General features: G+C 45.3%; 97 protein-coding genes and 7 pseudogenes (1 of these 104 only partly in view). 52 read left to right on the forward strand and 52 right to left on the reverse strand.

Annotated elements, in window-relative coordinates; genetic code table 11:
- Nucleotides 1–102: 102 nt before the first annotated feature.
- The 3 genes from EYB58_RS18170 to EYB58_RS18180 all read right to left on the reverse strand — a co-directional run bounded on the left by EYB58_RS18170 (nucleotide 103) and on the right by EYB58_RS18180 (nucleotide 2126).
- A complete protein-coding gene (locus tag EYB58_RS18170) occupies nucleotides 103–699 on the reverse strand; it encodes a hypothetical protein (RefSeq protein WP_111960779.1) in 597 nt (198 codons plus the stop codon).
- Between the two features lie 118 nt (nucleotides 700–817).
- Entirely contained in the window at nucleotides 818–1219 is a 402-nt protein-coding gene (locus tag EYB58_RS18175; RefSeq protein WP_163354687.1) for a toprim domain-containing protein, read from the reverse strand.
- Entirely contained in the window at nucleotides 1197–2126 is a 930-nt protein-coding gene (locus EYB58_RS18180) for a DUF3991 domain-containing protein (RefSeq protein WP_111960783.1), read from the reverse strand. The genes EYB58_RS18175 and EYB58_RS18180 overlap by 23 nt, the downstream gene beginning before the upstream one ends.
- On the opposite strand from EYB58_RS18180, the gene EYB58_RS18185 reads away from it, so the two are divergent.
- On the forward strand, nucleotides 2088–3464 hold the full coding sequence (locus EYB58_RS18185; protein WP_165477780.1) for an IS1380 family transposase: 1377 nt from the start codon (nucleotides 2088–2090) through the stop codon (nucleotides 3462–3464). The two genes, EYB58_RS18180 and EYB58_RS18185, sit on opposite strands and share 39 nt — an antisense overlap.
- Nucleotides 3465–3797: 333 nt before the next feature.
- Nucleotides 3798–5135 (forward strand): IS701 family transposase, encoded by a 1338-nt coding sequence (locus tag EYB58_RS18190; protein WP_111960851.1) that lies wholly within the window; start codon nucleotides 3798–3800, stop codon nucleotides 5133–5135.
- Here the strand turns inward: EYB58_RS18190 and EYB58_RS23340 are convergent.
- From EYB58_RS23340 to EYB58_RS24215, 13 genes and pseudogenes are all read right to left on the reverse strand, one after another.
- The gene (locus EYB58_RS23340) at nucleotides 5107–5415 is read right to left on the reverse strand and encodes a hypothetical protein (RefSeq protein ID WP_163354723.1); all 309 of its coding nucleotides are present in this window, start codon (nucleotides 5413–5415) and stop codon (nucleotides 5107–5109) included. The genes EYB58_RS18190 and EYB58_RS23340 overlap by 29 nt on opposite strands.
- A 530-nt stretch (nucleotides 5416–5945) precedes the next feature.
- On the reverse strand, nucleotides 5946–7184 hold the full coding sequence (locus EYB58_RS18200; protein ID WP_131072012.1) for an IS91 family transposase: 1239 nt from the start codon (nucleotides 7182–7184) through the stop codon (nucleotides 5946–5948).
- Entirely contained in the window at nucleotides 7184–8014 is an 831-nt protein-coding gene (locus EYB58_RS18205) for a tyrosine-type recombinase/integrase (protein ID WP_111960837.1), read from the reverse strand. Before EYB58_RS18205 ends, EYB58_RS18200 begins: the two co-directional genes overlap by 1 nt.
- A 602-nt stretch (nucleotides 8015–8616) precedes the next feature.
- Nucleotides 8617–9222: an IS630 family transposase gene (locus EYB58_RS24175; RefSeq protein ID WP_242637634.1), complete on the reverse strand. Its 606-nt coding sequence runs from the start codon at nucleotides 9220–9222 to the stop codon at nucleotides 8617–8619.
- Complete coding sequence (locus EYB58_RS24180) at nucleotides 9135–9629, reverse strand: helix-turn-helix domain-containing protein (protein ID WP_242637426.1); 495 nt, start codon at nucleotides 9627–9629, stop codon at nucleotides 9135–9137. The genes EYB58_RS24175 and EYB58_RS24180 overlap by 88 nt, the downstream gene beginning before the upstream one ends.
- Before the next feature lie 244 nt (nucleotides 9630–9873).
- A complete protein-coding gene (locus EYB58_RS18215; RefSeq protein WP_163354482.1) occupies nucleotides 9874–10869 on the reverse strand; it encodes a DNA-primase RepB domain-containing protein in 996 nt (331 codons plus the stop codon).
- Nucleotides 10870–11049: 180 nt separating this feature from the next.
- The gene (locus EYB58_RS18220) at nucleotides 11050–12384 is read right to left on the reverse strand and encodes a sigma-54 interaction domain-containing protein (protein WP_111958763.1); all 1335 of its coding nucleotides are present in this window, start codon (nucleotides 12382–12384) and stop codon (nucleotides 11050–11052) included.
- Nucleotides 12385–12567: 183 nt separating this feature from the next.
- A complete protein-coding gene (locus tag EYB58_RS24185; RefSeq protein WP_242637427.1) occupies nucleotides 12568–12795 on the reverse strand; it encodes a helix-turn-helix transcriptional regulator in 228 nt (75 codons plus the stop codon).
- A gap of 31 nt (nucleotides 12796–12826) precedes the next feature.
- Nucleotides 12827–13183: a hypothetical protein gene (locus tag EYB58_RS24190; RefSeq protein ID WP_242637428.1), complete on the reverse strand. Its 357-nt coding sequence runs from the start codon at nucleotides 13181–13183 to the stop codon at nucleotides 12827–12829.
- Between the two features lie 137 nt (nucleotides 13184–13320).
- On the reverse strand, nucleotides 13321–14319 hold the full coding sequence (locus EYB58_RS24195) for a PAS domain-containing protein (protein ID WP_242637429.1): 999 nt from the start codon (nucleotides 14317–14319) through the stop codon (nucleotides 13321–13323).
- A 159-nt stretch (nucleotides 14320–14478) separates the two neighbouring features.
- Entirely contained in the window at nucleotides 14479–14670 is a 192-nt protein-coding gene (locus tag EYB58_RS24200) for a protein-glutamate O-methyltransferase CheR (RefSeq protein ID WP_242637430.1), read from the reverse strand.
- Nucleotides 14671–14829: pseudogene (locus EYB58_RS24600) on the reverse strand (hypothetical protein); the annotation flags it as partial. It lies immediately after the preceding gene.
- 65 nt (nucleotides 14830–14894) lie between these two features.
- Nucleotides 14895–15358: pseudogene (locus tag EYB58_RS24215) on the reverse strand (chemotaxis protein CheB); the annotation flags it as partial.
- Between EYB58_RS24215 and EYB58_RS23600 the strand changes: the two are divergent.
- Nucleotides 15282–15485 (forward strand): hypothetical protein, encoded by a 204-nt coding sequence (locus tag EYB58_RS23600; RefSeq protein WP_207309187.1) that lies wholly within the window; start codon nucleotides 15282–15284, stop codon nucleotides 15483–15485. The pseudogene EYB58_RS24215 and the gene EYB58_RS23600 overlap by 77 nt on opposite strands.
- Nucleotides 15486–15695: 210 nt before the next feature.
- Here EYB58_RS23600 and fusA read toward each other — a convergent pair whose 3' ends face one another.
- The 6 genes from fusA to xseA all read right to left on the reverse strand — a co-directional run bounded on the left by fusA (nucleotide 15696) and on the right by xseA (nucleotide 23004).
- On the reverse strand, nucleotides 15696–17765 hold the full coding sequence (gene fusA, locus EYB58_RS18235) for an elongation factor G (RefSeq protein WP_111958761.1): 2070 nt from the start codon (nucleotides 17763–17765) through the stop codon (nucleotides 15696–15698).
- Between the two features lie 75 nt (nucleotides 17766–17840).
- The gene (locus EYB58_RS18240) at nucleotides 17841–18593 is read right to left on the reverse strand and encodes a TlyA family RNA methyltransferase (protein WP_111958759.1); all 753 of its coding nucleotides are present in this window, start codon (nucleotides 18591–18593) and stop codon (nucleotides 17841–17843) included.
- Nucleotides 18583–20460, reverse strand: coding sequence for a 1-deoxy-D-xylulose-5-phosphate synthase (gene dxs / locus EYB58_RS18245; RefSeq protein WP_111958757.1), 1878 nt, complete (start codon nucleotides 20458–20460; stop codon nucleotides 18583–18585). Before dxs ends, EYB58_RS18240 begins: the two co-directional genes overlap by 11 nt.
- Nucleotides 20461–20511: 51 nt before the next feature.
- A complete protein-coding gene (locus EYB58_RS18250) occupies nucleotides 20512–21453 on the reverse strand; it encodes a polyprenyl synthetase family protein (RefSeq protein ID WP_111958755.1) in 942 nt (313 codons plus the stop codon).
- On the reverse strand, nucleotides 21450–21677 hold the full coding sequence (gene xseB, locus EYB58_RS18255) for an exodeoxyribonuclease VII small subunit (RefSeq protein ID WP_111958753.1): 228 nt from the start codon (nucleotides 21675–21677) through the stop codon (nucleotides 21450–21452). Before xseB ends, EYB58_RS18250 begins: the two co-directional genes overlap by 4 nt.
- A complete protein-coding gene (gene xseA / locus EYB58_RS18260) occupies nucleotides 21658–23004 on the reverse strand; it encodes an exodeoxyribonuclease VII large subunit (RefSeq protein WP_111958751.1) in 1347 nt (448 codons plus the stop codon). The genes xseB and xseA overlap by 20 nt, the downstream gene beginning before the upstream one ends.
- Nucleotides 23005–24107: 1103 nt before the next feature.
- Here xseA and EYB58_RS18265 point away from each other — a divergent pair.
- The 3 genes from EYB58_RS18265 (at nucleotide 24108) to EYB58_RS23345 (ending at nucleotide 25727) form a co-directional block, all read left to right on the forward strand.
- The gene (locus EYB58_RS18265) at nucleotides 24108–24491 is read left to right on the forward strand and encodes a DNA translocase FtsK (RefSeq protein ID WP_111958749.1); all 384 of its coding nucleotides are present in this window, start codon (nucleotides 24108–24110) and stop codon (nucleotides 24489–24491) included.
- Between the two features lie 122 nt (nucleotides 24492–24613).
- Nucleotides 24614–25510 (forward strand): tyrosine recombinase XerC, encoded by an 897-nt coding sequence (locus EYB58_RS18270; RefSeq protein ID WP_111958747.1) that lies wholly within the window; start codon nucleotides 24614–24616, stop codon nucleotides 25508–25510.
- 1 nt (nucleotide 25511) lies between these two features.
- On the forward strand, nucleotides 25512–25727 hold the full coding sequence (locus EYB58_RS23345) for a hypothetical protein (RefSeq protein WP_163354480.1): 216 nt from the start codon (nucleotides 25512–25514) through the stop codon (nucleotides 25725–25727).
- A gap of 494 nt (nucleotides 25728–26221) precedes the next feature.
- Here EYB58_RS23345 and EYB58_RS18280 read toward each other — a convergent pair whose 3' ends face one another.
- Nucleotides 26222–27856, reverse strand: a complete 1635-nt coding sequence (locus EYB58_RS18280; RefSeq protein ID WP_111958741.1) for an RNA-binding domain-containing protein — start codon at nucleotides 27854–27856, stop codon at nucleotides 26222–26224.
- Nucleotides 27857–28091: 235 nt separating this feature from the next.
- On the opposite strand from EYB58_RS18280, the gene EYB58_RS18285 reads away from it, so the two are divergent.
- From EYB58_RS18285 to EYB58_RS18335, 10 genes are all read left to right on the forward strand, one after another.
- Nucleotides 28092–28541 (forward strand): hypothetical protein, encoded by a 450-nt coding sequence (locus tag EYB58_RS18285; protein ID WP_111958739.1) that lies wholly within the window; start codon nucleotides 28092–28094, stop codon nucleotides 28539–28541.
- A 21-nt stretch (nucleotides 28542–28562) separates the two neighbouring features.
- Nucleotides 28563–28760 carry a YwbE family protein gene (locus EYB58_RS18290; protein ID WP_111958737.1) on the forward strand — a complete coding sequence of 66 codons (198 nt, stop codon included), beginning with the start codon at nucleotides 28563–28565 and terminating at the stop codon, nucleotides 28758–28760.
- A 15-nt stretch (nucleotides 28761–28775) separates the two neighbouring features.
- On the forward strand, nucleotides 28776–29222 hold the full coding sequence (locus tag EYB58_RS18295; RefSeq protein ID WP_111958735.1) for a hypothetical protein: 447 nt from the start codon (nucleotides 28776–28778) through the stop codon (nucleotides 29220–29222).
- Between the two features lie 176 nt (nucleotides 29223–29398).
- Nucleotides 29399–30058, forward strand: coding sequence for an MBL fold metallo-hydrolase (locus EYB58_RS18300; protein WP_111958733.1), 660 nt, complete (start codon nucleotides 29399–29401; stop codon nucleotides 30056–30058).
- Nucleotides 30059–30066: 8 nt separating this feature from the next.
- The gene (locus tag EYB58_RS18305) at nucleotides 30067–30363 is read left to right on the forward strand and encodes a transcriptional regulator (RefSeq protein ID WP_111958732.1); all 297 of its coding nucleotides are present in this window, start codon (nucleotides 30067–30069) and stop codon (nucleotides 30361–30363) included.
- Nucleotides 30364–30582 carry a YjbQ family protein gene (locus EYB58_RS24845; protein ID WP_111958730.1) on the forward strand — a complete coding sequence of 73 codons (219 nt, stop codon included), beginning with the start codon at nucleotides 30364–30366 and terminating at the stop codon, nucleotides 30580–30582.
- A 592-nt stretch (nucleotides 30583–31174) separates the two neighbouring features.
- A complete protein-coding gene (locus EYB58_RS18315) occupies nucleotides 31175–32920 on the forward strand; it encodes an ATP-binding protein (protein ID WP_111958728.1) in 1746 nt (581 codons plus the stop codon).
- A 2-nt stretch (nucleotides 32921–32922) separates the two neighbouring features.
- The gene (locus EYB58_RS18320; RefSeq protein WP_111958726.1) at nucleotides 32923–34299 is read left to right on the forward strand and encodes a sigma-54-dependent transcriptional regulator; all 1377 of its coding nucleotides are present in this window, start codon (nucleotides 32923–32925) and stop codon (nucleotides 34297–34299) included.
- A gap of 258 nt (nucleotides 34300–34557) precedes the next feature.
- Nucleotides 34558–34818: a YHS domain-containing protein gene (locus EYB58_RS18325; protein ID WP_111958724.1), complete on the forward strand. Its 261-nt coding sequence runs from the start codon at nucleotides 34558–34560 to the stop codon at nucleotides 34816–34818.
- A 234-nt stretch (nucleotides 34819–35052) separates the two neighbouring features.
- Nucleotides 35053–35535, forward strand: a complete 483-nt coding sequence (locus EYB58_RS18335) for a SoxR reducing system RseC family protein (protein WP_111958722.1) — start codon at nucleotides 35053–35055, stop codon at nucleotides 35533–35535.
- Nucleotides 35536–35587: 52 nt separating this feature from the next.
- On the opposite strand, the gene EYB58_RS18340 is transcribed toward EYB58_RS18335, so the two are convergent.
- Together EYB58_RS18340 and EYB58_RS18345 are read right to left on the reverse strand one after the other, a co-directional pair.
- A complete protein-coding gene (locus tag EYB58_RS18340) occupies nucleotides 35588–35905 on the reverse strand; it encodes an SHOCT domain-containing protein (RefSeq protein ID WP_170299812.1) in 318 nt (105 codons plus the stop codon).
- Nucleotides 35906–36010: 105 nt separating this feature from the next.
- Nucleotides 36011–36484: a periplasmic heavy metal sensor gene (locus tag EYB58_RS18345; protein ID WP_111958718.1), complete on the reverse strand. Its 474-nt coding sequence runs from the start codon at nucleotides 36482–36484 to the stop codon at nucleotides 36011–36013.
- 354 nt (nucleotides 36485–36838) lie between these two features.
- Between EYB58_RS18345 and EYB58_RS18350 the strand changes: the two genes are divergently transcribed.
- The 4 genes from EYB58_RS18350 to EYB58_RS18365 all read left to right on the forward strand — a co-directional run bounded on the left by EYB58_RS18350 (nucleotide 36839) and on the right by EYB58_RS18365 (nucleotide 42360).
- On the forward strand, nucleotides 36839–37108 hold the full coding sequence (locus EYB58_RS18350; RefSeq protein ID WP_111958716.1) for a metal-sensitive transcriptional regulator: 270 nt from the start codon (nucleotides 36839–36841) through the stop codon (nucleotides 37106–37108).
- Between the two features lie 14 nt (nucleotides 37109–37122).
- Nucleotides 37123–39837, forward strand: coding sequence for a heavy metal translocating P-type ATPase (locus tag EYB58_RS18355; protein ID WP_111958714.1), 2715 nt, complete (start codon nucleotides 37123–37125; stop codon nucleotides 39835–39837).
- Nucleotides 39838–40360: 523 nt separating this feature from the next.
- On the forward strand, nucleotides 40361–41281 hold the full coding sequence (locus EYB58_RS18360; RefSeq protein WP_111958712.1) for an Lcl C-terminal domain-containing protein: 921 nt from the start codon (nucleotides 40361–40363) through the stop codon (nucleotides 41279–41281).
- A 485-nt stretch (nucleotides 41282–41766) separates the two neighbouring features.
- Nucleotides 41767–42360, forward strand: a complete 594-nt coding sequence (locus tag EYB58_RS18365; RefSeq protein WP_111958710.1) for a tyrosine-type recombinase/integrase — start codon at nucleotides 41767–41769, stop codon at nucleotides 42358–42360.
- Nucleotides 42361–42530: 170 nt separating this feature from the next.
- Here the strand turns inward: EYB58_RS18365 and EYB58_RS24850 are convergent.
- Nucleotides 42531–42632, reverse strand: a pseudogene (locus tag EYB58_RS24850) (peptidoglycan-binding domain-containing protein); the annotation flags it as partial.
- A 111-nt stretch (nucleotides 42633–42743) separates the two neighbouring features.
- Here EYB58_RS24850 and relB point away from each other — a divergent pair.
- The 3 genes and pseudogenes from relB to EYB58_RS18385 form a co-directional block, all read left to right on the forward strand.
- On the forward strand, nucleotides 42744–42899 hold the full coding sequence (relB, locus tag EYB58_RS18375; RefSeq protein ID WP_165477781.1) for a type II toxin-antitoxin system RelB family antitoxin: 156 nt from the start codon (nucleotides 42744–42746) through the stop codon (nucleotides 42897–42899).
- Between the two features lie 190 nt (nucleotides 42900–43089).
- Nucleotides 43090–43356, forward strand: coding sequence for a type II toxin-antitoxin system RelE family toxin (locus tag EYB58_RS24855; protein ID WP_111958708.1), 267 nt, complete (start codon nucleotides 43090–43092; stop codon nucleotides 43354–43356).
- Between the two features lie 295 nt (nucleotides 43357–43651).
- A pseudogene (locus EYB58_RS18385) lies at nucleotides 43652–43945 on the forward strand (ISKra4 family transposase); the annotation flags it as partial.
- Nucleotides 43946–44037: 92 nt separating this feature from the next.
- Here the strand turns inward: EYB58_RS18385 and EYB58_RS18390 are convergent.
- From EYB58_RS18390 to EYB58_RS18435, 10 genes are all read right to left on the reverse strand, one after another.
- On the reverse strand, nucleotides 44038–44985 hold the full coding sequence (locus EYB58_RS18390; protein ID WP_111958706.1) for a hypothetical protein: 948 nt from the start codon (nucleotides 44983–44985) through the stop codon (nucleotides 44038–44040).
- Nucleotides 44986–45000: 15 nt separating this feature from the next.
- Entirely contained in the window at nucleotides 45001–46023 is a 1023-nt protein-coding gene (locus EYB58_RS18395) for a hypothetical protein (protein WP_111958704.1), read from the reverse strand.
- 80 nt (nucleotides 46024–46103) lie between these two features.
- Nucleotides 46104–46460, reverse strand: coding sequence for a hypothetical protein (locus EYB58_RS18400; RefSeq protein WP_111958702.1), 357 nt, complete (start codon nucleotides 46458–46460; stop codon nucleotides 46104–46106).
- Between the two features lie 158 nt (nucleotides 46461–46618).
- Complete coding sequence (locus EYB58_RS18405) at nucleotides 46619–48982, reverse strand: Kelch repeat-containing protein (protein ID WP_111958700.1); 2364 nt, start codon at nucleotides 48980–48982, stop codon at nucleotides 46619–46621.
- A gap of 2 nt (nucleotides 48983–48984) precedes the next feature.
- Complete coding sequence (locus EYB58_RS18410) at nucleotides 48985–52755, reverse strand: hypothetical protein (protein ID WP_111958698.1); 3771 nt, start codon at nucleotides 52753–52755, stop codon at nucleotides 48985–48987.
- Nucleotides 52756–52778: 23 nt separating this feature from the next.
- Complete coding sequence (locus tag EYB58_RS18415) at nucleotides 52779–53642, reverse strand: hypothetical protein (protein ID WP_111958696.1); 864 nt, start codon at nucleotides 53640–53642, stop codon at nucleotides 52779–52781.
- 3 nt (nucleotides 53643–53645) lie between these two features.
- Nucleotides 53646–55211, reverse strand: coding sequence for a hypothetical protein (locus tag EYB58_RS18420; RefSeq protein ID WP_111958694.1), 1566 nt, complete (start codon nucleotides 55209–55211; stop codon nucleotides 53646–53648).
- A 47-nt stretch (nucleotides 55212–55258) separates the two neighbouring features.
- Nucleotides 55259–59605, reverse strand: coding sequence for a DUF6603 domain-containing protein (locus EYB58_RS18425; protein WP_111958692.1), 4347 nt, complete (start codon nucleotides 59603–59605; stop codon nucleotides 55259–55261).
- 23 nt (nucleotides 59606–59628) lie between these two features.
- Nucleotides 59629–61104 (reverse strand): hypothetical protein, encoded by a 1476-nt coding sequence (locus EYB58_RS18430; RefSeq protein WP_131072107.1) that lies wholly within the window; start codon nucleotides 61102–61104, stop codon nucleotides 59629–59631.
- Between the two features lie 733 nt (nucleotides 61105–61837).
- Entirely contained in the window at nucleotides 61838–63874 is a 2037-nt protein-coding gene (locus tag EYB58_RS18435) for a Tn3 family transposase (protein ID WP_131072108.1), read from the reverse strand.
- Nucleotides 63875–64049: 175 nt separating this feature from the next.
- Here EYB58_RS18435 and tnpA (EYB58_RS18440) point away from each other — a divergent pair, with 175 nt between their 5' ends.
- Nucleotides 64050–64490, forward strand: coding sequence for an IS200/IS605 family transposase (gene tnpA / locus EYB58_RS18440; RefSeq protein WP_111958684.1), 441 nt, complete (start codon nucleotides 64050–64052; stop codon nucleotides 64488–64490).
- On the opposite strand, the gene EYB58_RS18445 is transcribed toward tnpA (EYB58_RS18440), so the two are convergent.
- From EYB58_RS18445 to EYB58_RS24860, 5 genes and pseudogenes are all read right to left on the reverse strand, one after another.
- Entirely contained in the window at nucleotides 64433–65092 is a 660-nt protein-coding gene (locus EYB58_RS18445) for a hypothetical protein (RefSeq protein ID WP_131072109.1), read from the reverse strand. The two genes, tnpA (EYB58_RS18440) and EYB58_RS18445, sit on opposite strands and share 58 nt — an antisense overlap.
- 289 nt (nucleotides 65093–65381) lie before the next feature.
- Nucleotides 65382–66332: a tyrosine-type recombinase/integrase gene (locus EYB58_RS18450; RefSeq protein ID WP_242637431.1), complete on the reverse strand. Its 951-nt coding sequence runs from the start codon at nucleotides 66330–66332 to the stop codon at nucleotides 65382–65384.
- Nucleotides 66333–66773: 441 nt separating this feature from the next.
- Nucleotides 66774–67918: pseudogene (locus tag EYB58_RS18455) on the reverse strand (IS3 family transposase).
- 169 nt (nucleotides 67919–68087) lie between these two features.
- Nucleotides 68088–70205 (reverse strand): GmrSD restriction endonuclease domain-containing protein, encoded by a 2118-nt coding sequence (locus EYB58_RS18460; protein ID WP_111958680.1) that lies wholly within the window; start codon nucleotides 70203–70205, stop codon nucleotides 68088–68090.
- Nucleotides 70202–70297, reverse strand: a complete 96-nt coding sequence (locus EYB58_RS24860) for a helix-turn-helix domain-containing protein (RefSeq protein WP_111958678.1) — start codon at nucleotides 70295–70297, stop codon at nucleotides 70202–70204. Before EYB58_RS24860 ends, EYB58_RS18460 begins: the two co-directional genes overlap by 4 nt.
- A 244-nt stretch (nucleotides 70298–70541) precedes the next feature.
- Between EYB58_RS24860 and EYB58_RS18470 the strand changes: the two genes are divergently transcribed.
- Genes EYB58_RS18470 through EYB58_RS18475 form a run of 3 tightly spaced genes read left to right on the forward strand, consistent with a single transcriptional unit; the run spans nucleotide 70542 to nucleotide 72492 of the window.
- Entirely contained in the window at nucleotides 70542–71297 is a 756-nt protein-coding gene (locus EYB58_RS18470) for a tyrosine-type recombinase/integrase (protein ID WP_207309081.1), read from the forward strand.
- Nucleotides 71246–71446 (forward strand): tyrosine-type recombinase/integrase, encoded by a 201-nt coding sequence (locus tag EYB58_RS24865; RefSeq protein ID WP_207309180.1) that lies wholly within the window; start codon nucleotides 71246–71248, stop codon nucleotides 71444–71446. Before EYB58_RS18470 ends, EYB58_RS24865 begins: the two co-directional genes overlap by 52 nt.
- A gap of 2 nt (nucleotides 71447–71448) precedes the next feature.
- Nucleotides 71449–72492 carry an IS91 family transposase gene (locus EYB58_RS18475; RefSeq protein WP_131072110.1) on the forward strand — a complete coding sequence of 348 codons (1044 nt, stop codon included), beginning with the start codon at nucleotides 71449–71451 and terminating at the stop codon, nucleotides 72490–72492.
- Between the two features lie 1549 nt (nucleotides 72493–74041).
- On the opposite strand, the gene brxL is transcribed toward EYB58_RS18475, so the two are convergent.
- From brxL to EYB58_RS18525, 9 genes are read right to left on the reverse strand one after another with little or no spacing between them, the layout of a single operon-like run.
- Nucleotides 74042–76099: a BREX system Lon protease-like protein BrxL gene (gene brxL / locus EYB58_RS18485; RefSeq protein ID WP_111959619.1), complete on the reverse strand. Its 2058-nt coding sequence runs from the start codon at nucleotides 76097–76099 to the stop codon at nucleotides 74042–74044.
- Between the two features lie 13 nt (nucleotides 76100–76112).
- Entirely contained in the window at nucleotides 76113–78611 is a 2499-nt protein-coding gene (pglZ, locus tag EYB58_RS18490; RefSeq protein ID WP_111959621.1) for a BREX-1 system phosphatase PglZ type A, read from the reverse strand.
- Nucleotides 78608–82159, reverse strand: a complete 3552-nt coding sequence (gene pglX, locus EYB58_RS18495; RefSeq protein ID WP_111959622.1) for a BREX-1 system adenine-specific DNA-methyltransferase PglX — start codon at nucleotides 82157–82159, stop codon at nucleotides 78608–78610. Before pglX ends, pglZ begins: the two co-directional genes overlap by 4 nt.
- 4 nt (nucleotides 82160–82163) lie before the next feature.
- A complete protein-coding gene (locus EYB58_RS18500; protein ID WP_111959624.1) occupies nucleotides 82164–82703 on the reverse strand; it encodes a hypothetical protein in 540 nt (179 codons plus the stop codon).
- On the reverse strand, nucleotides 82700–83875 hold the full coding sequence (locus tag EYB58_RS18505) for an AAA family ATPase (RefSeq protein ID WP_111959626.1): 1176 nt from the start codon (nucleotides 83873–83875) through the stop codon (nucleotides 82700–82702). The genes EYB58_RS18500 and EYB58_RS18505 overlap by 4 nt, the downstream gene beginning before the upstream one ends.
- Complete coding sequence (brxC, locus tag EYB58_RS18510) at nucleotides 83872–87438, reverse strand: BREX system P-loop protein BrxC (RefSeq protein ID WP_111959628.1); 3567 nt, start codon at nucleotides 87436–87438, stop codon at nucleotides 83872–83874. The genes EYB58_RS18505 and brxC overlap by 4 nt, the downstream gene beginning before the upstream one ends.
- 11 nt (nucleotides 87439–87449) lie before the next feature.
- On the reverse strand, nucleotides 87450–88040 hold the full coding sequence (locus EYB58_RS18515) for a DUF1788 domain-containing protein (RefSeq protein WP_111959654.1): 591 nt from the start codon (nucleotides 88038–88040) through the stop codon (nucleotides 87450–87452).
- A 20-nt stretch (nucleotides 88041–88060) separates the two neighbouring features.
- Nucleotides 88061–88672: a DUF1819 family protein gene (locus tag EYB58_RS18520; RefSeq protein ID WP_111959630.1), complete on the reverse strand. Its 612-nt coding sequence runs from the start codon at nucleotides 88670–88672 to the stop codon at nucleotides 88061–88063.
- Nucleotides 88669–88872, reverse strand: a complete 204-nt coding sequence (locus EYB58_RS18525) for a helix-turn-helix domain-containing protein (protein ID WP_428840409.1) — start codon at nucleotides 88870–88872, stop codon at nucleotides 88669–88671. The genes EYB58_RS18520 and EYB58_RS18525 overlap by 4 nt, the downstream gene beginning before the upstream one ends.
- A 543-nt stretch (nucleotides 88873–89415) precedes the next feature.
- On the opposite strand from EYB58_RS18525, the gene recD2 reads away from it, so the two are divergent.
- On the forward strand, nucleotides 89416–91893 hold the full coding sequence (gene recD2 / locus EYB58_RS18530; RefSeq protein ID WP_111959634.1) for an SF1B family DNA helicase RecD2: 2478 nt from the start codon (nucleotides 89416–89418) through the stop codon (nucleotides 91891–91893).
- A gap of 145 nt (nucleotides 91894–92038) precedes the next feature.
- A complete protein-coding gene (locus EYB58_RS18535; protein ID WP_111959656.1) occupies nucleotides 92039–92323 on the forward strand; it encodes an HU family DNA-binding protein in 285 nt (94 codons plus the stop codon).
- 64 nt (nucleotides 92324–92387) lie between these two features.
- Here EYB58_RS18535 and EYB58_RS18540 read toward each other — a convergent pair whose 3' ends face one another.
- On the reverse strand, nucleotides 92388–92819 hold the full coding sequence (locus EYB58_RS18540) for a recombinase family protein (protein WP_111959636.1): 432 nt from the start codon (nucleotides 92817–92819) through the stop codon (nucleotides 92388–92390).
- Between the two features lie 418 nt (nucleotides 92820–93237).
- On the opposite strand from EYB58_RS18540, the gene EYB58_RS18545 reads away from it, so the two are divergent.
- The 20 genes and pseudogenes from EYB58_RS18545 to EYB58_RS18630 all read left to right on the forward strand — a co-directional run bounded on the left by EYB58_RS18545 (nucleotide 93238) and on the right by EYB58_RS18630 (nucleotide 112008).
- A complete protein-coding gene (locus EYB58_RS18545; RefSeq protein ID WP_131072111.1) occupies nucleotides 93238–93921 on the forward strand; it encodes a putative quorum-sensing-regulated virulence factor in 684 nt (227 codons plus the stop codon).
- 51 nt (nucleotides 93922–93972) lie between these two features.
- Nucleotides 93973–94566, forward strand: coding sequence for a hypothetical protein (locus EYB58_RS18550; protein WP_111959640.1), 594 nt, complete (start codon nucleotides 93973–93975; stop codon nucleotides 94564–94566).
- 5 nt (nucleotides 94567–94571) lie between these two features.
- Complete coding sequence (locus tag EYB58_RS18555) at nucleotides 94572–94775, forward strand: HU family DNA-binding protein (RefSeq protein WP_111959642.1); 204 nt, start codon at nucleotides 94572–94574, stop codon at nucleotides 94773–94775.
- Nucleotides 94776–94802: 27 nt separating this feature from the next.
- The gene (locus EYB58_RS18560; protein ID WP_111959644.1) at nucleotides 94803–95042 is read left to right on the forward strand and encodes a YheU family protein; all 240 of its coding nucleotides are present in this window, start codon (nucleotides 94803–94805) and stop codon (nucleotides 95040–95042) included.
- A gap of 1143 nt (nucleotides 95043–96185) precedes the next feature.
- Nucleotides 96186–97865 carry a ShlB/FhaC/HecB family hemolysin secretion/activation protein gene (locus EYB58_RS18565; protein ID WP_111959646.1) on the forward strand — a complete coding sequence of 560 codons (1680 nt, stop codon included), beginning with the start codon at nucleotides 96186–96188 and terminating at the stop codon, nucleotides 97863–97865.
- A 20-nt stretch (nucleotides 97866–97885) separates the two neighbouring features.
- Entirely contained in the window at nucleotides 97886–103657 is a 5772-nt protein-coding gene (locus EYB58_RS18570; protein WP_131072112.1) for a DUF7948 domain-containing protein, read from the forward strand.
- Nucleotides 103658–103973: 316 nt separating this feature from the next.
- Nucleotides 103974–104249: pseudogene (gene tnpA, locus EYB58_RS18575) on the forward strand (IS200/IS605 family transposase); the annotation flags it as partial.
- Between the two features lie 181 nt (nucleotides 104250–104430).
- Nucleotides 104431–104703, forward strand: coding sequence for a transposase (locus tag EYB58_RS24870; RefSeq protein WP_368733860.1), 273 nt, complete (start codon nucleotides 104431–104433; stop codon nucleotides 104701–104703).
- A gap of 498 nt (nucleotides 104704–105201) precedes the next feature.
- Nucleotides 105202–105741, forward strand: a complete 540-nt coding sequence (locus tag EYB58_RS18585; RefSeq protein WP_131072113.1) for a hypothetical protein — start codon at nucleotides 105202–105204, stop codon at nucleotides 105739–105741.
- Nucleotides 105707–106015, forward strand: coding sequence for a CHC2 zinc finger domain-containing protein (locus EYB58_RS18590; protein WP_111953129.1), 309 nt, complete (start codon nucleotides 105707–105709; stop codon nucleotides 106013–106015). Before EYB58_RS18585 ends, EYB58_RS18590 begins: the two co-directional genes overlap by 35 nt.
- A gap of 79 nt (nucleotides 106016–106094) precedes the next feature.
- Nucleotides 106095–106839, forward strand: a pseudogene (locus tag EYB58_RS18595) (tyrosine-type recombinase/integrase).
- Nucleotides 106840–107248: 409 nt separating this feature from the next.
- The gene (locus EYB58_RS24875) at nucleotides 107249–107518 is read left to right on the forward strand and encodes a tyrosine-type recombinase/integrase (protein WP_131072116.1); all 270 of its coding nucleotides are present in this window, start codon (nucleotides 107249–107251) and stop codon (nucleotides 107516–107518) included.
- Nucleotides 107509–107847: a site-specific integrase gene (locus EYB58_RS18610; protein WP_131072117.1), complete on the forward strand. Its 339-nt coding sequence runs from the start codon at nucleotides 107509–107511 to the stop codon at nucleotides 107845–107847. Before EYB58_RS24875 ends, EYB58_RS18610 begins: the two co-directional genes overlap by 10 nt.
- The gene (locus EYB58_RS24880; protein WP_207309082.1) at nucleotides 107844–108119 is read left to right on the forward strand and encodes a site-specific integrase; all 276 of its coding nucleotides are present in this window, start codon (nucleotides 107844–107846) and stop codon (nucleotides 108117–108119) included. The genes EYB58_RS18610 and EYB58_RS24880 overlap by 4 nt, the downstream gene beginning before the upstream one ends.
- Entirely contained in the window at nucleotides 108068–108220 is a 153-nt protein-coding gene (locus tag EYB58_RS23615; RefSeq protein WP_207309188.1) for a hypothetical protein, read from the forward strand. The genes EYB58_RS24880 and EYB58_RS23615 overlap by 52 nt, the downstream gene beginning before the upstream one ends.
- A 7-nt stretch (nucleotides 108221–108227) precedes the next feature.
- Nucleotides 108228–108590 (forward strand): tyrosine-type recombinase/integrase, encoded by a 363-nt coding sequence (locus EYB58_RS24520; protein WP_207309083.1) that lies wholly within the window; start codon nucleotides 108228–108230, stop codon nucleotides 108588–108590.
- A 47-nt stretch (nucleotides 108591–108637) separates the two neighbouring features.
- A complete protein-coding gene (locus EYB58_RS24885) occupies nucleotides 108638–108787 on the forward strand; it encodes a hypothetical protein (RefSeq protein WP_423201860.1) in 150 nt (49 codons plus the stop codon).
- A gap of 829 nt (nucleotides 108788–109616) precedes the next feature.
- On the forward strand, nucleotides 109617–110345 hold the full coding sequence (locus tag EYB58_RS18620) for an endonuclease (RefSeq protein WP_111953086.1): 729 nt from the start codon (nucleotides 109617–109619) through the stop codon (nucleotides 110343–110345).
- A gap of 420 nt (nucleotides 110346–110765) precedes the next feature.
- Nucleotides 110766–111104 (forward strand): MarR family winged helix-turn-helix transcriptional regulator, encoded by a 339-nt coding sequence (locus EYB58_RS18625; protein ID WP_207309085.1) that lies wholly within the window; start codon nucleotides 110766–110768, stop codon nucleotides 111102–111104.
- A 58-nt stretch (nucleotides 111105–111162) separates the two neighbouring features.
- Nucleotides 111163–112008, forward strand: a complete 846-nt coding sequence (locus EYB58_RS18630; protein ID WP_111953090.1) for a DUF169 domain-containing protein — start codon at nucleotides 111163–111165, stop codon at nucleotides 112006–112008.
- A 6-nt stretch (nucleotides 112009–112014) separates the two neighbouring features.
- On the opposite strand, the gene EYB58_RS18635 is transcribed toward EYB58_RS18630, so the two are convergent.
- On the reverse strand, nucleotides 112015–112950 hold the full coding sequence (locus EYB58_RS18635; RefSeq protein WP_111953092.1) for an AraC family transcriptional regulator: 936 nt from the start codon (nucleotides 112948–112950) through the stop codon (nucleotides 112015–112017).
- 441 nt (nucleotides 112951–113391) lie between these two features.
- Between EYB58_RS18635 and EYB58_RS18640 the strand changes: the two genes are divergently transcribed.
- The 3 genes from EYB58_RS18640 to EYB58_RS18650 all read left to right on the forward strand — a co-directional run.
- On the forward strand, nucleotides 113392–114036 hold the full coding sequence (locus tag EYB58_RS18640) for a carboxymuconolactone decarboxylase family protein (protein ID WP_111953203.1): 645 nt from the start codon (nucleotides 113392–113394) through the stop codon (nucleotides 114034–114036).
- Nucleotides 114037–114088: 52 nt separating this feature from the next.
- Nucleotides 114089–114520 (forward strand): cupin domain-containing protein, encoded by a 432-nt coding sequence (locus EYB58_RS18645; protein WP_111953094.1) that lies wholly within the window; start codon nucleotides 114089–114091, stop codon nucleotides 114518–114520.
- 105 nt (nucleotides 114521–114625) lie between these two features.
- Nucleotides 114626–115343 carry the 5' portion of an alpha/beta hydrolase gene (locus EYB58_RS18650; RefSeq protein WP_242637432.1) on the forward strand. The gene runs 326 nt beyond the window's last position, so only the first 718 of its 1044 coding nucleotides appear in the window; it begins with the start codon at nucleotides 114626–114628; its stop codon lies off the right edge, out of view.

Genomic DNA, 115343 nt, shown 5'->3' on the forward strand with positions numbered 1-115343 from the left:
ACAACAAGTTTAAATCAAAAACAAATTTGACATTTTTGTTAGAATCTTAAATCCATAATACCGTTACATTATTTGAATCTCATCAGTGGTGAAAGCATTGACTCATGCTGTAATACTGATATTGACCAATGAATAGTCCACTTCGACTTTTGCATTGGTGTCATTCTCAAAATTTGTCAAAATATTCAGCAGGCTGGCGGCTATCTCACTTTGAGCGTCTTTATCCCTGTTCCAAGTGCATGTAGACATGCTATCGCAATTTCCAGACGCTATCTCTTTGAGATCAAGCAACAAATCAAACGGGCTATTGTCAGGGTTAACAGCGTGCCCATTTGCATATTTATGATAGAAGGCGATAGACCCAAGCGTAAGAAATTGTTCTTTTGAAATTATTCCATTGTTATAGAGTTCCGCACTCATATAATCAAGATCATCGGGTGTAATATTGGAAAGGTCATAGCCTCCTAACTCTGATGATTCCGTCACTGAAACTGACTGTGCGCTCAGCTCAACCGTTGTTGAATCCGAATCGGTTTTAATGTCCGCAGATAATGATTGTGTTGACAGCGATACCGTATCTCCTGTAGGTGAAGATGAAATGTTTGCTATCCCTGTTGATGAGTGTTTGCTTGAACTTTGCGTAGAATAAGAGCTGTAGGAAGTTAACACACTCTGTAACATCCCTCCTGTTATCGACATGATTACTCCCTTATCATACTGTTTTGTTAAGTGAAAATAAACCGGATACGATGTATATTATATCGAAGAGATATGTACCAAACTTTAGTGATATCTCATGACGGATTCCCCTAAATGTTTAATGGAACCTACTCATTCCACGCCGTTGTCGCTGAGATTCAAGCGGTTTCTGCGCTTTTTCTGGTTCATCCCAACGCTGATTAATATCCCGTTCAGGCGTTTTTTTCAAAACATCATTCCAGTCCTGCCCCTTGCGCTGCGGCAAGTTCTCCTTAAATTTTGCGCTGGCCTTTTGACAAATGCGCTCTAAATCCCGGCTGTACCGCTTGCCGGCGTCATCGTTATCAAACGCTCCGACAATGGTTTTACCCCAGTTACGCTCCACCAGGGCGGCAAGCTGCTCCTCCTGGGCGTGTGACATCTGCCCGGCAAGGCTCACATAAACCGCCTTGTTGTGTGGGTGTAATTGTACATGGGAGAGCGCATCAATACCGCTTTCACAAATGACTATTTTTTTCAAAATCGCCTGGGGCTTTGGAAAACCACAAGCCTTTATCACCTGCCCTGGAGAAGTCCGTAAAATCGGTGTTCTTTTTTTCCAGACCGGAAAACCCTTGCTCGTTGTGGTGAGGGAAACAAACATTTTGCCTGTCATCACCGACTACCGCACCCAAAAAACGGAAATCCATCAAAACTCTTTGGTCAATACCCCGATTGACAAGGCATTTGACGTTTTTAAGGTTCCGAATCTTGGCTTTCTCCTGGGCCAATTCTTGGGCCTGGGCTTCTTTGGTGGGCTTCGGCCTGGGCGGTGCGATCTGCACCTGGGGATGTGGCGAACCTAAATAGCTCCGCAATTCCTTGCGGACATGACCAAGAGTTTTCCCGGTCTGGTGTTGGCAAAAATCGATCACAGAACCGTTTTTACCGCTTCTTAGGTCATGATACATAGGATCACCCCCCAAACCTCTAAAAACGGTAATTTTTGCGTCTCCTGCCCTCAGAACAGTATTACACTTGCAGGACTTGAACTTGTCAATCTCAAAACCGTATGTGCTGGCGTATTCAGCCAGATTGATTTCCCGCTTAAAACGGGATAACTCGTCCGTCATAAGTTCTCGGGTCCTGTCCCTAATAGCTCCTGGGCTATACCGTCGTAAGCTTTGGTTAATTTTTCCACTTGCTCGGTCAAGCTGCTGACTTGTTTCTGCAAGCTTTCGATAATTTCGGCTTGCTGTTTCTGCGATTCGATCACGGTATTGATTAGACCCTCTCATTGCACAAATAAAGTAGGAAATTAGCAAAGAAAATGCTTGAGGAGGCCTATGAATAAAGGTTATAATGAGTTTTCGAGACAAAAAACAACCTTCTTCAGGAGGCCACCCCAAGTGAAGTCCAGTAAAGCACAAATTATTACTAAATTCCATAAAATTCCTGACATTAAATTCGAAGATCAGCAACTCACTTCCTTTTCAGGTTTGTTGATTTTTCAACTATTCTTTAAACGGATAGAATTGAAGGACAAACTCCAAAAATGCTTTTCTAATTTGAAACTATCCCCCATTTTCGGTCATCATTTGGTTGTGATGCTGCTTATTATTCACCTGATCTTGGGTTTTAGGAGATTGCGGGAAATTGATTATTACCGGGATGATCCTCTTGTTCTCCGCTTAATGGGATTGAAAAAGCTTCCTGATGTTTCAACAATTTCAAGAAGTCTATCCCAGATGGACACTCAAAGCATTGGAAACCTTCGTCGGCTGTCCAGGTCATTTGTAATAAATGGTCTCCAACGGGAAGATTTCGGAAGGCTTACTCTGGATTTTGATGGTTCGGTTTTATCAAGCAAAAGGCATGCTGAAGGGTCTGCCGTTGGATACAATAAAATCAAAAAAGGTGCCAGAAGCTACTATCCTTTATTTTGTACGATAGCTCAAACAGGCCAGTTTTTTGATATGCATCACCGTCCCGGTAATGTTCATGATTCAAATGGCGCAGCAGATTTTATGCTCAGGTGTTTTAAAAAAGCTAAATCTCAATTACCTATAACTATCATTGAGTCCCGAATGGACAGTGCCTTTTTCAATGAGGAGATAATCTCCTTGATGTCTGAAAACCATGTGAAATTTACAGCTTCTGTTCCATTTATAAGGTTTGCCGAGCTTAAAAAAATGATTGAAGACTGCTGTTCGTGGGATGAAATTGATAAAGAATGGTCATATTTTGAAACCCAGTGGAAACCCAAATCCTGGAACACTGAGTTTCGGTTCGTGCTTACTAGGAAGAAAGTCAAAAAACAACAAAAAGGCCCTCTCCAGTTGGATCTTTTTGTACCACTTGATTTGGATTATGAATACAAGGTGATTGTGACCAATAAAACTGAATCTGCAAAAGCAGTCGTCTTGTTCCACAATGGCCGTGGCTCTCAGGAATCCATATTCGGTGATGCTAAAACAGATACTGCCCTCGGTGTTATTCCATGCAACCGGTTATCATCAAATCAAGTTTTTACTATTGCTTCCATGATGGCCCATAATTTTTCACGGGAAATGCAAATGGTTGCGCATCCTGCAGCAAACCGTGCTAAACCAAAACGTCCAGCGGCATGGAAATTTAAAAAATTGGATACCATTCGGCATCAGATCATCCAAAGAGCGGGTCGCTTAACTCGACCTCAGGGAAAACTCACTCTTACGATGAGCCCAAACCAGACAGTTAAAAAAGATTTACTCCATTTTATGGATGTGTTGCAAAAAGCAGCGTAGACATGAAGTGATTTTTGAAAAACTTTATGCAACATTGGGGTAGACTCTGTTCCAACTCTGTCAGTGCCATTGGTTATTTCCTTATGATTTTCAGGGCTTCTCTTTTCCCTACTGAAGTTTCCTGAAAATTAGAATCGGTTTGAGAAAGCCTCAAGATGCAGTTGGCATGGAAATTGAGTTTCATTTTTCATGCCAAACTTAAACGGTTTGTTGAAATAACATACTGAATTTATTTAAAATAAGCGATAAATAGATCTTGGAAGGTAGGCGCTCCTATGGTATATTTTAATTGGCTAATTAATTGAAATTATACCAAAAAAGGAGCGACCTACCATGTTTATATTACGTGATTTGCTATTACCTCTGCAAGCTGTATTTTCTAATACTGTTCAGGGACAGAAACGGAAGGTCTGGTTTGTATACACGCTATTGGCTGTGTTGGTTCCATTTACATCATCAATCACCTCTAACCTGTTACGTGCCCTGCAAACTCTATTTGGTTTAAAGCTGAAAAGTCAGCGCTTTTATGCCTTCATGGCAAGCCCAACATTACCATGGAAAGGACTATGGCATACGATGTGGGGAATGATTCCGTCACCAGCTGTAAAAGAACGAATTCTGCTAGTACTGGATGATTCCATAAACCCAAAGAGTGGAAAAAAAATTTTTGGTTGCGCATATTTTCACAACCATGCCTCAAAGTCTAACCAAAGTTCGTATCCATGGTCACAGTGTATTCTGGCAGTAGGATTATTGAAAAAAATAAAATCCAGATGGGCCTGCCTGCCTCTTGATTTTCGATTTTATATGATGAAAAAGGACATTGAGGCAGAATCTGCGACTGCCACACGGAAAGGAGAGGTTCTTCATTTTGAAGACAAAATGGCACAGGCGGCCACAATGATAACGGATATTCGAAATTACTATAAGCAACCGGTGTTGATTGTGACAGATAGCTGGTTTGGCAACAATGGCCTCTGGTCCAGGTTGGATCGTAGAAATGAAGGCTCTTTCCACCTGCTTTCTCGTATGCGAACAAATATTATTCTGTATGATTTTGCACCTGTCGCTACAGGAACACCTAAGGCTGGCCGTCCACGAAAGTATGGCCTACGTTTGGGTTCTGTGGATGATTGTGCAGGGAGGTTGAAGGAGAACTCCCAGAGTTATAGGGTTTTTCTCTACGGCAAAAAAAGGGAAGTGCTGGCGTATTCACAAACCGTTATGCTGAAGACGATGAAGTGTAGGGTGCGGGTTGTCTGGGTTTATCGAAAAACACGGTACGTTGCCCTCATGACCACAGATATGAGGCTTTCGGTTGAGCAAATTATAGAATATTATGGCGCGCGCTGGAAAATTGAATCAGGATTTAAAGAAATTAAGCAGGAGATTGGCAGTTCAAAATCACAAGTTCGGAATTCGGAAGCCGTACTGAATCACCTTAACTTCTGCATGATGTCCACAACGCTGACATGGATCTATGCTGACCGGTTGGAAAATGCACCCGATCGAAGATATAAAATTCGGGGACGAGCCGGATTTGCATTTTCTGATGTGCGGCGGATAATTGCGGAGGCGGCATTGAGTTCTGATTTTTATAGTGTTTGCCCTGTGCCAGCGCAAACCCCACAAAAATCTTTCGTCAAAATCCTGCTACGCATGGTTGCATAGCAAAAAACTCGATAAATTTACAGGAAACTTTAGTTTTCCCTACCGTGGCCCCGGTCTCTATCGTGTCCCCCTCTGGCATCACGATGTAAAATTTGTCCTCGTACTCCTTGATCTCTACTCCCAACGTTTCCATAGTGTTTAATGTTTCCTGGGCGGTATTGATCTGCGACTCGATCAGGGCTTTTTCCTCCATGGAGCTGGTCACGCTCGACGACAGATATTGCATCAGTCCCCAGCTCCCGGCGAAGATGCCCAGAAAGATTCCCAGACCGATCACCAAGGGCTTGATCCATGCCCTGGTCAAGACGATTTTTAACTTGAGATATTCCGTAGATACAATTACTAATAGCAGTGGAGTTGTGATTGGTTTTTATAGATTGTGGGATGCAAGCGGTTATGAAGAAGGCAAATTCACCTATCAGAATAGATCTAAAAGCGTTTTATCATATAGTCCCGCCCACAGAAAAGGCACGACAATTAGATCCACCAAAATCTTTTGGTAATGCTGAACCGGTTGTTTCAACGAGCGGGATTATTGATAAAACGTTGTTGAACAGAGCCGGTGGTCAGGGCCGGTAACGAGTGTTTTCACTATGGGGTTTATATCGATTGCTGGCAGACTGTGCAAGGATAATTTGGTGTGATTTTGATGGTAAATGCTCAACGATTCGGTTTTGAACTGCTGCATATATTCTGCTCTACGGATATAGGCGGTACTTGTTTGTATTGTGCCGGGTTTTCGACGCACCTCATGGGTATGGCCTGAAGCCATTGCCTTTGCCACAAGTTGTTTTAGATCAAAGATTAGGGTCAAGAAGTATCCCAGGCAGCCACCTTTTTATTTGGGACAATATAGCCAATATATACCGGCAGCAACTCGTAAAGTCTTGTCAGGCGGCCTTTGCCACATTTGGGGCATGCTTTAATGTCAATGCCGGTCAGTCTGTGCATCATTTCTTCTACTGACTCATTTTCAGGATGTGCTGGCTCTTTGAACTTATCACCCGTCAATTTTCGGATCAGTTTTATGTTCACTGCTTTGTACCGGGGGGATAGAAAACCAAAGTGCCTGATTTTTTTAAACCCTCTGGGTAGCACATGAAGCAGGAACCGTCTGATGAACTCCACAGCATCAAGAGTCATCTCTTTTATGGCATCATTTTGAGCCCGGTCCTTCCAGGTGAACACAACTTTGCCGTCTTCAAAGGATTTGATACGGTAATTTGAAATGGCGACTCTATGGGTATACCTTCCTAAATATTCCAGGACTTTTTCAGGGCCGGAACAAGGGGCCTTGGCGTAACCGGACCATTTCTTTTTCCGGATAATTTTGATCAGGCGGTTGAAACCAGAACGGGTGCCGTACTTGGCCGTATTACCCGGGAACTTGAGATCCCCGTCCTGGTATAGTTGCTTGAGTCCTTTGATGTAGATGCCCTTGAACGCCTTTACTATGGAGGCTGTCTTGAATAGAAAATTCGTTTTGGATGGGGTCCATTGGGTTTTGTCTTCTGACAGCACACCGCCGGGAACAAGGCAGTGCAGATGAAAATGGTCCAGGATGGTCTGGTTCCATGTATGCAATACGGCAATAAAGCCAGCCTGCCCCTGGAGTCTCCATTGGGGATCGGTAGCAAATTGTTTAATGGTCTGATTTACCGAGGAGAACAGCAGGTCCAGCAACGGCTTCATATTACAGAGGATGATAGGATTCAGGTTGTGGGGCAGTGTGAACACCAAATGATAATAGGTGGCAGGCAATAGTTCTGACACCCGTTTATCTAACCATTTTTCCTTGGTCATGGTCTGGCATTTGGGGCAGTGCCGGTTCCTGCAGGAGTTGTAGGAGTTCTTTTGGAAATCGCAGTCAGGGCAAGCGTCTATATGGCCTCCTAAAGCAGCTGTTCGGCAGGTAATGATTTTATTCATGACCTTTATCTGTTCGTGTGAAGCTCCGAAAGTTTCCAAAAAGCGTTGCCCAGCGTGTCTGAAGATATCGGCAATGTCATGTTCGGGTCTGCTGCTTTTATTGCAGCATTCTCCGATCATTAAAGCACCACGTCAGCCGGGCTGACAACTTGGGATATGGCCTCATTGCTGATGTGAAGATACTTTGCCGTGGTTCTGATGGATTTATGACCGAGCATCTGCTGAAGTACATGTGTCCGGGTTCCCTGTTCGAGAAGGTGAGTCGCAAAGCAGTGACGAAGGGTATGTATGCCTTTGCCACGTTTTACACCGGCTTCTAACTTGGCCGTGTAATAAATTTTCTGAGCTGTCTCAACTGGCATCGGTTTTGATCTGGTTTTGCCGAAAAAGATCCATTCGTTCGGTTTAAAAAGCCGCCAGTAGTCTTCCAGAGTCTTTAGTAAGGTATCTGACAAGACTGTATACCGGTCTTTTCTGCCTTTACCTTGCTCTATCCGTATCATTTTGCGGGATCTTTCAATGTGTATCGGTTGGAGCTTTACAACTTCACTGACCCGCAATCCTGCGCTGTATGTGGCCAGAAGAAGGGCATAATGCTTGGGGTTGGTGCAGGCATTCAGTATTTGCGCCACTTCTTCCCGGCTCAGTGCCATGAAGATTTTCCTTTCCTGAGGCCGGGGCGGTATGGAAATCTTGGGCTCCCGTTTTAATACATGCCTGTAAAATCTCTTTATCCCTGAGAACTGTACATTGCAGCTACTCCAGGCCAGTTGTCGGTCTGCAATAATATAGTCGAGATAATCTTGGATCTGGGAATCGGTCAGTTGATCCGGTGCTTGCTTGTAGTGCGCGGCAAGCAATTTTACCGCATTCATATACGCCGCATTTGTTTTTGGCGAAAGCCGGTGAAGAGTCATGTGTCGATCAAATTGTTGGCGAAGTTGTGTCATCTTTTCCTCCTGAATTATGGGTGGATACTCAGGAGAATGATGGAATAAGACAGGGTAAATATAAAGGGATATTGTATAGTCGCGGCTGACTGGCCCATCAATGGGTAAGATGCCAGGTTGGCGTTTCTTTCCGCGGAGCGGTTTTGTTCAACTACAAATTATCCAGGCAACTTAATGAGCGATTGGATCAACATCCAATAATTTGTTATTATATTTTATTGCCACCCATTTTATAAAAGGAGGATTCAACGATGACTACAATACAACAAACAGCTATAATTTCATCTTATTCCACGAATCTAACAAAACAAACCAGCTATGTCGCTTCCTCAGATACAACCTCCCAACAGAGTGAAGCTCTTTCACTATCTGATATTGCAAAAGAATATGATGTTGAAAATATTTCTCCCAAAGAAATGGCTCAAATGAGTCAAGAATTATATGATAATAATCATATTTCACTCAAGACACATGCACTTTTATCTTTTCAACCCGAGTTAGGTGATTTCGACGCTATACTTGCTCAAAAAACCGGCACGTCATCTTCATCCTCATTTTTATCTAACCAGCGTAGTAAGTACATGGACAAAAATAAATCTATGTTAAGAAAACGAAATTGTAAATTCCTTACCGACACTTGCCAATATATTATCCAACTCAGCTTTCAAAAATTTAAATCCTTTATAAGCAGATGTTGATAACCAAAAGTATTTGATATGTTTCCATAAAATTTCAATCAGATTCAACTCCGGTGAATATTTGGGGATAAAGTATAGAAAAAGTCCTCTTTCTTCCCATGTCCCAACTTGAGCTTTAAAAATGGCGCTGTGATGTATTGGAGCATTGTCCAGAACAACGATGGTTCTTTTTGTTATGGAACGTGAAAAAACATCAAAGCAGGCCACGACAATATCTGAAGTAACCGAGCAATTAAAAACGCAAGGGAAAAAGTCATTTTGCTTATTCAAAAAACCCAACACATTGATTCTTGAGGTTTTTCCGCTCGGAAGTAAAAGCTGCTCATCCGCCTCTTGCCAGGCATATGGAATCTCAGGCACGCCGGTAAAGCCAGATTCATCAAAATAATACAAGTCAATGATATTTGCCTTATCTTCATCTTTCAAGATTTCAATTTCCTTTTGCGCGTCCCTGAACTCGTTCTCATTGCGTTTGCTTTTGAGAGATTTCCGTCCTCGACACCAACGCAGTTTTTTTTTATAATTCGTTTCAGGGTTTTTACGCTGATTTTTTTACCAAACGTTCCCTCTATTTCAGTAATGGCACTTTTAAGTTGTCTTGGATTTTTCTTTACAATATCAATGACTTCATCATGTTTATCACCAGGGATCAGTGGTGTCCTTCCAGGACGTGGTTTATCAATTAAAGAGTCAAATTGATATTTTCCCCATCCATCGATCCACTTCGAAACTGTTTCCTGAGTAGTCAAACATATTTGTGAAATCTGATTGATACTATACCCAGAGTTGCTCAATCGAATTGCTTGAGCCCTAAGTTTAGTACGGTTTGACTCTTCATCCGAAAATTCAATAAGTGACAGCCATTTTAATGCCAATGGCTCAATTGGAGAAACAAATTTTCTACCCGTACGTTTCATCTGATATCCTTGCTATGCAAATTAAAATAACAACAATGATTTATTGCAAAGCAATAATAAAACAAGAATTATTTTTGTCCACCTACTTAATTTCTTACAGGAATGGGAAGATCGTTTGCAATCTAAGCAGGATGAAGGGCTTGCAATTGAAAATACAAAAGAGATTGTCAATCTTTTGCAAAATCTCAGTACACTCTCGTAATTTGGATAATTATTTATCACCCCGCAAGACTTCGACCGCCGATCAGCGCCCCCCCATGCTCATACCCCGGCGCTGTTTTTTTGATTTGGCTTGCTCCTGGATACGCTCCTGATCCGCACGTTCAACGGTTCGGTGGGCGTAGTCTTTCAAGTCGCTATGCCGTGTTTCAATGCTTGGAGAGACTTTGACCAGGGCAGCTTTTACAATTTCCTTTCTGTAACGGCCCAAAAGTTCTTTGCAGGCCCTGAAGTCAATCTTTGAGTTGTCCAGGGGCCAACCCTTTGCCACAGCCAACCCCTTGACCTTGTGCCAAGCTCGACAAAAGGCGTGTTCAGCGCTGGTCAGCCCGTTAACCTGCTTTTTTTCTTCAGCCACGGCCTTGATTATAGCCTTTCTGGTGACAGTGGCTTTTTCAATCCTCGGATTTTCCATGGCCTGGGCCATGCGTTCGCAGAGCCCCCCCTGGGCGGTCTTGATTTGCACAAAGGGAAAATTGCCGTTCCGATCCTTGTGTTTAGGCTTCGGATTCGTAAATCCGGCCATGCGAAATGGATGGATAACCCCGGAGAAATTCGGGTCCCCAAATTCCTTGTTAAGCCGTTGAACCACGTTATTAGCGGCCTTCTGTTCGGTGACGGAATTCTTCACCCGGGGGATTTTAAAAATGGCCTGGACGTTTCCAGGGCTGCTCTCCTGGGTGAGTGCCGGCTTAAATCCATGTTGCTTCAACTCGTCCACCTGGGCGGCGCTGGAATCGTCCAGCACAAGATAGTGATGGTCCTCGTCGATCGGCGTTATAAAAATATTTCGACCTTGGGCATTTTTAGCCGAAAGAGTTGGTATAAGGTCCTTTACTTCTTCTTTGGTGTAAAATCCCTCCTGTCCCTGGCTCCCCTGGCCTTTGCCCATATTCCAGGGTTTAGCCATGCCAAGGGGATCAGTGAGAGTGATCCGATAAGCCGGGGAGTCTAAAGCCGCCGCCTGACGGTCCCAACTTTTTTCTTTTGCGGTTATGTGCTTTTGGGTGTAATTGCACATTTGGGTGGAAATCCCCATAGCAGAACAGATAATCAGTTGATATATAAAACAATCTTGACGAAATTAGCTTCCAAAAAATAAGGCTAAGAAATGGATAAAAAACGGGAAGTTTGAATTCAAACAAAACATAATAAATTCAAAAGCTTTCTCAAGATCCTATGGCGGATTTCCCCTAAATGTTTAATTACACCCATCTTTGCTCAAATGCTTGTAGGATTTATCAAGATCATCAGCCAGATGGAGTTTGGGGCTTGATGAATTGATCACTGCCCGTTCAAGAACATTTTCCAACTCTCTAACGTTTCCCGGCCAGTGATAGTTTAAAAGGGCATTCATTACATTTTTGGGAATCACTTTGATTTGCTTACCCAATCTCCGGGAGATTTTATTAATATAAAAATCAGTAAGGAGGGGGATATCCTCTTTTCTTTCGCGCAGCGGCGGCATGGTAATCGGAAAGACATTGAGCCGGTACCACAGATCTCTTCGGAAACGCCCCTTTTCAACTTCTTCCTCAAGATTTCGGTTTGTCGCGGCAATAATCCGTACATCCACCTTAGTGGTGCGCGAATTACCTAACCGTTCAAATTCACCATCTTGAATTACCCTGAGCAGTTTTGACTGCAATTCCAGGGGCAGTTCTCCGATTTCATATAGAAACAGGGTGGCGTTGTCAGCAATCTCAAATCGTCCCTTATGGCTGCGATCTGCACCGGTGAATGCCCCTTTTTCATGGCCGAAAAGCTCGCTCTCTATAAGATTTGAGGGCAATGCAGCACAATTGACTTTGATCAGTGCCTGGTTTTTTCGGTTGCTGAAACTATGAATTGCACGAGCCACAAGCTCCTTACCAGTACCTGTCTCACCCAGAACCATAACGGTTGTATCACTTTCTGCAATTTGCTCAACCTTGAAGAGCACATATTTAAGCCCATCACTCTGACCAATAATGTTCTCGTGATTATGTTCCAGCTTAATCTCATCTTTAAGATACGCGCGTTCATCTTCAAGTTGCTTTTTCAGCACTTTTATTTCCTCAAGGGCTTCTTCGGCAAGTCGTTTTTCATGTTCGGTCTTTTGTTTTTCCAGAACAAGTTGGATGGTTCTTTTTTCCACTATATCCTCAAGATCCCGCTTATAATGTTCTGATTTAGTCACATCCTCAATAGCCAGTAGAATCAGTTCCACTTTTTTAAAATCGTTATAAATCCTTCTGGCATTCAGATGCATAATTTTAGGCCCAATGACATCAAAGGAATGTTCCACTTCAAAATCATTGAGCATGGTATTTTCAGGGAGGATATTTTCAAGTAATTCTTTGAGTCTGGGGATATTCCACTGCCCGTTGCCAAGGTCATAAATTAAAACCCCTTCCGTGTCTTCTTGCTTCGCACAAAATGTCATATAAAAAGCTTGATTTGCTTTGATAATTTTCAAATCAGGATCAAGAACCATGAGCGGTTCACGGAAGGAACTGAGAGCATTAGTGAAAATGTTTAAAAAATTTTTTTGCATTTATGAATCCTAAAATGATTCAGTATTGTCCGATTAGGTTGTTGAGGGAATAAATAAGTGCAGCGGGAACGTCCGCTAACTTCACTGGCCCTCACCTTCATGGAGGTGGACATGCCACTCATAATCCAAACATTTTGAAAATCAATTGTATTGATTTTCAAATAGAATAATTATAGGGGAGGCTTACTCGTTATGCAATACGATAAAATAATAAAAAAAACTAATATATCGACTATTTAAAATAGGGGATTCCTTGAGGAACAACAGGAATGACCGAAGATTTATTTTCTTGTTTTTCAGGTTTGTTTTTGCCCGGATATTATCCCGGTGGCGGGCGACGGTGTGAAAAGAGCAGTTCAGGATTTGTGATATTTCTTTGTTGGATTTTCCCGATTTAATAAGCTGGGCCACATGAATTTCCGTAGGGGTTAAATTTATCAGTTTATCTGATAAATTTTTTGAAAACGGGGGAAAGGATATTTTTTGAACGCAATTCCAGAATCTTGATTATTTCTCGCTGATCTTCTTGTGTCAGTGTGCTTTTCAGATTTTGAATAATGGGGCTAAGCAGTATTTTATAGTTGGCGAATATATTTTGTTCAATTTCGTCTTTATCCAGTTCTCTTCTTTTCAGCAGCACGGTCAATGCTGCATTCATCTCTTCGAGTTCAGCAGCCTTGTTTTTTAATTTCAGCTCAATTTGCTTGCGAGTGGTAATATCGATCTGGGTTTTTATAATTTTGGCGACTTGTCCGTTTGTGTCCAATACCGGGAAGGCAAATATTTCGAGGCTGAGCATATTTCCCTGATCATCGTAATGTAACTGTTCTCCAAAAAAGGGTTTTCCCGTTCGATTGACTTCCTGTATTGGGCATGGATAGTTATCACCGGTACAAGGCGTGCTCCGCTGGCGGGAAACTGCATGACATTTGATTTCTATCCTTTTCCCCCGCCGTAAGCATCATTGGCCCGTTCAACGGTATAGTCGGTTGCGTTTATAACGGCAAACGGGATTGTTATCGAATTAATGGCTGTTCTCAGGAACATCTCGCTGTCCTTCAATGCCTCTGTCAACCGGACTCGCTCTATGACATGCCCCAACCTTTCCACGATGACATTGAGCAAATAATACTCTTCTGTCGAAAATGGCCCTTCATTAAAAGCCGGCCGCTTCTCTGTATAGCACACCGTCATCTGCCCCGCCTTATTTCCCTGAATGACAATATTACCCGTCTGCATCCATTGCGTTTTGCAAAAGCCCTCAGTCTGAAAGATCTGCCCTTCCAGCTCAATGCAAGCTTCCATGATTTCTGGAAATTGCCACGCCTGGGGAATCATCAGAACTGTTGATTTCAATACCTGGTTTAAACTGATATCCGGTTTTTCCAACAGCGCGGAAAGACGGAATAAAAGATTCACTTTATAGATCCGTTCTCTTAATGCATACTCTAAACGCTTGGACTCGCTGATGTCAGTCAGGGTAAGCCAGCAGACGGGAGATTGTCCGCCGTTCTTTGCAATCATAAAATCCAACCGCGCCCAGAACAGCGATTTGTCATTTCTTAGCATTTGCAGCTCAACTGTCTGGGGCTCACCGGTTTCAAAAAGGATTTTCCAGTGGCGGTTGTATGTATAATAATCCTCCTTTAATATAAACTGAAAGACCGGCTTATTGATCAGGTCACTTCGGATCTGGCCGAGCAGGGTGGCGGCAGTGAGATTGACATCCAGGATGAATCCATTTTCATTAACAAAACAATAACCCACCGGTGCGAGATTATAAAGGTCGAAATAACGCTTGCTGGAGATCTCCAGTTCCTCTTGAGCCGCACATAGTTCATCATTTTGCATTTCCAGCTCAATCTTTTGCACCTCCAGCTCGTGAATCACTTCACCGATTTCTTCGCGTGACAAGGTTGTCAAATCGTCTGGCAACAGTCTTGTTTCTTGTTTGATTTTTTTTCAGCCCTGCATCTAAGGACAGGGGCTTTATCGGGTTGGTTGTCCTTGATATTCAAATGTACCTACTTTATTATTTTGGATTGCCTGGATAAGAACTAAAGCAGAATACGGTATGGGAAGCTTTTTTCTTTTTTAAGCATCAGTCCCCAGGTTCCCTAAAAGGTCCGGCAGGACATCTGTTTTCAGCACTTCAAAGGATTCCGGATCACGGAAAAAACTGGTCACACCAATCAACAACTCTCGAAACAGGGCGTCTATTTCGTCGGGATTTTCACTTAAATAGCGCACATAAGCTTCGTGACTATTGATTTGGTTCAGACTCATCCGACGGCTGATGCGCCTGAGAATCGTATTGGACTTATAGGATGAAAAGTCATGACCGACTTGTGATCGGAGAATGGCATAAATTTTATGTATCCAGCTTTTCTTAACTGGAAGCGTAGCTGGATATCCTGGGACCGGTGGACAGCGTGTAAAAAATATTGAATGAGTTTATCAGGCATGTCAGCCGGTATCATGGTTATATCAACAATTCCGGTATTGAATGTACTGCGGGGCATATCGTCATATTCGGCCGATTCCTCGGATTGAACAAATACAAACCCGTCATTAACTTTGATCTCTTTAATGCCCAGCGTACCGTCTTGCCCATACCTGACAGCACAATTGCAGCTGCATTGCTACCCTGATCCTGGGCAAGCGACCGGAAAAAGAAATCAATAGGCAGCAGGCCCCCATTTGTTGTTCTATCCAGAAGTTGAATTTTTCCGTTGTAAACTGAAAGATCCTTATTAAGGGAAATGATATATGCGCTGTCCGGCTCAAGGGGATCTCCGTCTTTTGCGGCTGACACCGGAATCAATGATATGTTTTGAAGCAGCTCCGGCAGAAGGCCTGGCTGGTTAGGCGTCATATGTACCAGAACAACAAAAGCCATGTCGCTTGTTGGCGGAACCTTTGTAAAAGAAGCCTTTAATGCTTCCGATCCTCCGGCTGACGCACCCAACCCCACAAACGGAAATGATTCGGGTGCTGATTTTTTTTCGATACTGCCGGTTGCTTTTTTCCTCCGGGTTGTATTACCTTTTGACTTCGATTGCGGCAATCCAGTTTTTGTTTCTTTCTTTTCGGGCAGTTAAACCTGCTTATTAAGACAAAAAGTAATCGTCATAATCAATAAATTAACGAGTAGCACATTAATCCGGATTGTTCGCCCAATTTGTTGTGGTTTGAATGTCGGTGCGCATAAATCATTTAAATTCACAAAAAAAATAAGCCGCTCGGATTATATGTCCGAACGGCTTATTAAGCATATCATCAGGCAGAACCCAATGGATTAAATATAAGTGTTAGCCTTCTTTTTCAGCATTGACCTTTTCAATAATTTTTTTGGCCAGATCCGGCGGTACTTCATCATACTGCTCAAATTCCATGGTAAAGGATCCTCGGCCACCGGTCATGGAGCCTAGGTCCGGTGCATACCGAAGCATTTCGGACATGGGTACAAGTGCGTTGATAATCTGTTTGTCACCTTCGGTATCCATGCCAAGTACCCTGCCGCGTCTGGAATTCAGATCGCCCATGATATCACCTGTGGCATCATCGGGTGCCTTGACGGATACCTTCATAATGGGTTCAAGCAAAACCGCCTTGGCCTCGGCTGCAGCTTTTTTAAACGCCAGGGATCCGGCCATTTTAAATGCCATTTCCGAAGAGTCAACAGCATGGTAAGAACCAAAATCCAGGGTGGTGCGGAAATCCACACAGGGAAATCCTGCCAGAACACCTTTCTGCAAAGCTTCCCGGATACCTGCCTCAACCGCAGGAATATAATTTCTGGGAATCACGCCGCCTACAATTTTATCTACAAACTCATAACCGGATCCCTTGGGAAGGGGCTCAAGCTCAATCCAGCAGTCACCGTACTGACCATGGCCACCGGACTGTTTTTTATGCTTGCCCTGGACCCGGACTTTTTTCTTAAAGGTTTCACGATAGGCAACCGTGGGTGTAGCAATGTCCATACCCACATTGAATTTGCGCTGGATCTTTTCTGCAGTAATTTCAATATGAACCAGGCCGCGGCCGGAAAGAATAGTCTGGCGGGTTTCTTCCTCACGACGCAGGGTAAGACCGGTATCCTCTTCGAGGATTTTGCGCACGGCTTCATGGATTTTATCTTCGTCACTTTTGGACTTGGGGGAAATGGCAAAGGATATGCACGGGGGCAAGGGCGCAGGTGCCGGAATCTGGATGGTTTTGCCGCCGGTCAAGGTATCCCCTGTCAGGGTGCTTTTCAGTTTTGCCACAGCCACAATGTCACCGGGCAGTGCACCGCTAATCTGTTTTTGCTCTTTACCGGCAATTTCAAGAAGCTGCGAAAACCGCTCCTTGGTGTCCTTGGTGACATTGAAGACATTGCCTTCCTTGCCAAGTGTTCCGGAAATCACCCGGAAAAGGGAAAGCCTTCCCGCATAGGGGTCAACAATGGTGGCAAATACAAAACCTGTAAATTCAGCATCGGGATCCGGCGCCACTTCCACATCGTTTCCATCGGCATCCTTGGCAATCCATGCGCCGCGGTCAAGAGGGGAGGGCATATAGTCATTGATAAAATCAAATACCACATCAACGCCGATCATCTTTGTGGCGGATGTGCAGATGGCCGGATAAAACTGGGCATCAAGAACGCCTTTCCTGAAAGCCCCTTTAATTTCTGCTTCGGTCAGTTCTTCGCCTTCCAGATATTTTTCAAGCAGATCGTCATCAAGCTCTGCGATATTTTCAACGAATTCTTCCTTATCAGCGGCAATTTCATCTGCCATATCTGCCGGGATATCAATTTTTGTGGCCTTGCCGTCGGCATCATACTCAAAGGCTGCGCCAGAAATAATATTTACAAGACCTTTAAACCCGTCCTCTGTTCCAATGGGATAGCATACGGGAATGACTTTCTTTTTCAGGGCCGTATCGCACGCGGCAACCGCAGTGCTAAAATCTGACCGTTCACGGTCAAGTTTGTTGATAATAACAAAACCAGGCAGGTTATATTCCAGGGCGGAAACGGCTGCTTCCTCGGTCATGGCGGAAGGTCCGCCAACACCGTCAATGACAAAAGCCATACTGTCGGCTACAGGAAAACATGTTTTGGCAGCAGAAAAGAAATTTTGGTCTCCGGGGGTATCCATTAACGTAACGACATGCTTGTCATGCGTATACTTAATAAATGACGTGTTAATACTTTGCTGCTTTTTGGTCTCTTCGGGCTGGAAATCCATTACTGTATTTCCTTCTTCAACCTTGCCAAGGCGATTTGTCACCCCGGCTTTGAACAGCATAGCCTCAGCAAGAGTTGTCTTGCCCGCACCTCCATGGCCCGCAAAAGCCACATTCCTCATGGATTTGATTTCTTCGCTCATTACGGCTCCTTTAGAATATTAATGAAATAACAATACTCTAAATAATCAAAATGAAATAAAAATAACAGACTTATTTTATTTTTTTTGATAAACTAATGAAATTACGTATTCCTCATTACCCTTGGCACCTAAAACCGGTGAGGTGACGGTTCCATTCACCTTGTACCCCCTGTCCTGGAAGAAAAAAATAATATCCTGCTTTACCTGGTTTCTGATTTGAGGATCCTTTACGATGCCGCCTTTGCCTACATTTTCTTTTCCCGCCTCAAACTGCGGTTTGATAAGGGCTAAAATATCCGTGCCGGTTTTCATGAATTTTTCCGCTGCCGGGATAACGGTTTTTAAAGAGATAAAAGAGGTGTCCGCCACCACCGCATCCATGGGTTGGCCGATGACGTCATAGGGAAGGTGTCGGATATTGGTTCGCTCTATGACCATCACCCGGTCATCCTGTCGAAGGGACCAGTCAATCTGCCCATAGCCCACATCCACCGCATACACTTTTTTTGCACCAAATTTGAGCAGGCAGTCGGTGAAACCACCTGTGGAAGCACCAATATCAAGACAAACCGCATCCTGAACAGATACGGGAAAATTTTGAAGTGCTTTTTCAAGTTTGAGTCCACCCCGGCTGACATAGGGATGATCCGGGGCTTTGACGTCAAGTTGTGCATCCCGGTTCACCTGGGTGCCGGGTTTATCGACCTTGATACCGTTGACCAGAACCTTTCCGGCCATGATCATGGCTTTGGCTCGTTCCCTTGAGCGTATCAGACCCTGGTCAACCAGGACCTGGTCCAGGCGTTTTTTGACAATCTTATTTTTCACTGCACAACTTCAAGCCTGCTGCCACAACTGCCTGGGCATCAATGCCGTAATACCTTCGAAGCTCATCCTGGGTGCCGTGTTCAACAAATTCATCGTTAATGCCCACCCGGTTTACGCGGCACCCTGAAAGGCCGTTATCACAGATCAGTTCAAGGATGGCCGATCCAAATCCACCTGCCAGCACATGTTCTTCAATGGTCACCACCTTTTTGATTTTCCCGGCAAGATCAAGGATCAGGTCCGCATCCAAAGGCTTTACAAACCGGGCATTGACCACGGTGCTTTCAATGCCTTGGGCGGATAATTGTTCTGCGGCATCCATGGCATCATTCACGCAGCGGCCAATACCGATGATCAACAGATCGTCGCCCGTGCGAAGCACCTTTGCTTTTCCAATGTCAACGGCTTTGGCATTGTAATCAAGATTGACGCCCTGACCCGCTCCCCTGGGATAGCGCAGGGCAATGGGGCCCTGGTGGGCCACAGCAGTTCGCATCATCCGCACCAGTTCATTTTCATCCATGGGTGCCATAACGGTCATATTGGGCATGGACCGAAGATAGGAAAAATCAAACAACCCGTGGTGGGTGGGACCGTCTTCCCCCACAATGCCGCCACGGTCCAGGGCGAAAATCACGGGATGGCCGTCAATACAGACATCATGAAGAATCTGGTCATAGCCGCGCTGCAAAAAGGTAGAGTAGATGGCCACCACGGGTTTTGCCCCTTTGATGGCAAGGCCTGCGGCAAAGGTCACCGCATGCTGTTCGGCAATGCCTGCGTCAATAAACCTGTCGGGAAACTGTTCGGCGAAATGGCCCAACCCCGTACCTTCGGGCATGGCTGCCGTCACCGCCACAAGACACTTGTTTTGTTTTGCAAGCGCAATCATACAATTGCCGAACACCGAAGTGTAAGAGGGTGCGAAACTTTTTGACGCCGGGCATTTTCCGGTATCCACGGAAAAGGCGCCCACGCCGTGAAAATAGACCGGATTTTTTTCTGCAGGTTTATACCCTTTTCCCTTTTTGGTGGTCACATGCAACAGCACCGGGGAATCGGGATCTTTAATATTAGATAGAATATCAATGAGATGATCCAGATTATGGCCGTCGATGGGGCCGAAATAATCAAAATTAAAGGCCTCGAACAGCATGCCCGGGGTTACAAAGGTCTTAAAAGACTCCTCCCATCTTTTGGCCCATCCATACATGTCATCACCGATCTTGGGCACGGATTTTAAAAACTGCCCAAACTGGTTACGCATGTTCTGCAGGGCTTTGTGGGAAAGGGTCCGGGACAGGTAAGAAGAGAAAGCGCCCACATTGGCAGAGATGGACATGTCATTATCATTTAATATAACGATGTATTTCTGCTTGAGATCTCCTGAATGGTTCAATCCTTCATAGGCAAGCCCTGCGGTCATGGAACCGTCACCGATGATTGAGACCACATTGGAATTGTCCTTCTTGAGTGACTTGGCATAGCACATGCCAAGCCCTGCAGAAATTGACGTGGAGGCGTGCCCCACAGTCAACGCGTCATAGGGACTTTCCTTGATTTTAACAAATCCTGAAATGCCCTTGTATTTTCGAAGGGTGTCAAAGTTTCGGTGGCGGCCGGTTAAAAGTTTATGCGCATAGGACTGGTGGCCCACATCCCAGATCAGGGTATCCTTGGGTAAATCAAATACGTAATGCAGGGCAATAGTCAGTTCGACGACACCTAAGCTTGATGCCAGATGCCCGCCATTTTTTGATACCACATCAATAATTCTGCTTCGGATCTCCCGGGCAACAGCACCGAGTTCGTCCCTTGGAATCTTTTTTAGATCATCAGGGCCATTTATTTTGTCAAGATATTTCAATGCCTACCTCTTCAGTACCCATCCAGATTGGTACTTGTTATAGTCCTGTTGTCATCGGTTCCTGTTAATAATGTAACCGGCAATGGCGCGCAACGGCTCGCTTTTTTCTTTAAATTCCTTTTCCTTGTAACTGTCCAAAGCCGCCAAAGCATTGGCCACAAGCTGCTTTGAAAAATCTTTTGAACCTTCCAGGCCCAAAAGGGCAGGAAAGGTCATTTTGTCGTGCAGGGCATCGGTCCCCACGGCCTTGCCCATGACCTTGGGGTCACCCTCCACATTCAGGATGTCATCCATGACCTGAAAAGCAAGCCCGATATTTTGCGCATAGGTACCCAAAGCGTTTAACGCTTCCTTATTGGCACCGGCACTGATGGCCCCTGACGCAACACTGACTTCTATCATGGCCCCGGTTTTATGCCGGTGGATTTTCTTTAAATGGGCAAGCGCATCGGCGCTGTCCGCAGGAAGATCCTCCGGCTTCTTTTCAGCCTGCATATCAAGCATCTGGCCTTCCACCATGCCGTTTATACCGGCGGCTGCAGATATTTTTTTCACCAGAATCAACCGGGTTTCGGCATCGGGGAAAACCTTGAAACAGGACCCGGGTGCCGCAAGAATATGAAAGGCATGGGTTAAAAGTCCGTCTCCGGCCAGAATGGCAGTGGCCTCGGAAAATTGTTTATGACAGGTCGGAACGCCTCTGCGCAAATCATCATCATCCATGCCCGGCAGATCATCATGGATCAAAGAATAGGTATGAATCATTTCAATGGCACAGGAAGCGGGTAGGGCGATGAGTGGATCTGCTCCTAAGGCATGGGCCGTTGCCAGCGCCAGGGCAGGGCGGACCCGTTTGCCCCCGGCCATCAAAGAGTGCATCATGGCCTGCACAAGCTCGCGCTGTGGGTCTAGTTCATCAAAAACGTTTATCAACGCCTCATCAATCAGCTTTCGGTTCCGGAGCAAATATCCGGAAAGGTCAAAGGTGCTCATTGGTCTTCCTTAAAATCTGATACATTGGGCTTGCCGTCAGAATCCATGGTCAATTGGGTAATTTTTTGTTCGGTTTTATCTAAAATATCAAGGCAGAAACGGGTATTGGCAATCCCGTCTTCGTATTTTTTGACTGCCTTTTCCAATGTCAAATCACCGGATTCCATTTCTTTGACAATGCTTTCAAGCTGTTTTAGTGCTGACTCAAAGGTTTTCTTTGCCATATGTTTTTACAACCCGGGCATCCAGGCGTCCTTTAGATAAAATAATTTCAATGTCATCGTCTGAATTAAGCGTGTCAGCATCCATTACAACATGACCGCCAGCATGACTGCGGGTGATGCTGTAACCGCGCTTTAACACCGCTGACGGGTTTAAGGCCTCAAGCTGGACATGTTGTTTATTTACCCGATCTTTGCATTGCTTCAGGTAAGCATGAAAAAAAAAATCCAGATTTGCCTGAAGATCCTTAACATCCTTTATATATGTCGGAATGCAGGGTAGGGTGCCTGCAAGCGCTCTGTTAAGCCATTGGGTTCTCTCGCGCTGGTAAGTAATACGATTTTTGACCAGAGAAAATAATCTGGATTGGAGATCCTCGAGGCGGAACCTGAAATCATCCACAACCCTGGCCGGACTTTTAAGCCGACTGTATAAATCGTTTATACGTTCTCGTAGTTGAAGGATACGACGCTCAATTTTATTGTTTAACTCATTTTGCAATCCAAGAATTTGATGAACAATAGCCGTCTGGTCAGGCAAGGCCATCTGGGCCGCAGCCGATGGGGTAGGGGCCCGAAGATCGACGACAAAATCGGCAATGGTGAAATCAATTTCATGACCAACGCCCGAAATGACGGGGATTTCAGATTCAAAAACGGCCTTGGCCACGGTTTGGGTGTTAAATGCCCATAAATCCTCTAAAGATCCGCCGCCCCTGGCAATGATAATCAGGTCACAGGTTTTGACCGAATTGGCAAGTTCAATGGCCCGGGCAATCTCAAATTCTGCCGTGTCTCCTTGTACCTTGACGGGAATAATTTCAAGGGGAACGCTTGAACAGCGTTGTTTGGCCACTTGAATAATGTCACGAACCGCAGCACCCGTGCCCGAGGTGATCACATGGATGCCCGACGGCAAAAAAGGTATTTCTTTTTTGTGCGCCGTATCAAACCAGCCCATGGCAGCCAGTTTGGCCTTAAGCTGTTCAAAGGCCTGTTGAAGTGCGCCGGTACCTTCGGGTTCCATATGCTCAAAAATAAGCTGGTAGGCTCCCCGGGGCTCGTAAAGGGAGAGGCGGGCCATGCCTTTGACTTTCATTCCGTTTTCAGGGGTGAATTTTAAATGGCGTTTCTGTCCTTTAAAAATCACGCAGGAAATTACGGCAGCTTCATCTTTTAATGAAAAATAGGAATGACCTGAAGCAGGCGTTGAAAAATTTGAAATTTCACCTGTGATCCATAAAAAAGGATACTGATCTTCAAGCAGCTTTTTAATCTGTCTTGTCAGGGAGCCTACGGTGTAAACTTTATTATTTTTCTGTGGTATCATTCATTATTCCTGGCTTATGCGCAAAGTCAGTACTTATAAAATAAATCATTTATAAAAGTCAATAAGCGCAAAACCAGGTTTCCCCGTTGGTTGTGGTAAAGGTTAAAAGCAATTCTACTTTTTTAAACTTTTACAAGGTCTGATAATATATAAGAGGTAAATTTTTGGAGAAGAATGGACAGATAAGAAAGATATCCATTCAATTTCTAAATAATAGCATTGATATTGATATGTCAAGAAATATTTAATTATTATAATAAAATTCAGTAAATAAGGATTATCCAGTTCTGGGAAACTTGACCTCACCACTCAAAAATCGTTATTCACGATTATTTCAATTAATAAATATTTAAAAATCGTCATTTCCGTTCATTTTTCTTTAATAAACTTTGTTTTTATTTAAAACCCTGAAAATTAACAAAAATAAATGAAAATTAAGATTATTATATGAGGGTAGGGGGGCAGGACATGCAAAGTAGGCCCACTTTTTCAAAGGGGTCTACTTTGCGTCCTGCCTTATTCGCTCTGCTCAACGGAAACTTATTCACTCTGTTCAACGTAACAAGCTAAAATTCCTAAAAAACATTTGCGTATCAACATAAGACCGATCATAATAGATCACCCCATGAGAAGCCTTTTGTTGCCATTATTTAGTGTCTGAGGAGTGGCTTCTATGCTTGTATTTTTAACCGCCACCTTTTGTGCTAAAAATTTTTTATTGAAATCCACAAGTATAAAATCTTTTTGGTCGGTTTTATTTTGAAGGGTTTTATAGAAACAAGCATCGCTTGCTGTTTAAAAACCTATGTATGGATTGTGATGAGTGAAATAATTAGTCTTAGATGAAATTTTTGTAACTCCATAACAAGTCGTCATAAATATTTATTTTTATTTATGCCAAATTATTTAGTTCTATTGAAATAGCTTATTTATAGGTGTCTGGGGCTGATGACAACTTGGCATAAAATCATAATAACTTGAATTATTACTATTTGGTATGAATTCTGCTGTATGGGGTGTTACATGGCTTTGATGCTTTTTAGTGTATTGATTTTACTATGTTTTTTTATTAATCCGTACTTATTAAGACGCTATTTTCAACGATGGAATCTGAAGTCGCTGAACTCTTGGATGTTCTTTATGTCGTTTTAAAGACTATTGAAACGTCAGTTGATGAAGTCTTCCCGGATCTCAGTCATGATGTCAGGGAAAAATTTTTAGATATCCAATTAAAGTTTGATAGTGTCTCTAAATTGTTCAGCTATCAACAATTTAATGGTCGGGATTATTCAAGAGCCGTGAATATAGTCAAGGATCGTGGTTATGCCTCAATTTCCGAATTATCCAGGGAACTGGGAATTATTTACAAAGAATCCGTAGAGATGATTGATGAGATGGAACGACAGGGAATTGTCAAAACTCTTGACCAAGAAACGCCCGTTAAAGGCATTAGAACTTATAATTATGGTTATCACCAAAACGAATAGTATTTTTTCCCGGGATTTGATTATGTTTCCTTCAATGTCACGGGGGCATGTCTACCTACCACTCCTCGGCGCTTGTGAATACTCTGCTCTGAAACATAAGGCTTGCGCAGGAATAGACCGTTATGATTCTTGATGACTATCTGATTATTCTGGAAGCTGAAAAAGGGTATTCTGCCCATACGCTTCGTGCCTATTTTACGGATATAAAGAGCTTTACCTTTTTCTATCTGGATACCTGCAACTGCAGGGATGAAAACTGGCAACAGACCTTTGAAAAAATGGTCCAACAGGTAGACAAGACGATCGTGCGCAGATATCTTGCAGCCCAGACTGACTTGAAAAAAAGTAAAAGAACCCTTTCAAGGCGTCTATCAGCATTAAAATCTTTTTTTGATTACCTGGTCAGATCCGGGATGATCTCGTTAAATCCTGCTGATGCCATTCCTTTTCCAAAACTGGAAAAAACCCTTCCCAAAGCCATGGATATTGATGATATTTTCAGGCTGTTGGACACCATGAAAAGAGATACATGGATGGACAGACGCAATCTTGCCATGTTTGAGACCTTTTATTCCACGGGCATGCGAATCGGTGAGCTTCACATGCTTAATACCCAGGATATTGATTTTAATGCCGGGCTTATCCGGATTCTGGGCAAGGGAAACAAGACGCGCATCATACCCGTGGGCAAACGCTCCCTTGATGCCATCCAAACTTATCGGGCAGATCTCAAGGAAAATTTTTCTGCCGTATTCTTAAATAAAAATCTTGGAAGGCTTGGCAGGCGGTCCATTCGACGTATTTTTGATAAGGTGGTCTTGGAATGCGGTTTAGGCTTGAAAATATCACCCCACACCCTGCGGCATACCTTTGCCACTCATATGCTGGATTCCGGTGCAGATCTTCGAGGTATTCAGGAAATATTGGGCCATGCCAGCCTGTCTACAACCCAGGTGTATACTTATGTGAGCATGGATCGCCTGATGGCGGTGTACGACAAAGCCCATCCACGAAGATAATTTGAAAATCATCAAGCTCTTCATAGATTCGACGGTTATCTTTGCCCCTGGCATTAAACGCCTGAACATTGATGATCATCACGTTGATCCCGGCATCCGAAGAAAAGCTTTCAAGGTTATGGAGTTGCTTGGAGTTGTAAATAAAAAATTTGGGCTTGATCATAAGATGGGGCACCCAGACGGAGACTTAATTTGTATTGTATATAACAAACTGTAATGACTATTTTTATTTTTCCCCTAAAAAGGTTAAGACAAAATGGCCGACGTTATGACCAAATCCAAAAATTTGGCTTTCTTGTTGTATGTTTCTTGAAAGTATTCTGCCCTGATCTCCAAGGACTTATAGACACCTTTCCGGATAGCAATGCTGGGCACTACAATTATAAATTTGGTTCAGCCGAAACACTTATTCATTTCAAAAATGTTTTTTATATAGCAATAGGTTTTCCCGGTTCCGGTCTTCACCTCCACGTCAAGGTTTAATGATGACACCTTGTTTTTAACCAGGCTTTGGGATTGCGACAGATTCTGAAGGCGCTGTGCCTCCTATATATTTTGAAGAATCTGCTGCTCAGTGTGTTTGGCCGCCCTTTAAAACAATCCACAACAGACTCAACTGCGATTGTCTGATAAGCCTGCTTTTTAAATTTTAGCTTAATTTTAAACTACTTAGTATATTTTATTCTGCATTTATTCTGCAAAATATTTATTTTATTCTGCAATTTTCCATTGAGGAGCCTTTTTAGAGCCCTTATTTTGAATTTTTCCTGATCTTCGAAGTTTGGTAAGAAGATTGGCAATTTTTTTCTTTTTTTGTTCATTATCCAAAACACTGCTTAATTTATCCAAAAGCAATTTATCGATCTCCCCACGAGACGCTTTGTTAAATTTTTTCAAATAATCAGTGATCAGTTTGCAGTAATAATCGTCATCTTGGGCTCTTGTTTTTATGTAATCGGCTTTACTGGCTGTCACTTTGGCCACCGTAGCAGATACATGTAAATGAGGTTTACGTCCCTCGATTAACCCCAGCCTTCGCAGGCGCTTGATCATATCATCCGACAATGGCAACCTTTTTTGAACTCTGTCTAATGCCAGGATTTGATCAAGGGGCAAATTTGTCTTTTGAATAAGCATCCGGCTATACGCCGGATCAACTATTTTCCCATGAATTCTAAGCTTAACCGCATTGGATTCACTTAAATCAAAATCAGGCATTGGAAAAAAACGACGTGCCTGGGCAACGTGGATGGAATGAATACCATACCCCATGGTGTCAATCATATTCAATTCAGTCATTGCCTGGGCCAGGAAAGGATTGCGATACCGGCGCGGCGTTTTATTTCCGATAATATAGTCTTCGGGAAGTCCTTCAAAAAATCGGCCTTCGTTTTCAAAATACAGACAATCCGGCTGTTCCGTCACAATGATACGTCCGTTACGTGAGTAATCTTGGTGAGCGATACAATTGTGCAGTGCTTCTAAAACAATACGTTGATCGTATTTGGAAACCTCGACGGCAAACAGTTGATCATCCGGAAGAATGCGGACCTGAATATTTCGTATCCTTCGATATACACTTGTTGTATTCAGGAAAAAAGGCAGTCCGAAATGTTCATACGCCCGTTCAGGCCCTTCAAGTTTCCAGGTGATCTGCCCTGGATGTGGGGACAGCAGATACGCTGATTCCGGTTTTCCCAACAAAAGTATTGTTGTGCGTGTAATTCTGCCATCCTGGGTTAATTTGGCCCGGTCAAGAAACGTCTTCATGGGCCAACCCATAACCTCTTCGCTGGAAAATCGGTTTGCATATTTTTGTGCAAACGACTCACGTGCTTTTTGCAGGGCATCCGTGTCAAGGTGATCAAAAGTTCCATCAAGGATGATCTGGGCAGACCAGTCTTCAATCATCGTCTGTTGACGGATATTATCAAGCTTATCAAGTCCCAGATGGGTTAAGCTTTCACCGGCACGGGCATAATAATGGCCTTTCCATGCAATGGGCATTCCCAAAGGCGCGGAAGGCACTTCAAAGAGCACAACACGTCCCTGAGAGAGCTGCAATTCATAAATATTTCGAAACGTGATGCTTGGCTCTGTACTGTCAGCAATCTGCATTTTTGTGCTTTGCAGTCGTTCAGAATCCAGGCGGTAATTAGACCCCACCACAGAACGGGTTTTATTGTTAACGCCAAAAATCAACCAGGCACGTTCCAATCCGCGCAAATTTGCTTCGTTGGCCAGGGCAGAAAAATAAGAGCCAATTTTATCCGTTTTATCATCGTTGCCGGCTTCTTTAAACTCAACAATTTCACTTTCCCATGCATCAATCGTGTGCGGACTCATGAGTTTAAAAATTTGTTCTACGTTTATTTTTACACTGTCGTCCTTAAAGCCGGAACACCCCGGATTATCCCTGTCACTTCCGGGGGCATTATATCTTTACAGAAACTTTTTGTGTTGCTAATCATTATATTTAAGAACATGCTCTTTTGAAAGATTAAGAATCTTTTTACCTGTAAACAACCGGGAAAAAAGTAACGACTGGTCTGAAGAACTGAAAACTAAATGGGGTGACCATATGAGTTCTGCATCAGTTAGATATTTTATTATCACAGATGAATCCGAAATCCTCCGAGTGTCAATCAATAAGTTCAAACGTCTTTTAGAAGCAACAAGTGAGGAAAAATTAGAAAGATTCGCCGGAAAGCGTGTGCGTGCTGCAGAAATTTGTGTAAAGATTGAGCACCGAAAGCCAATTGAGGTTATACGTGCTATTTATTATTATTTGCACTTCAATGAAAAAGGTATCCTTGATAAAGAGTATTTAATAAAAAGTCGCGATATTGTATTTGCTGCAGGTGAGATTTCCAGCATATTCATAGAAAAAGAACAAGGAAATGTAATCAATGCACAGCAGGAGTTTGCAAAAAGGCAACGTGATCATGCTGTATGGTGGAAACCTAATATGCAACTTGAACGCAATATCTTAGATGCTTCTATTGATGAGTTTAAGTGTAAAAGATTATAATTATATAGGGCAAAAAGTATAATGACTGGAGGACAAAATAGAACGCAAATCAAAACCGGACAAACCGTATCCATTGTATTAAAAAAAGACCAAAGAACAGGCGTCCTGACCCAAGGCGTCGTAAAAAATATTTTAACAAAATCGTCTTTCCATCCCCATGGTATAAAAGTCCGATTGAAAAATGGCCTTGTTGGCAGGGTTAAGATCATTTACGGTTAAAAATTCAGATTCACCATGTATTTTAAAATCACATATTCAGCCATTTATAACTGGAAAGGTTCAGGGACCGAACGGGAACAGAACGATCCAAACCTTATGGATTCATTTTGTCATTTGATCATTGCTCAAGAAGCAACTACCGAGGCCACCTGGATAACCCTAATCGATCAAGGCGAAGATACAGGTGTGCCGACAACCAACTGTATCCATTATATTATCCCAAGAATTTGTGAAAGATTTAAATTGAAGATAGCCAACCTACGTGTTTTTGAAGTCTGGCCTTACCATCAAGGAGACCTCAGGCTGAAATATACAGAAGTTGTGATATCCGATATAAGTTTTGACGATGACAATGAGCGTGTGCTTCGAAATTCCTGGAGACCAACCGATGATCAGGATGCCAAGATCCTGGATCAACTCATTAAGACAGTTGGTGATAAAGTCATCTGTGAGGAAGTTTAATGGCATACAATATGAAAATTAAGGACACTTCTTTTGACGATACCCATGAGTTGCCCTTACCGAAGATGTCGGAAATACCATTCAAGCCGGATCTTCAAACGATAGATAGGATTAAAACCACTATGTTCGGTTCATATGAATTTTAGGGAAATACTGTTTGTAAGCGGAGTTGGACAATGAAACAGATTATCAAAAATATTTATCATGTAGGCGATAACGAATGCTCAGTCTATATGGTGGATACACAATCGGACCAGGGATTGGTTCTGATTGATGCAGGCATGAATTTGGATATGATCAAGCACATCTCATCTTTGGGACTGAGGTTTGAAGATATTCAGCACTGTATTTTGACCCATTGCCATATTGACCATATCGGTGGCTGTGCAGAATTAAACCGGGCGTTACCAAACATAAAATTCTATGCTCATGAATTAGATGCGGCTCCAATTGAAGAGCCTGGTCATGATGGCAAGACTGCGGCATCCTGGTATGGTGTGAAATATGAGCCGGTTAAATTGTACAGGAGATTAGAATCAGATACGACTCTCACCCTTGGAAATTGTGTGTTTCAATGTATCCATACGCCTGGACATACGCCTGGATCAATATCGGTTCTTGTTGAGTCAGAAGGGAAGAAGGTCTTGTTCGGACAAGATCTGCACGGTCCTTTTAATGACGGTTTTTTATCCAATCTACAGGATTATCAATTGTCTATGCAGAAATTGTTGGATCTGAGTGCAGACATTCTATGTGAAGGTCATTTTGGGATTTTTCAACCAGCTGATGAAGTCAAAAAGTATATTGAAACACACAAATTTCAGAATCAGCCGTAGATACAGTAATGAACGAAAGAACGCAAACCATCAGGCAGGAAATTATAAATCACCTTGAAAATGGTCCCATGACTTTACGGGATATTTCACAATCTGTTGGTATTATGGAGAAGGATGTTGCCCATCATTTAGAATTCATAGATAAAACTGTCCGGACCCAAAAGAAAAGAATTCTAATGGAAGCTTACTACTGCCTGAATTGTGGATTCGAGTTCAAAAACAGGAAAAAATTCAAAAAGCCTGGTAAATGCCCTTCTTGCAGAGATGGTAGGATAGCTCCAACTGTTTTCTGGATCGAATCTTAAATTAACGCCCTAGCGCCTCCATGCCTTAAATATGCCCATGAGCAGGCGTGGCATAATGGCCACAACCATTTTCAGGCTGCATTGCTGGGTCCCTCTGTAAGCATTTCGGTTCGGGACGGTAATTTGACATTAGCCACCTGGCAGCAGGTTGCGGTGATCAATCATAACAATGGCCCCAGAAAGCGCGCTGTTTTGTTGACACTTGTTGGACGTTCATAGCTCTGATTAGGCCAAATGCCATGTTCATGGACCGAAAATCAAGATTATTGGAGATTATCCTGACCACCGCCAGGATGGCAAGGAAGAATTTAAACTCCAGGAATTTAATTTTTACAGAGCGGTACATTGATCTGTTATTGGTTAGGGACTCTGGGCACCACATAGTCCGGTTACATACCGGTCACCGCTTTTCATTTCTTTGAACTTTTACTTAATCTTGGTTTGAAAAGCTATCTAATTTATAGATCAGATGATCTCAGACGTTTTAAAGAACTGGAAGGGATTGGAGGATTGTGAGTTTCAACCTAAATGCCAAACTTTTTCAATCTTGTCAGTTGGACCACGAGAATATCCTTGATATATATGAATACCCCCGGTATTGATATGTCTAAATGTAAATCTGATTAGGCCATCTCAATTTTTCAATAGCGCTAATTTCAGGGCGGGGTACAAATTAACAAAATTTAAAAATATAAAAACAGTTATCGAACGACATCCCGGACATCAATAAAGAGTCGAAGTGACAATTCGTTTTTAAATAATTATACTACAAGTATTAGACTGTTAACTATTTATTTAACAAAAGCCTTTAATGAAAAAAATTAAAATTACAACGAACATCCCTCCCCTGATTCTCATTGGAACGATTATTGTTCTTTTCCCAATTTTCGCCTTTATGACGATTGACAGGATCAACAAGCAAAAAGAGCAAAGTATAAACCTGCTGCTTGAAAAGGGCACTGCATTGATCAGGGCATTTGAGGCCGGAACCTATACAGGAATGATGAATATGAGGTGGTCTGGTACTGCTGTGGAAAATCTGCTGGCAGAAACCGCTGCACTGCCCGACATTTCTTACCTGTTTATTGTAAATAAGGATGGGGAAATACTGGTTCACAATCAGAAAAAAAAAGAAGGAAACCTGTATGGCCGGGATCTGGATCTTCAGGCTGTGATTAAGGAGAATAAAACCGGATGGAGAATTATAGAAGATCAAAGCGGTAATCAGGTATTTGAGGTACACAAAAAATTTTCACCGCTAAACACGAACAGATCACAGCGCTCAAACTTGATGATGGGCATGCATCGCAGAATGCATGGCAATTGGTTCAATGAGATTGATTTGTATAAAGATACGATAATTTTTGTCGGCCTTGACATGGAATTGATCACAAGTGCAGACAGGAGTGATACCCAGCATGCGATAATGATGGGAATAATTCTGGCGTTGATAGGGTTTACCGGGTTCGTCCTGGTATTTATCGTTCAGCGGTACAGCCAGGCTAGATCATCTCTTTCAAGAATACAGGTATTCTCCGATAATCTTGTGGAAAATATGCCGATAGGGCTGATCGCCACTGATATGAACAGCCGGGTCATTTCAATCAATCCCGCAGCTTCAGCTATTCTGGATATCTCTCAGGATCTCAATCTACAGGGGATCGACAATGTTCTTCCCGGTGAAATCAGACATCTGCTTGAAACAATTCCAGGCGAAAAGGGCCTGATTGAAAAAGAGATTATAATTAAAAGAGGTGACAAGTCAGAGAGTACACTGGAAGCAATTGTCAGTCCGCTATTTGATAAAGAGGGAACTTCTCTGGGCACCCTGCTGATCCTGCGTGATAAAACAGAACTTCATCGTCTTAGAACCGAGATTGAACAAAATAAACGGCTTGCTGCAATCGGCAGGCTTGCGGCTGGCGTGGCCCATGAGATAAGGAACCCTTTGAGTTCCCTGAAAGGATACGCTACTTTTTTCAAAGAGATTTTTGATCCTGATTCTGAAAACTTCACGATAGCCGACACGATGACCAAAGAGGTAGACAGGCTGAATCGAGTGGTTGGGGAGCTGGTAGAACTTGCCAAACCGGTAGCTGTTTCAGGAAGTCCAGTCGATGTTGGCGCGCTTGTTTCCGAATGCCTGCAGTTGATCGCCTATGAACCGGATGCAGAACATATCGAAATAAACACAGCTATCGAACCTGGGCTGCCCCAGATCAATGCGGATGCGGACAGACTGAAACAGGTATTGCTTAATCTCTGCCTCAATGCAATTCAGGCCATGGAAAATTCAGGTGTATTGAATATTAAAATATATAATGAAATGTCTGGTGAAACCATTATTATTGAAGTGTCTGATACAGGATGCGGAATAAAGCAGGAAGAACTTCATGATATTTTTGAACCTTATTTCACGACAAAGCTTTCCGGCACAGGACTTGGACTGTCTATCGTGCATAATATCGTAAAGGCTCATAAAGGGAGAATAGAGGTTTCGAGCAAACAGGGAAAAGGTACGGTATTTAAAGTTTTTTTACCCAAAAGGATATCCTGAATATGAAAAAAAACAAAAGCACGATTCTGGTTGTTGATGATGATCAGACTCACCGGAATATGCTTAAAACATTATTGGCCAAATGGGGGTATCTCATTGAGGAAGCGGACGACGGGCAGGTTGCCATTAATCTGGTTGAAAAAAAGCCCTACGATCTGATTCTTATGGATATTAAAATGATAAAAGTCTCCGGACTGGTTGCCTTGGCTGAAATAAAAAAAATAAATCCTGCCATACCCGTAATTATCATGACGGCTTTTTCTTCCGTCCAAACTGCGGTAGATGCTTTGAAGAATGGTGCATACGATTACCTGACCAAGCCGTTTGACTTCGACAAGTTGAAACTTACTATCCAACGTTCTCTTGAACACACCCGGCTCAAAAAAGAAAACCTACAGCTCAGGGAGAGTCTCGGAAAAAATTTTGACTGCAGTAATATCATTGGCAGACATGAATCCATGAAGGAACTGATTCAGACCGTTTCTCAGGTTGCCGGGACAGATGCCACTGTGCTAATCAACGGGGAATCAGGCACAGGGAAGGAGTTGATCGCTGGTGCGCTTCATTACAACAGTCATCGGAAAAATGGACCTTTTATAAAAATCAATTGTGCGGCAATTACGGAGACATTACTGGAATCTGAGTTGTTCGGCCATGAAAAAGGCGCTTTTACAGGCGCAAACCGCAGTAAAGAAGGGAAATTTCAACTGGCCGACCATGGAAGCATTTTTTTAGATGAAATCAGTGAGACATCAATGTCCATGCAGGTCAAACTGCTAAGAGCACTGCAGGAAAGAGAAATCACGCCTGTTGGCGGGGAAAGATCAATCAAAATAGACACCAGGATAATTGCGGCAACCAATAAGAATCTCGTTGACCTGATAGCCGGCGATGATTTCAGAGAAGATTTGTATTATCGCTTGAATGTCATCAGTCTAAAAGTTCCTCCTTTAAGGCAGAGGACCGGCGATATACCTCTTCTTGCACAGCATTTTTTAAAGATCTATTCTGAAAAAAACAACAGACCTATTAAGGGGTTCACCCCGGATGGAATGGACAAGCTGACAAATCATAACTGGCCGGGAAATGTCCGGGAGTTAATGAATACAATTGAGAGAAGTGTTATACTTTCAACCCGGAACTATCTGGGAGCCCATGAAATCCAGATCGAAGATAAAAGCGCCGAATCGTCAGAGACCGGAAATCGCAACAACAATTCAATCGATTTAGGAGACAGATCTCTGCACGAGATTGAAAAACTTGCCATATTGAAAATGCTGGAAAAGACAGGAAATAATAAGAGTGAAACCGCCAGGCGGTTAGGTATAGCCAGAAGGACCCTTCACCTAAAACTCAAAGAATACGGCGTCATGGATTAATTGTGAGATGGTGGTTGATACCCTTGATCCCATCCAGCAAAGGATATGCTTAATTACAGATTTTAAAATATAAGGATGGCTATATTTTATCCAAATCAGTGGCTAAAAATTATCCACTCTTTCTTAATCAAATAAAAACCCATCAAGCTTAAAGATCAATATTCTCTTTTATTTCAAATCATTGAATGAAAAATATAAGGCGGCACGTGTCTTGTTCTTTATCGTATTAAAAGTAATCATAAATATAAGGAGGTTATCATGACACGTTCACAAGCCCAAAAATTAAGGGTACAAAAAGATTTGGTCTGCGGGATGGATGTTGCCTCCGAAAATGCTCAATTTACTTTTGAACTGGACAACAAGACCTACTACTTCTGCGCAGCAGCCTGCCGTGACAAATTTGAAAAGCCCCCTGATAAATACCTGAAACACAGTTCATTTTTTCTCAAAAGATGGTGGGACAATTATTTGAAACGATTGAACAAAGTCACCAACGGCAAGTCCCAGTGCTGCCATTAGACAAAGCGGAAAGCCGCGGTCACATATTTTATGATCCGGTTGGTTTTCCGGATAACCGGTTTTTATCTGCTTCACTGACTCGGTTTAATGCAGCTGGAGTTCTGGTATCCTTTGACATGTTCCTGATATTTTTAAGGCAGTTGCATCATAGTCTTGCAGACCTTGCCATGGCAGCAAGCAGCATATCCGTGGTCACAAACAGTTTCAGACTGTACAACGCAAAGGAGACGAACAATGAAAAAAGAAGATATGATGCATACAAGAGGGCTTGTTATTAAAAAAGAAAAGAACGGATTTGCACAGGTCGTCATGGATCGAAAAAGTGCCTGTTCAGGGTGTGATACGGGGAAGGTGGACAAGTGCCGCTCCTGTCTGACAGGAACGAAAATAAAAGCCAGGGTTCACAATTCCAAAGGTGCTGAGGAAGGGGACATTGTTACGGTCAGTATGAGCCGGGCAAAAATCATGAAAGGGGATGCCGCTTTTTATTTGATCCCAGTTATTTTCCTGATTGCAGGGGCCTTTATCGGTTCTTCTCTTGGGGATTTTTTGACGATCGACAACAGCATCTCAGCCATAATTGGTGGATTTGTCAGTCTTGTTTTCGGATTTTACATTGTCCGGAAAATATCCGAGCGCATGAATTCAGACCAGGGACTGGTCCCGGAAATTACGGAGATCGTCTCTTCAGGTTCCAGTAACATCCCGGTCAAATGAAATACAGATAGCTTATATTCTGGTAGTGGTAACTTTAATAATCAAGGGATGGTCATAAAAATTTGCTTTTTTCTTTAAATTCTTCGATATCAATTTCACCATTTGCCAAACGTTTTTTCAATAAATCCAACGCGGTCTGATGGGCATTGTCTGACTGGCTCAGCTTAATTATCCACCGGACAACAAGGATTAATATAACCAGAAGGATTACCCAGAAAAAAATCATCGACCAGCCCATATATCCGCCGCCCATCATGTGAGCGCCTGGATAGAAGGCCTGGGTGTTACCCCATCCGGCAATGGAACTTCCTGTAAAAACAAATAGTATGGCTAATACCCATATGCCAAGGGAAATTATATTTTTCATCATCTTCACCTGCTTTCATTTTAATATTGAAGATCTCCTCAGGCGACTTAACCAAAGACTAAATGCCGGGGTAAGGTCAAACGTATACCCCGACATTGTGATCAATGTTTAGAAACAGCCACCGTATCCGTGTCCACCCATGCCCATGCCGTAATTAAAACCAGGGGCTTTGTCAGAAAAAAGCTTCTGCATTTCTCTTTTATGGTCAAAACGTTTTTTTTCAATCTTTGAAGACAGATCAAACAGTTCTTTTTCTAACGTGTCTATTTTAGTCTGGTCTTTCTCAGGCTTTGAATATTCCTTATTCAATTCGACGCGTTTCTGGTAATATTCACTTCTAACCTCCTGAGTTTCTGAGAAAAATTTATTCATCTGGTCGTGCATCATCTGCTGATCTTCCACGGACAGATCATTCCACATGTGGCCGCCCATATGGTAGCCATCCATCATGCCGTAACCACCCCTGTGATAGCCGCCCCCCATGTTATAGCCACTGCCATGGGCAAATGCATAGGCTGCAAAAGCGGTAAGAAGAAGGATGGTTCCGAGAATAAAAACTTTTTTGATTGAATGATTAGTCATGTCTATAAACTCCTTTATATTTGGGTTGCTAAAATCAATGCCAACGCATTTGTAATTGTATAATTCAACAACTATGCCAAAACTGTATCGTGCTGATATTACATGCAATGTCCATGTTTTTGAAATCTTAATTAAAATTGACTGGTTAATTTTTAGGCAGAAGGCGGATAATTATTAGGCACCATATCATGGATATGATGCTGGATTACTTGATTGATATATAAGCTACAATTAAAGATCGCACCATCGAAGTCTATTGAGAACCTACAAAGAACACATGGGAAATGCCGACCTTGACATATACCCTACCAGGGCATAGTATATAGTATGACATATCAATTATAAAGGAGGCACATGAACCCCGGATATAAAGACCAGATACCCAGTTTAAATCGTATTGAAGGACAGATTAAAGGTATCAAAAAAATGGTAGAGGACGGCCGGTACTGTGTTGACATTTTAACTCAGCTCAAAGCAGTTAAAGCGGCTGTTCACAAAGTCGAGCAGGAGATACTAAAATCACATATGCAGCATTGCTTAATGCATGTAGTGCAGTCAAAAAATGAAAACGATATTTTAGAAAAGATTGAAGAATTAATGCAGCTCTTAAGCAAGCGAATATAAAAAGGGGGGTCATTATGAGTATTAAGACCCAACTATTAGATATCAATGGCATGACATGCGGCGCATGCGTTCGTCATGTCGAAAATGCCGCAAAAGAGGTGCCGGGCGTTAAAGACGCTTCGGTAAATTTTGCGACAGAAAAGTTGAAAGTTTCATACCAACCTGAAAAATTTAAAATAGAGGATCTAACAGCAGCAATAAAGAAAGCAGGATACGAAGGATATCCTGAGAAGACGGAAAATTCAAAGACGTTTGGCGTCAAAGGGATGACCTGCGCAGCATGTGTAAAGAGAGTAGAAGATGCAATTGCCGATGTGAAAGGGATAAAATCGGCAACAGTTAATTTGGCAACCGAGAAAGTCCGTATAACTTTTTCAGATAATGAACTGGATCTTTCTGATATTTTCCATGTGGTTGAAACAGCAGGCTACCAACTTGTGGAAGCCGGTGAAGAAGAGTCTGAAAATAAGAAAAACATAGAACTTAAACGGCAATTTACCAGCCTTGTTGTTTCCATAGGTTTTGCGATTCCATTGCTTCTTATTGCCATGCTTGAGATGGTCGGCATTCCCCTTCCGGACTTTATCAGTCCGATGCACAGCCCGAAAACGTTTGCTGTGAGTCAACTATTCCTCACGATTCCCATAATTTTCTGCGGTCTCCATTTTTATGTTAAAGGGTTTCCTGCCCTTTTCAGGGGGCATCCAAATATGGACTCTCTCATCGCCATAGGTACAACCTCAGCTATCGTTTACAGTGCGTTTAATACCGTCCTGATACTGACAGGCAGGACGGATCTTGTGATGCACCTGTATTATGAAACTGCCGGGGTGATCATCGCATTAATAAAGGTTGGAAAATATATGGAGGCTGTCAGCAAAGGCAAAACATCAGGCGCAATAAAAAAACTGATGGGATTACAGCCTAAAACAGCTATCCTTGTGAAAGAGGGTAAGGAATCCATTGTCCCGATTGAGCAAGTTGTTCCAGGTGATGTGCTCTTGGCAAAGCCTGGAGAAAAAATTGCTGTGGACGGTACTGTTCTTGAAGGACGCACATCGGTCGATGAATCCATGTTGACAGGGGAAAGTATCCCGGTTGACAAAACAGCCGGCGATACGGTTATAGGTGCCAGCATGAATCAGACCGGAACGATTCGTTACCGCGCAGACCGAGTCGGCAAAGAAACAGCGCTTGCCCAGATCATTCAGTTGGTTGAGGAGGCCCAGGGGAGTAAGGCGCCTATTGCAAGAATGGCTGATATCATTGCCGGCTATTTTGTTCCGGTGGTTATTGGTATCGCCCTGGTTTCAAGTGGTGCCTGGTTTATCGGCGGTGCAGAAATAAGCTTTGCGCTGAAAATTTTTATTGCAGTACTTGTGATTGCCTGCCCTTGCGCCCTGGGACTTGCAACGCCGACGGCAATTATGGTCGGTACAGGACGGGGGGCTTCTCTGGGTATTTTGATCAAGGGTGGTCAACCTTTGGAAATCGCCAGCCGGGTTAAAACCATTGTGTTTGATAAAACCGGCACCATCACAGAGGGTGAACCAAAGGTGACCGATGTTATCGCATTTAACGGTTTTGAAAAAAATGAAGTTTTACAGTTTTCAGCATCAGCAGAAAAAGGATCTGAACATTCTTTAGGTGCCGCCATTGTAAAAGAATATGAAAAGCTGGATACGCCCTTCCATCAGCTGAACGATTTTACTGCAGTGGCAGGCCGGGGCATTCGGGCAAACGTAAATGATAGAAACCTGATGCTTGGCAATATTGAATTCATGACTGAAAATAATATCTCTGCAAACGATATTCCAGAAGCCGACATCTTATCTAAGGAAGGTAAAACAGTCATGTATTTGGCATTGGATGGGAAATTAGCCGGGATCATTGCGGTTGCAGACGTCGTGAAATCCGATTCAGCGGATGCCATTGCAAAACTCCACAAGATGGGAATTAAAACGGTAATGCTGACTGGTGACAACAAACTAACGGCTGCCGCCATAGCAAAACAGGTGAAAATAGATGAAGTCGTATCGCAGGTCATGCCTGGCGAAAAAGCGGAGAACGTTAAACAACTTCAAGCTGACGGCTCGTTTGTGGCTATGGTTGGCGATGGTATAAACGATGCACCTGCATTGGCTCAGTCAGATATTGGATTCGCAATTGGATCTGGAACCGATGTGGCTATGGAATCTGCAGGTATTGTTTTAATGCAAAACAGCCTGAGTGGCGTTGTGACAGCAATACAACTGAGCCGGGCGACTTTACGGAATATAAAAGAGAATCTGTTTTGGGCATTTGCCTACAATACAGCGGGGATTCCCGTGGCAGCAGGCGTTCTATATTTATTTGGAGGACCGGTATTGAACCCGATGTTTGCTGCTGCAGCCATGGCAATGAGTTCTGTATCCGTTGTAACCAATGCCTTGAGATTAAGATATTTTAAACCGGATGAAGGAATACAGTATCCTGATCAAAATATAAAATCTGAAAACAAGGAGACGGAAATGAAAACAAAAATCAACATTGATGGTATGAGTTGTATGCATTGTGCAAAAACCGTAACAGAGAAACTCAATGGTGTTGAGGGGATTTCTTCAACCACGGTTAATCTTGAAGAAAAGCATGCGATTGTGGACTCAAATTCTCCCGTGGACGAGGCGCTTGTTACCCAGGTGATAACTGATGCGGGTTACAAAGTCTTGGGAATTGAAGCACATAAGTAATAAAAAGTATGATTATTTTAGGTGGAGACTATGCCAAAACGGGGGGTGAAAGTTACGAAAACATGACTGATAGCAACAGGGGCGAATTTGTTACTCCAAGTGCATGTTCAGACCCTTAACGGAGATTTACAGGTGACGGATTTACCCTAAATTTTTAGCGACACCCATAGTAATAAGAATGCAACCGTTTAAGATTCGTTCTAACGGCTGCATTTTTTAGTAACATAAATTTCTCAATAGCACCGCTTTTAGAGAGAGTTACAAATCAGCAAAATTTAGAAATACAACCGAGCGAGCCTTTTGTCTATAAGTGTTCGTTTTTCAGAGAGCTGTACCGGATACAACATATTGGGGCGCCGCGAGGGCGCAGGATACCAGCGGATGAAGGTTTCGCCTGAGAAATTGTCGGTTGACCCGGGTAACTGCCCAGAGAGTGGGACAGGGAGACCTCTCTGCTGCACTTATAGGTGCCGATAACTGGCTTTCCTACCGTGAGAGCTTTCATTTAAAAACAAGGAGGAGAATGAATCGTTTTTTGTTAGAGAATGAAACTGTAATTGATAGGCAGACGGGTTTGATGTGGACAAAAAATGCCGCTTTATTAGATTTCCCCATGAGTTGGAATGAGGCTTTAAATATTGTTAAAGAGCTCAACAAATCAACCCTTTATGGCTACCAAAATTGGAAAATCCCCAATCGTAAAGAATTATTGAGTTTGATGAGTCATAATACGATTAATCCAAGTCTGCCAATCGACCATCCTTTTACAAACGTATTTACCGGTTACTATTGGACTTCTTCAACTTGTGCAAGATTGCCTGATCAGGCATGGTACATTCATTTGGGAGGTGCCAGAGTATTCAAGGGAATGAAATATGGTTCATATATGGTTTGGCCTGTCCGAACTGTAGAAAGCCCGAATAAAAGCAAATTGTTTCAGACCGGGCAAAAGACTTGTTTTGATGAAAGCGGTATTATTATAGATTGTCATGATACCGGTCAAGATGGCGAGTTACAGGCAGGCATTGAGTTCACCAGGGATCGTTTCATAAATAATAAACAGACTATCTATGACAATGATACAGGTCTGACATGGTTACGAGATGCAAATTTCCATAGTGAAATGACGGATTGGGCTTCGGCTTTTAATTTGATTTCAAAGATGAATACAGAACTGGTATATGGACACAATGATTGGCGAGTCCCCAATATTATTGAACTGGAGAGTTTAACAGATATGAGCCAACATTCTCCAGCTTTGCTGGATGGTCATTTATTTAATGATGTACAGAAATTTTATTGGTCTTCAACCACGAGCATGTATGATACGAATTATGCATGGGTATTGTATATGGTAGACGGATCTATTGGCGTTGGATATAAGCCGTTATCGGAATTTTATCTCTGGCCTGTAAGAGGAAAAGAAAAAATGATGATCTTATGACTGCTAACTAAGCAAATTCAGCCGATGCGAAAAGCCGCACGCCTGATTAGCGACGTTGATTTTCAGTATTTTTTTAGAAAAACAAAACCCCGCAATGTGTCTATTTATGTTGTGTGTAACCCTTGCCAGTAAAGGCGTTTACTTCTTTTGTTATTGATCGTTGTTCATTTAGACATCTGTCGTTATAGTGAGGTCCGGGCAGCCAGCCAGTGGGTTTGGGACAAAAGGTGTAAAATCGAGAGAGTGCCGAAACGAATAGATTTGAGTGACCACGCTGTTTTGAGAAAGTTTTTTGATTCAGATTAAGAGACTTCTTCTCTAATCACTTCCCAACTTTCATCCGAAAGTTGGGAATGGAGAAATCAGCTCCAAAGCTTATCAATAAAAGCTTTGGGGTGTTTTTTTGAAATTCTGGCTTGCTTTTTTGAAAATTATATCCTAACTTTTATATTTTTTTTTATTAAAAGTTGGGGATTATTTAACGCATGAAAAATTTAAATCATCCTAAGAAGGGAAGCCATATTTCTGTTGAGCCGATCCGGAAACAAAAAGACATTAAGCTGATTAAAAAAGTATTGCGGGATTCTCCTCGAAATTTTTGTTTATTCGTTTTAGGGATCAACACCAATCTTCGGGCTTCAGATCTGCTGAGTATCAAAGTTCATCAAGTGAGGCACCTTCAGCCCGGGGAAGAAATTACCCTGAAGGAAAAAAAGACACACAAACCAAGACGGATTAACCTAAACAGAGTTTGCATTGAAGCTATTCAAAATCTGCTTAGATCGCAAGAATATACGGATGATGACTTCCTTTTTCTGAATAACCGGAAAAACAAAAAGGCTCTGACGGTTTCCAGCCTGAGCACTTTGGTTAAAAAATGGTCTAAGGATATCAACCTGAAAGGGAATTATGCCAGCCATTCCCTAAGAAAAACCTGGGGATATCATCAGCGGGTCACCTTTGGCGTTGGGATTCCCGAATTAATGGTTTGTTTCAATCACTCCAGCCAGAAGCAAACTTTAGACTATCTGTGCATCCAGCCCGAAGAGATTAAAAGCGTCTATCAAAACGAACTTTAAAAAAGTTGGCACTTTATGTAACTATGTGGTCATTGGGCTTTTTAAAGTCCCATTGATTTTACACATAAGATGTAATACTTCATACACAAATGCATATATAGTTCTTTGTGTAATTTGGGAGCCAAAATGAATAATCCATTCACCTATAGCGATCAACTGCTATCCGCAGCTTATTGAGTAACTTTTTTCGACGGCTCACCATCAATTCGAATTGATTGCTGTTTCTGAAATTGCTTGATCGCACGACGGGTCCTATTGCCAATTATCCCATCCTCTGGGCCTACCGGAACTTGATATCAACCCCTCTGTTGTACAATGGGGTAGTTGACAAATTTTTTTTGAAGTATACATGTGAATACATGTATTCATGAAAAGGAGTTAATATGCCAACATCAGTAAGATTACCAGAGGAAACAGAAAAAAGATTAGCGGCCCTGGCTTTAGAAACGGGTCGGTCAAAAGCCTTTTATATCCGTGAAGCCATTTTGAAATATATAGATGAAATGGATGATGTTTATTTAGCCGAAAAACGCATTTAAGATATGAAGCGCAGCGGAGATCAGACTATTCCTCTTGAAAATTTGATGGAGCAATATGGCCTGGAAAGTTGAATTTCAGGCTACCGATTTAAGCCGGGACGCCCTTTAAAACAAGGTTTCTCCGAAACACCTGGTTCATGAGGCTTAGGTCCTGCAAAACTCTCATCCCCGTGTCAAACTGTCCCGCGTTATATCGGTAGCCCAATTTCAAAAGGATGCTGAAAAAGAACTTGCTCGAATTGATCGGCAACAGGCAAAGCGTACTTTGCGGTACCTGTTTGAAAGAATTGCCACTGAAGAAGACCCCAAGCGATTCGGGGACGGCCTGAAAAGCAATTTGGCCAGCTTGTGGAAGTATCGCATTGGGGATTATCGAATTATTTATGAAATTCAGGACGTCGTTGTAAAAGTCGTTGTGGTTCGTATCGGTCATCGTCGAGACGTCTACAAATTCTGATTTCCCCACTGCCCCCCGGTTTGGTATGGTCTCCAAGTAAAAATGGTCATGACATCTTTCCCGGTAAAAATCTCTATTCAACTGTCAATAATGCCTTGGACCTTTTTATAAAAAGTGTCAACAATAAAAAAAATGATCTTTTTGACGGTATTTTATAGGCTGTCAAAAAGGTATACCTTGTTCGATTTTTAATTTTCTGAATAGATGACCAAAACACATGCAGCATAAGTGTAGCGTTTCAAACCGTACCTTTTCGTACAAATGTCCCCGCTGGTCCGTTATACTAAAGATTGGGAAAGCTCTCGGTGAATTTCACCACTACATTTCCTCAAATCAAAACTTCATTCCAAATTATGGGGAACGCCACCGCTACGGGGAAATAATTTCAACGGCATTTGTGGAGTCCACGGTGAATGAGGTCATCAGCAAACGAATGGTGAAGAAACAACAGATGCGTTGGACAAAACAGGGGGCGCATTTGTTACTCCAAGTGCGTGTTCAGACCCTCAACGGAGACTTAAGGGATACCTTCTGTCAATGGTATCCCGGCATGACGCGTGAGGCGGAAAACCTTTTAAAGGCGGCTTAGCCCCCGTTTTGGCATGGTCTCCTTCTTTTGCCAACTTTTGGGAAAAAGTTGGCACTTTATGCAGCTATGTGGTCATTGGGCCTAGTACCTGGTTAGCTCTCCGATAGCAGTATTTCTGTACTAAAGCCACCAAGACTGACAACCATCTGTCTCATGCCGCTGCCGGTTATTTTCAGACATTCAAAGGTCAGTGAATAATTGCTTTGTGCACTTACATCCTCTGCATATAGATTCAACGTAATGTTTGCAGAGTAGTTTGCATCGAGACTGACCGGGATGGATGGCTCCATATTGGGCGTGGTCACCGTGGTTCTGGGTAATGATATGGATTCGCCATTTGCATTGTTATTGTCCGAGGAAAATGAGAGCTGGGCACCAACAGGTACATTTTTGCATCTCACCATAAACGAAAGGTTATCACCTGCTGTATTATTCAGGACGATTGACGTGGTCGTGGTGCTGGTCAGGCCTTTTTCCGGCGGCTTGGGGACGGCATATTCCATCCAGCCTACCCCCCCATTGTTGACGACGAGATCCTTTATATCCATTGGATTCATTGAATCCGGGTTCACCGGGTTCGGGTTGTCGTCGGTGTATACGACGGCTATGAGTGAGTATGGGTTTTCGCTCGATGGCTTGTCCGGCGTCCATACAAAAGCCTGTTCTGTCACGGCGATATCGCCTTCATCGTTTACAGCGATGGGAACACTGTTATTGCCCGTGCCTGTTGATATGCGTGTCCAGGCATCGGGGTTAGACAGGTTGGATTTTGATGACTGGTAAAGGATAACTGTTCCGCTCTGTGCGCCATCCTTGAAATTCCTGGCGCGGACGTAGATGTAGTTGTCCTCCCCATAACTTATTGCTTTGCCGACGTACTGATCATAGTTACCGGAAAATGAGCTGGCCGGGTCTTCGGCCGAGCCATCCCCCCAGGCAATGATGTCAGGCGAGTCCGAGAGAGTTTTGCCGTTGCGTGGCAGGTCGTTGTCTTCTTTGAGATTGCTTCTGACGAACAGGTCTAGGTATCTAATCGACATTTTTTATTCTCCTTTTTACTTTACCTGGGTGGAGTCACTACCCACCGGGACAATGTTGTATACGGGCATATCTCTAAGCATGCCTGTCTTTAGATCGTGGTGAAGTGAATTTGGGAATACCTCCAGGGCCGGTTTTGCATATGCTGCAACCGCATCCTTCCCCTGTGAGACGACCGATGCACTCATGGACACCCTGAAGCGTGGCAGTTTTCCTAGTCCGTTTTCATAGTATGAGTAAGACATTTCCGATTCCCAGCCAGCAGGCACGTCGTAGGTCAGGCTCACCTGAAACTGAGTCTCTTTGGTTACTTTGGTTTTGGGCAGGTTGATGTATGTCCCGTCCGGTAGGGGCGTTCCACACGAGAATGATATCTCGGTTCCGATCTTCAGGTTTTCGGCGGTGAGGGTGAATATGATCTTTTCGGCGGTGCTGGAACCCGGGTATTTTGTGCTGTTGGTAAAGGTGGGGGCGCCGGCTGTGGTGATCTGAATATTATGCCAGCCTGTGCCACCGGTCTTGGCAATCCATGCGGCCAGGTCATTCAGGGAGGTGATGTTGTCTCCGGGCAGTTGCCTTTCATAGGGATGGTCTGGGGTGGAGACAATGGTAATGAGGCAGTGGTGCTCGTTGATATCGGAGGGTATCCAGGTAAAGGGATCTATTGTCACGCCTATGTCATTCGGTGCCACATCCGTTATATCACTGGTTTCACTGCCATTTGTGGTTTTCATTGTATTTTTAAGCCACTGGCTTGGATACAGAAAGATGCTTTGCGGGGCGAAAAATACCCTGGCCGTGCCGGTTAATGCACTGCTGGTGAGATTTTTTCCACGTACGTAAATATAGTTTTGTGCCTTGGCGACCAGGGCCTGGCCGACATTTTTATCATAATTACCCTTGAATAAACTGGTGGGTTTCTGTACCGGTTCGGTGCCCCAGGGTATAAGGTCGGGGCAGGCGGTCCAGCCACCCGTACGCGGTACTGATCCGGTGTCCTGCAAGTTTTGTCTAATAAGAATTCCATCATATTGAGCCATGGTTTAATCCTCCTTGTCTTTATTGATGTTATTTTGCTCCGGCCTGGGCCGTGCGGGTTTTGACCCGCGGTGGGTCTTTGTTAAATCGATGTGGTATGCAGAATGTCTTCCCCTGCTTGAACCATGATTGCGGCACACATGGCTATGTTGAAACCGGGCAAGGGTGCATGGCCATTGGAATACCATGAGTAATGAATGGTGGTCTTGAAATTGGCCGGGATGAGGAGGCTCACACCTGCCTGGAAACTGGATGACTTCATAACGGGTGTTATCGGCAGGTCTATTTTCTGCCCATCGGGGAGTTCGTTGTCTGCATAAAATGAAACCGCGGAACCCACGGGTACATTTTTACAGTAAAGATAAAATAAGGTGTGTTCTGCCGTGGCTGAGCTGATAAAAGAAACCGCCTGCGTCCATGTCGGTGCATTGTCTTCCATGTTCACCTCCTTGTTGTAATTTACTCGTGAGTCGTAAGTTCTACAAAAGCCTGCTGAGTATAGTTCATCTCACAGGCTGTCAAGCCTCGGAACACGTCCCGTTCAAAATAAATAGAATAGCGATATGGGCCTGGCTTCTAAGAATTGCGATGGCCCGATTAAGGTGGCCCGAAGGCCCACACCGTCTTATTATTACTGGCACCATTTATCGTGCCGCCAGTAAACCATATGGCACCATAGAAGGTTGCGGAACCTTCATTGTCTGAATTGCGCCAGCCTGGACCAAGGCCCATATTCCAGTTGCCATCACTGCCTAGAATATTATTATCGGAAATGGTGTTTCCGTATTGGTCCTTACCCCCAATGACATACAGGTTTGAGCCTATGGCATGAACATTAGCACCACTTCTGGCCTGCCAGTTTATTAAGCCCCCTAAGCCACTCCAGTAAATACCGTCGCGACTCTGCCAGGCATCAGCCAATACACCATCCGCTGTCATGCCAGCAACGATACAGAGTTTCTGGTTGAACACCGTCAGGCCAAATTCACTACGGGCGGGCCAGATGGCGGCCTCTGTTTCCTGTTCCCATGTGACACCGTCCGTCGAACTCCAGACATCCTTTAAGCGTGTTCCGGAGGCATCCACACCGCCCATGACCCATAACTTGCCGGAAAAGGCGATGCATCCCAGCCCTGACCGTGCACTCCAGTGCCCCGTAGCTGCGGCCTGTGTCCAGATAGCACCGTCCGTGCTATACCAAATTTCATCGACGACACGGCTGCTTCCGGCATCGATTCTGGATTCACCACCCATGAGCCACATCTTGTTGTCGAAGACACAGCCGGCGGACTGGCCCCTGGGAGAAAAGGCAGCATTGTTGGTAACGACATGCCAGTTGAAGCCGTCACGTGTATTGAATACCCAACTGTTCACATCCTCCGTACCACCAGCAAGGAACCACAGGCGGTTGCTGAATGACAGTATCACCGGGCGTCCCCAGGTATCCCAAGGCCCGGCTATCTCCTTTTTTTTCCAGCCATTAGGTATCGGAAAGACATCCAGTTCGCTGCTGACCGGCCCACCCTGACCATTTGCCGTGAGGGTGTAGTGAACGGTGTCTGTGGGATGGATGATGGTGGCCGTTGAGTTATTTGGTACTTTCTGTGTACCGTTAATGGGTGGCTCTACGGTGCAGGTCACGGCGGACAGGGTGTCCCAGGTAAGCGTGACCGGGTCACCGTAATGCGCCCCAGTTGCCGGGGTGGCCTGAAAATTAATTATTTTTACATCAAGGACGTCCACGGTAACGGTTTTTGCCGTTTTCGTGGCAAGCTGATCATCATAGGCCGTCAGCGTATAGGTTGTCGTCCTGGCGGGATAAACCTTGTAACCACCGTTTTCCTGAATCGGTACATCAATGTTGCCGTCATTTACCGGGCTTAACGTGCACCGGTTGGCGTTGAATGTCTTCCAGGTAAGTTCGACCTCGGTACCGCTCTCAACATTGTTTTGCTGTGCCTCAAGAACCTTGATGGCAAGTTTTGGTACCTGTTTTTCTATTACCAGCGCCTGACAGCCATCATCATAGTTGGGGATGTTGGATGACTGCAGGTAGAGATTGGTGGATGAGGGTTCAAAGTCGGTCACGATATTTTCAATCCTGAATTCGGCAATGGCTTTTGCACCGGTGCCGAGTATCTCCGGACTTTTCGGGTAGATTGCCCAGTGGGGCGGGTCGAACTGGGTGCGGTCCTGAATCGTCCACTGGGTACCATAATCCTTGTATATCCCGACCCTGATATCCTTGGTCCTGTCGATGGTGGCCAAGGCGCCATAGCCGGGTGCCTGTTTCGCGGTGACAAAGCTCAGGTAGAATACCGGTGTCTTTGTGGGTGTGGTGCCGGTCGGTACGATGGGCTTTGCCGAGGTATTGTCCAGCCTGAGTATCAGCGTGTTGGAGGGTATCTGATCCTGGTCGTTGACATTGATGAAGACCTCGTTGCCGTCGACGAAAGACAGTGCAAGCACATCCCTGAGCTTGTTATGGGTGGTGGGCAGCTCTTCAAGAAACAGATTCAGCTGAATGCCGAAATCGGCAACACCCGGAATATTGTAATAGTCAACATTGAACGAGCCCGGTCCCGCCTGTCCGCCAGCGCTGATGTTGCTTAGGGTAAACGAGAAGTTGTCACCGCTGTTTACCACGATATCCTCTATCGGGGTCAATGCCCAACTGGTAAATCGATGTGCCTGCCATCCCTTGGGTGGGGTGACCTTTAGGGCGGCGAATTCCTCGGACGTAAGAATGGTGGTGATGGTGAAGTAAAGAGAGGTTGGTCCGGCTGAGGTGATGCTCCCCTCATCCACGAGGGTGCCGCCCTTGAGCGTGATCGGTGAAGAACCGCCGTAGGTGAAGGTAAAGACCAGCTCATTCTTGCTGGCGTCCTGGATGATATAAATGACACTTTCGTCATTGGACTTATTGACGATGCTGAACTCAACCGGTGGCTGTTGGCTCATGCTCAATTCTCCTTTTTGGGCTTAGGGTTCGGCTGGAGTTTCAGCCACCCTTCGCTCGCCTGTTGTGGTAATAGGGTAATAGGGCCGCTGGGTCCGGCTGCGCTGATTGGGTTAATGGTCCATTGACCGACGCCGTGTTCCTCAGTGACCCAGTTCCAGATGTAGCCGCTCTCATCAGGCACCGGCATGCTGGCCTCGCCACTGTTGAGCACCGGTGTGGTCAGGAAGGTGACCGTCATCGCATCCAGGTCGTCGGTGATGATGGCCGGCGGGATGGTCAATTCCTTCATCGGCAGTACGCCGGTGGTGGCATGGACCGAGGCGTGGGGATCCATCAGCATGCAGATGAGCACCGGCGGGGCCGCCGGATCGGCGGTGACCACGATCTGGTCGAAGGCCGGTTCCACCACGCCATGGCGGTCAGAGGATGTGGCCGCCGGGGCGTAAAACGTCCGATAGGCGGTTTTGGCGCCGTCATCGATAAAGTAGCCGATCATGCCGTCATTGATATCGCTCAGGTCACCCAGGCGCACCGGAACCTTTAGCTGCGGCAGACCACCCTCGTCACGCACCGACGGGTCACCGCCATCGATGGCGGCCTTGAAGGCGTCTTTGTTCTGGTTCATTGACGGTAGGCCCATCAAATCCAGATATAGCGAGGCGCGCACCAGGGCCAACGGGCGGCCGATCAGAACCGACAGATTTTTCTGCTCCTTGTAATTGGTTGGAGAGATGCCGGTGACACTGTCATTGATGACCTGCAGCATTTCACCGAGATAGCCGGCGGGGTCGGCACTGGCATTCATGCCCAGGGCGAAGTTCCTGAGGTGTGGATTGGCATTGGCGAAGACCTCTTCGATGTCTTTATTGTAGGTATCCTGGTTGCCGGGGGCACCCTGCCAGAACTGACCATGCTGGTTGAACGAGCCAAGTGCGTTGCCATGCGTATCGTAGATCACCAGCGACTCGTCAAGATGATTGAACAGCACCCAGCCGCATACCGGGGTGGTGGCGGGATGGCTGTTCACTTCAACCTGGTCGTCCTGGGCAGACAGCCACCTGAACAGCAGCCGGGACGGCTGGGTGATACGCGGCGGCAGGCTGATCAGGCCGGAGGGGTCGCTGGCCGTCTTGAGAGCGGCGGCACGGATAACGGCGGGCTTCTCGATATCAATGACCTGGCCGAAGGCATCAATGACCCTGAGCCGGCTGAGCTCCATCGCGCCGTTGCGCAATGGGCAGAAGGTGTTGTTCTCCTTGGGTGAATCGATATTTTCCCCGCCGACCGCCTGGTTGACCTTCTTGTTGGTGAAATTGGAGAAAAACAGCCCCTTGAGGATGGCCAGTGGATCGGACACCTCCATTTGCAGCACCCGGTCAAGCATGAGGAAGTCCTGGTTGAAGCCGCTAAGGGCCTGGGCCTGCATGGACAGGCTTATCTCATCCAGCATCTGCTGCAGTTCGCCGTCACGGTCGTCGTCGGGGAAGTTGGCGATGTAGTTGCTGATCTGCTGTTTGATGTTGATCTCGGTATTGTGGGTCAGCACGATGGTGCCCTGATAGGTCCGGGCGTTGCTGCGGTCCACCGGGATGGTCCCTTTGAAGGTCAGGTCGATGTCGTCAGCATCCAGCCCATACTGCGAGGTGATGACATCTTCCGCGTAGGGGGGCAGGACGTTTGGATAATGCGTCGTCTGCCACTGCATGATGATGGGTATCCACGGTGCGCGCCATTGCTTGAATGAGGCGAAGCTTGGCACCAGGCCGGTAAAGGCGATGTCGCTTGAGGCGCTGGCATCCGCGAAGAGATTATGCTGCGCCGCCTTGACCGCTTCGGTAAACGCGGACAGGTTGCTTAGCGCCGGGTTGTCGTCACCGCCGAGCGCTGCGATACCGGCAGCCAGCAGGCAGGCTTGGTTGGTGTCGATGAAAAAGGCCTCGCCCAGCAGGGCCTGCAGCGGCCCCACAAAGACCAGCGCCGACGAGGTCGGCAGACCGGGCAGGTTGGCCGCTTCCAGCGTGAAGGCGCCGCCGTTGAACATCATCGCGGAGATGATGTTGCTGCTGAGACGGCAGATGAGGTTGCCGTCGCTATCGCAGGCATCGACGGGGTTATAGCGGTAGGGCGGCTTGACATCTTCGCCGGAAAAAAGGACCACCGGGTCGTTCGGGTTCCAATAGCGCGCTGAAGCGGTGGGGAGCAGCACATAGTCGTCACCGATAAGCCCGTTCAGCGTTTGCCTGTTCTGTTCCAGTTGCGCCTGCAGCGTGGCCAGGTCGTTGATCTTGTCGTTTAACAGCGACAACTCGCTTTGAATGAATTCCATCGCTTCGTTGCTGCTGATCTCGACGTTGGCCGGCGGCAGCTGGGCGTACTCGATCTTCATGTAGCGATACCAGTCGGCAAAGATCCTGGCCCTCAGCGAGCTGATGACCAGGGCGGCTTCGTCGAGGGCCTGTTGACTGGCATTTAGCGTGTTCAGGGCGTTGCCGATCTCCGGCGGCAGCCGGTCCAGTTTGTTGCTTGCCGCCGCGGCTATGCTCTCGTCGGTAATCACCACGTTGTCTTCCATGCCCGCCGATTTAGTCTTTACGTTCCATATCGTGCCGTGGTTTGAAGAGGCAAAACCATTCTGATGTAGGGCCTCGTCCATGTCGGCGAGCCCGCCGGGCAGGGAGGTGCGGCTGAGCAGGCCGAGCTGCAGTGCATTTAGAATCGTTTCAACGTTAGGCAGTGATGCCAGATCGGGCTGGGCGGCGAGCAGGGCCGAGAGGGCCTCGACCGTGGTATTGCCAACAGCAATCTCCAGATCGGGGCCGGGATTTTTCTGTTCTATATAGTGGGTATCTTCATTCCAGGTGATACCGGTCATCAGGGCGTTATACAGCGTGCGGGTCGGAACATCCTTGCTGCCATCATCGTCGAAGACCCATTTGTACAAGGCTTTGATATGGGCGGTTTTTTGCGCATGATCTGCCTCTGCAGTGTAGCTGATGCGTATCATCGGGTCTTCCGAGGCATCGGCGTGCCATCCGCTTAACATATAGGATATTCGGGTGCTGTCCGGCGGGTAGTCGGTGGGGTCAAGATCCTCCAGCGTATCCCAGAAGCCGAAGACGTTTGGGCAGAATTCATAGGCCGCCGCATAGGTCGGTTCCCCGAAACCCAGGGCCGTCAGGGAACCGCGCTCCGCGCCGGGGTCCTCAGACCAGGTGTCAAAGGGAAAGGCACAGCCCATTGTCTTTGACGACTTATTGTTTTCGGTGCTGGGATTGGGTTGGATCGGTACGTCGAGGCTCTTCCGGTTTTGTTTGTTCAACGGGACCGAATCACCACTCTTGTCCCACAGACGGTCGCTTTCTATGACCCAGGCCTTGAGGTCGCTGGTGGGCTGTTCCGAATCGGCACTATTGGTGGCGATGCGTACCACCAGCCAGCGATTGGGTGCAGGTGGAAACTCGATACTGCCGTTGTCTTCCGCTTGAGCACCGTGGGCTATGGCATCGGGAAGGGCCCAGTGCAGGTGTATGCCCACATCCAGCGGGTCCGAGACCGGTTGAAAGCTCTCCGCCACGACCTGGTTGCTTATATAGGGACCCTGGTTATGGGCGGTGCCGTCTGCGGCATAGGGCAGTAAGGAAAAATCCGGTGCCAGGCGTGAGAAGTCCTTGGTGCCATAAGGGCTCTGTACCGACCCGTTAACATCCGTATTCCCCACACAAAGGGCGGCCAGATCCACCGGTACTATAAGGGTGTTTGAGAGAGTGCTCATACAGGTGATAGCCTCCGTTTATTTTATTGGCTTCCATTGCTCTGGAACTCGACTTCCTGTGTTCCTTCAACCATCTCAAGTGCGAACTCGGCCGATGTAAACGGTAGCTTTGAGCCGTCTGGGGCATTGTTCGCCTGGTTGGCGTAAAGTGTGGTGGCGGTATTGGCGGCAAGTTGGTTGAGCTTAAGAGTTCTGTTGCCTTTATCCCGGAAAGTAGGGGGCACGGGTTCAACCGCCATCTGATCACCGGGTTTGGTTCCGGCCGGGGCGTCGGCCGGCACCGTGACGTAACGGAGATTTTTTTCTCCGTTGATGTCGATTCCGAAGTGCAGTCCCACGGCAGGTTCTCGCAGTAGTAGGTGATCTATCTTTCCTTCCACGAGATAGAGCAGCAGGGAGGGAGAGATATGTTCCATCCGAAGTACATTGGTCAGCTCCGTGCCGTCCTGGCCATAGGCCACGACTTCCAGCTTGGGCCAGCCTGAGACGACCTGTGAACGCAGGAGGAAGCCTGTTACCTGGGTCGGGGCTGAGATATTCCCGGTCGCCCCGGTCATTCCGCAGGCAGCATGCAGTTTTGCCGTCAGCAGGGCGGCGTGCCGGGCTTCGGTTTCGTTAGCATGGCCAATGCTGCAGGCACCTTCGAGAAGAGCATCTATCCAGTTGAAGTCGACCTGGAAAAAACGGATCGACTCGTTGGGGAGCATCTTTTCATTCGGTACCAGGTAATTGAACGGGACACCATACAGGCGCTTCAGGCGATTGAGCCATGCCGTCAACTGTTCGGTCGGTTCCGTGTCGGCCAGGGCCTTGGCCAGCCTGGCCGGATCCGAGATGAACTGCAGGTAATGTGTATGCTTGGATTTTTTTTGGCTTAATCGCGGCACGACCTAGTCTCCTTCCCGGAATGTATTTCCCTGTGGTGTGTTGAACGCTGTAGGGGTTATATCAGGCATCATCTCGGCCGGTGGGGACTGCCGGCCTGTCGGAGGATCATTGTCTTCCGGTGGTTCCTTTATCAAATACGGCTTGAGCCTGGTTTTGATGAATTTCGCCACGGCGTGATGCATAACCAACGGGTCATCTCTATGCGCCTTTGCCGTAAGCCCCAGTGTCTCCCCTACTCCCTGTTCGAGCAGTTGCCGTTCGAATTCCATCACCGTGGCAAGGGTGCAGGAGCGTTTCCAGTTGTACAGGGCGACGGAGAAGCCTTTGTCCTGAAGGGCAAGCAGCCGGCCTATCTGCCAGGCCGAGGCATAGGAAATATCCATCATGCCGGTTTCCGGGTTATACCTGACCGCCTCATCGGCCGTCTGAATCGGCATGTCCGTGGGATCACCATTCGGCACCGGCACGAAAATGGTCGGTGGCACCTCAAATGGAACAAAGGGTCCGCGGTACCAGGAGACCGTCTTGCAGCCCTGACGCGTATGGTGGTTCATTGCCGTATAGCCCATTTTTAGGCCATTGGCGACGTAGCTGTCGGCCTCGGTGTCACTTGGGTTGGGATTATTTATGGCGAATACCCTGAGACCGTCTTCCTTGTCCAGATCCATCAGCAACCCGGTAAAAGTCTCTTTCGGGTCCACCGAGGTGTAGCTCCAGCTTTTCAGTGAGACCAGCCTTACCATTTCCGCAGCGCTTCCGTCGGCAAGCTTGATGTCGGCCGGTGTGTAATCGTCTCCGCTCGGGAGGTAGGGAGCCATGTTTTCCAACGAAACGAGGTGAACCGTACACTTGGTATTTGGCTCGGGAAGGCGGTTGCCGACCACCACAGCGCTCTCCACGGAGATGTCGTCAGTCTCCGCCATGCCCATCCTGGCAGGCTGTTCCGGGGTGACGCTTCTGGCGTGCGTGAGCCAGGGAAGGTCGACAAGCCCCGGTACGATATTGTTGAAGAGGGATACCGGAATATCGATGGCCATGCAGGGGTCATACATCAGTTCGCTGTATTCCAGGCTGATATCCAGGTAGGATACGGCCGTACCCGGCAGTGTACTGTCCTGGTTTGCACCACCTTCTTCGTGGGGGAAGGGAGACCTTTGCAGGTCTCCGACCATGATATTTTGGATTTCAGGGATCGGGTCATTTTCATCGAAGAGCAGGAGTGCAAGCCATGAGCTGTCAGCCTGGTCATGCGCTGTACGTTCCCAGGGCAGTGTTTTGCGGCTGAAGACGATATGCGGCAGGACATTTTCATACTCACCCTGGCTGTTGGAGGGCGGAAAGACACTTTCTATCTCTGTCGAGTCGATGGAGAAACGCTCACCACGTACCTGGAACCGTTTTGTATTCGTATAGGCTTCATTGATGGCAGCGGCTGGTGACGGCGCGGCATTCTTGTTCTGCAGTTTCTGCTCGACGGTAATGACGTACTCTCCATCAAGCAGCGGTGGCTGATGGTTATTGATAAAAGTTATCTTCCCTTTCTCAAGTGGCGGGTTTGCATTGCCCATGATGTATCCTTTTCTTGTTGTTCCTTCGGTCTTTGCTCGAAATGCCATCAGGCAGCGCGCTCTTCTCCCAGGTAACTCAGTACCGGTGGCCCCCAGAGCACCGTATCGGCCGATTCGGCGAGTGCATCCACATCAACCGTGGTGTCGAGGTCCAGTCCACAGGCATTCAGCGCATTTAGAATATTGCTACGCGTGTCGCTAGCTGCCTTGAGTGAGTTTTGGAAGGTTTGCATGGATTTGCTCTGATCAAAGCTGTCTGTCGTCGGTATGATCGGGCTCATCCATTTGAACTTGATCGTACCTTCACATTCCTGCTGCAGAATCGATAAGGCTATCGGTAATGGTGTGTGATCCGGCTCCTTTGGTTTCATCTTGATCGAGTAGCCGACCACCAGGTTTTCTATCTTGGCGGGTGTCTTGTTAACGTCGTTGATGCTCGGATTGATGATTAGCTTGCCGCCCCAGGTGCCGCTCGGCAGGTTGGATGTTACCGGCACAATCGTGGCGTGATCCGCCAGGTTAAAGCTTGTGTCGGCTGCGCCATCAACTATCCGGTTGACGGTGATGGTGTGATCGGATGCAAAGTCCTCAATGCCAATACCCACCGGGCCCACACCAAAATCCGAGCTACCCACGTGTAGATTGCTTTGTTTGTCACCGGCTGAAATCAGTTTGGCGGTTTTGGTGGGCAGGGCAGTCATGGTCACCAGTTCCAGCGTCTCGGCATTCACTACCCAGTCGGGGTCATTCGGTGAGGCTTTGGAGGTGCTCAGGTCCTTTACCAGGCCCGCCGAGACGGAGGACAGGCAGTAGCTGTCCGTCTCGATAGCTGAGTTGGTATCCAAATCAAGCAGGGTATTGGTCGCTTGGTTTACCGGCAGGAAGGAAGTCTTGAAATCACTCCATGAGATTGCCTTGGCCGAGGGTTTTGATGTGTTGCCTATGTTGACCGTAAAGGAGATTATGGTGAGATCCACATAGATCTTGCCACCGAACGATGGCCCCCAGAGCGACAAGTCCACACCGAGATGGACCGATATCGTCTTACTGGTGAAGAGGAGATCGAGTTTATAGGAGACACCGATACTAAGCCCGATGCCTGCCTCGTAATGAAAGGGCTTCCACGGCAACAGGAAATCGGCATGTGCGGTAAACCAGGCCTTGAGGTCACCGCTGTGCCAGGCCGCCTCCAGCATTCCTCCGGCCATCAAGGCCGATGGCGTCATGGCGAAGTAGATACCACCCTTGATCGTGGTATGGCTGTCTACCTGCCAGTTGAGCCCGAGCAGTGGTTCGGTCGGGAAGTATTTTGGTTTCTTGTAGGCCGGGTTGTAGCCACCGAGTGTGACCACGAAATCACCGGCATGATAGCTGTCGGCATCCCCATCCGGGTTGTCCTTAAACCACATAAAGAAGGCGAAGCCCCCGGTAAGGTGGCAGTCGCAGGTCAGGATATATGAGGCCGGTGTCAGTTTGGCCGAGACCTCCAGGATGCCGGTATACGGGGAGAAGGTGACCTTGAGGGCCATCTCTACATAGCCTATGGGGGGCACGCCTTCACCGACATTGGGTGGCAGACTTGCGTTGGTCAGGCCCAGCAGCGCGAGCTTGAAGTCGGTCCCTATGGCGACCGTGACCAGGGCAAATGAGTTCAATACCTTGAAGGATGAAAATTTGATACCCGCCGCTATCCAGTATTCACCAACCTTTGGCGGGATGTCGGCCGCCAGAGATCCCAGCACCTGATCGATCTGCTCGGCAATATTACCGGAGGGGTTCATGCCGGGTGTGTTGGTTCCCATGGCCCACTCGACCAGTGGAAAGGAGGCGACGCCGTCAATATCCGGAATCATAAGATCGCGGTTAAAGCCCACACCGCCGGCCAGCCCGTCCAGGAAGAAGTAGGGATAGCCGAACAGGGGGCGGTCGATCGCCAGGTACATGAAGAAGGACGGGTTATAACCCTTCTGGGCATAGCCGCCCAGTGCACCCACGGTCATCGAAGGCATTTCGACCATCAGTGCGCCATCAAAATTAAGCGGGGCAATCGAGCCATAGAGTCCACCACTGATTGCCAGTGGGCCCTCGGCCACCGTGATGGTTAGGCCATCCAGGGTGGCCGCCGGGTCAAATTTGTTGATTTTCGAACCGATGCCGACACCGAGAAGCCCGATGGTCAGCACCTGTGCGGTGAGCGTGATGTCACCGACGGCAAATAACCTGGTGTCCTTATACTCCAGGCCTATTTTTTGTATGCCGACGGGGCCAAACTGCTTCTGCACATTCATCCACAAGGTCACGGGCGGGGTTGATGAAGATGCGGGTGCAGTGACCGGAAGCATGTTTGTTTCGGCTTCGATTATTTCCTGCTCAGAAGATCCGCCGGTGGGTATGGTGAGTGAGAGTGTCTTGTTCTTATCACCCAACTGCAGATTGGTTGAGATGAGCACACCTTCAGCCAGGCCATCTTTGGGAAGCTTGATCAGCCCTGTTGGGAGAAGCGGATTCACCAGCGCCACCTGATCCTTGTCAAAGCCTGGATTCGAGTATGCAAACTGCAGTTCGTTGAACTCGACCGTGGCGTCTTTGGGCAGCTTGTCCCCAATCAGTGGCAGGCTGGTCAGGCCGATGGAAGCGCCCAGCTCGACGCCAAACAGGAAGTGTTTTACTTTTTTCTTTGTTTCCTTATCTTCCTCTTCAAGGAAGGCAAACTTGACGGCCTTGAGACCAATGGAGATATCTTCAGGGATGGGGCTGGCAAGCTCTTTTGAGACCCCGGCAATCAGATCCTTGAGCCTGACCTCGGAATCCTTTCCCGTATGTTGATAGTCGGCAATAAATATATCAATGCCGCCACTTTGGGTATTGAATTTAATGTCAAATTCCAGGTTGGCGAATTTGACCGAGCCGGCGAAGGTTGCACTGTAACCCGCGTTGCCGACAATGGTGCTTTCCAGCCGTTCGTCACCGTTCTTGGTGTGGGTGATGTCGATACTGAAAGTGACTTCCACCGGCTTTTTGTAAATCGTAAAGTAACCGGTGCAGTTAAAGGTAAAGTCTCCGCTTGATGTATTGTATTGCGTTGAGAGGGTTCTGATTTTCAAGCTGCTTATCGGCTTGGGAACCTCCGTTATGCCAAATACGTTTCCCCAATAGGTTATGATTGAACCGATAGGGATGTTCTCGGCATCCCCGCAGAGCGTTAAACCACCGCCTTCACCATCATATTTTGCTTCGAGGAAAAGTGTGGTTTTGTCGTCAATGACGATGGTTCCATAGAAGTTACCGTCAATATTTGTGACGGCTTCGCCGCTTGGCTTGGCGACCGACACCTTGGCGGTAAGGTCATTTAGTTTCAAAGTGCAGCCGGCATATAGTTGAGCCTGCATGTCAAAGCTGTAGGTGTTGGACGATAGGTAAACCATGACGCCAAGCCGATTGATGACCACCTCGGGAAAGCCGGATGGCAGCGTGACATTGAAGTGCTTGAACAGATCCGATATGTTGACGCTCTTACCTTCCTGCAGCCGCCCCCATACAATCAAGTCATCAGGCGCAAAATGGGCACCGATATCGACCGGTACCGTTTCAATATAAAACTGGGCCTCCAGCTCTACGTAGCTATTCGTTGACTCCAGAAAGTCGACCATGAATTTCAGTTGCACGCCACCGCGCTGGACATAGATGACGTCAAGAACTGACCAAGGCTCCGAATACTCGATAATAAGATAGGTGTAGCTCAGCTTACCCGCCGATGGATTGAAGGCGAGCTCAAAATCGCTCATGCCGAATTTGGCAAGCGTGTTGAGTGGTGGCGGCAGGTAGTCTGACAGATTCATCCCACATGCAAGCGCGGAAAAGGCATCAACACTTAGCGGCTGTTTGTCGACAGTCCCGGTAATCGACCAATCGATATCGTTATAGGCCGGTATGTCCAGCTGCATGGGAAGGCTAAGGGGATGGTCCGATCCCACCACCAGGTCACCACCGACAAAGGCCGAATAAACCTCTGTCTCGGGGTCAGCTTGAAAACCGACTGTCATACCGGAAATCACGAAGTCAGGCAGGAGGTTCCACTTGGTGCCCGAGGGGGGAGTAGCGTTCATGCTCATGATGAAAGGCCCCGAAACCGTGTCCGGGATCTTGGGCGAAAACTCCAGACTGGCCGTCATGGAGGCAATGCCGAATAAGGTCGCATTTCCGACCACTGTGATGGTATGGGTAGCGTCATCCACGGAACTGCTTGTTACCGTGAGCGTGAAGGTAAGTGACAAGCCGCTAAGGCTATCCAGCATGTCTGGAACGATGTCTTTCGGCCCCACGGTAAACACGTCACCTGCCTTCAGTCCCGTGACAAGGTTTAAGAGTTCGGTATAGGTGGTCGTTTTTGCCATTGTTCTGCCTCCTCGTGAATCGTCTAAACCAGCGTCTTCGGAAATACGTGAAACGGGCAGTTGGCTACTCCGCAGGGAGGCGGAATGACGTTATTGCACATCAGAATATTTCCCCTCTGTCTCGGATTCTCGCCTGAATTGGGGCGGTTCTCAGCCGTGGCCGGCTCATCAAGTGCCCCCCTCGGTCCCCAGCCTCTGGCATGGTATGCATTTATCGCGGCAGCTCGTGGGTGGCCGTAGCAGTGAACCCCGTTCGGCCTGATGCCGTATGAATAGGCAATCTTGCCTATGATGGCATTGGGGGCGGCGGGTATTTGAGCGGCAATGATGTTGGTATCAGAACCATGGTGTGTGGCCGTTATCCAGCGAAGTCCTGCGATGGCTCCTACGCCGGGAATGCACTGGAAAGCGGCATCGCCTGGAAGCAAGGCACGTCTGTTGTTTATGTTGTCGACGTTAACAACCACGGCCAGCCCTGTATTGTTGAAGCCTACCGCCGGCGCCAAGGCAACACATTGGATGACGTGTACATTGCCGCCCAGCACGCCTGGAAGAGGGCCAGGCATGACATGGCGGTTCATCGGTGCGATACCACTGAAAACATTATTGGCAAAACCGCCAAATGCCTGGTTGGGAACCACCCAGTGTCGATTTCTTAGTGCTGCGGCATTGTTGGAGAAATGGGCCATGGTGTAATGATCCCAGTGCCAGTGTGTCAGTATTACTGGCGGATTGTTTGCCAGGCAGGGACCAGGATTACAAATGCCGACGAAGCCGGTAACCGGGTTGGCGGGTGGCATACTATTGAAATTGGCAAACATCGGAAGGCCGACATCGACATAGAACTGGGGCACGCCGTTATCGTTGTATACCAGATTGCAACCGCCTGCGCCTACATCCATCACGCCGATTTCATCACATTGCATATGTGCAAGCATATTCATTATTGCCTTCACAGATATCTTGCCCCTGGCCCTGAACCTTCTGCTGAGCTTTCTGGATTTCTTGATGCCAAGAAATTTTCCGCACGCCTTGGTTTTGTAAGGTGATGAGGAACTTTTTCTTAAACGAAGCCGTAGGGCAGGATTCCCCTTGCCGAGCGTGATCATGTACCAATCACCCTCCTTGATGTCGTCGACATCCCTAGACAGGTTCTTGGCAATGTCGTCAGGAGATGCATCCTCGAAGACGAGGAGGGTGGCGGGTGATGCAGGCGGTTGAGATCTGACCGTACTCTTCAACCCCAATACAGCGACATCCATCCATTCCTTGGGAACCAGCTCAAACTGGACAGACCACTGCGCCTGGTAACTGACATCCTCTATCTTGGTAAGAAACCCGTAATACTGCTCGGTAGGAGAGTCTTCGTTATCGTATTTCTTGCCGAGGGCCGCTATTGACTGAAATGACGAGAATAGTTTATCCGGTATGCTTTGTGAGGCCATGTATCCATTCCCTGAAAGTGAACTGACTGTTTCCGTTGAGATTCGAAAACCCAAAACCGCGGAGGCTGCCGGCGCTGAGCAAGGCCCCGATGCCCTCCGAATAGTCGCCATCGCAATGGCTGACCACGATATGGTCTACCTCACCGATGCCGAGATTGGCGAGATAGTCATTGTGGTGCACTAATCGCGGTGCTGGACGAAGTCAGCACCGCGATTCACGGCGGCTCCGCCGCCGTGAACAAGTAATTAGGTTTCCTTTAGACTTATTCCAGAGCACGCTAAAAATCCTGGTTCTGACATCATCATCAAACTTTCGACGCTTACAATGGTTCACTCATCGCTCATCTTCTTAGTCCACACCTACCACTTCATAGTGACTTTTCCCTCAACGCTCACGACCGAGACTTTTGATCTAAGCCGCTTGAGGCGATTTGATATCACTTCCTAAAAAAGCGAAATCGAAGGGCCTTCCTTCTTCTCTCTTATAGTTACGAACAAACATTCGTTTGTTCTCGTGGCACAATTAGCGTATATTTACACGCGAATGTTCGTGGTACCCTTAAATCGTCGAATTTAGTCAAATTGTCATTTACAAATAGGGTATGTGATTCAGCTCTGCTCCAAACTAATATAGAAAAGTAAGTCTTGAGTATATTTATCTAAGCAACACAACCGAGTCAGCTTAATTCAATTATGTATACGATACCAAAATAAGCCTTGTCAATAAAAATATGAACAATCTGGGGTCTGGGGAGGATTCGTGCAAAATCCCGTCATTTAATTCAGTTTAGTCTACAAATTCAGGTATATGGATGTCATGTACCAATTCACGCACATCTTCATCAAAATTTAATCGAAAATCACCAAAACGGTTGAAATGGGCTGTCATGTAGGAACTTAAGCCGCCTACTACCTCTTGGTTTATGGGGTAGCCCTCATCCACCAAGTCATTTATAATTTTTGTGAGATTTACCACGTTGTGAAAACTCAAACAGTTCGCCACAAAATGATTGTACTTAATTATCTTTCGTTGTTCATCCCTGTTGTTCTCGGTGATCAGGCCACCTTCACCGAACAATATCCAATTGGCGAATTTATTAAAAGATTCACTCTTGCATGTCGCGGCCTGGATAATTTCTCGTAACTCCTTATCATTCAAGTAATCAAGCAAAAATGCTGTCCGAACGACTCTGCCCAATTCTCTGAATGCCTTGTATAGTTTGTTTTTACGGCTGTAGGTTCCCAATCTTCTAAGAATCGATGAGGCTGAAATTCTTCCCGCTTTGATAGATAATGCCACTCTTAACATATCTGGCAAATATTTTTCAATCAGGTCCCAATCGATTCTATCTGAAAAAAGATCTTCAATATGCTTATAAATCGTCTCTTTCCGGGACTTATAAAAAGTGAGATGTTTCCAATTCCGGATTCTCGGCATCATTTTAATCCCCAAAAGATATGACAAGCCAAAAACAGTTTCACTTTGTGCATGGGTATCCCCGTGAATTGTATCCGGCTGAATATCTGATTCATTTTCCAATAGCCCATCTAAAATATGGATGGCTTCATGGACACCGCATGGAATAAATCGGCTAAATAAAGTAATGTATTGGTCACTTACATGATAATATCCGATTCCCCCATACCCACCGTACCTGATATGGTGCTCCGCAAACAAATTTGCTTCATATAAATCCCATAGCTTGCCATCGACTGATGCGCTTTTTCCAGATCCCCAAATCTTAGGCAGGTCGAATTTATCGTAAGCGTTGATTACCTTAACAATCGCATCGTTAAGCTTTTCCTCGGTAATGTGACGCTGATTAACCCATGCAATTTGGTAACGAGAGAAATCTTTGATCGATCTTGATGTCTGAGTCACACCCAGATTACAGCCGTAACAAAACATGGCAACGATATAGTTTTTAAACGGTTCTTTCAACTTAGATTCGAAGCCGGAAATAGGTCCCAAGCATTTGTCCCAATTCAGCCACTTCCTTGTGTCATTTAAAACATCTAAAATCGTGACCGGTTCTAAACGCTCTGCAATTATTGATTCCAATCTTTTCAAACCTTGGATGGTCGAGGCTTTAGGCGATTTTTTTAGCATCGGCTTTCCGTTTTCGATTTTTAAATACTCATTTTTCGGAAACGAGCTGTCAACTTTCTGCGCAATACCCTCAAACCATGATCGAACATGGTAAATAAATGCCTTTCTTTCAATCGGTAAGCCAATCTGTTGGCCAAATTGATCAATCATTTTATAAAAATCGGGCCAACTAAGAAGCTGAGCTCGATAATCAGAAAATTGGTCGCTTCCTTCAATGCAGGTGTCCCCAGATTTCAATCCAAGCATAAGTTGATAAAATATGCATAGCTCAAAATATTGCCGGTTAACCTTTGCGGGTTTCTCATTTTTCAGAACTTGGCCAAAAGCAGCTTTCTGCCAGCGTTCTGGCACCCAAGATAAATTCGGTATGGCTACATCCTCGCTGATCTCAATAACGGCCTTTTTGCTTGTTCTGTGGTCCTTTATGAAGTCAATGGCTTCAATCAAGGATTTATCTTGGTTTGATGAAATCAGTTTAACTGAATTGATTATATCAAACAGAGCAACACGATTAGATGCATGAAACCTCCAGAGAAACGGGAAATAGTTTTTACCGGCATATATAGCATGCTCCTCGCAGTCCTTTATCAGCTTGTCTTTTCTATCTCCGATAATGGAATTAATCGCAATATCACGATCTTTTTCATTTTCGTATTCATTATGCGCAATCAAAATTTGATGTAACGTATCAACCAGCTTGTCTGTTCGATCCACGTTTTTTTTAATCCGTTTATCCAGGGCGTCTCGACCTTTTCCATGGACCTTATTAATTAATTGAAAGTAAACCCCCGGCTTTGCCGGGGGACCCACAAAAGTTTGACTTTTACGGGAAACTCTTTAAAAAGCCTCTCCATAGTGAACCGCCAAAGTTCTAAAAGGAGAGACTTTTATGAAGAGTGTATGTAGTTTAAGCCATAGTAAGTGGGAATGTAAATACCATATAACGTGGATTCCAAAATATCGAAAGAAACAGCTATTCGGGGAACTTCGTCAGTACCTTGGGGTAGTTTTGAGGGATTTGGCAAAAGATAGAGAAAGTGAGATTTTGGAAGGACATTTATTGCCGGACCATGTGCATATCCTTATTGCAATACCGCCAAAGTATTCAGTAGCTCAAGTGGTGGGCTACATCAAAGGTAAAAGTGCTATATCCATAGCACGCAATTATATGGGACGTCGTCGGAATTTCACCGGACAAAAATTTTGGGCAAGAGGGTATCACGTTTCCACAGTGGGACGTGATGAGGAAGTTATTCGAGCCTACATACAAAATCAGGAGAAAGAAGACAGGCGCTTGGAACAATTAGATTTGTTCAGCCAAGTCCGGTAACCGTATGCCGCCTTTGAGGCGGCCAATAATTTACCCGCTTTGAGCGGTTCACATTTTTCAAGCCTCCGGCTTTGCCGGAGGTTGGTGACTTGTTTGATAAACATTTCGCCCAGGTCATCGAGACTGACCGCCTTTTGGACCGTGATGAGTGTAATCGCCAATGCGTATTTCTTGTAAAGCTTGAGGTCTTCCATTTCTGCAGCCTTCATGCTTTTGGCTTCAGATGAAAATTTCTTTATCTTTACATCCGGTATGAGATTTAGAGCATTGAGACCGGTGACATATTGATCAATCCACGTATTATATTCAATCCGCTCTTTCAAATTTTGACGAGTTAAATTTTTAGGCTCGGATTTAACGGCTTGCCAAGGGCTTATTTGCTGATCCTCCTCAACAACAAAAAGCCGATCCAGGTTTTTTTTATCTTTTTTTGTAAGCTTGCGTGTGATTTGCCGGTATAGTTTTTCATTAACATTGGCCCTTCCTTCATACGCAAATCGGCGTAGGGCGCTAAACGCTGGAAATTCATGTTTATGGCGAACCAGCTCCTCGATGGCAATGTTGATGATATCTGCCAAATCCTCTTGGGGGTTTTCACACAAAACCGCCAAATTTCCTCGGACCCTCTTAAAACCCTTGTCAATAGAGCCTTTCAAGGCCAAAATCAATTTTAAAAATCGCTAATACCAATTCTATAAATCATTGAATATTAAGAAGAATTTGGTTTTCAAAAAATCGCATTTTTAGAAAAAAGATGAAATCATAGTATCCATGCCGGTTTTAGTGTAATCCCGTTTCAATTTGGAAACTTTTGTCCCGGAAGTATTGGAGTTTGACAATCAATGGAACGAAAAGTTACGCTGGGTTATACCTTATTATATAGGGGAGCGATCAATACCTCACCGCAAAGCTCGCACTTTCCCGGTACCGGGCCACCCGCTTGTCATACATCTGGGTGGTCTTGATCTGGGCATGGGCAACCGTTTTCTGTACCGCCTCAATGGGGCAATTGTTCTCCAGGGCCTGGGTAATAAAGGTGGCCCGGGCGGCGTGGGGTGTTACCCCGTAAACATCTGCCAACCTGGCATACTTCTTAAACAGATAATCAACGGTTTTCCGGTTCAGCTTTCTGTTTTTATCCGATTTTCCGGGGGCAGGCTTTACCGGCAAAAACAAAAAGCGCTCCTTTTCATCTTCATGGTCGGCAATCCTCAAATATTCCCTGATGGCACTCTGCAGCTCTTGATTAATGGCCAGGCGGTTTCGTTTCCCGCCTTTCACCCAGAAGTCCAGAACATAAAAACCTTGTTCCTGGTAGAAATCTTTGACCGTAAGCGTGCAGACTTCAGAGACCCTGCAGCCGGTGAAGAATAACGTGCTCAAAATTGCCTTGTCTCTCCGCCCCTGCAACTTATCAGTATTCGGCGCATTCAACATCTTCCGGACCTCCTCCGGCGTTAGCACCTTAGCTTCCACCCGGTCGGAATTCACCGGCATCCGCCGAACACCCTGGGCCACATTAATTTTAACGACCTGGTTATCGATCAGGTGATTGAACAGGGATGAAATGGCAGACAGCCGGTTGTTGATCGTCCGGGGACTGTGACCCTCGTTCTGTAAAAATTTCTTAAACGCGATAACATGGCCATGGTGAATATCTCTCAGCTCTTCTGGAGACGAGACTCCGATGAACGCCAAAAAAGAATGAATCGCCTTATCGTACGTTTCAATGGAATTATCAGAATTAAAATTGGCTTTCCACAATAATTCTTCAGGGATCTCTTTGAGCGCGTTCAGGACAGACACTTTTTTTTCAGATCCGACAATCAAATCCTTATCCATTTTTCCATCTGCTCCTTTTTTCCAATTCATCTGCCAAAAACTACAAAACCATAACAAAAATTTTCATCCTACCCTATCACACCCAAAAATCACGGCAATAATTTTGTTAGACATAATGCCTTTTATGTCTAACAAATATCCACCAAGAATCCGGCCACTATTTTTTTTCATGCAACATTATTATATAGGGACGACCTTGAAATGGGAGATGAGAGGACGCGGCCAGAAAATAAAATTGACGAGTCAACGAAAAAGTTTGGTTGTATTGTATAGTGGACCCCAATGTCAAGACAGTTTTCTATCTAATTTAAGCGTCATCTCTTAGGTTTTCTCCAACAGCTAGCGGAAGTGGAAGCCAGGCCCTGAGAATGGGCACTCCAAATCTGCTCGTCGGAAGGGATTGGCTTCCGCTGGAGCGGGTTTTGGGGAAGAGCGTCCGTATCACCCAACCGATTTCAACTGATTCTGACCATAATATGTTTCGGCTGGCGTTTGCCCTTTAAAACTCTGGTGCGGTCGTTCATGGTTATAAAAATTAAAATATTTTTTCAGGGACTTGCGCAGTTGGTCAACGGATTGAAATTCGTTTACGTAAATTTCTTCATACTTCACACTGCGCCATAACCGTTCGATGAAAATATTGTCCAGACACCGGCCTTTCCCATCCATACTAATTTTAATGTCTTTATCTTTCAATACCTTTGTAAACTCATGACTTGTGTATTGAGATCCTTGATCCGTGTTAAAGATATCGGGTGTTCCATGACATCTTAACGCTCTCTCAAGAGCGGATACACAAAATTCACTATCCATGGTGATTGAAAGCTCCCAGGAGAGGACATAACGACTGTGCCAGTCCATGACTGCGGTCAAATAAACGAATCCACCTGCAAGCGGGATATATGTGATGTCTGTACACCACACCTGGTTTGATCTGGTTACATCTAAGTTCCTCAAAAGATATGGATACACTTTATTTTGGGGATGAGCTTTGCTGGTATTCGGCTTAGGTGCAATGGATTGAATTCCCATTTTCCGCATCAATCGCTGAACCCGTTTGCGGTCAATTTTATGTCCTTTGCGTCTGAGTACATTGCGCATCTGGCGGGTGCCATAAAAAGGATGAGCCGTATATTCATTGTCAATCAGTCTCATTAGCTCCAGATTTTTAGGTGTTTCCTGTCCGGTTAGGCCTTCACGGTAATAGCTGGAACGAGGAAGTCCTATCAGCTCACATTGCCTTTGAATACTGAGTTTGGGGTGCTTGGGTTGAATCCGCTGCTTTTTCTCTTCAATACTCATTAAAGGTGTCCGGTGTTTTTTTTTAGCCAATCCAGTTCTACCTGAAGTTGGCCGACCTTTTGATATAGACGGTCACGTTCAATCTCGGTTTCTTTCGTTTGTTTTGCCCGGCTATTGCCAAATACCAATGGAAGGGCTTCTATTGCTTCTTTTTTCCATCTATTTACAAGGCTCGTATGAATACCGAACTCAGAGGCAATTTCATTGACAGTTTGATTTCCTTTTATGGCTGCCAATGCGACCTTACTTTTTAAATCGTTATTGTAATTTTTTCGTTTCAAAATGGACCCCTTTCTGGTTTCTGGACAGTTATATTTTATCTTAACATCTTGTCCAGTTTATGGGGTCCACTATATTGGGTGAAAATAGCTATGTTTTCATGAGGCCATATAATGGATATGTAAAAGGTGGGACACACCCGAAATATCGCATGGGTTAAGTATTATTTTCTTATTAACTCCAATGCTCTTTTTCATAAATACTTTGTTCTTCACGGCTTAATGGCTGAGAAGAACAACCAGAGCGAATAAAAAAATTTTCTTTGTCTTTAAAGCTAACGAAAACAGGCCGACTACTTTGGGACACCGAAATACGACAAATATTTTGTCCGTCATATTCTGGGAAGTTTATTTTTATATGGGAACTGAATTCTTTACCGATATATTTTTTTATAACTTCAACCAGTTGCAGTTCAAATCCATCGATATCACGCTTTTTTAGAGTGCTTATATCATCATTAAGACCCAAAACATTTTGATTGTCATCGATACCAATAAAAAGATTTCCTCCGGTACTATTCAAAAAAGCTGAAATGGTTTTTGCAATCACATACTCCAATGCTTTATTCACTGCTTTTTGGCGCAGATCATAGCGCAGCGTGGATTTGAATTCCACGGATTCACTTTCCCCGCTAAGTATTAGTTCCTCAATCTCCTCATTTGCTGGCTCTGTGTGGGTTAGTTCAATGCGAGATTTTAGATGGGTGAAAATTTTCTCAGCTCGGGCAGTTAGGAACTGTTTATAATCATTGGACTCAATACCATGGCCTTTAATATCAATAAAATGAGAATTGAGAGCCGTATTGATTTCGCTGTTTTGAACTTCAAAATCTCCGATATATACTGAAGGTGCTTTAGCTCCAATTTTTCGTTTGTTGAGATGTTCACTTACCAACGTTATGTTCATCAGGCTGTTACTCTCAAGAGTAGTTTTTCCTTTGAGATATGCTTTTGGGAAAAAGTGGTGATAATTTCTGCTGTTAGCTACCTTAAGCCAAGAATTATCTAAAATCACTTTGCTATTATCTCGAAAATCTTTCGGTTCCTGATAAGCCAATAAACATATAACAGCCTTGCAATAACTATTGCCTGCACTGAAATTGGTGTCGATAAGAGACTGTGGTGAGTCGAGGAAAATTTTGATATCGCTATATTCAGGACGTACACCCGCAAGAATTTTATCTATACGCTTGATATCTTGAGCCAGTCGAGATTCTGCAGAGCTTGAATAACGGAAAGAGAGTGACATTCGCCAGAAGAACTCTTCCAGATATTTGCGCTGCCCCGCTTCTGGTCTATCCTGTTTGTAATAGAAAAAATAGGCAAATGGTACTAATAGAGAGTCATAAGGCAATAGATGCGAGACAGGGATTCTGTATGTGGTCCGGAAATAATCGATACTGTCTTTTAAGGCAGAAATAACCTTGCTCCATGTATCAATAATTTCCTGCTTATTCAGGGATAGGATTGTTTTACGTTTACATTCTTTTGTGCGGCTTAAAACAAGTGACAATATACTTAGAACAACGGCACTGGAGATACTTTCGTATTTAATTTTTTTTAACTCTTTAATAAGAGAGCCCCATTTAGATTGCATATCAAACTGCTGTTTTTCGTCATAGGTTTTTGCCGATATAATTTCAAACAAGGTGAGGGTCTGACCACCAGTATTAATACGGGTAAAAACTTCAATGGCGGATTCGATATCTTCTTTACGCAACAGTACTGTTGAAAAATCGTAGGTGTCAAAGGCACGTGAATAAGCATGTATCTGTTTGAAGTGCTCTTTACTAAAACGGTTTTGAATATCGGTCATCCGGTCCATGAAGTTCAACACATCAGATAAGGAAAGGAAATGATCACCGATGGGCTCAGGGGCAATCACCTGTTCGTCATTCTCTTCGATATCTACATCAAGGTTAACGTAGATATTGTTGTAATCGGTGGTTTTCTTTTCGCCTATTTTTTGGATTTCTGCACCCAGGTAGGCTGCAAAAAGTGACGTAATGCGTTGCTGTCCATCAAGAACATACTGTACTTTGTTGCCGTCCGGTGTCGGCGGTATATTGAGATTTCCTACATTTTTTATGTCATTTATACGTTCATCGGTCTGCCATAAGATAAAGGTTCCGATAGGATAGCCTTTTAGAATGCTGTCGAGCAATTTAGCGGTTTTATCGATACTCCAAACAAAATCACGTTGAAACTTGGGGATTTTGATAATCCCTTTTTGGATTTCCGAGATAAGGTCAGAATATTTTTTAGAGTCAGGTTTGGGTTGTTCAAAGTTCATTTATTATTTCCCCGAATTTTTAGGTACCGATAAAGAGTTGATTGTGATATTCCCAACGTCTTGCAAATATCATCGATTGGTATTGTTGGCACTGGTACCCTTTAATGGGTAGCGTATAAAGTTAAAAATACTGGATAACCTCCGTCTTAACGTACAGAAAACAGCCCAAAACAAGTCTATTTCCAACTGCTATGATTTACAAGAGATGCTGAACCCCTTCTTCTAAAGGTTGTTGAACGAAGCCGCTCGCGCGGCGGAAAACCCCAAAGTTATGTATACTCCTAATTGTGGGATCAAACGGAAGATCCCAAATATCTATAATTAAAGGAGTATACCATGAACACATCCGAAGTAAATCGTTTTAACGAACTCTATGAGCGCCATTTAAAAACCCTTAAACTTCAGGGAAAGGCTCAAAAAACCATTGATGCTTATTCCAGGGCCATCCGACGGGTAAGAGATTACTTTGACTGCTGCCCGGACAAACTCGACCCCGAACAACTTGAAGATTACTTTTCCGATCTGGTTGACTCACATTCATGGAGTACAGTCAAAATTGATCGCCTTGGACTCCAGCATTTCTGGAAATATGTTTTGAAAAAAGAATGGAATTGGTTGAATATTGTCAAGCCGCCTAAGGTTAAAACCATTCCGGACATTTTGACTCCTGGTGAGGTGGAAAAGCTGATCGGTTCGACACGCAAACTGCGTTACCGGGTTTTCCTGCTGACAACTTATTCCATGGGCCTGCGTTTGGGAGAGGCATTGTCCCTACAAGTGAGAGATGTTGATGCAGCACGAAAACTTGTCCATATCCGGAGAGGAAAAGGCCATAAAGACCGGTTAATTCCCCTACCGGACCGCACCCTGATCGGACTGCGGGAACTATGGAAAAGACATCAGCACCCCAAGCTTCTTTTCCCCAATGCCAAAGGCTCACTGGAAACCATCCAAAAGGCAAAGTCCCATATGGACCGGGGTGGTGTTCAAAATGCCATGAAGGTTGTCGTTGCCGAATGCGGCATTAAAAAAAAGTCTCCATACACTCTTTACGACACAGTTTTGCCACCCATCTTCTTGAAAATGGCTTAAGCCTTCGCCACATCCAGGCCCTTCTCGGCCATGCTCGCCCTGAAACAACTGCACGTTACGCACACCTTACTGATGTCACGGAAAAGGACTGCAGGACGACCATCAATGATTTAATTAACACCATTCATGTAGATTTCTGGAAGGTGTAATCATGCGACTTTTTAATATCATTGACGAATATTATGATGCATTTCTGACTCGTTACGGGGATACGGTATTGCCGGAACAGATTAAAGCCTTAAACGCCATACTTAGTTGCCGCACACCAGACGTCGGGCAGATTTATACGGTCTGTCCAGGCTGCAATCATACACAACAGCATCCACTATCCTGCGGAAACCGTAATTGTCCCCATTGTCAGAACCATGAGACAAGCCAATGGATCGACCGGCAGCAAAATAAACAGCTTCCCGTCCAATATTTCATGGTGACTTTTACCTTGCCCTGTCAGTTCAGGGATGTGGCATACCGGAATCAACGGGCAGTTTATTCCCTGATGTTTTCATGTGTATCCAGCACATTGAAAGACTTTGGGCTTAACCCCCGGCACCTTGGGGCTCAAATCGGTATGACCATGGTTCTTCACACTCATAGCAGAAGGCTGGATTTCCACCCGCATATCCACGTAGTTGTTCCAGGTGGCGGTGTTGATCCATCCAGGCGGCAATGGAAAAAGAAAAAAGGCAAGTATTTGTTTAACCAAAAAGCCCTGGCCAAGGTTTTTCGGGCACGTTTTCTGGACGGATTGAACAAAGAACAATTGCCGATTCCCAAAGGTGCCCGTCCCAAATGGGTTGTCGATTGTGCCAGGGGCGGAACCGGCATCTCAGCCCTGAAGTACCTGTCCAGATATTTATACCGGGGAGTGATCAGCGAACGTAATATTATTGCCAACCAGGACGGCCAGGTTACCTTCAGGTATATTGACGGCAAAACCAAGGAGGTGTGTAGTCGAACTCTTAAAGGTGAAGATTTTCTGCACCTGATCCTGCTTCACGTGTTGCCCCGGGGATTTCGTAGGGCAAGGGATTACGGCTTTCTTCACGGAAATGCCAAAAAACTGCTCTTCCTGGTACAGATGATTCTCCACGTCCGGATTATGGCAATAGTGCGTCGGCCAAGGCCTGTTTTTAAATGCCCCCATTGCGGGAAGCCTATGAAAATCCTCGGAATAAAACCTACCGGTGCAGGATAGAATAAACAAAAGGTAGAAACCAAATCTCAATTTAACTGGAGGTGAACAACACTATGAAATAATCCGGTTTTTTTAGAAAGCCCTAAAAAGGGCCACGCTATAGGTGCGTCTTACCTCCGGCGCCCGGAAATCACAATCCTTTCAGATCCTTAATCCTCAAAAAGATATTTTCATATATATGGAAAGCCCGGCTCATTTTGGCCGGGCTTGTTCAACAATCGGATAAGATCGTGGTTCGTTCCTCACACGATCTATCCTTATTCGTTCGGATAAATAGACTACCTATTCAAGGGTACCAGTGCCACTTCATTCACAGTTGATTCAACAAAGGCAGTAGAAATGATTTCTCCAGGCCCATGCTTAGGACTGCGGATTTAACTATTTCCTAAATTGAGCGTTTGACTTGCTTGATTACAGGTCTTAAATAAAAACACTTTCGGGTGTTATTAAATCCTCAATCCTTAGGGTTTGCCACCGGTTTGGTATGGTCTCACACTCATAGATTCAAACAGAAAGTCACTGCAAATAATATGCCGTGTATTTTTCCAGTATCTCCACCAATATGCTGACAGTTTATATTCGAAGCCTGGATAGCATTTTGATCAATCATAGAGTAAGGAGACCCCAATGGAAATGGTAAGTTGATGTTACAAAATTTGGCATATCATGTGACAGAAATTGGTTGAATACATCGGAAAGGCCGTTTTCGTTGATACTTTTATCTCACTGTAATAATTAAAAATAGTTTATTTTGGCGTAAAATCAGTCATAAATTTAGTTTCAAAAAACTTACAATAGAAAACATTGGCTATAATTTTTATTCCATTGAATGTTTTGGTATTCTGGCTTTTTTTATTTCAATGGGCTTTAATTTACTAATACCTCTTGGACAAGGGCGTTTCCTGAAAAACAGTTGCCGGATTTTGAATAGTCTCTGTGTCCGAAACTTGCAATAGGGTATTTTGGCACAACGCCCGAAAAGGAGCATTTTGTGATCCAGCCCTCAACTGGCGACCTTGATCGACTCTACTTTGGCGCTTTTCATGGCCGTACACCGCCTTAACGCCCAAAGAACGTCAAGCCGATCTCTCATTTTGATGGTGGCCGTTGCGAACTCACCAAAGCCCAGGATCGGGGGATGCCATCGACATTCAAGAAATTATTTAGGAAATGGTCAAAGGCGCGATCAGTGAAAAATTTGACGCATAATCTCCAAAATATACCTTTTCGGGCGTTGTGCCAAAATACCCTTCTTCTTCCCTTGGCCGCCGCTCTACCGCCAGCGGCGCGTTCAGCCTTAATTTCCCGCTCCATCTGGGAAATAACGCCCATGCTTCATAAACTGTATCTCAGAACAGCGACCCTCCTGTTAGGCCAATTCAGATCGCTATGATTCGAATAATGGCTCGTAGACTGGCTTTCGAGGGATAAAAGGGGAAATGTTTTTCAGACACGCTCTTATGGCCGAAGAAAAAAACTAAAAGATACCAGATCTTGTGGCCAGACAAATCCACGGAATTTTCAGTCGTTATTGTATTTTGAAATCCATTCAATTGCCAGCCTCAACACCCTCTGATTTTATAAACGTTACCTCGAACGCCTTGCAAGGCCGAAACTGCTGCAGTCGATTTGTGAAAGTAAAAGCATCATTCATCTCATAATGCTGAAAGATATCGAGACCTCGATCAAGAGATATTTTCCAACCGCAGTCGGTCACTATGTGGCGGGCATGTATGGTGCCAGTGTCGTCGAATTCCCAGGTGAAATTGATCCCCAAAGCCCTGGCAGACTTTTTCATCTTTTCTAAGTTTTCCTTCTGCTGTTCACTTTTGAAATCATCTTCCGAAGTCAATAGATGAATGTCCACTTCCTCGTCCGGTGCCTTATGTTTAACTACCGTTTCCAGAAATTCCATGAAATTACGCATCTGGTAGAATAAACGGATGTACGGATCGGTAACCGTAATCTCAGTCGCACCAATGAGATAGGGGCCTAACAGCGTATCAAAAGAGATTCCTTTCTGGTTTTCCTGAAACGTGAGATGTTGCTCCTTGAGAACTGTTAAGGGTTGGTGATTAACCGGTTGCACGATGGGTTCTGCCGTATCGGGTATTATACCATCTTCTTCCACAGCAATGGTTTTGTGGTAGTGGTTGGGATTCTCCTCTTCTTCAAGGGTGGTGACAGGGTTGTTTTTTCCCTCTGCATCGATATAGGAAAAACAGACATTGTTGTATGTAGAATCCATTCGCATCAATTGGTCTTTGACACGTTTTCGGCCTTCAATGGCAAACCGTAACAGTTCCTCTATCTCTTCCTTGGTCGCCCCGTCATGCGGGAAGAGAATTTTCATTAGGCCTGAAAATGTCTTGTTGATACCATCACGATCTCGGGTTGAAATATCGGAGGAGAGGGTAAAGTGCTTTTTGTATCGGTCCGAGTAATCATAATTGCGCAGCGAACGCAGGATTTCGGCCAGATAGTCCACTACAAACCCGTAACCGCTGGAAAACATTTCGCCTCGGATGATGTCAACTTCCCAGCCAGGGATATAGAAATGGATGCGGTCGAGGAATGCTGAGTCGTAGAATTTTTCGGGTAGTTCGCAAAATAGGTCTGAGTGTTTGAGCATGTATGGCACTGTGTGTTGGGTGTTGCCCACAAAGACCATAGATGCCTCAGCACCCAGCGTCTCAACGCCGCGTGAGAAGGACTTGTTGGCCATGTAGTTCTTCATGATGTCGACCAAAGCCTTGTCCACGCGTTTTTTCTTTCCGGCAAACTCGTCGAAGGCAACACAGTCCCAGTAGCCGACCAGACCGATTTTTCCAGTAGAGTTATTTACGAACAGCTTTGGAACCGTGACCTCTCCGCCGGAAATCAGAATGCCGTGGGGTGAAAACTCTGAATAGATGTGTGATTTGCCGGTTCCCTTAGGGCCAAGCTCAATCAGGTTGTAATTGCGCTCACAAAATGGGATCAGGCGGACCAGCTGGGTCAGCTTGCTGCGTTTGCCGAACATATCTGGGTTGAAGCCGATGCTTTGAACAAGCAGGTCAATCCACTCGTCGGTAGTAAATTGTTTACGTGCCTCTACGTAATCATCAAAACTGAAATGAGATAGCTGAATCGGCTTGAGCGTCGACATGATCCAGGGGCTGGCGTTCTTTTCTTCGGTGAATTCATATTCGATGTCTGCAATACACCACACACCGCTGACCAGCAGCTTGGGGTGGATCTTGACCGTACCCGAATCTACCAGCACCTTCTTGATGCCGAGATTGGAAAACTCCGCCTCGTAGACATCTGCCTTGTCGTTCAGCGCCACGCTGATCTTGTCGATTACCTTGTAACGCCCCTTCTCTTTGATATTCGAGCGGACCAGCCCCGCTTCGTTGCGATGAACGTAATGCTTGCGCAGTATCTCTTTGACCGTCTTGATGCCGGTCTGGATACTTGCCTCATCACAGGTGGCGCAATACTGCCCCAGTAGGTATTCCAAAACGTAGGAGGGAACAATGGCGTTTCCTTTAACCGTCTTGACAAGATCTTTACGGACAACGAGTCCTGGGAAGTGTGTGTTTATTTTCTGGTCAAGTTCGTTCATTGGTCACCTATCCTTAAAAGTCGAAATCGCTGGTAAATGAGCGCCGCATCAAGTACCGGAGCGTCTTGTATTCTTTATAATGTGACGTCCCCGCATGCTTTTCCTCTAAACGAAGAATGACCTCCTGACCGTTGACGTCGTCGGCCTTACGGGTCAGTACAAAGCGTACCTGTAGTTCTCGTTCCCGGGGATTATCCGAGTATAGGTCGAAGGTAAGGTCGTGGCTGTCGGAGATCAGGTCACCTGCCTCCGTATAGATACCAGCCCGCAGCACACGCGGCTGGATTTTATCCGTTACTGGTCCGGCCTGGTACATGGTCACCGCCAATTGCCCGGAGGTAATCACCGAGCTGGCTCCGCGTAGTATATCCACCTCGACGGTGGTCACATCACTTTTGCGCCTTTTATTAATCTTTAGTACCGGGATCACCACCTCCTGCAACGATGCTCCGCCATGCACAAAGCGAGAGCCTGAACCCTTCAGGCGCAGGCGGTTAATCGACTTGGGAATCTGCACCTCCACCTCACCAGTAAGGCCAAGTTGCTCGGAGGTGAACTTGTGCAGGCTATGTGCTTCGGCAAGTCCCTTGCCCAGCACGAAGCGGCGGTCACGAAACAGAATATGATCGCCCTCGGCATCCACTCCGGAAAAGTCACTTTCATCAATAGCTCGGTTTTGGTAGATGAAGCCGTGATCAGCAGTAACTAAGAAGTTGTATAAATTGGCATTGTTTAGTTTTTTGATTAGACGAATGAGTTCTTGCAGGCTGTCTTCTACTGCTTCGAAAACCCGCTCCTCAGACTCCCGCTTGTCTCCGGTGGCGTCGATTCGGTTATGGTAGACGTAGATCACGTCATGATCGCGTACCAGCGCCCGGCAGTCGTCTCCCCTCATAGCCATCAATTCATCGGCCTTGCAGGCCGTTGCACGAGCCCCCGCGGATTGACCGAGAATCTTGATGCGGTTTGCCGTTCCCTGAGAGCTTTGCCCATCTACCAACACACTGCCGGTTTCGTTGTTAGCAATCGCCAGCACCTCATTGGGCAGTAGCGCCGCCATACCGAGCTGAGTGTAGCTGGGCAGCATTGAAAGTGCTGGTTCCAGTTCAGCACTGTACCGATCTTCCTGGCGGATGAGACTCAGCAGCTCATCTCCGATTTCATAGCGCATGGCATCGGAGATAATCACGCAGATCTTGTTGTCCTTGCGCAGGAAGGGACGCACCCAGTGCTTAAAAAAGGTCTTCTGTTTGATCACTGGAAAGGCTTCCCATTTGGATGCCTCATCAACAAAAGTCTGGAAGCGGTCTCCCAGCTTGAGCAGGTAATTGTTGGCGTAGAGATTTTCAATCTGATCAGTGAGGCTGCCTATCAGTGATGCCTGCCCAGACATGCGCACGTGAAATGTGAACTTGCGGTAGAGTTGATCGAGCCGGTACCAGAATCGGCTGTAGCGTTGAACGCCTTCGGCCAGACTGTCCATGGTGAGTTTAACCTCGGCCAGGGCATGGGTAAACTGGGCCGCGTAATCGACAGTCTCGTACAAATGGCGGTATTCTTTATACCAATGACTTTGCCGCCGCTGGCGGATCCAGAGCGATACATCCGGGCTTGTGACCGTGGACGATGCCACAGCCCGGACCAAATCACTGATGATTTTCTGATCGATCAGGCGAAAATAATCCAGTTCCATCAATTCTCGGAAATCCCGTTTGGCCAGATCCTGTTCAATGCCAAGAACCTCCGCACACTCTCCAGAGAGAGCTTCAAAACCGCCTTCAAACTGACGACTGTCTTTCCAACGCTTGAGATACACCAAAGCGTCTCCGGTCAGCTTCACCTGACCGTCAGTGCCCATGGCATAGCATGACTTGAATAGCTCGATTGAAAAATCACGGATACCCGGCTCGCCAGACTTGTAGCCATAGCAGCGAGTCATCTGTTCCCAGAGGAACCCATCGAGGTTGCACCGGCCGACCAAGTTGATCTTTGCATCCCTACAGTTAGCCAGTTCCTGTAGCAGGTTTTCCACCACCGCATCCATGCGAGGCTCACTGCCTGTGCATACCGCCAGCATCTTCAGGCGAATCTGTCCTGCGGTGTCGTCTGAGTTCAGCATTTTTTTGAGGGCATCTTTGCGTTTGACTGCCTGGAAAAACTCTGCATGGGCCTGCACTACATCTGTGAACTCCAGGCCAAGTGCAAGCTCGGACAGCCAGATGGCTACCTGATCAGTGCGGAACTCGCCGTGGGCCAGTTGTACATCCAGTAGCCAGTTATCCATATCAGGAGGCTGAGGGCCTTCTCGGTAGAGCAGGAATTTCTGTTCTGGCTGTTCTCGCAAAATCCGGTATTTGATGCCGTACTCGTTGTTGGTGAGTTCCAGCTTCTCGACACAGGGCAGCGACAACGCCTCAAAGTCGCCACGCAGTTCCTGCTTGGCATCATACCAGAAGATTATCCGGTACCGGTCAAAGAGTTTGGTCAGGGCCTTGGCTATACGGTTGTTCATTTGCTAAGTCCGGTTATTTTCTTTAAAGCTTTGCCGAATTTGGGGTAGTTGACCTTTACGCCATCATCAAGGTCGATATCTACCTGCTCGGTGGCCAACGGGTAGAGCACATCGTGCTCGTATTCCTCCATCTCGGCGATCATTTTGGTTATCTTTTCGATCTCCTTGATGGCTCGGGTCTTCTCAGCTTGGCTACTGCTTGCACTGATGCTGACAGCCTCCAGATGGTTTTTGTGGGAAGTAAGTTTGGTGCTGAACTCGCGCAGGTAGTCGTTGAGTACCACGCTGACCGTATCCGGGCGGTATCGGTGCATGTATATTAGCGCGTTAAAGCTGCCCTTGGGGCTTGAAAACAGCCAGTAAATGGGACGCTTCTTGTAGCGTTTCCAATGGTCGATGTAAAATTCACTGAGAAAATAATTGCGGATGCTGTAGTTGCGTTTGCCCTTAATATTAAGCGCCTTTTCAACAAACTCTAAGTTTTCCTCGTAGTGGGCCTCACCAAAGGTCACACGCAGGAACTTGCGGAACCGTTCGGCAATGTCATCAGAGAACCAGTCGCCGTTTAGCAAGGGGATGACGTTGTCGTCATCAGCCTGAAAACGAGGCTCCGAAATCCTTTCCAAATAATTTTCTATACTCTCGCCTTGGTTTGCCAAAATCAGCCCCGGCTTTTCCAACGCGTAACGGCCAAACATACAGCCCACAGCATAGGAGACCAACTCGCGCATAGTGTCGGCCAGTAGCAAAGCTTCAAGTTCTTCCTCGCTTTTGTCTTTACCATAGCGGTAATGCGGGTTACAGGTTAGGGTGATCTCGTTGAGCGGCACCTCGGGTGTAAGCTCATCCTGTAGGCCGTAAGCATTGATAAAAATAAGGTTGTTTTCTTCCTCCAACCGCTGCATCTCCAGTGCTATCTTTTGCCAATGGGCGCGTAGCTTCTGATAGGTGGCCTTCAGGGTTGGCTCGTGGTAGTCGGGATTTATGAGAGGCGGACTGGTGAAGCCCCAGGAGATTTCATAGGAATCCCAATCCCTTTTCGAAATGGCAACCAAACTGAATTGTTCGGTTGATCTTCTCTGCACGGTTAAGGTCGATGGACATTTATATGGTACGCGAGAAAGATCACCAACTTGAAACGTTGAGGTTGGATTAACGCATTTCATGAATGCTGGCATTAGCTTGCTGCAGAGGAGCGAAAGGATGACATCAATCCTTCCCTCAAAAGTTGGAATGCCAGAAGATCCCTTTACATCGAATAGAAAGCCTTTTGGAGAATACCGGGCTGCAAATGAATTAGTGGTTATATCTGACCATGTAATGCATTCTTGGAACATGCGGTCTAAATTCTGAATATATCTCGACCAATGTTTGCCGGCATTTCTTTTCCTGGCGAACTCTTTAAGCTCAAACCCATTATTTTCCCAATTAAGAATAAATGATTGGTTCCCATACCACTTTCTATATGATCCGCCTTTATTGTATGGGAACCACCTTTGAGGTAACTCCTTAGCAGATTCAATAGAATCGCATGAAAAATAAATCCCTTGAAATGAAACTTCAAACCATTGACGTAAAAATCTATCATTGTCTCCAGTATTAAGACCGACCGCTGGTTTGAAAACATCCTTAATTGCAGGAAGAGCCTGAAAGTTACGTCGGAAATTTTGAGACAACCAATATGCTATTGGCGCCCCAGTAATTGAAACAAACTCCTTAGCCGAAGTGGAATAAATTGGCCTACTACCTGCCGCTGCGTCAAAAAGCAGATTCTTTTTCTCGTTTTCTGATCTTCCATCTTTTAAGTCAATAAATCGACCGTAAAGACTTATATTTACAGCATTATGCAAGATGAAGGCGGTTGTAGAAACAACCTCTCCACTGATGCTGTCGAATGCATTGGTTCCGAGGTGAGCCATATCTTGAACAGGAGCATTTTCAAGAATCTTTCGCCGTAATTTCTCATGACGAGAAAGGAACATCCAACTCTGCATCGTGATCATGGCGACCGAGCCGAATTTTTTTGAGAGTTCAAGATTGCGCTCAATAAACATAGCAAATAAATCAGATTTGCTATCCGGGTAGTTATCCTTGACCCATGCTGATAATTTTGGATTCATCCCCTTACCTCCCATATACGGCGGATTGGCAATCACCACATGGTATTTTGGGCTGAGGTAATCGGCCTGCCGCAGGGCTTGCAGTACCTTCTGATGGGTCATGTTGAGGAATAGATGCCCGGAAGTGTTTTTTGATTCCAGAGTCTTGAGAATATTGCTCACATCGTTGGCCTCCGGGCGAATCAGGGATCCGAAGTTATCGGCCTCTTCGAATTGGCGCAGGGTGGATAATAGTTGTACGGTGAACAGGTCATGTCCCAAAAAATCCGTGTAGTCTTTAAGCTCACCCTCGTCAAACCGGATATTTTCCAGCACGCAGATGTTCGGCTTGATCCTCTTATTGAAGAACCGGCGCTGTTTTGCCCGGGCCTTCATAGTCAAGGCAAAGGCAGCCAATTCTCCGGCGCGTTCATCAATCTCAATGCCGTAAAGGTTGTGAGTGAGAATCTTCTCCGGGATTTCTGCAGGTTCGTAGCCTTCCTCCTCATAGATGGCATATAGCAGTTCAAAGGCGTAGGTGAGCATGTGGCCGGAGCCGCAGGCCGGGTCGCAAATTTTGATATCTTCGGGTGTTGCAATGCGCAAGAAATCAGTTTCAACCTGCTTATCACCCGCAGGGGGGATGTAGTAATCCATCTGCTTAATCAGCTTGGAGTCGGGGCGATTGAGCAGCCACAGGCGGCCCAAGGAGTTTTCCATCAGGTAGCGCACAATATAATGAGGAGTGAAGAGCTGGGTGGCGGCGGGAATATTATCTGGAGTAATCTTTTTATTTTTCTTGAGCCCCGTGAACACATCATCTTTCTTCTCAGAGATGTAGAACTGGTAAAGCCAGCCGATCACCTCCACATCCTTACAGACATCGGTTGTCATTGCCTCGCGGGTATACGCCAGGATGGAGTTGCCCAAGAGCAGGTCCTCTGGCATCAGCAATTCGGTGTAGTCATCAATACGCTGAAACAGGAACGGCATGGCCTTATTCCAGAAGTTGCAGGCAGCAACCACCAGCATGCGGTAGGCCTTGCCCTGAGGATCACGGCTGGGCGATTTGCCGTCGAGAAGGGCAAAGATCTGCTGCCTGGCTTTCTCCGTCACCATCTCCTCATCGATGTACCCCATCTTAGCCTCGGCGAGGATTTCAGGCTGGAATTGCCCCTCAGCAGGAGACACCACGCCGATGCGGCTATATCGGTTGGTATCCATGAAACGCAGGGCACAAAAACGGTTGAACCAGATATAGGCCACCCGTTCAATGACCTGTTCCTTACCGTTGGCGTTGATCGCCTCTTCCAACTTCTTGATGGCCTCCGTGCTTCCACGTTGGGCTGCGCTTTTCTCTGCCTGCACCAGTTTTACCTTAGCAGAGACTTGCTCCATAAGGCTGCGCCGGGCGAACTGGGCGAATTTTTTGAGTTTTGCTGTTTTCATCTATTTAGGCTCCTCCGGCTGCAGCATCGGCCAAGCGAGTGACAGGCCATTTCGGGAAGTTTTCGTTCCATTTGTCCACGTTTACGACCTGACAGCTTTTGGCCAGGGCCAGGACCCAGCGGCGTGATGCTTTACCTACAGGTAACTCCCGCTTCAAAGATTTCTGCATCCGGCTGTTCAAGGCGTTGTCAAAGGTGAGCAGGCAGACGTAGTGAACAGGCTTTTCCACCTTCTGTTCGGCGTACCGATAGAGGTAGGAATCCCTGAATTTGTATTTCAGATAGTTCTTCAGCCACTTGAAGCTTTTTTGCCGTAGTTTTCTCTCCTCATCAGTCGCCGCGCCAAGGACGTCGTAAATAGACGAGTCATAATAATCCTTCATTTCCACGTAAACATAGGCTTCTTCAAACTCGGCAACGATGTCAACGCCTTTCATGGGTACACCGTGGAATGAGTGTTTTGAGCTGTCCGTCTCGTCAAAAACGAACGCATCCAGAGCATCCTCAAATCGAAATTCGAAACCATCAGCCTCAACAATCTTCATTTACCGAGGCCTCCCATGTCGTTTTCGATCTCCTGGTTGATGAGAAATCCAAAGGCCTCATCAATTGGATTTGGCGTTATCTCCTGATAGTCCTCGGTGAAGGCAACTTTGATCTCGGATGTTTCCGGGTCACAGTAAAGGCTATGGAAAAGCACATGGTCATCTTTGCCCTTGTCCATGAGCAAGTCGAACCATTTGAGCAGGACATAGTCATGGGTTGCCAGAATGATCTGCTGGCCGTTGCGTGCCAGCTCCAGCAGGATACGCACGATTCGCTCCATTAGTTTAGGATTCATGTTTGACTCAGGTTCATCCCAGAACAGTGGGCCACTCAAACCGGGGAATACTGTTCCGTTGCTCAAGAGTCGATGCAGAATACCAATCTTTCTGAATCCTTCTGCTGTCATGCTGCTTGAATACAGATGCCCAGTCGTTGCCATGAACTCAGTAACTATGGAATCTTGGTAAATCTGTGCGGCTTTGGCTTGTGTTCGTTTGGGCGATGGTTTCTCAACATATTTGCCCTCCTGAAAGCAAAAACCACCATTATCCCACTGATAGCGTCCACCGATTAGGTTAACCAATTGTGGAATAATTGTGTTAAGACGTGGATCAAGGTTGATTTTGGCCTCTATATCTTCATGAGGAGATTTCATCAATGCATTTGCCAAGTCCACATATCCGTCATCAAAAATAAGGTCTACAGTGTTTTGATCATGGTTTTCATCGGTCATTCCTTTCACCAGGGAGAGGACTTCCTTGGTCGGGATAAAGATAGCTTCGGCTTGGTACTGCTCGAAGTTGACACGATCCTGGATGGCCAGCTTCTTGGAATTGTTGAAAAAGGTCGCGGCAATTTCTTGCCCCTGAACGAACCGAGCCGACAGATAGGCCTTGTCGGTCGCTCCCTGACGATGCATTTTGCCGAATTTGTCATCCAGTGGCATGAAAAGGCGGCACAGCTTGGCTGTCAGCATCTCTTCGATCTCTTTTTCACTGGTATCATGTTTGCTTTTAAACATCGGCGCACCAGCGCAAAGGCTGTAGGCTGCCTTGAGCAGATGGGTTTTTCCCGTGCCATTTTCACCAATGATCACATTGATCTTGGGTGAAAAATCCAGTGTAAGGTCTTTGAAAACCGTGAAATTCTTCAGTTCGAGTCGTTCAATCATATTTGAATCCTTTTGCCTTTTCGAATTTCTTCCAGCAGTGCCTCACGCATGGATGCAAGATAGCCATCCACATCAGTCTCGTCTGCCAGCCAGGCTTTCTCGAATGAGACCTTTACTGACCGGCTTGGCACATACTCGATGCGAGGGTCGGGTTTGGGCGGTGGCGTGGGTGTACTGCCTTTATCTGGAGTGCCGGTTCTGCCGGTTTCAGGTGCAGACTTCGGCGATGGTGCCGGTTGTGCCCAGCTTGTTATCCGAGAGAGCTGACGCTGATATTCGCCTTCTTCAAACCGGCGCAGAGAGTCCCGAATAACGGCAATCAACTTCTGACGCCCAATAGAAGCTTTAAATTCGCTGAAAGGTTGGGTGATCTGCTCCTGCTGCTCTCCGTTTAAAGTAGCGAATTCAACCATGCCACAGAGACGGCTTTTGAGGTCATCAACCGTCTCCTCGGCGTTGGCAATCTCGGCCCTAATCTGGGCGTCGACTTTCTCCTGTAGGGTTTCGACTTGAGTCTTGACCTGCTGCATACAATTGCCTTTAAAGCATTCCGGATCGTTTAGGCTGGCGACTACCTGAGTAGCTTCATCACCCTCGATATAGGCAAAGTTGGGTTCCTGGGTTTGGACAAATTTCCGGGCGTTATCAAAGATCCTTTTCAAAGGTCCGTTCATGAACTTTCGGGCCGAGTCAATGACGCCTTCTTTCATGTCGAGCAGCGTGTCTTCCTGACGGGGAAGTTCGGTGAGATACCAGGTATATGGCTTGCCGGAGAGTCCTTTAAGTTTTTCAAGCACCGGTGTCAATGTATTCAGAAACGGATACTGGGATGCCTGAGCAGCAAGCGGAGTGAGTTGATGTATGAGTTCCTGGAGTGCTGTTCCGGTTTCCAGGCCGAGCGCCTTTGCCTCGGAGGCAGCGGGCGGGGCGTCGAAGAAGTCCTCAAAAAATTCCTTGAGGACTCGGACTTGAGACGCGGTAAATTCGACTTGGGGTTCCAGTACGACATTGCCGTGACCATGGGTGTTGCGCAGGGCTCGTTCCAGGTCTCCCTCTTCCAATAAATTGCCGTCGGTACGGACCTCGACCTTACCACGGACACACAGATGGGCCAGGGTGCAAAGCACGGCAGCGTAGTACCAGCCGTATGGTTTGCGCTCGAATTTTTCCAGCATGTTTTTCAGTGTGGTGCGCACGCCACCCCGGTTATTGCTCTGGATGAATGCCAAAAGTTCCTGTTCGGATTCGGCCAGAGCGGTGGCATTATTGCCAAACAGCCCCTGTTGTGAAGCTTTTAGGCATTTGGCAATGTCGTTTTCATTGTAGGTGATGCCGCGCAGCATGCGAAGGTTTGGATATGTACGGGAGACGAGCTCGTGGAATCCTCCTAACACACGGGTCTGAGTGTCTTTGGAACCGATTTCGATGTCGGCACCGGCAACGAACAGTTTGGCTTTGCTGATAAGGCTTTGGATGGTCTTTTGAAGTTCGGTATACCGTTCTTGGTTTTGGAAGCCCTTGTCGGTTAGAATACGTCTAACCGCCTCCTGTTGGGTGATCGAGATGTTTTGGCGGATGTATTTCTCAGTTCGCTTATACATGAGGATGTCACGAACAAGGCGCTCATCCGCAGGCATCAGGATCAGGAGCTCATCACGTCCCCAACTTTGCATTTTCAGGGTTACTTCATCATCAGTATGTTCGTTGAACGGACTGATGACATGGATGGTCAGCTCATACTCCCGTCCGTACAGCCGATCATCAAGCTTTTTAGAGAATGGGTAGTCTTGGCCGTTCTCAGTATATCGAATCTTTCGATGTTTGATGACGTGGTCAAAAACAATTTTTTCAAGCTCGGCGGCAACATCTGACGACTCCACCTCTGTATTTTTAATTTCCTCCTCGACGTCTTTTTCCTCATCGGTGAGGTACTCATACAGCTCGCCATTACGTTGCACATAGGTTTGCTGTTCCAGAAGACTTAAGGCCTCTTCGACGCGCGTTCTCAATGCGGGTAGATCCTGATTGAAGCAGTCCAGCATCAGGACGCACAGGTTCCGAATCGTCGGTTTAAACTCTTTGACATATTTGACAAGGAATAGCGATTTCAACAAACGGATCGCAAAGGGGCCATCGAGATGATTCTCAGCTTGGATTATGGCGCGCTGGATGTTGGATTTTAACGCAGTGCGAATCCCCTCAAACATCAGATCAAAGGTAGCCAATTGGCCTATTTCATAGTCTCCTATCTGGACAGCTACCTGTTGAAAGACACCCAACATAGAGCGCTCACCCACTGAGCTGTGTTTGCCCTCGAATGCGTTATGATGGGACAGATTTTGAATGGCTGACTGGAAGAGTGCAAACTGATACGGAATAAATGGATAACTGTCAATGAAGTGATCGCTATCCTGAAAATTTCGGTAAGTTTGAGAGCCGTCGGCAAAGTCAAAAAGGGTTTTAAAATTGTTGGACTGGGCCTGATAAATATCCGTTAGGAGGCCAATGCCATCTTCTGTTTTCATAAGCAGGCGCTTCTGGATGACCTCTGATACGTCGGCACTGGTTAACTTCATCCTGTTGGCAAATCGGGCCTGGATTTTGGAGAAATCATTACCTTGCTGTTTCCCCATCTCGCCCACAACCTTCCCCATGTCTTCCTGGGCGGTCACAATGACCCAGGCGCGGCCTCGACATTTGGTTGCCAAACTTTCGGCAATGGTCTGAAGGTTGGTCATCAGTTTGACGTTCTCAGCAATGTACTGCCCGACCTCATCAACAAAGAAATTCAACCGGAATCCTTTTTGATTCTCTTGACTCGATTGCCGTTGGATATAAAAATTTATCTGTTCGGCAAAATCTTCTATGGAGACACGGTATTGGCTCCGGTATTTGTCCAGTATTCCTATGGCCTGCGCCTCACCTTCACCCGTTGCCTGTGCATAAGCTTTGGCAATGTTTTTTGCCTCCAGTAAAGCTTGCTCCCTGCCTTTGTGCCATGTCCTGCCGGCAGTTGCTTCGTAGGCAGATTGGAACTTTTCGTAGAGGCCACGGCTGTCGAGGTCTCGTTCGAACTGGGCAATGTGTCCCTGCTTGCCGTAGTATCCGCACATCTCGTCAAAGACTTTGACAAAAACGGCGAGGAGAGCATCGATCTGTGTTTTACTGATGACGTCCGCTTTCTGGTCGATATTGAACAGAATGCTTTTCGATGGAATGGCAACTGCCCGCTTGAGATCACCGCGCAGAATCTCGTTGTCACCACATTTAGGTAAAAAGAGATCAAGAGTCCGGTCCCCGTTTATCTGCCGGTTTCCGAGCAATAGTGCCAGCATTTTCAAAAGATGAGATTTACCGGACCCAAAGAAGCCGGAAACCCAAACGCCGTTGGCACCTTCGTAATTGTTGTAGGCATCCAGGAAGGATTCAAGCCGTTTTTCAATTTCGTTTGTCAGGACGTATTCTTCAATTTCAAGGCGAAGACTTGCTTCGTCATCAGCTTTAATGACCCCTTCAATCGGTCGATCAACTGGCTTGTGAAAAATAGTTTTAAGCGTCATCATATTTCCCTTGTTTATACTTCGCAGTGAAAGATGTCGAATGCCCGATAGTACTTGTCATCATGAAGCCTTCCAAAAAGATCGAGAGATGCTCCGGACTCCAGGGAATGGGTGTAATCTCCCGGGAAAAACATGACGGTAGGCTTTTCTTTGGCTGTGCTCTGCAGATTATTCAGTACATTGTGTGAACGAATGTAGGGGAACACCTCGCCAACCCCAGAAAGGAAAAGAACATCAAAATCCGTGTTTGCCAGCTTGGCGGCTATGACCGGAACCAAATGCGTCTCTGGATCCAGCACTCCCTGTAGCAGTTCCTTGAGTTCTCCTTTGGAGACAGACGTCTCAATTTCGAGAATCTGATTCCAGATATCACGCTCTTTGAGTATTTCTATGGAAAGGTCATAGAGATTGATCTCAAGGATCCGGACACCAGCCTGTTCAAGACGATTGACCAGCTGATGCTGAAGTCGTTCCATTTCAACGGACTCATCAGACTTGAAAGAACAGATGAAAAACGGCACCTCATTTCCAAGCCCCTGCTTGTTGAGGAAACGTTGACCTGAAATCACAGCATAGAGATGCTGAAATCTGTCTTGCATTGACATTATAGCTATATCTGCTGCCACTAAATCATCCCCTTTAGATCATATTCAAAAACAGGAAAGTACAAAACATCCCTATTGCTGTCTTGCGTAATTACTTCCAACAGCCTCTCACTTAGCATGGCAGCGTTAATGGTATTGTTGGCCGTTAAGAGGTCCGTCTCTCGAAGTATTCTGAATAAGATCTGCCGCAATTTACTTCTCGTGGTTGGGCTAATTCCATCCAATTCTGAGTGCAAATCGGACTTTTGGTTGAAAAAAACGTCGAAATCCTTATGGGTCAAATCCGTCTTCAGGGTGATGTGGCGCTCTCGAAGCACTTCGACGGCAAAATCAGCAATGAATCTGTACCGCCGGCAAACAGCAATCCATAAAATATAGCCTTGCTCTTGATGGTTGCCTTCAACAAAAAATTCAAGCTCACCAGCACTCAGAGTTTTCAGCCGAGAAATGATTTCGCGGCATACTCGTTTGAGCGTATTCAGAGTTCTGGCCTGCAATAGATTTTCTGCAATAATTTTATCTCGAACTAAATTCCAATCGCCAAGTTCAAGATACAGCACTGCCAGCTTCATCGATTCACGGTGAAAGAGACTGCCCGTTGTAAATGACATGCTGTATCTGTTGTTACTCATTCTTTATCTATATTCCTTTTTGCATTATCTGCAGCGCCGCCAGCCTTCACCCAGTCGTCCACTTCATCCTTTTTTAGCTTCCAGAGGCGGCCCATTCGATGCGCGGGCATTCCATGTTTATCAATCCATTTGTACACGGTGTCATTGCTGACCCCGAGGTACTTGCAAATCTCACTTATCGATAACCAGCGGTCTTCCATCTCGGTCATTTCTCAAGCTCCTTTTGGGAGATTGGGTTTAAGCCATAAACTTACCAGAGGCAAAGTTAAGAGTCTAATCGGAGATATCCCGATTAAATCACTTGATGATTATACGAGTTGATCACCCGATGTCAAATGATCTTTACCGATTTAAGCCGACTCTTGTCTAACTTGATGGAACTCAGACACATAATCCGAGTCTCGATCCTATGCCCAAAAATGTCAGGCAAAGTTAAGATATTTTTGAGAAGAAGCCTATCTACAATCTCAGCGTGCTTTCAACCCATGGAGTTGACTTCTTGCGCAATTAGTGGGCGCAATCAAGATTGGATCAAAGAAGACTATTATTAATAGTTATGACCATCCTAAGCCCCGAAAAGTAAAAACGGGCACGCAATATTTAATGTGAATTTGATAAATTTCAAGCAACTCCTCCACGGTATCTTTGGTTTCAGCCCCAGGTTGGTTAACCACTCCACTATTCTTTCAATATTATCTGATTTGGTGTAACTACTGTTACTAAAGCAAAAGGACGAAGGAAAAATGAGGCCACAAGCTGTTAATCATACCGGTGTTATCAATGAAGTCCTTAAAGGGATTGTAGATAGAGTCACATACCATAATCCTGATAACGGATGGTCCATTCTCCGGGTAATGCCGTTCAATAATCCCAATGGTCAAGAAACTGTCATTGTCCACCAAACCAAAGTATTCGCCGGTGCCACAATGGAATTCCAAGGTTCCTGGACTGTTCATCCGAAGTATGGAAGACAGTTTCAGGCAACCGTTGCAAAAGAAAATAAACCTGCCACAACTGCTGCATTGGAAAAATATATTGGATCTGGCTTGATCAAAGGTGTAGGACCTAAAACCGCAAAAAAGATTGTCAAACATTTCCACAAAGAAACTCTGGATATTTTTGAAAAGGACATTGAACGGCTCACTGAGGTTCCTGGAATCGCACATAAAAAACTCGATATGATCAGCGAAGCCTGGACAGAGCATAAGGCGATCCGTGAAGTTATGATGTTTCTCCAATCCCACGGTATCAGCACCCTATTCGCCGTTCGAATTTATAAAGAGTATGAGGATGATGCTATCCGGCTAGTCACTGACGATCCTTATCGATTAGCCAATGATTTTTATGGAATTGGATTCTTTTCTGCGGATAAAGTTGCTTTAAGTATTGGTCTGGAACCTAACAGTCAGCAGAGAATATTGGCAGGTATAAAACATGTCTTGGCTGCCAGCAGGAATTTTGGTCATTGTTACCTGACTGCGTCACAGATTGACAAAGAGGTTAAAGAATTATTGCAGTTGGATCTATCTGAAAAACTGATTGATCTGTTGAAGTTTATGGAAAAAGAAAAACTTCTGATGGTACGTGAACTTTTGCAGGATAATGGATTGACTGAACCATGCTACTACTCAAAATCTTTATTTTTTGATGAACTTTATGTTTCCAGAAGGATATCCGATATTGGTGATCCTCCCCAAATAAATGAAGACAGGGTTGAGAACTGGATATCCAGATACTGTGAAATAAAACAGATTTCACTCAGTCATGAACAAGCGGCGTCCGTTAAAGGAGTTGTTGGTGAAAAGTTCTCTATCCTTACCGGGGGACCTGGCTGTGGTAAAACTACCACTACTTTGGTCATCGTTAAACTGATTGAAGCTATGGGATTGAAGGTCTTATTGGCTGCACCCACTGGCAGAGCTGCACAAAGGATGATGGATGTCATCGGTAAAGAGTCGAAAACCATCCACAGGTTACTTGGATGGCAAGGTGGCAAATTTAAAAAAGACGAAGAGACACCGCTGAAAACAGACTTTCTTATCGTGGACGAATGTTCCATGTTGGATATTAATTTAACGGCGTCATTGTTAAAAGCGGTACCGAAAAATGCCCAGGTATTGTTCATAGGTGATTCTGATCAACTGCCTTCTGTTGGAGCCGGAAATGTTTTGAAAGATATCATTGCTTCTGAATCTGTACCATGTTTCCGGTTAACAAAGATATTCCGTCAGGCTCAGGAATCGTTGATTATAAAATACGCCCACCAGATTAACAGTGGTGATCTCCCCTGGATAAAGTCTCCTTTCAAGAAACCTGAGATTTGGACGGACAAGACAGATTGTTTGTTTTTCGATTCAGATGAGGCTACTCAAGAACAAATCAGTTTTATTGCACGGATAAAACGATTCTACGACTTCCAGGCTGAAATAGAGAACAAAGAATCAGAAGACCTCTATGAGTTTAGGGTCCAGGAGCCAGTGGTACCATATGAGACAGAAATAACAATCCCTAAAAAATTCCAACACGTCAACCTGGATCAAGTTTATCAGGCTGAAACAAAAATTGAAGAGTTGGTTTCTGTATTAAAAAAAGTCCATCCCTGGTCATCATTACATTACAGCCTTTCTGCGTTAGATGTCGTTCGAAATCTTTACCAGGAATGGATTCCCAAATATTATGGAAACTGTGAAATTCAAGTGCTTTCTCCTATGACCAGGGGAAGCCTCGGTACTATCAGCCTGAATAAAATGATCCAGGAAACATCGAATCCCTATATTGAAGGCAAAAAACAATTGAAGGTTGGAGAAAGAATCTTCAGGATTGGTGATAGAGTCATTCACCGGCGTAATAATTATGATCTGGGGGTTTTTAACGGCGACATTGGTGTTATTCAGGATATTGACAACATAGATCTGACCTGTTCTGTTGCGTTTTACCCTGATCTCCGGCTGGTTCATTATAAACAAAATGATATCATGGAACTCGATTTAGCCTATGCCATTACCATACATAAATCTCAGGGCAGTGAATTTGAGGTTGTGATTATCCCTATTTTAACGCAGCACTTTAAAATGTTGTTTCGGAATCTTATATATACAGGGATAACCCGGGCAAAAAAACTGGCTGTATTTGTGGGGACCCGGCGTGCAATGGCAATGGCCGTTCAAAACCAAGACATAAGTAAAAGACAAACAGCACTGCAAGAACTGTTGATAAATTGAATAAACGGTCTCTATGAAATCGTCCCAGCAAAAGTTGCTCAGCAGATAGTAGACCGTAACCCTGATTCTCTGATAGTGCCCCATAAACCGAATGAAAATTTATAGGCATCCTGTCAATTTTAACATAAAAGCGGAGAATGAACATTTGAACAAACTGGAACTGATTCAGACTCTCAAAGAAAAATGCAATCTGACTAAATACGAAGCCAATGAAGTTGTCAGAACCTTCTTCTCTGAGATGAGCAATGCAATGAGCAATGGTGATCGAATCGAAATAAGAGGATTTTGTTCTTTTTTCATCAAAGAATATAAGGGATACACCGGTCGGAATCCTAAAACTGGAGAAAAAGCATTTGTACCGCCGAAAAGACTCCCCTTATTCAAATGCGGAAAGGAACTGAAAGACCGAGTTGATTACCACTCCAAATAGGAGACCATGGGGTGTAATTGCACAGTTGGGTGTAAATCCCCATAGGATTTTATCAAATGTTAACTTACCCAAGGCTTTCAGCTAAAATTTCACTTCCCATTTTGATAGCCGTCATTCCGGCTTTTGTACGCTCACTTATCAGGTCACGTTCAAATTCTGCCAGTGCGCCCATGATATGAAAGACCAGCTTGCCGCCTGTCGTGGTGGTGTCAATTCCGTCCGTCAGGCTTTGAAACCCTGCCCCCTGCGTTTTGAATCGCTCGATCAGATTACACAGAAAGCCCAAAGAACGCCCCAGGCGATCCAGTTTCCAGACAATTATAACGTCACCCTTTCCAATCGCTGAAAGCGCTTGAGAAAGGCCGTCCCTCTCCTTGGCAATACCGCTTATTCCGTCATCGGTATAAATGGTCTCACACCCGGCAGCCGTGAGGGCGTCAATTTGTAAATCAAGATTTTGTTCATCCGTGGAGACACGGGCATAGCCTATTTTCATGCAAATGCTTTTGACATACCCTTTTGGTTATTTCAAGGGACAATTATTTCAAGAGGTTAAACCCCTCCATTTTTTGTGTCAAAAGGGTTCCCTTTTGGGGCCAAAACAAGGTTTCAGCCCACCCACTCCCTTTTTTTTACAGTGTGGACCAGCGGGGCATTTGAACAGAAACTTCCGATTTTGGGCTCTGATTATACGTTACTACGAAATAAGCTGGGCTCTCATTATGCATTAATAGGGGTAACCCCATGTACGTGAAGCTTCTATTTAAATGTTTCGGTATTGCTTTATAAAGGGCAGGGAATGAGGGTGCCACACCATTACAGAAAGATTCATAAATAAGATATATTATTGTATCTTGAATATCATTTTGTTATCCATCCGGAGTGGATTTAAAATAAAAATTTGGAGCAACCCCTTGTTTATATTCCTTGATACTGAAACAACTGGAACTGCAGAAAAAGACAGGTTATGTCAGCTTGCGTATAAGACGGAAACCGGCGAGATTGTTAATGAACTATTCAAACCGCCGTTGCCAATTGCAATTGATGCCATGTGTGTTCATCACATTACAAATGAGATGGTTGAAGACAAACCAGCGTTTAAGGATAGCCCTGATTGTCAAAAATTAGCTGGTTTATTGAGTGATGGTTCGAATGTTCTTGTTGCACACAATGCCAAATTTGATGTTGATATGCTTATCAAGGAAGGTATCAATCCTAAAAAGGTTGTCTGTTCTTTAAAGCTCGCCAGGAACCTGGACCCTGAAGGGAAAATACCCAAGTACAACCTTCAATATTTGAGATATTTCTTGAAAATCAACATTCAGGCAACTGCTCATGATGCTCTGGGTGATATTCTGATTCTTGAAAAATTGTTTGAGCGATTACTGGCAAGGATGAACAAAGATTTTGGGCCAGAGGCTGTCGAAAATAAAATGATAGAAATTTCGAGTAACCCTGTATTATTGAGCAGGATGTATTTCGGAAAACACAAAGGGCAGTTTTTTAGGGACATTCCGAAGGATTATTTGCAATGGTTATCCGGCACAGATTTAGATGAGGATATGCGGTTCACGGTCGAACATCATCTGATGATGTAAAGTTTGGATATTAGATTTACAGTTCGGTTTCAAACCCAAACGAGGGGGTCTATGCAGTATTCTGATTGGCATTTTACTGGCGAGATATACGATCATCCAGCCAAGGATATTTCCTGTGATTTGTGTGCCCATGAGCGGCTACGGTATGAGCATATTATTCAGAATACGAAGACTCAGGAAAAAAAATCTGTCGGGTCAAGCTGCATATTAAAGTTTGCTGAAATCGCTGTTTATGATGAACAGGGCAGGGTGACTACAAACAGTGTTGAACGGGAACAGGCTTTAAAAAAAGCTTTTCAACGCTTCAAATTTGAGCTTTCATTGGTTCCATTGAGGAAACTTTACCGGGTAATGTTCGAAGCCGATCAGAGAAAACTTGCAAATATTGTTGAGTTTGTAAAAGAAAAAGGTTCATTCCCACCAAATGATTTAGTCTGGGTTTTTTCTTCAATGAAAGATAGAGGGATTGGGTACAATCCAGGGTTATATAAGATTTTTTCCAGAGATGTGTCTTCACAAGTTGATTTAAAGATGGCAGTGCAAGAGCCATTGAAATTGGATCGGATATATCACAGCCTTAGTGCAAGCCAGAAGAAAACTTGCGGGATTTCTGAAAAGCCCGCAGGGTCGGGGGGGGGAGTCTAAAACTGATGAGAATTTTCTTTTCTGAGATGACTGATGCGTTTGTTCGCGGTGATAGGGTTGAGATCAGAGGGTTTTGTTCATTTCATATGAAGGAATACAAAAGTTACACTGGCAGGAATCCCAAAACCGGAAAAAAAGTTCAGATACCGCCGAAGAGGTTACCTTTTTTCAAATGTGGGAAGGAACTCAAAGAGAGGGTGGATTATTAAGCCCACTTTTAGACTTGGATTCAAAAAATGGTTGCATTGAAAATTCCATATCATGAATTAAGTCCCGAGCCTCTGCACGGAGTTGTGGATGAATTTGTCACCAGGGACGGCACAGATTATGGTGAAATTGAAGTTTCTTTGGAAACTAAAATTGCTCAGGTGCTCACTCAACTCAGAGAAGGGAAAGCGGTTATTGTCTTTGACCCGGGCACTGAAACCACCACAATACTTTCGAGTAATGATCCGGTTTTAAAGGGGATGGATTGAAAAAAGAATTTAGTTTGAAAAAGGGCAGGGGGGTAAAGTATTCCATCGTGTCTTGCCCTATTGGGCAGATCCAGCTGCAACATTTTTCGAACGTTGGATGGATCTGAAGTTGATAAGTATTGGATAATCACAACAATGCTTTTGCCAGTCCTGCCTTTTTCAAAATGAAGGACAGTCACCAATGATAGACATATCTGTCGCTTTTTACCCAAAGCAACAACCCGGAAAGACAAGTAATCTCAAAGTGTTGAATATTAATAATAGTCCTGGCTTTTAAATGCATATCTGGGGTTAAAATGTTAAAAATCATAGACAATAGTCCGCAGCTCATTATTCTTTCAGGTAACTTACCAGAGAATACTGTCGTGCTTTTTTGTTAGTTCCATGCCCTTCAACATTGTTATATCTCATGGACCATCATAACAATTATGATTTAAGTGCGGAAATCTTTTTAGCTCTGGCTTGTCCAGGTTAGGACTGATCAAGGATCAAGCAATTGTATTCAAGTCAAACTCTGGGGGTCTCCCCAGCAGATCCGGGGCTTACCTATGATAGTTATTAAATGTAAAAACCTTTGTAAAAAAATTAACCAGATTCTCCCTGGACAATAATTGTCAAAAATTTGTCATAATTTGTCATAAATCCTTGTGCAAGTGGGTGTAGGTGTTTCTACCTGCCAAGGAGACAATGATAAATTTATTGTTCTGTTATGATCGAACCTATTTAGATAAAAAGAAACAATACTCAATCGGCTGCATAGTTGTAGTGTGTCTTTGAATTCGAAACATATATATGGCATGCTATTTGCTGGAAAATAGTGTCGCTTAAAAAAACAAAATTCAGCTGATTTGGCTGTTTGCAGTAAAGAGAAGAGTATTAACTGGAATAGAATAGGATATTTGTTATGCAGAATATTATCGATACCAATTGGGACGAAACTATCGCCTTTTAGTATGGGTGGCGGAGGTTGATCTTAACCCTATTTTCTTTCAGAATGCCTTTTATTTTGCATCAGCCCAACTATCGCAAGCATGGGCATCAACAAGGGGCGTGGTGATAGCATCTGGAAAAACTTCCAACATACCAACTATCCTACTTTTTTAGCCTTATTAAATGTGTCTTTAATGCAACAGGGAGGCGTTCTTGCGATTTTTTAATTTTTTTGCCTGTATTTGCCTGATTTTTTCAACAAGTGTTTTTTCATTTGCCGATGTGAAGCTTCCAAGTTCAACAGATCCTGGTCGGATTGAAAAGCAACTCCAACCGACTCCTAAACCGAAATCAGAACCCAGACTGTCCTTACCCGTTCCAGCTAAACAGATTCCTCCTGAAAAGGCGGATGAAATTCAATTTGAACTTTCCGGCATTACCCTACAGGGCAATACGGTCTATAGCGCCGCAGAACTGTTAGGTTACTGGCAGGATCTACTTGGTAAGAAAGTAACACTGACTCAAGTCTATGCCGTTGCCGATGCTATTACGGCACATTATCGCAATGCCGGTTATATTCTGACTCAAGCTATTATACCGCCACAACAGATCAACAACGGAATGGTTCTGATCAAAGTCATTGAAGGCCATGCAAAGGATGTTCTTATTGAAGGGGATGTCAAAGGGAGACAAGGGCTTTTCAATGCCTGGGTAAAAAAAATCAAGGCATCCAAACCATTAAATAATGCCGTCCTGGAACGGTATACATTGATTGCCGGTGATGTCAATGGTCTTACCGTCAAATCAATTATTCGCCCATCAAGAACCACATCAGGAGCTTCCGATGTGGTTCTTGTCATTGAGCATAAGCCCTTAGATGCCGACATCACTTATGACAATCGGGGTACACGAGCCATGGGACCACGTCAAGTTATGGCTAACTTGGGAGCTAATTCGTTATTTGACTTGCTTGAGCAGACCGACCTGACCGTACTGATGACAGACGACTTTGAGGAATTGCGCTATTATGCTCTTCAGCATAGCCAACTGCTGAACTCGGAAGGACTGACCCTTAACCTCTCAGGGAATATCAGTTATTCGGATCTGGGAGATTATCTGGATGATTACGATGTTGAAGGCCGTAATAAATCGTTTAATGTCGAACTGGCCTACCCCCTAATTCGGTCCCGCAACAAAAACCTTTCCTGCAAAACGTCCTTGACCGTACGCCATTCTCGTACCGACACCATGGATGAGCTCCAGTCTGAAGATCGCCTGAGCATTGTCAAAGTCGGCATTGATTACGACTACACCGACAGATGGCAGGGCGTCAACATGGTCAATCTGATGTATTACGGCGGACTGGACATGTTCGGCTCACGGGAAACCGGATCGGATCATCTGACACGCGCTGATGGACACAGCCAATTTGCCAAAGTAACGTTGGACCTCTACCGCAGACAAATCCTGCCCGCCAACTTCAGTTTATTGATCGCTGGAACGGCACAATGGGCGGATGTTTCTCTGCTTTCTTCTGAAGAATTCGGCTATGGAGGTACACAATATGGGCGCGCTTACGATTCGTCATCCATTACCGGAGATCGTGGCCTGGCCGGAAAACTGGAGCTTCAATATATCCGGAGCTTCGGGACTGATCCTTGGAATTATTATCAGCTATATGCGTTCTATGATGTAGGCCGGACGTTTAGCAACTCCCCATTAAAAGATGAAAACACCACGGGACAGTCCGTCGGTGGCGGTGTCCGTTTTGCCTGGAGTCATTATCTGTCAGGATCTGTTGAGGTTGCCCAACCTTTGACGGCTCATATCTCTGAATTGAACCGTAGAGATGATTCCCCCCGTGTCTTCTTTAATGTCACTGCTAAATATTGAATCAAATCGGAGGCTGTGTTGTGAATAATCTGATAAAAAATAAACTGTCCAATTTTACAGTGTTGAATATTACATCTCTGGTTTGCTTCCTGTGTCTGTCCACAACGGTCTGGGCAAACCCTCAAGGGGGCAAGGTTGTTGACGGTAATGCCACGATCACGACCCCCACGGCAAAACAAACCGTCATCCATCAAAGCAGCGATAAAGCAATTATCAACTGGGATCAGTTCAATATCGATTCTGGAGAACATACTAAGTTCGTCCAACCATCTGCCGGATCTGTCACCCTGAACCGGGTTGTCGGCAACGATCCATCCAAAATTCTCGGTCAGTTATCCGCAAACGGAAAGCTGGTTCTGGTCAACCCGAACGGCGTCTTCTTTGGTCCTGACTCCAAGGTCGATGTGGCCGCCATGATCGCCACAACCAACGATATTACCAATGACGACTTCATGGCAGGACGGCTAAACTTCACCATCCCTGGTAATCCCGGCGCTCAAATCATCAACCAGGGTACCATGACGATTCAGGAAGGCGGCCTTGTCGCTCTGGTTGCTCCCTTCGTTCAGAACAACGGACTGATTCAGGCACGTCTAGGCAAGGTGGTACTTGCCTCGGCCAATACATTTACCCTCGACCTTTACGGTGACGACCTCATCCTGTTTGAAGCGGACAACACAATTACGGAACAGCTTCAGGACGCCTTCGGTAATGCTCTGGACAGCGCCATTGAGCAGAGTGGGGTTATCGAAGCAGATGGCGGCTATGTGCTGCTGACCACCGACGTTGCTAAAAACGTGGTGGATAATGCCATCAACATGACCGGCATCATCAAGGCACAGTCGGTGAAAGAACAAGGTGGGACGATTATTCTCAATGCCGGCGAAGGTAGCGCCACGGTTTCCGGTGTATTGGACGCAAGTGGACAGGAACAAACCATGGGCGGTGAAATCCGCGCCATTGCTGAAGATCAACTCAATGTCACAGATGGCGCCATCATTACCGCCCAAGGCGGCAGTGATGGTGGAGACGGAGGATTCCTTGCCCTTGCGGCGGGCAATCAATTGACCGTCAACGGTCGATACTCTGTTCTGGCCGGAGCACCGGATGCGGAAAACGGCTGGCTTTACATTGGCAACAATACGACTGCAACTTCATTAATGCGCAATCCCAATCTGGATGGTGCCGGAGTGCAACCGGATCAAGCCACCGTACTGTTTGAAGACAACCTCGGACAGACCGATGACAGCGTGGACTTTTTGACCCGCGCAGATAACGCTATTATGTATCTGACAGCGGCTGATGCGGTAGTCGCCATGCAAACGGGTGATGATACTTTGGGATCTGTCGGGCTTAGCCTGTCCGGGGCCAATGAGGAACTGACAGCCGTTGGTGAAAACCTGCTGCAAAGTTATTCCAACTACTACATCGGCAATGATCCGGATCAATGGGTGGAAGGTGCACAACATTTTGGTGCAGTACGATACGAAAATGTCTATGACGGTATCGATCTGATTTATTACGGCAACAAGAACGGTGACATCGAGTACGACCTGGTGGTGTCCGAAGGAGCAGATCCATCCAAAATCACCTTGAATTATCAGGGTGCAAGCAGCGTTGTGTTGAATGATATGGGTGATTTGGTGATTAGCATTGATGGGCAGACGGTTGTTCAGAAAGCGCCTCTCACCTATCAGGTAACGGATGAAGCCAAGGTGATTGTGCCGAGTCGGTACAACTTGACGGATAATCATGTTTCCATTCGGCTTGATGAATACGATAATAGCCAAGTGTTGGTTGTTGACCCGGTTTTGAAGTGGAGTTCCTTTCTTGGGGGGTCGGGAAGTGACAGTTATACAGATATTGCAGTTGATTCTAACTATGATTTGATTGCAACTGGCCATACAACTTCTGTTGGTATGTTTTCTTATTTTCAAGGAAGTAGTAGCTTAGATACTTCACATAATGGTTCTACTGACGCCTTTATAACAAAATATTCTTCAGATGGAACTGTCTTGTGGGGCAGTTATTATGGAGGCAGTGGAAGCGATAGCGCCAATGGTATCGCCATCGACAGCAATGGAAATATTGTCATTGTTGGAGAAACGCAGTCCGAGAATCTCCCATTACTCAACAGTTTAGATCAGGTTAATAATGGAGGGACAGACCCTTTTGCAGCAAAATTTAATCCCAATGGCGAGATGGTTTATTCGACCTATCTTTCCGGAACTACTTATTATGATGCAGGGAGGGCTGTTGCCATTGACGATTATGACAATATATTTATTGTTTCCGAAAAGGACTTTTACGGATTCCAGTATCCCAGTAATACAGATAAATGTAGTATCATTACAAAATTATCAAATAGCGGAGAACTTTTATGGTCAAGAAGTTTTAGTCTTAGTCAAAGTTACACATATGGCAGCTATGAAAGTCCATATGATATTGCGATAGACTCTCAAGGGAATCCGATAATTGTTGGAACTGCTTCAGTAAAAAGAGAATACCATTATTATACTCCTTATTATGACTATTACCGATATATTTGGGATTCAGATGCTTTTATTGCAAAGTATTCATCTTCTGGGGATTTTGTTTTTTCTACTGCTATTACTGGCTATAAAAAAGATGTTTTGGGTTTAGGGATAGCTGTTGACAGCCAAGATAATAGTATCATGACAGGATATGCTTTCCCTAATGGAAATTGGGATGTATTAGTTTCAAAAATATCCTCTTCAGGCGCATTAGTCTGGTCCAAATACTTAGCTGGCAGTGGTGATGACAGGGGCTACGATGTTGCTGTTGATGCTCAGGATTACATCTTTGTAACCGGCAAAACAGATTCATCTTCTTTTTATGATTTGTACAGTGACGGCACCAGTTACCATGGCGGGACAGATGCATTTCTCGCAGAACTGTCACCTACTGGGGGACTAATTTTTAGATCATATATAGGTGGTGCCGGCGCCGACATTTCCAATAGCGTTGCTACGGATCGTTTGGGAAATATATATATTGCAGGAGAAACAAGTTCAGCTGATTTTAATACGACTCCGTACGCCGGTGTTGCCTTTGTCAGCAAAGTGGATTTAGTTGCAAATATCCCCGCTGAACTGTCGGGATCATCCGATCTTACCTTCTACGAAGGTGATGCTGCCATTTCTTTATTCTCATTAATCTCAATCACAGATGTTGATAGTGATTACCATATCGCAAGTGCAGAAATAAGTATCAGCTCAGGATTTGAGCCTATAAATGATTTACTGCTATTCAATAATCAAACCGGAATCACCGGTAGTTATGACTCCGCAACGGGAATTCTGACTCTGACTGGAATTGCCACCATACAAGATTACGAAACCGCCATTCATTCTATTCAGTTCAGCAATAATAGTCAAAATCCATCCTCCACGGAACGTGTCATTACCCTCACTGTTAATGATATTGAAGAAGATTCGCTGCCATTAAACAGCACTCTATCCGTTACCCCTGTAAATGATGTTCCGATTATTGACAACGCTTCAGATGTGGATTTCCAGGAAAATGCAACCGGCGTATTTCTTTTTCCTGATTTAAATCTTGATGATGTAGACAATACTGAATTAACCGGTGCGACCCTCAAATTAAGCAGTGGTTTCTTCGCAACGGAAGATAGCCTTGTATTTATTGATCAAAACAATATCAGCGGAACCTACGATTCGGCCACGGGTATCTTACAATTAAGCGGTACAGCGAGTTTGGCAGACTATCAGACTGCGATTCGCTCAATTCAATATGTCAACACCAGTGAAGCACCATCATCAAGCCAACGTTCCGCTTCCATTATTCTAACCGACGGAGAAGATGCTTCCGGACAACTGCTTAGTACGGTGACGGTTACACCTGTTAACGACGCCCCTGCCTTGGATACGAGTGTTTACGGCGGCAATACACCAACCGGTGGCGTTCGTACCACAACTGTGGATGTCGCGAGCAATACCGGAGTTTTGGTTACAGATTTAATGGCAGCCGGTGGAACCGGCTTTGTCACGGATGTGGACAGCAACAATATCGGCATTGCCGTTACCAATCTTGATGCCCCTGACGGCACCTGGCAATACACGCTGAACAACGGAACTACTTGGCAAAACTTTCCGAGTGTCTCAGACAGCAGCGCCCTGCTTTTAACTGCCGACCAGCAAACAAAAGTCCGCTATTCCCCAGACAACATGACAGAAGGAACAAGTATCGAGCGCGCGATTGCCTTTTTTGCCTGGGACCAAAGCTACGGCAACAATGGTGAATCTGGCGTTAATGTTAATGTGCGCGGTGATGATACTGCGTACAGTGTTGATTGGGCACGAGGCTATTTAAGCTTATCGAAAGCTGATACCAGTTCCGGTGAAGGCACTGGTGACAATGGGACCACTGATACTATTGGAACAGGAAGCACTGATGTTAATCAAATAATAAATAGTTCTGGCGACGAAGGAAGTCGCGATGAGCCCCTAACTCCTGATCCTTATGAACCTTTTGTTTTTGATGGGAGAACGGTCTCTGGAGACAACTTAATGCAGTTTTCGACTCTTGATCGAATTGAGATTGCTGAAGAATTAGAAGATAGAGCCTACCTGTTGGCCGATGACATTTACTCTGCTCAAGTGCCAGATGAAATATCATATCAACTTCAGTGGATGGATAGTCTGTTAGCACCAGCATACCTTGGGACTTCAGGAAGTTTCCGCAGTAGCGTCTCTATGATTGACGGCAAGGTGTTTTTTGCAGATGACACCGAGCCTCTTGTTATTAAAGCTTTTTCTGGCGTGACAGATGATTCGTTAGCCGCATTATACGAAATGAGGGATGAAGTATTCGAGCAGAATGGTTTAAACATTGGGTTTATTGAAATAGGAGATACCGCAAGTTATAGTCCAATGGATGTGATTGTTGGTCATATGCTGGCAAATAAAGCAGTAAGTGAATATGATCGGGCGGCTACTGCGGCACGTGCTGCTGTTTCAATGGGATTGATCTCAGAAGAACAAAATAATTTTGGATATGTTGGTTTACTGGACACTTTTGAGCAGCCAAGCTTTGCGAATCAAATGACCGCTATATCAAATTCATTCCAAGATACTTTTGTAGAATTGGGAAAGGCTGCCTTGCCAGAGGCTGATTTTAAAATCCTCAAATACTCATATGGTTTATCTGAAAACTTTTTTAACAACGCTATTGATACTAAAGACAAATTAATGGAAGTTGTTGCTGATCCATCATTGCTGAATGGAACGAATACAGTTTTAGCTTATGTAACAACTGTTTCCGACTTGATTAATGATGCAAACATGTTATTAGAAGGGGTTGGAAATCTTCCTTCTAAGGTAACGGCTAATCTTTCTAAGCTAACTGTTCTGGGGCAAAATATAGACAGTGCTGCTAAAAGGAATGCGGGCTATGCCATTCTAGCCAATGAGACATCTCTTACAAACGGCACAAGGGTTTTGGCCTCAATGATGAAAAAGGCAGCACTACACGAACTGATTACGGAGTCTTGTAATGTGGTAGCCAATATCATAGAAATTTTTGCCGAACTGTCCGGTAGTGAAACGATGAAAATCGCATCGGGTTATTTAAACGCCGCTTCTACAGCGATTGATACAGTTGGAGAGTATGATAATCAAGCAATCACTAGCGAACTCCAATACTTACAGCGGCAAACTGCTGCGTACCAACCTGCAATCCCTGATAACGCATTCAAAGAATATGAGACTTCAAGAACTGTTTTGGATGCTATCACTACTCCCGCCTTGTAGATGGAATTCTATGGTTGTCCTGATGCAGTGCACATGGAGCAGCAGCGAGTAAATAAGGGGACACATGAAGATTCAGACAGAGAAGGGTTTGGACGTCATACCGTGAATGAGATTCTAACAGCCTTAGAACAGCTTAATTCAGCTTTTGGATACCGTGAATCTTAGGTTTTGTTGACATTTAAAGGACTGTTCATAATTGCCCTTAGGTAAACCCCCGGCTCTGCCGGGGGACTCACCAGTGTTTGACATTTAAGGGAATAAATGAAAGTCCCTCCAATAAACGTGAACCGCTCAAATTCACAAAGGAGAGACTTTCATGAATAACGATTCGAGCTTATCCCATAGCCGTTGGGAATGCAAATACCACGTTGTGTGGATTCCCAAATACCGTAGAAAGACTTTGTATGGGGAACTCAGGAAATAATATCTTGGACAAATTTTTAAAGATTTGGCGCGTAGCAGGGAGTGTGAGATCATAGAAGGCCATATGATGTCAGATCATGTGCATATGTTGATCTCAATTCCTCCGAAATATTCGGTCGCCCAAGTCGTTGGGTTTATCAAGGGTAAAAGTGCGATCCATATAGCACGGAGTCAAGTACCTCCGGCAGAGCCGGAGGTACTTGACTTATGGGAAACGCAAATTTTTCGGATTCTGTTTGGCGCAAACTTTGGGTGTTCCTTCAAACCCTAAAAACGATTTACGTCGGAACGGAAGAATCCTGCCGCAAGTTTGTTGATCACTCATTGAAGGTGTACGAGCTAAATATGCATTGATGGATAGAGCTTATGACGCGGATAAACTGATTGAACAGTTTAAACACCAGGGCATTATTCCTGTCATTCCCCCAAAATCAAATCGAAAGGAAATCCGTGAATATGACAGGCACATATATAAAGAACGCAATCTTATTGAATGTTTCATTGGCAAATTGAAACACTTTCGTCGAATATTTTTTCGGTTTGAAAAGTCGGCAAAAAATTATATGTATTTTGTTCGTTTTGCGACAACTATCCTGACACATAGGGTGATATGCCTTCGCTAAAATGTCAACAGAACCTAAATAGGTATTAAATCTCAACAGATCCCAATAGCACAAAGGAAAAAATTTTAAAGGACCGGAGGCGGACCGGAGAAGCAAAAAAGGATTTCGGCAAAACTGCTGAAATCCTTTGGTGTCGATGGTGATCCCACCGGGAATCGAACCCGAACTTCCTGAGTGAGAATCCGTGGCCCTAAGCGAGGATTTATACCTATTCGATTTTTTATTTTACAATCAAAAAAACTGTGGGCTACGCCCTGTGCTTCCATATTTTAAAATCATCAAACCGGCGAGCAATATTACGTGTATCCCGGGGTTTCCGATTCCTACCAATTCCAAATTTTTAGTAGACCGCAATAATGGTATTTATGTAGCGAGTTTTTTTTGTTGCGTGTTCTACCCCGCCCGATCCAGCCGAACCCCGCCGGACCCCGCCATATTTTGAAAAATACTACCCCGCCATCGTCCATCCGATCATAGATCTAAGGAGGTATCAGGTCTATGAAAAAACAAATCCGACAACGCAGGTGTAAAAACTGCCAAAATTTATTCAAACCAGATCCCCGGCATTTGAAGCGGCAAAGATTCTGTGACAAACCCGAATGTAAAATTGCCAGTAAAAAACACAGCCAGCAAAAATGGCTGAATAAGCCAAATAATCAGGATTATTTCTCAGGTCCGGAGAATGTGGCCCGTGTTCAGGAGTGGCGCCAAAGTAATCCTGGTTACTGGAAGCGAAAAAAGCTCCCAGAAACCCCATCCTTAACTGAAGATGCGTTACAAGAGATGAAAACCGGCAAAAGCATTGCTGCTAAAGGATTTTCGATAGATTTAATTCAAATACCGTTACAAAATTTAATATTGGCCAAAACCCTTGTCTTTATTGGGGTTGACACTCTTCTTAACAAAAGTGCGTTACAAGAGATTATTGATGCCACGGACCTGGAAACGATAGAATTGACGCCAGATATTCTGAAAGAACTGACCAAAAAGAAGAGGTGTCAACATGGGCAAGTTATTTTCTTCAAAGGAGCTTTATAAATTACGAAATTCAATCCCCATTCATGTGTTGATCGAAACACAACTGGGTATTCCTGCCAAAATCAGTGAAGGGGTATTCCGTTTTCTGTGCCCCTTGTGCAACGAGTTTCAGACCGCAGTGAACCCCAGAACGAACTTGAGCCGGTGCTTTCGATGCGAAAAGAATTTTAACACCATCGATATGGTAATGATTTGCCGCAACACCGATTTTGTCAGCAGCGTAAAATATCTGCAGACTATTTTAAACCCAAGGGAATCCGGTCATGGCACCTGATCATATCTTGCCAGAAATCTGTCAGCGGTATTTGGACTATTATAGTCATCAAGTCCGTGCTCAGGGAAGTGTTAGAGGAATGCAACGGATACTGACAGGTCTGGATATCTATTTACAAAAATCAGGCGTTCCCCTGAATGAGATATCCATCCAGAAGGTTGATCAATTTTTAGCCCTGTACAATACCAATTATTCCATAGGGACCGCTAAGTCGAACCGGTCATATCTGAGGCAGTTTTTGAGATATCTTTATCTGAACCAATATATCAAAAAAGATCTCGCCCCTTTGATAGTAAGCCCTCCGGAGTTCGGACAATTAAAACCACCCAAATTTTTACACTCCCATGAAGTTCAAAAGCTGTTTGACAGCCTGGATCTATCAACAGCAAAAAACCTTCGCACCAATGCCACTATGCACCTGGCGTATTATCTGGGATTGAGACCCCAAGAAATTAGTTCGCTAACCTTGGATGACATCTCATTTAGACAGAAAGAGATTTTTATCCGTTCAAGAAAAAATTGTAGTCCTGCCCATTTCCCCCTTCCCGACAACATAATCAAAGCTATCACTGCTTATATTGTAGGCGGGAGGCCTGAAACTCAATCCCGAGTTCTATTTTTACAATTGATACCACCTTATAAACCGGTCAACAGATGCGATATCCCCGATATATAAAAAATGCATGACGGAAAACAATCTTGAATCGAGCACATACTGGCTGCGGCATTCATTTGCCCAGAATATGTTGGAGTCCGGCATGTCCATCTATGAAATCAAAGAAATGATGGGTCATAAAAGCATCGATTCTACCAAAAATATCTGAGCATTCATATCGGCCTGATGCGGGAGGTTATCCTTGATGAAACGTTTTAAAAGCTTTTTGGCTGAACAAATGGAGGATTTTATCATATATCGTTTTCAACTGGGGTACTCAAACACCTCAATGATATACTGCCTTAAGATGCTTGATCGATATGTATCTGAAAAACAAGTGACTTTGGCTTCCTTTGATCCGCTGTTTTTATCCGGTTCAGAGCAGATCTTGATCTTGAACCCCGGTCCATAAATATGATTTTTAGAATGATCAAGATATTTTTAATTATCTTTTACGCAAAGATTTGGTCCTTGAGAATTCGTTACAGGAAATCACTGAGCTACAGGAAAATCACGTTATTCCTTTTATATTTTCTCCGGAAGAAACAGACCTTTTCCTCAAAGCTGCAGTCAAGTCGATGCGGATAAGCCAGAGATTCTATGTGTCAGATTTCAGTGCTTATATTGCCTTTTTGTTGATGGCCCGGTGCGGACTTAGAACATCGGAGACACTCAATTTATTGAAAACCCATTACAGGCCCAAAGAAAGAACAATCTATATTGAAAAGACAAAATTTAGAAAAGATCGATTGATCCCTATACCCACAGCTGTAGCCCATGAAATCAACAACCTGCTAAAAGTCCGCCGGTTATTCCCTGATGAGGATGACAGTCCTTTTTGCTGGTAAAGGTAAAAGGGAAAAAACTGGTACGTATGTTTATAAATCGCAGATTTAAACAGGCTCTCACAGACATTAATCTTGATCACTCCCGGAAAATAATCGGTACGACCAACTTCAGCCAGCCTTCACATCATTCCCTGCGGCATTCGTTTGCTGTGAACACGCTGAAAAGGATAAAACAGCAAGGAAAATCCTGTCAAAATGCCCTGCCTGTACTGGCTGCGTACATGGGGCACAGCAAATACAAATACACAACCTATTATTTAAAGGTACTGGATGCTGAGCACCGTCGGCAACTGTTTGATTTTGCGAGATCAAAAAGCGAGGGTACATGAGATTGACAAGTTGCCTGCACCAGTATTTTTATGAATACTTGCCCTCAATAAAAGGGACGAGCAAACAAAGTGTTCAAGCCTACCGGCAGAGCCTGTCTTTATTCCTGCATTTTTTGGCGAATCATCACTCAATAAAAATCAAGTCATTGAAAATAAAACACTTAACGGTGGATGCAGTGCTTGCCTTTCTCCAGCATCTGAAAAAAACCGGAAAAATAGCGTGCAGACTCGAAATCAACGCCTGGCCGCGATCAAGTCTTTGGCCAAGATGATCCGCTTCATGCATCCGGACAAAAAACGAATCGCCGAAGGCCTGCTGAACATCCCGCAGAAAAAGCTCAAAAAAAAAGGTGATGGGATTTTTATATCCTGAAGAAATCATGAAAGTCTTCAGTGCCGTGGATCTGAAAAAGAAAGAAGGCATGAGGGATTTTACCATTCTACATTTGCTTTATGACTCCGGTGCCCGGGCCAGTGAGATTGCCACCTTAGAATTTGATTATTTTGATCCTGCAAACGAAACCATTGCGGTCCTGGGAAAGGGAAACCGGTACCGGTTGATTAATCTATGCTCCAGAACCGCCTCGTTGATCTCGGATTATATCGCCAATCACAGGGTAGATCCCATCCCGTTATTTGCCCATAGGCTGTTTATCAATCAACGGAAGCGGGAAATGACCCGGCACGGAATTAATAAAATTTGCAGAAAATATTTGACCTTGGCATTGCCGGAAAAAGGCTGAAAGGACTGAGTCCGGCGCACTGCTTCAGGCATTCGTGTGCGGTCAATATGGTCACATCAGGTGCTCCGGTATCGGATATCAAAAATCGTCTTGGTCATCAAAGTATTGAATCAACAATGACCTATCTGCAGCTGGATCTGTCAAAAAAAAACGGGAAATCCAAAATATGCTCATGGAATACATGCAATCGAAAATAACTCATGATAAAAAAATTGATGAGTTAATCGACTGGGAAAATAACGCTGAAATCCTTGCCTGGCTTGACAGTTTATAAACCACTGAAGCAGCTTTTGCTAGCCTTGGAGGGGTATGTAGTAAAACAATAAATTATGTTGCCACTGATTTTTAAAATTTTTAAAATGGGCTTTAACGTGTTGAATTCTAAAACAATATTGATTTGCACAACAGGTAATAAAAATTTCTATTAAATTTAGTAAGTTAGCCAAACTCGCAACATAATGGTATCATTGAACCCCGAGAACCTTTCCAGGCAAGGCGTTGACTACTTCAATATTGTGTCACTGGAATTTTGGATATTGATGAAATAGTTTTTGTAAAAATCATCGGCCGACATCGTCCAAACGAAATCTGTTTTTGAGTTCAGGAATGATAAAATCGTCTATTTAACGGTGCTTGGTGCCTGATTTATATTATCGTTGAAGTCTAAAATGACCACAATATATCGGCCTAAAATGGGCTTAAATAAAGAGTTTCGACGATGGAAAAATATTTACAAACCATTCCATCCAAGTTATCAATAATATTGAGCGCTTCTAAACGAGCGTCTCCATATATATATTGATAGGCCCCGGTGGGATCGGCCTGCCGGGGTCACCTCGCCTCATTTTTTTGTACATCTCTCCCATGACACCTCCATAATCAACTGTTTGGAGATTCAACATACCCCACCCCAAAAAGCAAAAATGAAACGCCGTACACTTTAAATGATTTTTGACAGCCAAGGCGGATACCAGGTATAAAACCTAAATTAAAATCTACAGACCATAATCAAAGGAGAACCGTCATATGAGAATCCTTAAAGCCATTCTTTTCCTAAGCCTGATATTATTCCCTGCCTTATCCATAGCTGGCGGCAACACAACAAATGACTCTTTCAATAAAGCTAAAAAACGGCTGTTGAATCAGGTTTATTATGATCACCGGGAAACCTTTTATTGTGGGTGCCCATTTACCATGAAAAAAAAGGTGGGCCTGCAGGCTGATAAATTTTCTCCATCAACAAAATACCGAAAACGGGCAGATAGAATTGAATGGGAGCATGTTGTTCCTGCACAAAGTTTTGGGCAATCGTTTCGAGAATGGAGAAATGGTGACCCGGCCTGTGTGGATAAAAAAGGAAAGGCATTTAAAGGGAGAAACTGCGCTCAAAAGGTCAATATGGAATATCGGTATATGCAGGCAGACATGTATAATCTGGTCCCGGCCATCGGCCAAGTCAATGCGCTGCGGTCAAATTATTCTTATGCAATGATTCCGGGTGAACCCCGACGTTTTGGCAACTGTGACATGGAAATAGAAGACCGAAAAGCCGAACCCCGGCCTGAAATCCGGGGAGACATCGCCAGAATTTATTTTTATATGGATGATGCTTACCCCGGGCGCGGGATTATTTCAAAAAAGAACCGGAAACTGTTTCAGGCTTGGGCCAAGGAAGATCCGATAGACGATTGGGAAAGGGAAAGAGCCAAACGGATTGAAGCTGTCCAGGGCACTAAAAATAAATTTGTTCAGTAAGTTTATATTTTTGATGATAGCCCCTGGCAGCGAACCGCCAGGGGCTTGTTTATTAATGGTGATAACTATTAATAATAGTCTGGGGTTTTATGTTCCACATTGAGAACCTTTCGATCTTGATGTAGTCCACAGTAAAAAATCGTAAAAATTGTTTTCGGGAAAATTGTTGGTAAGATTTAACAATTGAGGGTTGATTATGAGTGGTCCATCTTATGGCGAATCCCGAAGTAAGCCACTCATGAAAAGAATCAATGTGGATAAAACATCTGAAATGATTTGACATCCCATATTTAGTTGTGTATACAACCAAATATGGAGTTTGATTATGACCATAATAAATCCTTGGGATATTTAAGCGGGTTGGCCAGTAGAATGTTAAGCAATAGGCTTGCAGCACGATTCCAAGCGGCGGATATAGACATGACAGCTGAACAATGGGGCGCTGTTCTCATTTTGCTCAACGGTGGAGCCATCACCCAAGGGCAGCTTGGCGAAAAATTATGTCTTGAAAAATCAAGTGTTAGCCGTCTGCTGGAAGGGCTTGAGCGGCGAGATTGGATTGTACGAACCAAGAATCCAAAGGACAGCAGGCAAAAATTGGTTACGCCAACGCCCAAGGTTCTGGAAACGGTGGAGCATTGCTCAAGTATTGCCAGAGCCATTTTAAAAGAAGCGTGTCATGGTATGACAGAAGAGGATCTATTGATCTGCCAGTCCGCCTTGCTACGCATCATATCAAACCTGAATGAAGGGGCTTAACAGACAGTCCCCCCAAAAAATAGCTTAATAGTTGTATGCACAACCTGAAGGAGGCAAAATGAATTTTCAATCAATTCTTGAAGAAACAAAAGCATTTCTGGATCACTTGGGTTTGGACGAAGAACCTTTTGGCGTGTATTATGATGACACCAAGCCGGAAAAAGCCTTTGGCCCGAAACCTGGCGTTCCTATCTCCCGCGAAATGGAAGATCAGGGACAGGTAGATATGCAGGATGTATTCAAAACTTTTTCCTGTGTTATCGGTAATATCTGGCTGGCCAGAAAAAAACACGGTGCCGCCTATATTTCATCGGAAGAGTATGGATGTCCCGGAGGCGTTTTTTATTGCTCCATGATGAAACCCAACCTCAGATTCATTGAGCACTATGTGACCACAGGGTTTGAAGGAACTCCCATTCATGGCGAACGGTATCTTCCTTCGCCTGAATCCATGAGAACGTTTCTTAACAAGGTCGATCCCCGAAAGGCACCGGCAAAATATTGTATCTTCAAGCCGTTGTCTCTATTTTCGGATGGTCAGGAGCCTGAATTTGTCATCTTTTTTGCCCGGCCCGAAGTGTTAAGCGGTCTTTTCACCCATACCATGTTTACCACGGGAGATGTGGACAGTGTCGCATCCCCATTCGGTGCAGGATGCACCAATATTATTTCGTGGCCCCTTTTCTACAAAGAACAGGGAAAAGAAAAAGCTGTACTCGGCGGTTTTGATCCTTCGGCCAGGAAATACCTGAAAACGGACGAGCTGACTTTTACAGTTCCCCTTTCCTTGTATCAAAAAATGCTCAAGGCCCTGCCCGATTCCATGTTCAACGTTGGCAACGACTGGAAGGTCGTGCGTAAAAAGGTTGACCGCAGTGCCAAGGTATGGGGAGAAATGGATTAGCGTCAACTATGTGGACGCGGTGTCACGCAACCGATTTATGTCCCGTAAGGGTGGAGCGCCGAACAGACGGCTGTATTCCCGGCTGAACTGTGAGGCGCTTTCATACCCCACCTCGAATGTTGCGGTCATGGCATCCAGATTTTCCGTCAGCATCAGCCGCCGGGCTTCGTTCAAGCGCAGCCGTTTTTGAAACTGCAGAGGGGTCATTGAGGTCATCACCTTAAAATGGCTATGAAATGCCGATCTGCTCATGCCGGCACTGGCCGCCAGTTCGTTTACACTAAGGGGGCGGGTGTAATTATTTTTCAGCCAGGTAATGGCCCGGGAAATCTGATGGCTGTGACTTCCTGATGCGGCGATCTGCTGAAGACGCGGCCCTTGATCCGATGTGAGCAGGCGAAAAAAGATCTCCCGCTTGATCAACGGTGCAAGGATTTTTATATTTTCTTCTTCATCCAGAAGATCAATGAGGCGTTGGAACGTCTCAAGCAGGGGCAATGACAGCCGCCCCACGGCCATGCCCTTTTGCGCCTGCCCGGAGCGGCTTACCGGAAGACCGCTGTCCACGGTGAGTTGGGAGATTTCCTTTAAATCAATTTCCAATACCAACCCGAGATAAGGTTTTTCGGTGCTCGCCTCAATGATGTTGGCCACAACCGGCAGATCCACGGATGTGATCAAAAAGCGGGTTGCATCATACACGTAGGCATCCTCTCCCAGTAAGACCCGTTTGCTTCCCTGGGCGATCAGACAGATGCTTGATTCAAGCGTATAACTTGTCGGTTCCGTCGGGGTCGTCCACCGGCTGAACCTGAGTCCCGGAACTTTAGCATCCGCCTGATTCTCATCCCCCGTCCATCGGGCAATACTCGTTGCCAGTCTTCGGGATGCGTCGGCCATTTTTTCCGGTATCTCCACCGAATTTATTTTATGGTCATCCATAGGCCACCTTCCTTGTTCTTGATTTCTTTAAATCCTAACATAGTCGTATTTTGCCCACAAATACTTTGTCACAGGCCCTGTATTATCGGGCAATGCGCACCCAATTGGCCTTTCGAAACGTTCGTCTCAATTGTACGGCCTCTCGTTGTAATTCCTATGATCAGCCGGCCAGTTATCAAGCATAGACACTGAAATACAATAAAGCGTTTTTACGAATTTTCTTCCTTGGATTCAACAACGAGATTATGGTTTTGGACAAACAGGCAATTATTAGAAACGATCAGGCTATTAGCTCGCCCCCTTGCTGGTGTATCTTTGAACCAGGGTGCGGATCGGGTCATCTCCTTGGACACAAAGACCTGCGTAACCTGGAATCAGTTCAAAGCCCGGGAGAGGCAACCTTCGATACCTGAGAGTAATTTTATAAAATTGGAGATAAACATGACAACAACAAAACTCAGCACAAAACAATGTACGATCATACCCATTGCCGCTTTTACCGCCGGCGGGAATCTCGACAAATTAAAAGCAAGCCTGAACGCGGGACTTGATGCCGGACTGACCGTGAACGAAATCAAGGAAATCCTCGTTCAGATGTATGCCTACGCAGGCTTTCCCAGAAGCTTGAACGGTCTCGGCACGTTTATGGCTGTCATGGAAGCGCGCAAGGGCAAAGGCATCAAAGACGAAACAGGCAAAGAAGCAGCCCCCCTGCCGACCGACAAAAGCAGCCTTGAATTCGGCACGGAAAATCAAACCCGGTTGGTCGGCCAACCTGTCACAGGCACTCTGTTCGACTTTGCACCGGCCATTGACCAGTACCTGAAAGCCCATCTTTTCGGGGATATTTTTCAAAGGGACGTGCTCAACTGGAGCGAACGGGAACTTGCAACCATTGCCGCACTGGCAAACATCAAGGGCGTCAACAGCCAGCTTCAGGCACATTTCGCCATAAGCCTGAACAACAACATTACCCCGGAGCAGCTTTATGACTTTGTAAGCGTTTTAGACCTGGTTTGCGGCTCTGAGGTGGCTACAAACGCAAAAGAGAGCCTTGAACAGGTTTTGAATACCAACGGAAAGTAAACGCATAAAAACAAATTTTCTAAATAACACTATATTTTTATCAGGAGGCAATATGAAAGCATCAAACGAAAACAATAAAACACAAACCCCTTTTACCGGAGAAAGCATTTTCCCTATAGGAGACAAAAACGAGGCCTATGCCCGCTATTTCACAGGAACCAGTTATCTTAACATGCTTTCCCTGGAACGTGTTGTCATCGGCAACGTCACCTTTGAGCCGGGCTGCCGCAACTTTTGGCATATTCACCACAAGGGGGGCCAGGTCCTTCTGGTAACTGCCGGGCGCGGCTGGTACCAGGAGGCGGGAAAACCGGCCAGAGAACTGCGCGCTGGAGATGTGGTCAATATCCCGCCTGAAACCAAGCACTGGCATGGTGCTGCCAAGGACAGCTGGTTCGCCCACGTGGCCGTGGAAGTCCCGGCGGAAGGCGCCTCCAATGAATGGCTGGAACCGGTTTCAGACGAAGAATACGACAAACTGTAACAAGCATTTTAACCATGGAATTCACAGAATTTCATCTTCAGAGCCTTCGGTAAGTTCCGTGGTTTTAATTTTAACATAAAACCAAAACGATTGAGAGGTGTTAAAATGAAACAGCAAATGCCCCGTTATTTTCATACGCTTATGGCAGTTATTGTCTCTCTTTTATCCGCTGCCGGTATTTCGGCTGCAGCAGACGCCGGCTGGGACAAGACCTTTGCCAAAAGCGACAAAGTTATTCACGAAAAAGTGTCCTATCCCAACAGATACGGTTTAACCATATCCGCAGACCTGTACCGGCCTGAAAACATGAATCAATCCAGAAAATATGCCGCCATTCTCGTGGGCACCCCCTACGGCGGGGTGAAAGAACAGGGCGCCGGGATCTACGCCCAGACCATGGCCGAGAGGGGTTTTGTCGCCATGGCCTTTGACGAATCATATAACGGGGAAAGTAGCGGCGAACCCAGACACCTCTCTTCCCCCGACATTTTTGTTGAAGACTTCAGTGCCGGCGTAGATTTTCTGGGGACAAGACCCTTTGTAGACAGAAAACGGATCGGTGTGATCGGCATCTGCGGCAGCGGCGCATTTGCATTGACCGCGGCACAGGTGGACCACCGCATCAAGGCGGTTGCCACAGCCAGTATGTACGATATGAGCCGGGTCATCCGCAAGGGCTGGAAAGATACCATGTCCGATGAGCAGCGCAACAAAACCCTTGACCAGCTTGCTGAACAGCGCTGGAAGGATTTTGAGAACAGCACCCCTCTGCTGCCCCAGGGATTCCCCGAAAAAGCGGCGGATTCCATCCCCGAAGGGCTGG

The organism is Desulfobacter hydrogenophilus, from assembly GCF_004319545.1.
Classification (GTDB): domain Bacteria; phylum Desulfobacterota; class Desulfobacteria; order Desulfobacterales; family Desulfobacteraceae; genus Desulfobacter; species Desulfobacter hydrogenophilus.

Coding starts and splice junctions, on each gene's coding strand:
- EYB58_RS18170 (WP_111960779.1), bottom strand. CDS start 699: ATGTCGATAACAGGAGGGATGTTACAGAGTGTGTTAACTTCCTACAGC.
- EYB58_RS18180 (WP_111960783.1), bottom strand. CDS start 2,126: ATGGAATTTAGTAATAATTTGTGCTTTACTGGACTTCACTTGGGGTGG.
- EYB58_RS18190 (WP_111960851.1), top strand. CDS start 3,798: ATGTTTATATTACGTGATTTGCTATTACCTCTGCAAGCTGTATTTTCT.
- EYB58_RS18200 (WP_131072012.1), bottom strand. CDS start 7,184: ATGATCGGAGAATGCTGCAATAAAAGCAGCAGACCCGAACATGACATT.
- EYB58_RS18205 (WP_111960837.1), bottom strand. CDS start 8,014: ATGACACAACTTCGCCAACAATTTGATCGACACATGACTCTTCACCGG.
- EYB58_RS24180 (WP_242637426.1), bottom strand. CDS start 9,629: ATGAAACGTACGGGTAGAAAATTTGTTTCTCCAATTGAGCCATTGGCA.
- EYB58_RS18215 (WP_163354482.1), bottom strand. CDS start 10,869: ATGTGCAATTACACCCAAAAGCACATAACCGCAAAAGAAAAAAGTTGG.
- EYB58_RS18220 (WP_111958763.1), bottom strand. CDS start 12,384: ATGCAAAAAAATTTTTTAAACATTTTCACTAATGCTCTCAGTTCCTTC.
- EYB58_RS24190 (WP_242637428.1), bottom strand. CDS start 13,183: ATGCTCAGCCTCGAAATATTTGCCTTCCCGGTATTGGACACAAACGGA.
- EYB58_RS24200 (WP_242637430.1), bottom strand. CDS start 14,670: ATGAGTCTGAACCAAATCAATAGTCACGAAGCTTATGTGCGCTATTTA.
- EYB58_RS23600 (WP_207309187.1), top strand. CDS start 15,282: ATGTCGCTTGTTGGCGGAACCTTTGTAAAAGAAGCCTTTAATGCTTCC.
- fusA (WP_111958761.1), bottom strand. CDS start 17,765: ATGAGCGAAGAAATCAAATCCATGAGGAATGTGGCTTTTGCGGGCCAT.
- EYB58_RS18250 (WP_111958755.1), bottom strand. CDS start 21,453: ATGAGCACCTTTGACCTTTCCGGATATTTGCTCCGGAACCGAAAGCTG.
- xseB (WP_111958753.1), bottom strand. CDS start 21,677: ATGGCAAAGAAAACCTTTGAGTCAGCACTAAAACAGCTTGAAAGCATT.
- xseA (WP_111958751.1), bottom strand. CDS start 23,004: ATGATACCACAGAAAAATAATAAAGTTTACACCGTAGGCTCCCTGACA.
- EYB58_RS18265 (WP_111958749.1), top strand. CDS start 24,108: ATGGAATCTGAAGTCGCTGAACTCTTGGATGTTCTTTATGTCGTTTTA.
- EYB58_RS18270 (WP_111958747.1), top strand. CDS start 24,614: ATGATTCTTGATGACTATCTGATTATTCTGGAAGCTGAAAAAGGGTAT.
- EYB58_RS18280 (WP_111958741.1), bottom strand. CDS start 27,856: ATGAGTCCGCACACGATTGATGCATGGGAAAGTGAAATTGTTGAGTTT.
- EYB58_RS18285 (WP_111958739.1), top strand. CDS start 28,092: ATGAGTTCTGCATCAGTTAGATATTTTATTATCACAGATGAATCCGAA.
- EYB58_RS18290 (WP_111958737.1), top strand. CDS start 28,563: ATGACTGGAGGACAAAATAGAACGCAAATCAAAACCGGACAAACCGTA.
- EYB58_RS18295 (WP_111958735.1), top strand. CDS start 28,776: ATGTATTTTAAAATCACATATTCAGCCATTTATAACTGGAAAGGTTCA.
- EYB58_RS18300 (WP_111958733.1), top strand. CDS start 29,399: ATGAAACAGATTATCAAAAATATTTATCATGTAGGCGATAACGAATGC.
- EYB58_RS18305 (WP_111958732.1), top strand. CDS start 30,067: ATGAACGAAAGAACGCAAACCATCAGGCAGGAAATTATAAATCACCTT.
- EYB58_RS18315 (WP_111958728.1), top strand. CDS start 31,175: ATGAAAAAAATTAAAATTACAACGAACATCCCTCCCCTGATTCTCATT.
- EYB58_RS18320 (WP_111958726.1), top strand. CDS start 32,923: ATGAAAAAAAACAAAAGCACGATTCTGGTTGTTGATGATGATCAGACT.
- EYB58_RS18325 (WP_111958724.1), top strand. CDS start 34,558: ATGACACGTTCACAAGCCCAAAAATTAAGGGTACAAAAAGATTTGGTC.
- EYB58_RS18335 (WP_111958722.1), top strand. CDS start 35,053: ATGAAAAAAGAAGATATGATGCATACAAGAGGGCTTGTTATTAAAAAA.
- EYB58_RS18340 (WP_170299812.1), bottom strand. CDS start 35,905: ATGATGAAAAATATAATTTCCCTTGGCATATGGGTATTAGCCATACTA.
- EYB58_RS18345 (WP_111958718.1), bottom strand. CDS start 36,484: ATGACTAATCATTCAATCAAAAAAGTTTTTATTCTCGGAACCATCCTT.
- EYB58_RS18350 (WP_111958716.1), top strand. CDS start 36,839: ATGAACCCCGGATATAAAGACCAGATACCCAGTTTAAATCGTATTGAA.
- EYB58_RS18355 (WP_111958714.1), top strand. CDS start 37,123: ATGAGTATTAAGACCCAACTATTAGATATCAATGGCATGACATGCGGC.
- EYB58_RS18360 (WP_111958712.1), top strand. CDS start 40,361: ATGAATCGTTTTTTGTTAGAGAATGAAACTGTAATTGATAGGCAGACG.
- EYB58_RS18365 (WP_111958710.1), top strand. CDS start 41,767: ATGAAAAATTTAAATCATCCTAAGAAGGGAAGCCATATTTCTGTTGAG.
- relB (WP_165477781.1), top strand. CDS start 42,744: ATGCCAACATCAGTAAGATTACCAGAGGAAACAGAAAAAAGATTAGCG.
- EYB58_RS18390 (WP_111958706.1), bottom strand. CDS start 44,985: ATGTCGATTAGATACCTAGACCTGTTCGTCAGAAGCAATCTCAAAGAA.
- EYB58_RS18395 (WP_111958704.1), bottom strand. CDS start 46,023: ATGGCTCAATATGATGGAATTCTTATTAGACAAAACTTGCAGGACACC.
- EYB58_RS18400 (WP_111958702.1), bottom strand. CDS start 46,460: ATGGAAGACAATGCACCGACATGGACGCAGGCGGTTTCTTTTATCAGC.
- EYB58_RS18405 (WP_111958700.1), bottom strand. CDS start 48,982: ATGAGCCAACAGCCACCGGTTGAGTTCAGCATCGTCAATAAGTCCAAT.
- EYB58_RS18410 (WP_111958698.1), bottom strand. CDS start 52,755: ATGAGCACTCTCTCAAACACCCTTATAGTACCGGTGGATCTGGCCGCC.
- EYB58_RS18420 (WP_111958694.1), bottom strand. CDS start 55,211: ATGGGCAATGCAAACCCGCCACTTGAGAAAGGGAAGATAACTTTTATC.
- EYB58_RS18425 (WP_111958692.1), bottom strand. CDS start 59,605: ATGGCAAAAACGACCACCTATACCGAACTCTTAAACCTTGTCACGGGA.
- tnpA (WP_111958684.1), top strand. CDS start 64,050: ATGAAGAGTGTATGTAGTTTAAGCCATAGTAAGTGGGAATGTAAATAC.
- EYB58_RS18450 (WP_242637431.1), bottom strand. CDS start 66,332: ATGGATAAGGATTTGATTGTCGGATCTGAAAAAAAAGTGTCTGTCCTG.
- EYB58_RS18460 (WP_111958680.1), bottom strand. CDS start 70,205: ATGAACTTTGAACAACCCAAACCTGACTCTAAAAAATATTCTGACCTT.
- EYB58_RS18470 (WP_207309081.1), top strand. CDS start 70,542: ATGAACACATCCGAAGTAAATCGTTTTAACGAACTCTATGAGCGCCAT.
- EYB58_RS18475 (WP_131072110.1), top strand. CDS start 71,449: ATGCGACTTTTTAATATCATTGACGAATATTATGATGCATTTCTGACT.
- brxL (WP_111959619.1), bottom strand. CDS start 76,099: ATGAACGAACTTGACCAGAAAATAAACACACACTTCCCAGGACTCGTT.
- pglZ (WP_111959621.1), bottom strand. CDS start 78,611: ATGAACAACCGTATAGCCAAGGCCCTGACCAAACTCTTTGACCGGTAC.
- pglX (WP_111959622.1), bottom strand. CDS start 82,159: ATGAAAACAGCAAAACTCAAAAAATTCGCCCAGTTCGCCCGGCGCAGC.
- EYB58_RS18500 (WP_111959624.1), bottom strand. CDS start 82,703: ATGAAGATTGTTGAGGCTGATGGTTTCGAATTTCGATTTGAGGATGCT.
- EYB58_RS18505 (WP_111959626.1), bottom strand. CDS start 83,875: ATGATTGAACGACTCGAACTGAAGAATTTCACGGTTTTCAAAGACCTT.
- brxC (WP_111959628.1), bottom strand. CDS start 87,438: ATGATGACGCTTAAAACTATTTTTCACAAGCCAGTTGATCGACCGATT.
- EYB58_RS18515 (WP_111959654.1), bottom strand. CDS start 88,040: ATGTCAATGCAAGACAGATTTCAGCATCTCTATGCTGTGATTTCAGGT.
- EYB58_RS18520 (WP_111959630.1), bottom strand. CDS start 88,672: ATGAGTAACAACAGATACAGCATGTCATTTACAACGGGCAGTCTCTTT.
- EYB58_RS18525 (WP_428840409.1), bottom strand. CDS start 88,872: ATGGAAGACCGCTGGTTATCGATAAGTGAGATTTGCAAGTACCTCGGG.
- recD2 (WP_111959634.1), top strand. CDS start 89,416: ATGAGGCCACAAGCTGTTAATCATACCGGTGTTATCAATGAAGTCCTT.
- EYB58_RS18540 (WP_111959636.1), bottom strand. CDS start 92,819: ATGAAAATAGGCTATGCCCGTGTCTCCACGGATGAACAAAATCTTGAT.
- EYB58_RS18550 (WP_111959640.1), top strand. CDS start 93,973: ATGCAGTATTCTGATTGGCATTTTACTGGCGAGATATACGATCATCCA.
- EYB58_RS18555 (WP_111959642.1), top strand. CDS start 94,572: ATGAGAATTTTCTTTTCTGAGATGACTGATGCGTTTGTTCGCGGTGAT.
- EYB58_RS18560 (WP_111959644.1), top strand. CDS start 94,803: ATGGTTGCATTGAAAATTCCATATCATGAATTAAGTCCCGAGCCTCTG.
- EYB58_RS18585 (WP_131072113.1), top strand. CDS start 105,202: ATGAAAAAACAAATCCGACAACGCAGGTGTAAAAACTGCCAAAATTTA.
- EYB58_RS18590 (WP_111953129.1), top strand. CDS start 105,707: ATGGGCAAGTTATTTTCTTCAAAGGAGCTTTATAAATTACGAAATTCA.
- EYB58_RS24875 (WP_131072116.1), top strand. CDS start 107,249: ATGCGGATAAGCCAGAGATTCTATGTGTCAGATTTCAGTGCTTATATT.
- EYB58_RS24880 (WP_207309082.1), top strand. CDS start 107,844: ATGAGATTGACAAGTTGCCTGCACCAGTATTTTTATGAATACTTGCCC.
- EYB58_RS24520 (WP_207309083.1), top strand. CDS start 108,228: ATGAAAGTCTTCAGTGCCGTGGATCTGAAAAAGAAAGAAGGCATGAGG.
- EYB58_RS24885 (WP_423201860.1), top strand. CDS start 108,638: ATGGTCACATCAGGTGCTCCGGTATCGGATATCAAAAATCGTCTTGGT.
- EYB58_RS18620 (WP_111953086.1), top strand. CDS start 109,617: ATGAGAATCCTTAAAGCCATTCTTTTCCTAAGCCTGATATTATTCCCT.
- EYB58_RS18625 (WP_207309085.1), top strand. CDS start 110,766: ATGACAGCTGAACAATGGGGCGCTGTTCTCATTTTGCTCAACGGTGGA.
- EYB58_RS18630 (WP_111953090.1), top strand. CDS start 111,163: ATGAATTTTCAATCAATTCTTGAAGAAACAAAAGCATTTCTGGATCAC.
- EYB58_RS18635 (WP_111953092.1), bottom strand. CDS start 112,950: ATGGATGACCATAAAATAAATTCGGTGGAGATACCGGAAAAAATGGCC.
- EYB58_RS18640 (WP_111953203.1), top strand. CDS start 113,392: ATGACAACAACAAAACTCAGCACAAAACAATGTACGATCATACCCATT.
- EYB58_RS18645 (WP_111953094.1), top strand. CDS start 114,089: ATGAAAGCATCAAACGAAAACAATAAAACACAAACCCCTTTTACCGGA.